This window comes from Mesorhizobium sp. M0058, from assembly GCF_040323095.1.
Lineage (GTDB): Bacteria > Pseudomonadota > Alphaproteobacteria > Rhizobiales > Rhizobiaceae > Mesorhizobium.
Genome location: NZ_JAMYUQ010000009.1, coordinates 1 through 110,048 on the forward strand (window position 1 = coordinate 1; position 110,048 = coordinate 110,048).

119 protein-coding genes, 1 tRNA gene and 4 pseudogenes (1 of these 124 running past the window's edge) are annotated in these 110,048 nt (G+C 62.4%); 93 read left to right on the plus strand and 31 right to left on the minus strand.

Annotated elements, in window-relative coordinates:
• The 28 genes from NKJ75_RS16510 to rplQ all read left to right on the plus strand — a co-directional run.
• Positions 1-84, plus strand: an 84-nt coding sequence (locus tag NKJ75_RS16510) for an EF-Tu C-terminal domain-related protein (protein ID WP_455749504.1), incomplete at its 5' end; no start/stop codon positions are given.
• 69 nt (positions 85-153) lie between these two features.
• Positions 154-462 carry a 30S ribosomal protein S10 gene (gene rpsJ / locus NKJ75_RS16515; protein ID WP_010909272.1) on the plus strand — a complete coding sequence of 103 codons (309 nt, stop codon included), beginning with the start codon at positions 154-156 and terminating at the stop codon, positions 460-462.
• A 61-nt stretch (positions 463-523) separates the two neighbouring features.
• On the plus strand, positions 524-1,252 hold the full coding sequence (gene rplC, locus NKJ75_RS16520) for a 50S ribosomal protein L3 (protein ID WP_023691244.1): 729 nt from the start codon (positions 524-526) through the stop codon (positions 1,250-1,252).
• The gene (rplD, locus tag NKJ75_RS16525) at positions 1,252-1,872 is read left to right on the plus strand and encodes a 50S ribosomal protein L4 (RefSeq protein WP_023672750.1); all 621 of its coding nucleotides are present in this window, start codon (positions 1,252-1,254) and stop codon (positions 1,870-1,872) included. The genes rplC and rplD overlap by 1 nt, the downstream gene beginning before the upstream one ends.
• Positions 1,869-2,162, plus strand: coding sequence for a 50S ribosomal protein L23 (locus tag NKJ75_RS16530; protein WP_023672751.1), 294 nt, complete (start codon positions 1,869-1,871; stop codon positions 2,160-2,162). The genes rplD and NKJ75_RS16530 overlap by 4 nt, the downstream gene beginning before the upstream one ends.
• A gap of 22 nt (positions 2,163-2,184) precedes the next feature.
• Complete coding sequence (gene rplB / locus NKJ75_RS16535; protein ID WP_023706515.1) at positions 2,185-3,018, plus strand: 50S ribosomal protein L2; 834 nt, start codon at positions 2,185-2,187, stop codon at positions 3,016-3,018.
• A gap of 16 nt (positions 3,019-3,034) precedes the next feature.
• Positions 3,035-3,313 carry a 30S ribosomal protein S19 gene (gene rpsS / locus NKJ75_RS16540; protein WP_006205463.1) on the plus strand — a complete coding sequence of 93 codons (279 nt, stop codon included), beginning with the start codon at positions 3,035-3,037 and terminating at the stop codon, positions 3,311-3,313.
• A gap of 2 nt (positions 3,314-3,315) precedes the next feature.
• Positions 3,316-3,705 carry a 50S ribosomal protein L22 gene (gene rplV, locus NKJ75_RS16545; protein WP_006205462.1) on the plus strand — a complete coding sequence of 130 codons (390 nt, stop codon included), beginning with the start codon at positions 3,316-3,318 and terminating at the stop codon, positions 3,703-3,705.
• Complete coding sequence (gene rpsC, locus NKJ75_RS16550; RefSeq protein WP_023672753.1) at positions 3,705-4,430, plus strand: 30S ribosomal protein S3; 726 nt, start codon at positions 3,705-3,707, stop codon at positions 4,428-4,430. The genes rplV and rpsC overlap by 1 nt, the downstream gene beginning before the upstream one ends.
• Positions 4,431-4,456: 26 nt before the next feature.
• Positions 4,457-4,870, plus strand: a complete 414-nt coding sequence (rplP, locus tag NKJ75_RS16555; RefSeq protein WP_006205460.1) for a 50S ribosomal protein L16 — start codon at positions 4,457-4,459, stop codon at positions 4,868-4,870.
• A gap of 13 nt (positions 4,871-4,883) precedes the next feature.
• On the plus strand, positions 4,884-5,084 hold the full coding sequence (gene rpmC / locus NKJ75_RS16560; protein ID WP_006205459.1) for a 50S ribosomal protein L29: 201 nt from the start codon (positions 4,884-4,886) through the stop codon (positions 5,082-5,084).
• Between the two features lie 11 nt (positions 5,085-5,095).
• On the plus strand, positions 5,096-5,335 hold the full coding sequence (gene rpsQ, locus NKJ75_RS16565; protein WP_010909280.1) for a 30S ribosomal protein S17: 240 nt from the start codon (positions 5,096-5,098) through the stop codon (positions 5,333-5,335).
• Positions 5,336-5,407: 72 nt separating this feature from the next.
• Complete coding sequence (rplN, locus tag NKJ75_RS16570; protein ID WP_006205457.1) at positions 5,408-5,776, plus strand: 50S ribosomal protein L14; 369 nt, start codon at positions 5,408-5,410, stop codon at positions 5,774-5,776.
• A gap of 12 nt (positions 5,777-5,788) precedes the next feature.
• Positions 5,789-6,103: a 50S ribosomal protein L24 gene (gene rplX, locus NKJ75_RS16575; RefSeq protein ID WP_013531428.1), complete on the plus strand. Its 315-nt coding sequence runs from the start codon at positions 5,789-5,791 to the stop codon at positions 6,101-6,103.
• Positions 6,096-6,695, plus strand: coding sequence for a 50S ribosomal protein L5 (rplE, locus tag NKJ75_RS16580; protein ID WP_023672755.1), 600 nt, complete (start codon positions 6,096-6,098; stop codon positions 6,693-6,695). Before rplX ends, rplE begins: the two co-directional genes overlap by 8 nt.
• A 27-nt stretch (positions 6,696-6,722) precedes the next feature.
• Complete coding sequence (gene rpsN / locus NKJ75_RS16585; RefSeq protein ID WP_010909282.1) at positions 6,723-7,028, plus strand: 30S ribosomal protein S14; 306 nt, start codon at positions 6,723-6,725, stop codon at positions 7,026-7,028.
• A gap of 12 nt (positions 7,029-7,040) precedes the next feature.
• Positions 7,041-7,439: a 30S ribosomal protein S8 gene (gene rpsH / locus NKJ75_RS16590; RefSeq protein WP_006205453.1), complete on the plus strand. Its 399-nt coding sequence runs from the start codon at positions 7,041-7,043 to the stop codon at positions 7,437-7,439.
• 41 nt (positions 7,440-7,480) lie between these two features.
• Entirely contained in the window at positions 7,481-8,014 is a 534-nt protein-coding gene (rplF, locus tag NKJ75_RS16595; protein WP_023682603.1) for a 50S ribosomal protein L6, read from the plus strand.
• Positions 8,015-8,154: 140 nt separating this feature from the next.
• On the plus strand, positions 8,155-8,514 hold the full coding sequence (rplR, locus tag NKJ75_RS16600) for a 50S ribosomal protein L18 (RefSeq protein ID WP_023682602.1): 360 nt from the start codon (positions 8,155-8,157) through the stop codon (positions 8,512-8,514).
• A 154-nt stretch (positions 8,515-8,668) separates the two neighbouring features.
• Complete coding sequence (rpsE, locus tag NKJ75_RS16605) at positions 8,669-9,232, plus strand: 30S ribosomal protein S5 (RefSeq protein ID WP_006333394.1); 564 nt, start codon at positions 8,669-8,671, stop codon at positions 9,230-9,232.
• A 24-nt stretch (positions 9,233-9,256) separates the two neighbouring features.
• Positions 9,257-9,454: a 50S ribosomal protein L30 gene (rpmD, locus tag NKJ75_RS16610; RefSeq protein ID WP_006205449.1), complete on the plus strand. Its 198-nt coding sequence runs from the start codon at positions 9,257-9,259 to the stop codon at positions 9,452-9,454.
• Between the two features lie 22 nt (positions 9,455-9,476).
• On the plus strand, positions 9,477-9,947 hold the full coding sequence (gene rplO, locus NKJ75_RS16615) for a 50S ribosomal protein L15 (RefSeq protein WP_023672760.1): 471 nt from the start codon (positions 9,477-9,479) through the stop codon (positions 9,945-9,947).
• 257 nt (positions 9,948-10,204) lie between these two features.
• Entirely contained in the window at positions 10,205-11,545 is a 1,341-nt protein-coding gene (gene secY, locus NKJ75_RS16620; protein WP_023672761.1) for a preprotein translocase subunit SecY, read from the plus strand.
• Positions 11,542-12,150, plus strand: a complete 609-nt coding sequence (locus NKJ75_RS16625) for an adenylate kinase (protein WP_023701778.1) — start codon at positions 11,542-11,544, stop codon at positions 12,148-12,150. The genes secY and NKJ75_RS16625 overlap by 4 nt, the downstream gene beginning before the upstream one ends.
• A 211-nt stretch (positions 12,151-12,361) precedes the next feature.
• Complete coding sequence (rpsM, locus tag NKJ75_RS16630) at positions 12,362-12,730, plus strand: 30S ribosomal protein S13 (protein ID WP_006205445.1); 369 nt, start codon at positions 12,362-12,364, stop codon at positions 12,728-12,730.
• Between the two features lie 126 nt (positions 12,731-12,856).
• Positions 12,857-13,246, plus strand: coding sequence for a 30S ribosomal protein S11 (gene rpsK / locus NKJ75_RS16635; protein WP_023825601.1), 390 nt, complete (start codon positions 12,857-12,859; stop codon positions 13,244-13,246).
• A gap of 102 nt (positions 13,247-13,348) precedes the next feature.
• Positions 13,349-14,359, plus strand: coding sequence for a DNA-directed RNA polymerase subunit alpha (locus tag NKJ75_RS16640; RefSeq protein WP_023682599.1), 1,011 nt, complete (start codon positions 13,349-13,351; stop codon positions 14,357-14,359).
• 101 nt (positions 14,360-14,460) lie between these two features.
• Complete coding sequence (gene rplQ / locus NKJ75_RS16645) at positions 14,461-14,892, plus strand: 50S ribosomal protein L17 (RefSeq protein ID WP_023691248.1); 432 nt, start codon at positions 14,461-14,463, stop codon at positions 14,890-14,892.
• 82 nt (positions 14,893-14,974) lie between these two features.
• Here rplQ and NKJ75_RS16650 read toward each other — a convergent pair whose 3' ends face one another.
• Positions 14,975-15,601, minus strand: a complete 627-nt coding sequence (locus NKJ75_RS16650; protein WP_023752307.1) for a hypothetical protein — start codon at positions 15,599-15,601, stop codon at positions 14,975-14,977.
• A gap of 140 nt (positions 15,602-15,741) precedes the next feature.
• Between NKJ75_RS16650 and NKJ75_RS16655 the strand changes: the two genes are divergently transcribed.
• From NKJ75_RS16655 to NKJ75_RS16690, 8 genes and pseudogenes are all read left to right on the plus strand, one after another.
• Positions 15,742-17,235, plus strand: coding sequence for a DegQ family serine endoprotease (locus tag NKJ75_RS16655; protein WP_023688416.1), 1,494 nt, complete (start codon positions 15,742-15,744; stop codon positions 17,233-17,235).
• Positions 17,236-17,282: 47 nt separating this feature from the next.
• The gene (locus tag NKJ75_RS16660; RefSeq protein ID WP_352499964.1) at positions 17,283-18,593 is read left to right on the plus strand and encodes a replication-associated recombination protein A; all 1,311 of its coding nucleotides are present in this window, start codon (positions 17,283-17,285) and stop codon (positions 18,591-18,593) included.
• A gap of 182 nt (positions 18,594-18,775) precedes the next feature.
• The gene (locus tag NKJ75_RS16665) at positions 18,776-19,606 is read left to right on the plus strand and encodes an aspartyl/asparaginyl beta-hydroxylase domain-containing protein (RefSeq protein WP_352499965.1); all 831 of its coding nucleotides are present in this window, start codon (positions 18,776-18,778) and stop codon (positions 19,604-19,606) included.
• Positions 19,607-19,659: 53 nt separating this feature from the next.
• The gene (gene crcB / locus NKJ75_RS16670; RefSeq protein ID WP_023726805.1) at positions 19,660-20,034 is read left to right on the plus strand and encodes a fluoride efflux transporter CrcB; all 375 of its coding nucleotides are present in this window, start codon (positions 19,660-19,662) and stop codon (positions 20,032-20,034) included.
• A gap of 133 nt (positions 20,035-20,167) precedes the next feature.
• Positions 20,168-21,148: an RluA family pseudouridine synthase gene (locus tag NKJ75_RS16675; RefSeq protein WP_023672769.1), complete on the plus strand. Its 981-nt coding sequence runs from the start codon at positions 20,168-20,170 to the stop codon at positions 21,146-21,148.
• Positions 21,149-21,210: 62 nt separating this feature from the next.
• A pseudogene (locus NKJ75_RS16680) lies at positions 21,211-22,068 on the plus strand (DMT family transporter).
• A gap of 11 nt (positions 22,069-22,079) precedes the next feature.
• Positions 22,080-22,871, plus strand: coding sequence for an ATP12 family chaperone protein (locus tag NKJ75_RS16685; protein ID WP_352499966.1), 792 nt, complete (start codon positions 22,080-22,082; stop codon positions 22,869-22,871).
• A 177-nt stretch (positions 22,872-23,048) separates the two neighbouring features.
• Positions 23,049-24,935, plus strand: a complete 1,887-nt coding sequence (locus tag NKJ75_RS16690; RefSeq protein WP_023682590.1) for an MFS transporter — start codon at positions 23,049-23,051, stop codon at positions 24,933-24,935.
• A gap of 93 nt (positions 24,936-25,028) precedes the next feature.
• Here NKJ75_RS16690 and NKJ75_RS16695 read toward each other — a convergent pair whose 3' ends face one another.
• The gene (locus NKJ75_RS16695) at positions 25,029-25,226 is read right to left on the minus strand and encodes a DUF2735 domain-containing protein (RefSeq protein ID WP_023688422.1); all 198 of its coding nucleotides are present in this window, start codon (positions 25,224-25,226) and stop codon (positions 25,029-25,031) included.
• Positions 25,227-25,542: 316 nt separating this feature from the next.
• Here NKJ75_RS16695 and NKJ75_RS16700 point away from each other — a divergent pair, with 316 nt between their 5' ends.
• Positions 25,543-26,583 carry a glutamine synthetase beta-grasp domain-containing protein gene (locus tag NKJ75_RS16700; RefSeq protein WP_023688423.1) on the plus strand — a complete coding sequence of 347 codons (1,041 nt, stop codon included), beginning with the start codon at positions 25,543-25,545 and terminating at the stop codon, positions 26,581-26,583.
• Positions 26,584-26,721: 138 nt separating this feature from the next.
• Here NKJ75_RS16700 and glnA read toward each other — a convergent pair whose 3' ends face one another.
• Positions 26,722-28,131: a type I glutamate--ammonia ligase gene (gene glnA, locus NKJ75_RS16705; RefSeq protein ID WP_023672775.1), complete on the minus strand. Its 1,410-nt coding sequence runs from the start codon at positions 28,129-28,131 to the stop codon at positions 26,722-26,724.
• A gap of 58 nt (positions 28,132-28,189) precedes the next feature.
• A complete protein-coding gene (locus NKJ75_RS16710; RefSeq protein ID WP_006205430.1) occupies positions 28,190-28,528 on the minus strand; it encodes a P-II family nitrogen regulator in 339 nt (112 codons plus the stop codon).
• A 385-nt stretch (positions 28,529-28,913) separates the two neighbouring features.
• Between NKJ75_RS16710 and NKJ75_RS16715 the strand changes: the two genes are divergently transcribed.
• Together NKJ75_RS16715 and NKJ75_RS16720 are read left to right on the plus strand one after the other, a co-directional pair.
• Positions 28,914-30,467 (plus strand): bifunctional ADP-dependent NAD(P)H-hydrate dehydratase/NAD(P)H-hydrate epimerase, encoded by a 1,554-nt coding sequence (locus NKJ75_RS16715; protein WP_023745021.1) that lies wholly within the window; start codon positions 28,914-28,916, stop codon positions 30,465-30,467.
• The gene (locus NKJ75_RS16720) at positions 30,464-32,464 is read left to right on the plus strand and encodes a hypothetical protein (RefSeq protein ID WP_352499967.1); all 2,001 of its coding nucleotides are present in this window, start codon (positions 30,464-30,466) and stop codon (positions 32,462-32,464) included. Before NKJ75_RS16715 ends, NKJ75_RS16720 begins: the two co-directional genes overlap by 4 nt.
• Before the next feature lie 25 nt (positions 32,465-32,489).
• On the opposite strand, the gene NKJ75_RS16725 is transcribed toward NKJ75_RS16720, so the two are convergent.
• A complete protein-coding gene (locus tag NKJ75_RS16725) occupies positions 32,490-33,413 on the minus strand; it encodes a M48 family metallopeptidase (protein WP_196814072.1) in 924 nt (307 codons plus the stop codon).
• Between the two features lie 153 nt (positions 33,414-33,566).
• Positions 33,567-35,099: an acyl-CoA carboxylase subunit beta gene (locus NKJ75_RS16730; protein ID WP_023734050.1), complete on the minus strand. Its 1,533-nt coding sequence runs from the start codon at positions 35,097-35,099 to the stop codon at positions 33,567-33,569.
• 407 nt (positions 35,100-35,506) lie between these two features.
• On the opposite strand from NKJ75_RS16730, the gene NKJ75_RS16735 reads away from it, so the two are divergent.
• On the plus strand, positions 35,507-36,943 hold the full coding sequence (locus NKJ75_RS16735) for a DEAD/DEAH box helicase (RefSeq protein WP_023672782.1): 1,437 nt from the start codon (positions 35,507-35,509) through the stop codon (positions 36,941-36,943).
• Between the two features lie 94 nt (positions 36,944-37,037).
• Here NKJ75_RS16735 and NKJ75_RS16740 read toward each other — a convergent pair whose 3' ends face one another.
• Positions 37,038-38,018, minus strand: coding sequence for an alpha/beta hydrolase (locus NKJ75_RS16740; RefSeq protein ID WP_023835255.1), 981 nt, complete (start codon positions 38,016-38,018; stop codon positions 37,038-37,040).
• Between the two features lie 70 nt (positions 38,019-38,088).
• The gene (locus NKJ75_RS16745; protein ID WP_023672784.1) at positions 38,089-38,910 is read right to left on the minus strand and encodes an SDR family oxidoreductase; all 822 of its coding nucleotides are present in this window, start codon (positions 38,908-38,910) and stop codon (positions 38,089-38,091) included.
• Positions 38,911-39,233: 323 nt separating this feature from the next.
• On the opposite strand from NKJ75_RS16745, the gene NKJ75_RS16750 reads away from it, so the two are divergent.
• The 6 genes and pseudogenes from NKJ75_RS16750 (at position 39,234) to NKJ75_RS16775 (ending at position 43,253) form a co-directional block, all read left to right on the plus strand.
• Positions 39,234-40,268, plus strand: coding sequence for a cysteine synthase A (locus NKJ75_RS16750; RefSeq protein WP_023672785.1), 1,035 nt, complete (start codon positions 39,234-39,236; stop codon positions 40,266-40,268).
• Positions 40,268-41,011: an alanyl-tRNA editing protein gene (locus tag NKJ75_RS16755; RefSeq protein ID WP_023745027.1), complete on the plus strand. Its 744-nt coding sequence runs from the start codon at positions 40,268-40,270 to the stop codon at positions 41,009-41,011. The genes NKJ75_RS16750 and NKJ75_RS16755 overlap by 1 nt, the downstream gene beginning before the upstream one ends.
• 95 nt (positions 41,012-41,106) lie before the next feature.
• The gene (sseA, locus tag NKJ75_RS16760) at positions 41,107-41,958 is read left to right on the plus strand and encodes a 3-mercaptopyruvate sulfurtransferase (protein ID WP_023691267.1); all 852 of its coding nucleotides are present in this window, start codon (positions 41,107-41,109) and stop codon (positions 41,956-41,958) included.
• A 5-nt stretch (positions 41,959-41,963) separates the two neighbouring features.
• On the plus strand, positions 41,964-42,527 hold the full coding sequence (locus tag NKJ75_RS16765; RefSeq protein ID WP_023682574.1) for a GNAT family N-acetyltransferase: 564 nt from the start codon (positions 41,964-41,966) through the stop codon (positions 42,525-42,527).
• A gap of 19 nt (positions 42,528-42,546) precedes the next feature.
• Positions 42,547-42,651: pseudogene (locus tag NKJ75_RS16770) on the plus strand (OmpA family protein); the annotation flags it as partial.
• Between the two features lie 134 nt (positions 42,652-42,785).
• Positions 42,786-43,253 (plus strand): DUF1203 domain-containing protein, encoded by a 468-nt coding sequence (locus NKJ75_RS16775; protein ID WP_023745030.1) that lies wholly within the window; start codon positions 42,786-42,788, stop codon positions 43,251-43,253.
• Between the two features lie 387 nt (positions 43,254-43,640).
• Here the strand turns inward: NKJ75_RS16775 and NKJ75_RS16780 are convergent, their stop codons facing one another.
• Positions 43,641-44,876 (minus strand): outer membrane protein, encoded by a 1,236-nt coding sequence (locus tag NKJ75_RS16780; RefSeq protein WP_081725379.1) that lies wholly within the window; start codon positions 44,874-44,876, stop codon positions 43,641-43,643.
• Between the two features lie 274 nt (positions 44,877-45,150).
• Complete coding sequence (gene ald, locus NKJ75_RS16785; protein ID WP_023821347.1) at positions 45,151-46,266, minus strand: alanine dehydrogenase; 1,116 nt, start codon at positions 46,264-46,266, stop codon at positions 45,151-45,153.
• Between the two features lie 155 nt (positions 46,267-46,421).
• Between ald and NKJ75_RS16790 the strand changes: the two genes are divergently transcribed.
• On the plus strand, positions 46,422-46,895 hold the full coding sequence (locus NKJ75_RS16790; protein WP_023668897.1) for an Lrp/AsnC family transcriptional regulator: 474 nt from the start codon (positions 46,422-46,424) through the stop codon (positions 46,893-46,895).
• On the opposite strand, the gene NKJ75_RS16795 is transcribed toward NKJ75_RS16790, so the two are convergent.
• Entirely contained in the window at positions 46,892-47,557 is a 666-nt protein-coding gene (locus NKJ75_RS16795; protein WP_023691270.1) for a 5-formyltetrahydrofolate cyclo-ligase, read from the minus strand. The genes NKJ75_RS16790 and NKJ75_RS16795 overlap by 4 nt on opposite strands.
• A gap of 177 nt (positions 47,558-47,734) precedes the next feature.
• Between NKJ75_RS16795 and NKJ75_RS16800 the strand changes: the two are divergent.
• Positions 47,735-48,999, plus strand: a pseudogene (locus NKJ75_RS16800) (NAD(P)/FAD-dependent oxidoreductase).
• A 141-nt stretch (positions 49,000-49,140) separates the two neighbouring features.
• Entirely contained in the window at positions 49,141-51,120 is a 1,980-nt protein-coding gene (locus tag NKJ75_RS16805; protein WP_023835253.1) for a bifunctional 2',3'-cyclic-nucleotide 2'-phosphodiesterase/3'-nucleotidase, read from the plus strand.
• Between the two features lie 60 nt (positions 51,121-51,180).
• Here NKJ75_RS16805 and NKJ75_RS16810 read toward each other — a convergent pair whose 3' ends face one another.
• Positions 51,181-52,431 (minus strand): SAM-dependent methyltransferase, encoded by a 1,251-nt coding sequence (locus NKJ75_RS16810; RefSeq protein ID WP_023743028.1) that lies wholly within the window; start codon positions 52,429-52,431, stop codon positions 51,181-51,183.
• Between the two features lie 259 nt (positions 52,432-52,690).
• Between NKJ75_RS16810 and NKJ75_RS16815 the strand changes: the two genes are divergently transcribed.
• The 6 genes from NKJ75_RS16815 to NKJ75_RS16840 all read left to right on the plus strand — a co-directional run bounded on the left by NKJ75_RS16815 (position 52,691) and on the right by NKJ75_RS16840 (position 55,783).
• Entirely contained in the window at positions 52,691-52,825 is a 135-nt protein-coding gene (locus NKJ75_RS16815) for a hypothetical protein (RefSeq protein ID WP_023668905.1), read from the plus strand.
• Positions 52,826-52,939: 114 nt separating this feature from the next.
• Positions 52,940-53,230, plus strand: a complete 291-nt coding sequence (locus NKJ75_RS16820; RefSeq protein WP_023835252.1) for a Dabb family protein — start codon at positions 52,940-52,942, stop codon at positions 53,228-53,230.
• A gap of 55 nt (positions 53,231-53,285) precedes the next feature.
• Positions 53,286-54,158: a VOC family protein gene (locus NKJ75_RS16825; RefSeq protein ID WP_023835251.1), complete on the plus strand. Its 873-nt coding sequence runs from the start codon at positions 53,286-53,288 to the stop codon at positions 54,156-54,158.
• Positions 54,155-55,033, plus strand: coding sequence for a 3-deoxy-8-phosphooctulonate synthase (gene kdsA / locus NKJ75_RS16830; protein WP_031204764.1), 879 nt, complete (start codon positions 54,155-54,157; stop codon positions 55,031-55,033). Before NKJ75_RS16825 ends, kdsA begins: the two co-directional genes overlap by 4 nt.
• Before the next feature lie 97 nt (positions 55,034-55,130).
• On the plus strand, positions 55,131-55,334 hold the full coding sequence (locus NKJ75_RS16835) for a dodecin family protein (RefSeq protein WP_023668908.1): 204 nt from the start codon (positions 55,131-55,133) through the stop codon (positions 55,332-55,334).
• An 83-nt stretch (positions 55,335-55,417) separates the two neighbouring features.
• Positions 55,418-55,783, plus strand: coding sequence for a PRC-barrel domain-containing protein (locus tag NKJ75_RS16840; protein WP_023668909.1), 366 nt, complete (start codon positions 55,418-55,420; stop codon positions 55,781-55,783).
• Positions 55,784-55,865: 82 nt separating this feature from the next.
• On the opposite strand, the gene NKJ75_RS16845 is transcribed toward NKJ75_RS16840, so the two are convergent.
• Together NKJ75_RS16845 and NKJ75_RS16850 are read right to left on the minus strand one after the other, a co-directional pair.
• Positions 55,866-55,988, minus strand: a complete 123-nt coding sequence (locus NKJ75_RS16845) for a hypothetical protein (protein WP_023835249.1) — start codon at positions 55,986-55,988, stop codon at positions 55,866-55,868.
• A gap of 109 nt (positions 55,989-56,097) precedes the next feature.
• Positions 56,098-57,588, minus strand: coding sequence for a glycoside hydrolase family 19 protein (locus NKJ75_RS16850; RefSeq protein WP_352462429.1), 1,491 nt, complete (start codon positions 57,586-57,588; stop codon positions 56,098-56,100).
• A 186-nt stretch (positions 57,589-57,774) separates the two neighbouring features.
• Between NKJ75_RS16850 and eno the strand changes: the two genes are divergently transcribed.
• From eno to NKJ75_RS16905, 11 genes are all read left to right on the plus strand, one after another.
• Positions 57,775-59,049, plus strand: a complete 1,275-nt coding sequence (gene eno, locus NKJ75_RS16855; RefSeq protein WP_023701745.1) for a phosphopyruvate hydratase — start codon at positions 57,775-57,777, stop codon at positions 59,047-59,049.
• A 137-nt stretch (positions 59,050-59,186) separates the two neighbouring features.
• Complete coding sequence (locus NKJ75_RS16860) at positions 59,187-59,510, plus strand: FtsB family cell division protein (protein WP_023682560.1); 324 nt, start codon at positions 59,187-59,189, stop codon at positions 59,508-59,510.
• A 195-nt stretch (positions 59,511-59,705) separates the two neighbouring features.
• Positions 59,706-60,752, plus strand: coding sequence for a pyruvate dehydrogenase (acetyl-transferring) E1 component subunit alpha (gene pdhA, locus NKJ75_RS16865; protein WP_023668914.1), 1,047 nt, complete (start codon positions 59,706-59,708; stop codon positions 60,750-60,752).
• Between the two features lie 15 nt (positions 60,753-60,767).
• Entirely contained in the window at positions 60,768-62,189 is a 1,422-nt protein-coding gene (locus tag NKJ75_RS16870) for a pyruvate dehydrogenase complex E1 component subunit beta (RefSeq protein WP_023696091.1), read from the plus strand.
• Between the two features lie 18 nt (positions 62,190-62,207).
• Positions 62,208-63,626, plus strand: coding sequence for a pyruvate dehydrogenase complex dihydrolipoamide acetyltransferase (locus NKJ75_RS16875; RefSeq protein ID WP_352462432.1), 1,419 nt, complete (start codon positions 62,208-62,210; stop codon positions 63,624-63,626).
• 14 nt (positions 63,627-63,640) lie between these two features.
• Entirely contained in the window at positions 63,641-64,060 is a 420-nt protein-coding gene (locus NKJ75_RS16880) for a hypothetical protein (RefSeq protein WP_023835247.1), read from the plus strand.
• On the plus strand, positions 64,057-64,698 hold the full coding sequence (locus NKJ75_RS16885) for an SGNH/GDSL hydrolase family protein (RefSeq protein WP_023835246.1): 642 nt from the start codon (positions 64,057-64,059) through the stop codon (positions 64,696-64,698). The genes NKJ75_RS16880 and NKJ75_RS16885 overlap by 4 nt, the downstream gene beginning before the upstream one ends.
• A 21-nt stretch (positions 64,699-64,719) precedes the next feature.
• Positions 64,720-66,168 carry a dihydrolipoyl dehydrogenase gene (gene lpdA, locus NKJ75_RS16890; RefSeq protein WP_352499968.1) on the plus strand — a complete coding sequence of 483 codons (1,449 nt, stop codon included), beginning with the start codon at positions 64,720-64,722 and terminating at the stop codon, positions 66,166-66,168.
• Between the two features lie 102 nt (positions 66,169-66,270).
• Positions 66,271-66,528 (plus strand): GlsB/YeaQ/YmgE family stress response membrane protein, encoded by a 258-nt coding sequence (locus tag NKJ75_RS16895; RefSeq protein WP_023668920.1) that lies wholly within the window; start codon positions 66,271-66,273, stop codon positions 66,526-66,528.
• Positions 66,529-66,655: 127 nt separating this feature from the next.
• The gene (gene lipA / locus NKJ75_RS16900) at positions 66,656-67,621 is read left to right on the plus strand and encodes a lipoyl synthase (RefSeq protein WP_023688453.1); all 966 of its coding nucleotides are present in this window, start codon (positions 66,656-66,658) and stop codon (positions 67,619-67,621) included.
• Between the two features lie 11 nt (positions 67,622-67,632).
• Positions 67,633-68,094: a type II toxin-antitoxin system RatA family toxin gene (locus NKJ75_RS16905; RefSeq protein ID WP_023835245.1), complete on the plus strand. Its 462-nt coding sequence runs from the start codon at positions 67,633-67,635 to the stop codon at positions 68,092-68,094.
• Here NKJ75_RS16905 and NKJ75_RS16910 read toward each other — a convergent pair.
• Positions 68,070-68,579 carry a CinA family protein gene (locus tag NKJ75_RS16910; RefSeq protein ID WP_023835244.1) on the minus strand — a complete coding sequence of 170 codons (510 nt, stop codon included), beginning with the start codon at positions 68,577-68,579 and terminating at the stop codon, positions 68,070-68,072. The two genes, NKJ75_RS16905 and NKJ75_RS16910, sit on opposite strands and share 25 nt — an antisense overlap.
• Entirely contained in the window at positions 68,576-69,799 is a 1,224-nt protein-coding gene (locus NKJ75_RS16915) for a bifunctional 2-C-methyl-D-erythritol 4-phosphate cytidylyltransferase/2-C-methyl-D-erythritol 2,4-cyclodiphosphate synthase (protein ID WP_023835243.1), read from the minus strand. Before NKJ75_RS16915 ends, NKJ75_RS16910 begins: the two co-directional genes overlap by 4 nt.
• 139 nt (positions 69,800-69,938) lie before the next feature.
• On the opposite strand from NKJ75_RS16915, the gene dusB reads away from it, so the two are divergent.
• The 8 genes from dusB to hflX all read left to right on the plus strand — a co-directional run bounded on the left by dusB (position 69,939) and on the right by hflX (position 80,086).
• Positions 69,939-70,961 carry a tRNA dihydrouridine synthase DusB gene (gene dusB / locus NKJ75_RS16920; RefSeq protein ID WP_023825579.1) on the plus strand — a complete coding sequence of 341 codons (1,023 nt, stop codon included), beginning with the start codon at positions 69,939-69,941 and terminating at the stop codon, positions 70,959-70,961.
• The gene (locus tag NKJ75_RS16925) at positions 70,958-72,103 is read left to right on the plus strand and encodes a two-component system sensor histidine kinase NtrB (protein WP_023706549.1); all 1,146 of its coding nucleotides are present in this window, start codon (positions 70,958-70,960) and stop codon (positions 72,101-72,103) included. Before dusB ends, NKJ75_RS16925 begins: the two co-directional genes overlap by 4 nt.
• Positions 72,100-73,557, plus strand: coding sequence for a nitrogen regulation protein NR(I) (ntrC, locus tag NKJ75_RS16930; RefSeq protein WP_023691281.1), 1,458 nt, complete (start codon positions 72,100-72,102; stop codon positions 73,555-73,557). Before NKJ75_RS16925 ends, ntrC begins: the two co-directional genes overlap by 4 nt.
• A 144-nt stretch (positions 73,558-73,701) precedes the next feature.
• Positions 73,702-75,990, plus strand: a complete 2,289-nt coding sequence (locus NKJ75_RS16935) for a sensor histidine kinase NtrY-like (RefSeq protein WP_023668928.1) — start codon at positions 73,702-73,704, stop codon at positions 75,988-75,990.
• Positions 75,980-77,341, plus strand: a complete 1,362-nt coding sequence (ntrX, locus tag NKJ75_RS16940; protein WP_023668929.1) for a nitrogen assimilation response regulator NtrX — start codon at positions 75,980-75,982, stop codon at positions 77,339-77,341. The genes NKJ75_RS16935 and ntrX overlap by 11 nt, the downstream gene beginning before the upstream one ends.
• Positions 77,342-77,442: 101 nt before the next feature.
• Positions 77,443-78,303, plus strand: coding sequence for a D-amino-acid transaminase (locus NKJ75_RS16945; protein WP_023668930.1), 861 nt, complete (start codon positions 77,443-77,445; stop codon positions 78,301-78,303).
• Positions 78,304-78,448: 145 nt separating this feature from the next.
• Positions 78,449-78,694: an RNA chaperone Hfq gene (hfq, locus tag NKJ75_RS16950; RefSeq protein WP_006202172.1), complete on the plus strand. Its 246-nt coding sequence runs from the start codon at positions 78,449-78,451 to the stop codon at positions 78,692-78,694.
• Entirely contained in the window at positions 78,695-80,086 is a 1,392-nt protein-coding gene (gene hflX / locus NKJ75_RS16955; protein ID WP_023745037.1) for a GTPase HflX, read from the plus strand. It begins immediately after the preceding gene.
• Between the two features lie 6 nt (positions 80,087-80,092).
• Here the strand turns inward: hflX and mazG are convergent, their stop codons facing one another.
• From mazG to NKJ75_RS16970, 3 genes are all read right to left on the minus strand, one after another.
• Positions 80,093-80,917 carry a nucleoside triphosphate pyrophosphohydrolase gene (gene mazG, locus NKJ75_RS16960; protein ID WP_023688462.1) on the minus strand — a complete coding sequence of 275 codons (825 nt, stop codon included), beginning with the start codon at positions 80,915-80,917 and terminating at the stop codon, positions 80,093-80,095.
• An 80-nt stretch (positions 80,918-80,997) separates the two neighbouring features.
• Positions 80,998-82,182, minus strand: coding sequence for an amino acid aminotransferase (locus NKJ75_RS16965; protein ID WP_023734026.1), 1,185 nt, complete (start codon positions 82,180-82,182; stop codon positions 80,998-81,000).
• 129 nt (positions 82,183-82,311) lie between these two features.
• Positions 82,312-82,749, minus strand: a complete 438-nt coding sequence (locus NKJ75_RS16970) for a DUF3592 domain-containing protein (protein WP_023706554.1) — start codon at positions 82,747-82,749, stop codon at positions 82,312-82,314.
• A gap of 173 nt (positions 82,750-82,922) precedes the next feature.
• Between NKJ75_RS16970 and NKJ75_RS16975 the strand changes: the two genes are divergently transcribed.
• The 10 genes and pseudogenes from NKJ75_RS16975 (at position 82,923) to NKJ75_RS17020 (ending at position 91,061) form a co-directional block, all read left to right on the plus strand.
• Complete coding sequence (locus NKJ75_RS16975) at positions 82,923-83,456, plus strand: sigma-70 family RNA polymerase sigma factor (RefSeq protein WP_023745039.1); 534 nt, start codon at positions 82,923-82,925, stop codon at positions 83,454-83,456.
• Positions 83,453-84,229 (plus strand): anti-sigma factor family protein, encoded by a 777-nt coding sequence (locus NKJ75_RS16980; protein ID WP_352499969.1) that lies wholly within the window; start codon positions 83,453-83,455, stop codon positions 84,227-84,229. Before NKJ75_RS16975 ends, NKJ75_RS16980 begins: the two co-directional genes overlap by 4 nt.
• A gap of 39 nt (positions 84,230-84,268) precedes the next feature.
• Entirely contained in the window at positions 84,269-84,985 is a 717-nt protein-coding gene (locus NKJ75_RS16985) for a Bax inhibitor-1/YccA family protein (RefSeq protein ID WP_352499970.1), read from the plus strand.
• A 171-nt stretch (positions 84,986-85,156) separates the two neighbouring features.
• Entirely contained in the window at positions 85,157-86,035 is an 879-nt protein-coding gene (locus NKJ75_RS16990) for an aldose 1-epimerase family protein (RefSeq protein ID WP_352499971.1), read from the plus strand.
• Positions 86,036-86,058: 23 nt separating this feature from the next.
• Positions 86,059-86,835, plus strand: coding sequence for a pyrroline-5-carboxylate reductase (locus NKJ75_RS16995; RefSeq protein WP_352499972.1), 777 nt, complete (start codon positions 86,059-86,061; stop codon positions 86,833-86,835).
• Positions 86,835-87,719, plus strand: a complete 885-nt coding sequence (locus tag NKJ75_RS17000; protein WP_352500007.1) for a DUF8605 domain-containing protein — start codon at positions 86,835-86,837, stop codon at positions 87,717-87,719. The genes NKJ75_RS16995 and NKJ75_RS17000 overlap by 1 nt, the downstream gene beginning before the upstream one ends.
• Positions 87,720-87,789: 70 nt before the next feature.
• Positions 87,790-88,692, plus strand: a complete 903-nt coding sequence (locus tag NKJ75_RS17005; RefSeq protein WP_352499973.1) for an alpha/beta fold hydrolase — start codon at positions 87,790-87,792, stop codon at positions 88,690-88,692.
• 41 nt (positions 88,693-88,733) lie between these two features.
• Positions 88,734-89,633: pseudogene (locus tag NKJ75_RS17010) on the plus strand (translation factor GTPase family protein); the annotation flags it as partial.
• Positions 89,630-89,959 carry a hypothetical protein gene (locus tag NKJ75_RS17015; protein WP_023668943.1) on the plus strand — a complete coding sequence of 110 codons (330 nt, stop codon included), beginning with the start codon at positions 89,630-89,632 and terminating at the stop codon, positions 89,957-89,959. The pseudogene NKJ75_RS17010 and the gene NKJ75_RS17015, both read left to right, overlap by 4 nt.
• A gap of 340 nt (positions 89,960-90,299) precedes the next feature.
• A complete protein-coding gene (locus tag NKJ75_RS17020; RefSeq protein WP_352499974.1) occupies positions 90,300-91,061 on the plus strand; it encodes a GNAT family N-acetyltransferase in 762 nt (253 codons plus the stop codon).
• A gap of 22 nt (positions 91,062-91,083) precedes the next feature.
• On the opposite strand, the gene NKJ75_RS17025 is transcribed toward NKJ75_RS17020, so the two are convergent.
• The 7 genes from NKJ75_RS17025 to NKJ75_RS17055 form a co-directional block, all read right to left on the minus strand.
• Positions 91,084-91,893, minus strand: a complete 810-nt coding sequence (locus NKJ75_RS17025; protein ID WP_023745047.1) for an MBL fold metallo-hydrolase — start codon at positions 91,891-91,893, stop codon at positions 91,084-91,086.
• A 3-nt stretch (positions 91,894-91,896) separates the two neighbouring features.
• The gene (locus NKJ75_RS17030; RefSeq protein ID WP_023696113.1) at positions 91,897-92,685 is read right to left on the minus strand and encodes a TatD family hydrolase; all 789 of its coding nucleotides are present in this window, start codon (positions 92,683-92,685) and stop codon (positions 91,897-91,899) included.
• On the minus strand, positions 92,685-94,235 hold the full coding sequence (metG, locus tag NKJ75_RS17035; protein ID WP_023745048.1) for a methionine--tRNA ligase: 1,551 nt from the start codon (positions 94,233-94,235) through the stop codon (positions 92,685-92,687). Before metG ends, NKJ75_RS17030 begins: the two co-directional genes overlap by 1 nt.
• A 90-nt stretch (positions 94,236-94,325) precedes the next feature.
• Positions 94,326-95,381: a DNA polymerase III subunit delta' gene (locus NKJ75_RS17040; protein WP_023835238.1), complete on the minus strand. Its 1,056-nt coding sequence runs from the start codon at positions 95,379-95,381 to the stop codon at positions 94,326-94,328.
• Positions 95,378-96,052, minus strand: a complete 675-nt coding sequence (gene tmk, locus NKJ75_RS17045) for a dTMP kinase (RefSeq protein WP_023668949.1) — start codon at positions 96,050-96,052, stop codon at positions 95,378-95,380. Before tmk ends, NKJ75_RS17040 begins: the two co-directional genes overlap by 4 nt.
• Positions 96,053-96,124: 72 nt before the next feature.
• Positions 96,125-97,291, minus strand: coding sequence for a D-alanyl-D-alanine carboxypeptidase family protein (locus NKJ75_RS17050; protein ID WP_352499975.1), 1,167 nt, complete (start codon positions 97,289-97,291; stop codon positions 96,125-96,127).
• A 103-nt stretch (positions 97,292-97,394) separates the two neighbouring features.
• Positions 97,395-98,603 carry a septal ring lytic transglycosylase RlpA family protein gene (locus NKJ75_RS17055; protein WP_023835237.1) on the minus strand — a complete coding sequence of 403 codons (1,209 nt, stop codon included), beginning with the start codon at positions 98,601-98,603 and terminating at the stop codon, positions 97,395-97,397.
• A gap of 244 nt (positions 98,604-98,847) precedes the next feature.
• On the opposite strand from NKJ75_RS17055, the gene NKJ75_RS17060 reads away from it, so the two are divergent.
• Both NKJ75_RS17060 and NKJ75_RS17065 read left to right on the plus strand, forming a co-directional pair.
• Positions 98,848-99,378 carry an MgtC/SapB family protein gene (locus NKJ75_RS17060; RefSeq protein ID WP_023728036.1) on the plus strand — a complete coding sequence of 177 codons (531 nt, stop codon included), beginning with the start codon at positions 98,848-98,850 and terminating at the stop codon, positions 99,376-99,378.
• A gap of 210 nt (positions 99,379-99,588) precedes the next feature.
• Positions 99,589-99,678: transfer RNA gene (locus NKJ75_RS17065), tRNA-Ser, on the plus strand.
• A 147-nt stretch (positions 99,679-99,825) separates the two neighbouring features.
• Here the strand turns inward: NKJ75_RS17065 and NKJ75_RS17070 are convergent.
• Complete coding sequence (locus NKJ75_RS17070; protein ID WP_023691300.1) at positions 99,826-99,987, minus strand: hypothetical protein; 162 nt, start codon at positions 99,985-99,987, stop codon at positions 99,826-99,828.
• Between the two features lie 186 nt (positions 99,988-100,173).
• Between NKJ75_RS17070 and NKJ75_RS17075 the strand changes: the two genes are divergently transcribed.
• Positions 100,174-100,365, plus strand: coding sequence for a DUF3606 domain-containing protein (locus tag NKJ75_RS17075; protein ID WP_023668952.1), 192 nt, complete (start codon positions 100,174-100,176; stop codon positions 100,363-100,365).
• Positions 100,366-100,712: 347 nt separating this feature from the next.
• Here the strand turns inward: NKJ75_RS17075 and NKJ75_RS17080 are convergent, their stop codons facing one another.
• A complete protein-coding gene (locus NKJ75_RS17080; protein WP_352499976.1) occupies positions 100,713-101,456 on the minus strand; it encodes a hypothetical protein in 744 nt (247 codons plus the stop codon).
• Positions 101,457-101,866: 410 nt separating this feature from the next.
• On the opposite strand from NKJ75_RS17080, the gene NKJ75_RS17085 reads away from it, so the two are divergent.
• From NKJ75_RS17085 to rimO, 6 genes are all read left to right on the plus strand, one after another.
• A complete protein-coding gene (locus NKJ75_RS17085; protein ID WP_023696117.1) occupies positions 101,867-102,256 on the plus strand; it encodes a sugar 3,4-ketoisomerase in 390 nt (129 codons plus the stop codon).
• 43 nt (positions 102,257-102,299) lie between these two features.
• Positions 102,300-103,520 carry an FAD-dependent oxidoreductase gene (locus NKJ75_RS17090; RefSeq protein WP_352499977.1) on the plus strand — a complete coding sequence of 407 codons (1,221 nt, stop codon included), beginning with the start codon at positions 102,300-102,302 and terminating at the stop codon, positions 103,518-103,520.
• On the plus strand, positions 103,521-104,447 hold the full coding sequence (locus NKJ75_RS17095; RefSeq protein WP_352499978.1) for a glycosyltransferase family 2 protein: 927 nt from the start codon (positions 103,521-103,523) through the stop codon (positions 104,445-104,447). It abuts the gene before it with no gap.
• Between the two features lie 119 nt (positions 104,448-104,566).
• On the plus strand, positions 104,567-104,974 hold the full coding sequence (locus NKJ75_RS17100) for a DUF930 domain-containing protein (RefSeq protein WP_032889884.1): 408 nt from the start codon (positions 104,567-104,569) through the stop codon (positions 104,972-104,974).
• A gap of 261 nt (positions 104,975-105,235) precedes the next feature.
• Positions 105,236-105,895, plus strand: a complete 660-nt coding sequence (locus NKJ75_RS17105) for a TerC family protein (protein ID WP_023668959.1) — start codon at positions 105,236-105,238, stop codon at positions 105,893-105,895.
• A gap of 139 nt (positions 105,896-106,034) precedes the next feature.
• A complete protein-coding gene (rimO, locus tag NKJ75_RS17110) occupies positions 106,035-107,348 on the plus strand; it encodes a 30S ribosomal protein S12 methylthiotransferase RimO (RefSeq protein WP_023691314.1) in 1,314 nt (437 codons plus the stop codon).
• 139 nt (positions 107,349-107,487) lie between these two features.
• Here rimO and NKJ75_RS17115 read toward each other — a convergent pair whose 3' ends face one another.
• The 3 genes in view from NKJ75_RS17115 to NKJ75_RS17125 are tightly spaced (at most 50 nt apart) and all read right to left on the minus strand, a layout consistent with a single transcriptional unit that may run on beyond the window.
• The gene (locus NKJ75_RS17115; protein ID WP_023682527.1) at positions 107,488-108,555 is read right to left on the minus strand and encodes a BMP family ABC transporter substrate-binding protein; all 1,068 of its coding nucleotides are present in this window, start codon (positions 108,553-108,555) and stop codon (positions 107,488-107,490) included.
• Positions 108,556-108,605: 50 nt separating this feature from the next.
• Positions 108,606-109,526 (minus strand): ABC transporter permease, encoded by a 921-nt coding sequence (locus tag NKJ75_RS17120; RefSeq protein WP_023682526.1) that lies wholly within the window; start codon positions 109,524-109,526, stop codon positions 108,606-108,608.
• On the minus strand, positions 109,526-110,048 hold the 3' end of the coding sequence (locus NKJ75_RS17125) for an ABC transporter permease (protein WP_027050893.1). 602 nt of this gene lie beyond the right edge of the window; the window shows 523 of its 1,125 coding nt (coding positions 603-1,125); its start codon lies off the right edge, out of view; its stop codon occupies positions 109,526-109,528. Before NKJ75_RS17125 ends, NKJ75_RS17120 begins: the two co-directional genes overlap by 1 nt.

Sequence of the window (110,048 nt, forward strand, 5' to 3'; positions counted from 1 at the left end):
GCCATGGAAGAGAAGCTGCGCTTCGCCATCCGTGAAGGCGGCCGCACCGTCGGTGCCGGCATCGTCGTCACCATCAAAGAGTAATTTGGACTTAAACCGATCTGTCGCGGGCGCAGGATTTGCCCGCGCCGCGCCAGAACAAGGAAGTGACGCATGAACGGACAGAATATCCGCATCCGCCTGAAGGCGTTTGATCACCGCGTGCTCGACGCCTCGACGAAAGAAATCGTGTCGACGGCCAAGCGCACCGGAGCAAACGTCCGCGGCCCCATTCCGCTGCCGACGCGGATCGAAAAGTTCACGGTCAACCGGTCGCCTCACGTCGACAAGAAGAGCCGCGAGCAGTTCGAGATGCGCACGCACAAGCGTCTGCTCGACATCGTCGATCCGACCCCGCAGACGGTCGATGCTTTGATGAAGCTCGATCTGGCCGCCGGTGTCGACGTCGAGATCAAGCTCTAAGGGAATGAGAGCGCGGTAAGGGGCGGTGCCCCTGGCCCGGAACTCTAAAGGAATTGAACCGATGCGTTCAGGTGTGATTGCAAAGAAGGTGGGAATGACCCGCATCTATAATGATGCCGGGGAACATGTTCCCGTCACCGTTCTCCAGATGGAGAACTGCCAGGTCGTGGCTCAGCGCACGCAGGAGAAGAACGGCTATACGGCCGTCCAGCTCGGCGTTGGCCTTGCCAAGGTGAAGAACACGTCGAAGGCGATGCGCGGCCATTTCGCGACCGCTTCCGTCGAGCCGAAGGCGAAGGTCGCCGAGTTCCGCGTCTCCGCCGACAACATGATCGATGTCGGCGCCGAGATCACCGTCGAGCACTTCGTCGCCGGCCAGAAGGTCGATGTGACGGGCACGACGATCGGCAAGGGTTTCCAGGGCGTCATCAAGCGCCATCACATGGGTGGTGGCCGCGCGACGCACGGTAACTCGGTTTCGCACCGTACGCACGGTTCGACCGGCCAGCGTCAGGATCCGGGCAAAGTGTTCAAGGGCAAGCATATGGCTGGCCACATGGGCGACACCCGCGTCACCACACAGAATGTCGAGATCGTTTCGACCGACGCCGATCGCGGCCTGATCCTGATCCGCGGTGCGGTTCCCGGATCGAAGGGCGCCTGGATCCTGGTCCGCGATGCGGCCAAGGTGGCACTGCCGGCCAATGCGCCGAAGCCTGCCGCGATCCGCCCGGTTGCTGCAGCGAGCGCTGCCACGAACGAGGCTCCGGCCGCAGAGGGAGCAGAATAATGGATCTCAAGATCACAACGCTTGGCGGCAAGGACGCCGGCAAGGTGAAACTCTCCGAGGAGATTTTCGGCCTTGATCCGCGCGAGGACATCCTGCAGCGCGTCGTGCGCTGGCAGCTGGCCAAGCGCCAGCAGGGCACGCACAAGGCCAAGGGCCGCGCCGAAATCGCGCGCACCGGCGCCAAGATGTACAAGCAGAAGGGTACGGGCCGCGCCCGTCACCATTCGGCACGCGCTCCGCAGTTCCGCGGCGGCGGCAAGGCCCACGGCCCGGTCGTTCGCAGCCACGAGCACGATCTGCCGAAGAAGGTGCGCGCTCTGGGCTTGCGGCATGCTCTCTCGGCCAAGGCCAAGAGCGCGTCGATCATCATCATCGACGAGCTGAAGCTGACCGAGGCCAAGACGAAGGCGCTGATCGCGAATTTCGCGACGCTGGGCCTGACCAACGCCTTGGTGATCGGCGGTGCCGAGCTTGACCAGAACTTCAAGCTGGCGGCGACCAACATCCCGAACATCGACGTGCTGCCCATCCAGGGCATCAACGTCTACGACATTCTGCGCCGCGGCACGCTGGTCCTTTCGAAGGCCGCCGTCGAGGCTCTCGAGGAGCGCTTTAAATGACCGACCTCCGTCATTACGACGTGATCGTCTCGCCGGCGATCACCGAAAAGTCGACCATGGCTTCCGAGAACAACCAGGTTGTTTTCAACGTCGCCAAGAAGGCGTCGAAGCCGGAAATCAAGGCTGCTGTCGAAGCGCTGTTTGGCGTCAAGGTTACGGCCGTGAACACGCTTGTCCGCAAGGGCAAGATCAAGCGCTTCCGCGGCACGATCGGCCGCCAGAGCGACGTCAAGAAGGCGATCGTGACGCTGGCCGACGGCCAGTCGATCGACGTCGCGACGGGTCTCTGAGCTAGGCCGCGAGGACAGAAACATGGCACTTAAAAAATTCAACCCGGTAACGCCGAGCACCCGCCAGCTGGTCATCGTCGACCGCTCGGGCCTCTACAAGGGCAAGCCCGTCAAGGGCCTGACCGAAGGCCTGACCAAGTCGGGCGGCCGCAACAATCACGGCCGCATCACGGCCCGCTTCATCGGCGGCGGTCACAAGCGTTCGTACCGCATCATCGACTTCAAGCGCCGCAAGTTCGACGTCGTCGGCACGGTCGAGCGCATTGAATACGATCCGAACCGCACCGCCTTCATCGCGCTGATCAAGTATGACGATGGCGAGCTGTCCTACATCATCGCTCCGCAGCGCCTTGCCGCCGGCGATAAGATCGTGGCCGGCGAATCGGTCGACGTGAAGCCGGGCAATGCGATGCCGCTGGCCTCGATGCCGGTCGGCACGATCGTCCACAACATCGAGCTGAAGCCGGGCAAGGGCGCCCAGGTTGCCCGCTCGGCGGGTGGCTACGGCCAGCTGGTCGGTCGCGACCAGGGCATGGCGATCCTGCGCCTCAATTCGGGCGAGCAGCGTGTCGTTCACGGCTCCTGCATGGCCACCGTCGGCGCCGTGTCGAACCCCGACCACGGCAACATCAACGACGGCAAGGCCGGCCGCACGGTCTGGCGCGGCAAGCGCCCGCACAATCGCGGCGTGACCATGAACCCGGTCGACCATCCGCATGGCGGTGGTGAAGGCCGCACCTCCGGTGGCCGTCATCCGGTCAGCCCGTGGGGCAAGCCGACCAAGGGCAAGAAGACGCGGTCCAACAAGGCGACCGACAAGTTCATCCTGCGCTCGCGCCATCAGCGCAAGAGCTAAGAAGAGGTAACGCCAAGTGACTCGTTCTATTTGGAAAGGCCCCTTCATCGACGGCTACCTTCTCAAGAAGGTGGACAAGGTTCGTGAAGGTGGTCGCAATGAGGTGATCAAGATGTGGAGCCGTCGCTCCACCATCCTGCCGCAGTTCGTCGGCTTCACCTTCGGTGTCTACAACGGCCAGAAGCATGTTCCCGTCTCGGTGAACGAGGACATGGTCGGTCACAAGTTCGGTGAATTCGCTCCGACCCGGACCTATTACGGTCACGGCGCGGATAAGAAGGCGAAGAGGAAATAATCATGGGCAAGGCCAAAGCTCCGCGCAGGCTTGCTGACAACGAAGCGCGCGCCGTTCTGCGCACGATCCGTATCAGCCCGCAGAAGCTGAACCTGGTTGCCGCGCTGATCCGCGGCAAGAAGGTCGCGACAGCGCTTTCCGATCTCGAATTCTCGGCCAAGCGGATTTCCGGCACGGTCAAGAAGACGCTGGAATCGGCGATCGCCAACGCGGAAAACAACCACGACCTTGACGTCGATGCGCTGATCGTGGCGGAAGCCTATGTCGGCAAGTCGATCGTCATGAAGCGGTTCCATGCTCGTGGCCGCGGTCGCGCCAGCCGTATCGAAAAGCCGTTCTCGCACCTCACGATCGTCGTTCGTGAAGTCGAAGAAAAAGGGGAGGCCGCATAATGGGCCAGAAAGTCAATCCGATCGGTCTGCGCCTCGGCATCAACCGCACCTGGGATTCGCGCTGGTTCGCGAACACCGGCGAGTACGGCAAACTGCTGCATGAGGACATCAAGATCCGCAAATATCTTGAAAAGGAACTCAAGCAGGCTGCGATTTCGAAGGTCGTGATCGAGCGCCCGCACAAGAAGTGCCGCGTCACCATCCATGCGGCGCGCCCGGGCCTGATCATCGGCAAGAAGGGCGCCGACATCGAAAAGCTTCGCAAGAAGCTGATGGAGATGACGAAGTCCGAGACGCACTTGAACATCGTTGAAGTGCGCAAGCCGGAAATCGACGCGACCTTGGTCGCCCAGTCGATCGCCCAGCAGCTCGAGCGTCGTATCGCCTTCCGCCGCGCCATGAAGCGCGCCGTTCAGTCGGCCATGCGCCTGGGCGCCGAAGGCATCCGCATCAACTGCGCCGGCCGTCTCGGCGGCGCCGAGATTGCGCGCATGGAATGGTACCGCGAGGGCCGCGTGCCGCTGCATACGCTGCGCGCCGATGTCGACTATGGCACGGCCGAAGCGCACACGGCTTACGGCATCTGCGGCGTCAAGGTCTGGGTGTTCAAGGGCGAAATCCTCGAGCACGATCCGATGGCTTCGGAGCGTCGCGCGACCGAGGGTGATGCTGCGCATGGCGGTGGTGGTGATCGCGAACGCGGTCGTCGTCGCGAAAACGCCTGATTATTTAGGAATTTGGAGTTAGAACGATGCTGCAGCCAAAGCGCACAAAGTTCCGCAAGCAGTTCAAGGGCCGTATCCATGGTACCGCAAAGGGCGGCACCAACCTGGATTTCGGTGGTTTCGGGCTGAAGGCGCTTGAGCCGAACCGCGTCACCGCGCGTGAGATCGAGGCGGCCCGCCGCGCGATCACTCGTGAGATGAAGCGTGCCGGCCGCGTGTGGATCCGTATTTTCCCTGATGTGCCGGTGACGTCGAAGCCGACCGAAGTGCGCATGGGCAAGGGCAAGGGCGCTGTCGATTACTGGGCGGCGCGCGTCAAGCCGGGCCGCATCATGTTCGAGATCGACGGCGTCAACGAAGAAACCGCCCGTGAGGCGCTGCGTCTCGGCGCGGCCAAGCTCTCGGTCAGGACGCGCTTCGTACAGCGCATCGCAGAATAAGGACGGGCTGATCATGAAAGCCGAAGACATCCGGACCAAGACCCAGGACCAGCTGACCGACGATCTGGCCAGCCTGAAGAAGGAGCAGTTCAACCTGCGCTTCCAGAAGGCCACCGGCCAGCTCGAGAAGACCGCGCGCGTGCGGCAGGTTCGCAAGGACATTGCGCGTATCAAGACCATCGCTGCGGAAAAGTCCGCGGCCAAGAAGGCTTAAGGACGAAAATCATGCCAAAGCGCATTCTGCAGGGCACTGTCGTCAGCGACAAGAACGAGAAGACGGTAGTCGTCAAGGTCGAACGGCGCTTCACGCATCCCGTGATGAAGAAGACCGTGCGCATGACCAAGAAGTACAAGGCGCACGACGAGAACAACGCCCACAAGGTCGGCGATCAGGTGTTCATCCAGGAATCGAAGCCGATTTCCAAGGATAAGCGCTGGATCGTCGTGTCTTCGGACCAGGCGTAACAAACCGAATTTTGGACAGACCGGGGAGGGGCTTTGAGCCCGTCCCGTTAGAAGAGAAGAAGGCGGCCAGTCATGATTCAGATGCAAACAAACCTCGACGTCGCGGATAATTCAGGCGCCCGTCGTGTCATGTGCATCAAGGTGCTGGGCGGCTCGAAGCGGAAATACGCTTCCGTAGGCGACATCATCGTGGTGTCGATCAAGGAAGCCATTCCGCGCGGCCGCGTTAAGAAGGGCGATGTGATGAAGGCGGTCGTGGTTCGCACGGCCAAGGACATCCGCCGCCCGGACGGCAGCGTGATCCGTTTCGACAAGAACGCGGCCGTTCTCGTCGACAACAAGAAAGAGCCGATCGGCACGCGTATCTTCGGACCGGTTCCGCGCGAACTCCGCGCCAAGAACCACATGAAGATCATCTCGCTCGCGCCTGAAGTGCTGTAAGGAGCCGGACCAATGCAAAAGATTAGAAAAGGCGACAAGGTCGTCGTGCTGGCCGGCAAGGACAAGGGCCGTTCGGGCGAAGTCCTTTCGGTTCAGCCGAAGGAAGACACCGCGCTGGTGCGCGGCGTCAACATGATCCGTCGTCACCAGAAGCAGTCCCAGTCCCAAGAGGGCGGGATCATCACCAAGGAAGCGCCGATCCAGCTGTCGAACATCGCGCTGGCCGACCCCAAGGATGGCAAGCCGACCCGCGTCGGCTTCATCTTCCAGAAGGACGGCAAGAAGGTGCGCGTCGCCAAGCGCTCGGGAGAAGTCATCAATGGCTAAGGCTCAAACCACGAAGCCCAAGGCTGAAAGCAAACAGTCCAAGGCCCAGAACACGCCGCGCCTCAAGCAGGTCTACAACGAGACCATCCGCAAGGCGCTGCAGGAGCAGTTCGGCTACGAGAACGAGATGCAGGTTCCGCGCATCGACAAGATCGTGCTGAACATGGGCGTCGGCGAAGCGACCGCGGATTCGAAGAAGCCTTCGATCGCGGCCGAAGACCTGGCGATGATCGCCGGCCAGAAGGCCGTCGTCACCCGCGCCCGTAATTCGATCGCCGGCTTCAAGGTCCGCGAGAAGATGCCGATCGGCGCCAAGGTCACGCTGCGCAAGGAACGCATGTACGAGTTCCTCGACCGTCTCGTGAACATCGCACTGCCGCGCGTCCGCGACTTTCGCGGACTGAATCCGAAGAGCTTCGATGGCCGTGGCAACTACGCCATGGGCATCAAGGAACACATCGTGTTCCCGGAGATCAACTACGACAAGGTTGATCAGATCTGGGGCATGGACGTCATCGTTTGTACGACTGCGAAGACGGACGACGAAGCCAGGGCATTGCTCAAGGCCTTCAACTTCCCCTTCCGCCAGTAACGGCAGCGAGAAAAGGAAAAATCTGAAATGGCAAAGACCAGCTCAGTCGAGAAGAACAACAGGCGCCGCAAGCTTGCCGACCAGTACGGTCCCAAGCGCGCAGCGCTCAAGGCGATCATCATGGACCAGTCCAAGCCGATGGAAGAGCGTTTCCGCGCTCAGCTGAAGCTTGCTGCCCTGCCGCGCAACTCGGCCAAGATCCGCATCCGCAACCGCTGCGAAGTTACCGGCCGTCCGCGCGCCTATTATCGCAAGCTCAAAGTATCGCGCATCGCGCTTCGTGATCTCGGCAATAACGGCCAGATCCCGGGCCTGGTCAAGTCGAGCTGGTAAGGAGGACATAACATGTCATTGAGCGATCCTCTCGGCGATATGCTGACCCGCATCCGCAACGCGTATGGCCGTAAGAAGTCGAGCGTTTCGACGCCGGCCTCGCGCCTGCGTACCCGCGTCCTCGACGTGCTGAAGGCTGAAGGCTATATCCGCGACTACAGCCAGACCGACTTCGACAACGGCAAGTCCGAAATCGAAATCGAGCTGAAGTATTTCGACGGTGCTCCGGTCGTGCGCGAAATCGCCCGCGTCTCGAAGCCTGGCCGCCGCGTTTACGTCTCGGCCAAGTCGATCCCGCACGTCGCCAACGGCCTCGGCATCGCCATCCTTTCGACGCCGAAGGGCGTGATGGCCGATCACGAAGCACGCGAACAGAATGTCGGCGGCGAAATCCTCTGCCAGATTTTCTAATTCGGCAGACCTGAAACAAGAGAAGTGACGAGGACAACCAAATGTCTCGTATTGGAAAGAAACCCGTTTCGCTGCCGCAGGGCGTGACCGCGACCGTCAACGGCCAGACCGTGACGGCGAAGGGCCCCAAGGGCGAGCTGAAGTTCGTGGTGAACGACGAAGTGCTGGTCAAGATGGAAGGCAGCGAAATCGCTGTCCAGCCGCGCGACCAGACCAAGACCGCCCGCTCCAAGTGGGGCATGTCGCGCACGCAGATCGTCAACATCCTGCAGGGCGTCAAGGACGGTTTCGAGAAGAAGCTCGAGATCACCGGCGTCGGCTATCGCGCGGCACTCCAGGGCAAGAACCTGCAGCTGGCGCTTGGCTTCAGCCACGACGTCGTTTACGAGACGCCGGCCGGCATCACGATCACCGTGCCGAAGCCGACGGAAATCACCGTGACCGGCATCGACAAGCAGCAGGTCGGCCAGGTTGCAGCCGAGATCCGCGAGTATCGCGGTCCCGAGCCCTACAAGGGCAAGGGTGTCCGCTATGCCGGCGAGAAGATCGTCCGCAAGGAAGGCAAGAAGAAGTAGTAAGCCTGGCCCCGAAAAGTTGCAGACTTTTCGGAAAAGGCCAAGCCAAAGAAGTGCAACGCCGCGGGGAGCGGTCGCGGGAGGCGCTTTCGCCTACCGCACATGGCGGCCCCCGTTTTTTGAAGGCAAGGAAGACTATCATGGCTACCAAGGAATCCATCCAGCGCCGCGCGCAGCGCGTCCGCCGCCAGATCAAGAAGGTCGCCGGCGAACGTCCGCGTCTCTCGGTTCACCGCACGTCGAAGAACATCTACGTGCAGGTCATCGACGACGCCAAGGGCCATACCATCGCGGCTGCATCGACACTCGAGAAGGACCTCAAGGGTTCGCTCAAGACCGGCGCCGACACCGAGGCAGCAGCCGCTGTTGGCAAGCTGATCGCCGAGCGTGCTTCGAAGGCCGGCGTCAAGGAAGTCGTCTTCGACCGCGGCGCCTACATCTATCACGGCCGCGTCAAGGCGCTGGCCGAGGCTGCCCGTGAAGGCGGTCTGAGCTTCTAATTGCCTGTTCCCGAACCGAAGGTCAGCGCAGCAAAAAGTTGCAGACTTTTCGGACAAGATCATGCAAGGAAAAATAACTCGCCCCCGGTGACCCAAAGAGGCGCACCGGATTTTATCAGCAACCGTGCTTCCGGAAAAAAACAAGGAACAGGATATGGCACAGGAACGTAGGGATGGCGGCCGCGGCCGCGATCGTGAAGAACGCGATGACGGCATGGTGGACAAGCTCGTCCACATCAACCGTGTCGCCAAGGTCGTCAAGGGCGGCCGTCGCTTCGGTTTTGCAGCACTCGTCGTCGTCGGCGACCAGAAGGGCCGCGTCGGCTTCGGTCACGGCAAGGCGCGCGAAGTGCCGGAAGCGATCCGCAAGGCAACCGAGTCGGCCAAGCGCGACATGATTTTCGTGCCGCTGCGCTCGGGCCGCACGCTGCACCACGACGTCGAAGGACGCTGGGGCGCCGGACGCGTGCTGCTGCGCGCTGCCAAGCAGGGTACCGGCATCATCGCCGGCGGCCCGATGCGCGCTGTCTTCGAGACGCTTGGCATGCATGACGTGGTCGCCAAGTCGATGGGTTCGTCGAACCCCTACAACATGGTTCGCGCCACATTCGACGCGCTAAAGAGCCAGATGCATCCCAAGGATGTGGCTGCTGCGCGCGGCATCAAGTATTCGACCCTTCAGGCCCGCCGCGGCACCGCCGTTGCGGCTGAAGAATAGTCGATCTGACCAGGGATTTTGACCATGGCCAAGAAAGCAACCAAGACCATCACCGTTGAGCAGATCGGTTCGCCGATCCGCCGCCCGAAGGAACAGCGCGCAACGCTGGTCGGCCTCGGCCTCAACAAGATGCACAAGCAGCGCACGCTGGAGGACACTCCCTCGGTGCGCGGCATGATCGCTGCCGTCCAGCATCTCGTCCGCGTCGTGGACGAGGGCTGAGCAAAAGCGCAGGAGAACCCAGATGAAACTCAACGATCTGCGTGACAAGGACGGCGCGACGCACTCCAAGAAGCGTCTCGGCCGTGGCATCGGCTCCGGCTCCGGCAAGACCGGCGGTCGCGGCGTCAAGGGCCAGAAGGCGCGCTCCGGCGTTGCCATCAACGGCTTCGAGGGCGGCCAGATGCCGCTCTATCGGCGCCTGCCGAAGCGTGGCTTCAATAACATCTTCGCCAAGAGCTTTGTCGTCGTGTCGCTGGCTCGTATCCAGACGGCGCTCGATGCCAAGAAGCTCGACGCCAAGGCGACCGTGACGGCCGAGGCACTCGTTGCCGCCGGCGTCATCCGCCGCGTCAAGGACGGCGTGCGCATCCTCTCGGACGGCGAGCTCAAGGCAAAGCTTGCCTTCGACGTCGCCGGCGCCTCCAAGGCCGCGATCGAGAAGATCGAAAAGGCCGGCGGTTCGGTCAAGCTGCCGGAAGCGGCAGCGGAGTAACGGCAATTTGAAGCGCGGCCGGCAGGAACGGTATCCGTTTTTGTTCACGATTGCGCTTTGATCCGATCAATTAGGCGGCCGCGTCAACGCGGCCGCTTGCATGTTTAGAGCCCGGAGCTTATCTCGTGAGCTTCGGTGCCACGCGCCGCCTGAGCTGCGGGCATCGAGCGTGACATACAAATCAAAGAAGTAGCGCATGACGTTGTCCGAAAACCGCTTCACACTTTTCGGCATCATGCTCTAGCGGAGAATCAGGCATGGCTTCGGCTGCTGAACAACTAGCCTCGAATCTGAATTTTGCGGCTTTCGCCAAGGCGGAGGACCTGAAGAAGCGAATCTGGTTCACCGTCGGCGCGCTGCTCGTCTATCGCCTCGGCACCTATATCCCGCTGCCCGGCATCAATCCGGATGCATTCGCGCAGGCCTTCTCTTCGCAGGCCAAGGGCGTGCTCGGCATGTTCAACATGTTCGCCGGCGGCGCCGTGCAGCGCATGGCGATCTTCGCGCTCGGCATCATGCCTTACATCTCAGCCTCCATCATCATGCAGCTGATGACCTCGGTCATTCCGTCGCTGGAGGCGCTGAAAAAGGAAGGCGAGCAGGGCCGCAAGGTCATCAACCAGTACACGCGCTACGGCACGGTACTCCTGGCGCTGGTGCAGGCCTACGGCATTTCGGTGGGCCTGGAAGGCGGCAACGGCATCGTCAACGATCCCGGCATGTTCTTCCGCATCTCGACCGTCGTCACGCTGGTTGGCGGCACCATGTTCCTGATGTGGCTGGGCGAGCAGATCACCGCCCGCGGCATCGGCAACGGCATTTCGCTGATCATTTTCTCCGGCATCGTCGCCGGCCTGCCGCGCGCCATCTCCGGCACGCTGGAGCTCGGCCGCACCGGCGCTCTATCGACCGGGCTGATACTCGCGATCATCGTGCTGGCCATAATCGTCATCGCGCTGATCGTGTTCTTCGAGCGCGCGCAGCGCCGCCTGCTGATCCAGTATCCGAAGCGCCAGGTCGGCAACCGCATGTTCCAGGGCGATACCTCGCATCTGCCGCTGAAGCTCAACACGTCGGGCGTCATTCCGCCGATCTTCGCGTCGTCGCTGCTTTTGCTGCCGGCAACGGTCGCCGGCTTCTCGCAGACGACAAACCTGCCGGCCTGGGCAAGCACCGTGCTCGCCTCGCTCGGCCACGGCCAGCCGCTCTACATGCTGTTCTATGCGGCAATGATCGTGTTCTTCGCCTTCTTCTACACGGCCATCGTGTTCAATCCGAAGGACACCGCCGACCAGCTCAAGAAGCATTCCGGCTTCATTCCGGGCTACCGTCCGGGTGAGCGCACCGCCGATTACATCGACTATGTCCTGACGCGCATCACCGTCGTCGGCGCCATCTATCTGGTGCTGGTGTGCCTGCTGCCCGAGTTCCTGATTTCGGCGACTGGCGTACCATTCTACCTCGGTGGCACATCGCTTCTGATCGTGGTCAGTGTAACCCTCGATACGGTGGCGCAGATCCAGGGTCACCTGATCGCGCACCAGTATGAGGGCCTGATCAAGAAGTCGAAGCTGCGCGGGGGGAAGAAGGCCAGATGAGATTGATATTGCTTGGGCCGCCAGGAGCGGGCAAGGGGACGCAAGCACAAAGACTGGTAGAAAAATACGGCATACCGCAGCTGTCGACGGGCGACATGCTGCGGGCCGCCGTACAGGCCGGCACTGAAGTCGGCAAGCGCGCCAAGGCGGTGATGGATGCCGGCGAGCTGGTTTCCGACGCCATTGTCAACGCGATCGTGGCCGAGCGCATCGACCAGCCCGATTGCACCAACGGTTTCATCCTCGACGGATATCCGCGCACGCTGGTGCAGGCTGATGCGGTTGAATCGATGCTCGCCGAGCGCGGCATTGGCCTCGATGCCGTGATCGAGTTCGTCGTCGACGACAAAGCGTTGGTCGGCCGCATCGTCAAGCGCGCCGACGACGCCAAGGCCGCCGGACAGCCGGTGCGCAAGGACGACAATCCGGTGGTGTTCGAAGAGCGCCTGCGGGAATATTACAAGAAGACGGCGCCGCTGATCGGCTATTATTACGCCAAACGCTCGCTTAGGAGTGTCGACGGCATGGCTCCTGTCGACACCGTGACGGCGGAGATTGAAGCGCTGCTCGCGGCGGTGACGCGGGAGACCGTTACGGTAAAGTAAAGATTGCGCTTGACTGGAACGGTTCGCTGGGTTATGGCGGCCCGTCTTCCTATCAGGCATGAGGCTTGCTTGTCCGCAAGGGCAAGGCAGCCGCATTGAAACTAGGGAACTCCCGCAAGGGCCGGCCTCCACCGGACGCGGGGTAATTTGAACAGCGCCGCGCATGCCTTGTTTTGAAGGCCGGCCGGTCCCACATGGAGAAGAGAAGAATATGGCTCGTATAGCCGGCGTCAACATTCCGACCAACAAGCGCGTCGTCATTGCGCTTCAGTACATTCACGGCATTGGCAAGAAGTTCGCCCAGGAGATCGTCGACAAGGTCGGCATCCCGGCCGAGCGCCGCGTCAACCAGTTGACCGACGCGGAAGTGCTGCAGATCCGCGAGACCATCGACCGCGACTACCAGGTCGAAGGCGACCTGCGCCGCGAAGTGTCGATGAACATCAAGCGTCTCATGGACCTCGGCTGCTACCGCGGTCTGCGTCACCGCCGTTCGCTGCCGGTTCGCGGCCAGCGCACGCACACCAATGCACGCACCCGCAAGGGCCCGGCCAAGTCGATCGCCGGCAAGAAGAAGTAAGTGAGCGAATAGCGAGTAGCCATTAGCGAGTAGGGGTCCCTATTCGCTAGTCCCTATTCACTACTCGCTTTCAAAGGTGGAGCCGCTGGCATTACGGCGGTGTAGAGATCAACTGAAAGGACTATCATGGCCAAGGACGCCGCTCGTGTTCGCCGTCGCGAACGCAAGAACATCTCGTCGGGCGTTGCCCACGTCAATTCGACCTTCAACAACACGATGATCACCATCACCGACGCGCAGGGCAATTCCATTGCCTGGTCGTCGGCCGGTGCCCAGGGCTTCAAGGGTTCGCGCAAGTCGACCCCGTTCGCCGCCCAGATGGCTGCCGAAGACGTCGCCAAGAAGGCCCAGGAACACGGCATGCGCATGCTCGAAGTCGAGGTCTGCGGACCCGGCTCCGGTCGTGAATCGGCGCTTCGCGCCCTGCAGGCGGCCGGCTTCACCATCACTTCGATCCGTGATGTGACGCCGATCCCGCACAATGGCTGCCGCCCGCGTAAGAAGCGCCGCGTCTAAGACATTACCGAACGCCGCGTGAGCGCCTCAAGGCGCTCCTCCACGGCACTCCAGGTCGCCCGCCACGATTGGATGGTGGCGGGTCAACGGAAGGAAAGCATCATGATCCAGAAAAATTGGCAGGAACTGATCAAGCCGAACAAGATCGAGTTCTCGTCGAAGAAGAAGACGCTGACCACGCTGGTCGCCGAGCCGCTCGAGCGTGGCTTCGGCCTGACGCTCGGCAACGCGCTGCGCCGCGTGCTTTTGTCTTCGCTGCGCGGTGCGGCTGTCACCGCCGTGCAGATCGACGGCGTTCTGCATGAATTCTCGTCGATTGCCGGCGTGCGTGAGGACGTGACCGACATCGTCCTCAACATCAAGGAAATCGCCATCCGCATGGAAGGCGATGGTCCCAAGCGCATGGTCGTTCGCAAGCAGGGCCCGGGTGCGGTTCTGGCTGGCGACATCCAGACGGTTGGCGACGTCGAGATCCTCAACCCCGACCACGTCATCTGCACGCTGGACGAGGGCGCTGAAATCCGTATGGAATTCACAGTCGACACCGGCAAGGGTTACGTGCCGGCAGACCGCAACCGCGCCGAAGACGCGCCGATCGGCCTGATCCCGGTCGACAGCCTGTATTCGCCGGTCAAGAAGGTCTCCTACAAGGTCGAGAACACCCGCGAGGGCCAGGTTCTCGACTATGACAAGCTGACCATGACCATCGAGACCGACGGTTCGATCTCGGGCGAGGACGCGGTGGCATTCGCTGCCCGCATCCTGCAGGACCAGCTTGGCCTGTTCGTCAATTTCGACGAGCCGCAGAAGGAAGTCGCCACCGAGGCCGTCACCGAGCTCGCCTTCAACCCGGCGCTGCTCAAGAAAGTGGACGAGCTCGAGCTTTCGGTGCGTTCGGCCAACTGCCTGAAGAACGACAACATCGTCTACATCGGCGATCTCATCCAGAAGACCGAAGCCGAGATGCTGCGCACCCCGAACTTCGGCCGCAAGTCGCTGAACGAGATCAAAGAAGTGCTCGCGGCGATGGGCCTGCACCTCGGCATGGAAGTGCCGGACTGGCCGCCGGAAAACATCGAAGACCTCGCCAAGCGTTACGAAGACCAATATTGAGCATGAAGTCCAAGGATCGGCGGCGTGGGCCGCTCGATCCGACGGTCATGCGGAAAACCATCAGAGGCCGTGGCCTCTTGAACAACTGAAGGAAAAGAGCCATGCGCCACGGTTTTAAAGGCCGCCGCTTCGCCCGAAGCATTAGCCATCGCAAGTCGATGTTCGCCAACCTCGCCGTGTCGCTGCTCGAGCATGAGCAGATCGTCACCACCCTGCCGAAGGCGAAGGATTTGCGTCCGATCGTCGAGAAGCTGGTGACGCTCGGCAAGCGCGGCGACCTCCATGCGCGCCGCCAGGTCATTGCCCAGATCGGCAATGAAGGCGTCGTCAAGCGTTTGTTCGACACGATTGCGCCGCGCTACGCCGACCGCAACGGCGGCTATCTGCGCATCATGAAGGCGGGCTTCCGCCACGGCGACAATGCCGCCATGGCGGTCATCGAGTTCGTCGACCGCGACACCGACGCCAAGGGCGCCGGCGACCGCGCCCGCCTCGAAGCCGAAGGCGCCAACGAGGAAGCCACTGCCGCATAAGGCTCGGTTTTTCAGGAATGACTTCAAGGGGCCTTCGGGCCCCTTTTTGTTACCGGCGTCCTACGTTTAGCGTGTCTTACGTTTAGCGAGTAAGCATCAGGTAGTCGCGACCGCTAAGCAGATTCCAATTGAAGGCGCCGGGGATCTCTTCGAACGCCGGTTGGGGATAGGAATAGATACTGTCGAGGGTGGCGCGGGAATCTATATCGCTGACCACTCGCGACACGTTGGAATTGGTCAGGTATTTTTGGGCGTCCCCATCTTCGATGAAGTCTGTATCGACTCGGAAATGAATCTGAACGGGACCCGCGCAGATGTTCAGCAATATTTCGTCGCTCAAGGCGGCGTAGAACACCGCTGCCTCTTCTGGAGCCCAAAGGCCGGCAGTCAAGAATTCCGAAGGTGTCGTCTCTCCACTGAACCCATCCAATGAGAGCACAAGGCGATCGGTGAGAACCTCAAAATCACCTTCGAGATAGCCCGCTTCTTCGATCTGAAACCAGTTCATCCAATGAGGTGCTTCTTCATCAAAGGAAATTTCGAGCTTTCCGAAAGTCCAATAGACCGGAATCGTCTCTGCATGTTCAGTGATCCAGCCGTCAGGCGGACCTAGCATACCGGCGATGTCGATCATTTTCAGAGAAGGGAAAACAGGCCCAAAAGTGCCGGTCTTCAAAAAGTCACGGAATGACAGGAGTTGTTTTTTCATGAGGGCCGACGAAGGTTTTCAGTTTCAAGTCGACCTATAGCTGCTTTGATGCCCAAAATAATCGTATTTCAGCGGCTTAGCCTTTCATTTTGCACAATCGTCGGGACAATGCCCCCGAACTTGCCTTGGAGGATTCGCGAATGCGCGCCAACCGACTGTCTCTTGTTCTGCTCTTCGCCATGATGGCGTTCGCAGCCGCGCCGACAGTCAGGCAGGCTCTGGCCGAGGACGCCGCCAAGCCAGCCGACCCGGGGCTCTCCGATGTGCTGACCGACCTCCTGCATGGCGTCGAAGGCGAGAACGGCACCTCCGGTCCCGACAAGCGCGTGCCGTTCGGCCGCGAAGAGGTGCAGCTGTCGTTTGCCCCCCTGGTCAAGCAGACGGCGCCGGCCGTGGTCAATGTCTATGCTTCGCAGACGGCCAAGGTCACGTCGCCCTTTGACGGCGATCCTTTCTTCGAGGAATTCTTCGGCCGCGCGCAGCCGCGCGCACAATCCTCGCTCGGCTCGGGCGTGCTGGTCGACCCGAGCGGCGTCGTCGTCACCAATTTCCACGTGATCAAGGATGCCGACGAGGTCAAGGTCGCGACCGCCGACGGGCGCGAATTCACCTCGAAGGTCATGCTCAAGGACGAGACGCTTGACCTCGCCGTGCTCAAGATCACCTCCGACAAGCCGTTTCCGGTGATCGCCATCGGCGATTCCGACGCGCTCGAGGTCGGCGACCTGGTGCTGGCCATCGGCAATCCGTTCGGCGTCGGCCAGACCACCACCAGCGGCATCGTGTCGGCGCTTGCCCGCAGCCATATCGGCGTTTCGGATTCGGGCTACTTCATCCAGACCGACGCCGCCATCAATCCCGGCAATTCCGGCGGCGCGCTGATCAACATGGGCGGCCAGCTGGTCGGCATCAACACCGCCATCTACAGCCGCAGCGGCGGCTCGATCGGCATCGGCTTTGCCATCCCGGCCAACATGGTGCGCGCCTTCGCCGATGCGGCCAAGGCCGGGCTCGATTTCTTCGAGCGGCCCTATATAGGCGCCGAGTTCGAAGCGGTCACACCTCAGATCGCCGAATCGCTCGGCATGGAGAAGCCGACCGGCGCGCTGGTGTCGTCGGTCGAGGAAGCCGGACCGGCGGCCAAGGCAGGGCTGAAGCCCGGCGATGTCGTGCTGCAGCTCAATGGCACGACCGTCGAGGGCATCGAGGCGCTGGACTACCGCATGGCGACCCTGTCGATCGGCACCAAGGCGACCTTCGCCATCCTGAGCAAGGGCCAGCAGGCGACGATGGAGATTGCACTGGAGCGCGCGCCGGAAGGCGCCAAGGCGTCGGAAGTGACCCTGCATGGCCGCAGCCCGTTCTCCGGCGCCAAGGTCGCGGAACTGTCGCCCAGGCTCGCCCAGCGGCTCGGCCTGCGCACCGACCTCAAGGGGGTCACCGTGGTCGACATCAACCGCGATTCGCCGGCCGCCGATTTCGGCTTCCAGCCGGGCGACATCGTGCGCGAGGTTAACGGCACGACGGTCGATACGGCGGCGACACTGGCGCAGCTTGCCCAGCAGGATACGCGCTGGTGGCGCTTTACCGTCGAGCGCGGCGGGCAGATACTGCGCCAGGTGTTGCGTTACTGAGGCGATCTTCCCATTTCTGAGGATCGTGCTCCAACCAGAAGACCTAGATGGCCGATCTGTTCAGCGTCGATGAACCGGAAAGAGCGCCGCCCGGCCGGCCTTTGGCCGATCGGCTGCGCCCGAAAAACCTTGGCGAGGTCGTCGGCCAGGAGCATCTGACCGGCCCCGACGGCGCACTGACGCGGCTCATCAACTCCGGTTCGCTCGGCTCGATGATTTTCTGGGGGCCACCCGGCACCGGCAAGACCACCGTGGCGCGGCTGCTGGCCGGCGAGACCAGTCTTGCGTTCGAGCAGATATCGGCGGTGTTTTCCGGCGTCGCGGACCTGAAGAAAGTGTTCGAGGCAGCGAAGCTGCGGCGAACCAATGGCCGGCAGACGCTGCTGTTCGTCGACGAGATCCATCGCTTCAACCGTGCCCAGCAGGACTCTTTCCTCCCGGTCATGGAGGATGGAACAGTTGTTCTGGTCGGCGCCACCACCGAAAATCCATCGTTCGAGCTGAACGCCGCGCTTCTGTCGCGAGCGCGGGTGCTGGTGTTTCACTCGCTGGGCGAGGACAGCATTGCCAAGCTGATGACGCGCGCGGAGGAGACGGAGGGCAGGGCGCTGCCGCTCGACGACGAGGCGCGGGCGATGCTCATCCGCATGAGCGATGGCGACGGCCGGGCCTCGCTGACGCTGGCCGAGGAAGTCTGGCGCGCCGCCAAACCCGGCGAGGTTTTTGATCCCGAAGGGTTGCAGCGCATCGTGCAGCGCCGCGCGCCGATCTATGACAAGGGCCAGGACGGTCACTACAATCTGATCTCGGCGCTGCACAAATCGGTGCGCGGGTCCGATCCGGACGCGGCGCTTTATTATCTTGCCCGCATGTTCGACGCCGGCGAGGATTCGCTCTATCTCGGCCGCCGGCTGGTGCGCATGGCGATGGAGGATATCGGGCTGGCCGACCCGCAGGCGCTGGTTATCGCCAACGCCGCCAAGGACGCCTACGACTATCTCGGCTCGCCCGAAGGCGAACTGGCCTTCGCCGAGGCCACCGTCTATCTCGCCACCGCGCCCAAATCCAACGCCGTCTATACCGCCTTCAAGGCAGCCACGCGGGCGGCGAAGGAGTTCGGTTCGCTGCTGCCGCCCAAGCACATCCTCAACGCGCCGACCAAGCTGATGAAAGAGGAGGATTACGGCGCCGGCTACCGCTACGATCACGACCAGCCCGATGCTTTTTCCGGCCAGGACTATTTCCCCGAAAAGATGGGCCGGCAGACCTTTTATGATCCGCCCGAACGCGGCTTCGAGCGCGATATCAAGAAACGGCTGGACTATTGGGCAAAGCTGCGCAGCGAGCGGGAAAAATAGGTGCGCGGGACAAACGGGACGAACTCGGCCTGCCCGCGATGAACTGAAATTCTGTCCCCGCCAGTCACAGCAGTGTGATTGTACCGCATGACAAAAAGCCCTATCACGTCGCATGACTCGGCCGGGAGGCTGCCAGGACGGGCGATAATTCGGAACGGGGACAGCGCGCGGCGCGAACAGAAATGACAAAATCCCTTCGCAAAACGCTTCGCCAGGCTGTGATTGCTGTCCCGCTGCTCGCGCTCGGCTTCTATTTCATTCCGATCCTGACCACGATCTGGATCGTCTGCGGCCTGATCGATGTGCTGCGCAACGCCAACAAGGATCTGTCGCTGTTGCGCGGCTATTTCCTCGGCAATGGCATCTTCACCTGGCTGCTGTCGCCCTTCAATCTGCTGGTGGACCTCGTTTGCTACAGGAACCCGGGCGTGTGGAAGCTGGAGCACTTTCCCGCCGATTATCAGCGCGAGGTCAACGATGTTCTTGACGTCTTCAAGGCGCGCAAGGACGAGATCATCGCCGATATCGACGCCAATTTCGGCACCGGTCGTCGCGGCATGTATGTCTATCAGTGGTACGGCAAGCACCGGATCGACAATGTCGCGGAATTCAACAAGGATTTCAAATACATCAAGACCATTGCCGTGTCTGTCTTCAGAGGCAAGGAATCGACTTCCTGGCATTTCGGACCGCTCCGGCTCAGCCTGCGAATCCTCTACAATCTCTTGCCGGTGAAGGCAGAGGTTTTCGTCGAATGCAACGGCGCCAGGAATTACTGGCACGACAACCCGCTCTATATTTTCGACGACACGCTGCTGCACCGCTCGGTCAACGAGTATGACGGACGCCGCTACTGCGTGTTCATGGACATAATCCGCCCGTCGCCGTTCCCCGGCTTCATCGCCGGACTTCTCGCCATCGTTTCGGTCACCGTCGAGCGCATCAATTCCATGTTCTACAAGAACTGGAAGATGATCGGCTCGAGCAAGGCAAAGAAGGTCGAGACGACCTGAGGCGTTAGCCTGAAGGGATTGACCGCACTGCCTTGGCCGGGCAGTAAACGGGCATGTTCAATCTGCTTCTTGTTGTGGTCGGCGGCGGCATCGGCGCCGGCATCCGCCACCTGACCAACATCGGCGCCTTGCGCCTCGTCGGCCCCAACTACCCCTGGGGGACAATGGCGATCAACATCCTCGGCTCCTTTGTTATGGGGCTGTTCGTCGCCGCGCTGATGCGGCGCGGCGGTTCCAATGAGCTCCGGCTGTTCGTCGCCACGGGCATCCTTGGCGGCTTCACCACCTTCTCCGCCTTTTCGCTCGATTTCGCGACCCTGTGGGAGCGCGGAGCGACGCTGCCGGCGTTGGGATATGCGCTTGCCAGCGTCGTTGGCGCCATTATCGCCCTGTTTCTGGGACTTTGGCTCGCAAGAACCGTTTCATAGTGTTATTGCCCGGCCTAGAGCACGGCGCATCCTCCTGGACGCGCTGCAGAAACTTTGATCTTGCGCATGATCCTTTCCGAAAGCCGGAGTAGATTTTCGGGGTCACGCGTTAGAAACGGATAAAGCGAAAATCATGGCAGGCGTAGAACAGATCACGGTGGAGGCCGGCGAGGCGGGCATGCGGCTCGATCGCTGGTTCAAGACCCATTTCCCCGGCCTCGGCTTTGGCCATCTGCAGAAGTTGCTGCGCTCGGGCCAGATCCGCGTCGATGGCGGCCGGGTCAAGGCCGACAGCCGTGTCGAGCCCGGCCAGGTGGTGCGTGTGCCGCCGCTGGAGGTCGACAAGAAGGGCGAGAGTGCGCTTACGGGCTACTCGATCCGCAACCAGGGCGACGCGGATGTGCTGGCCAAGATGCTGATCCACGAAGATCCAAAAGTCTTCGTCTTCAACAAGCCGGCGGGCCTGGCGGTGCAAGGCGGCTCGGGCGTCACCCGCAATGTCGACGACATGCTGGAGGCCTGGCGCAGCCAGAAGGGCGAGAAGCCGCGCCTGGTGCACCGGCTCGACCGCGACACCTCGGGCGTGCTGGTGGTTGCCCGCACCAGGCTTGCGGCGATGAAGCTTTCCGAGTCATTCCGGGCGCGCGAGACCAAGAAGACCTATTGGGCGCTGGTCAAGGGCGTCCCGCCCAAGCGTGAGGACAAGATCTCGACCTGGCTGATCAAGGAGCCGACCGAGGACGGCGACCGCGTGCGCGTGGCAGCCCATGGCGAAAAGGGCGCCGACCACGCCGTGTCCTACTATCGCATCATCGAGCAGGCGGCCCAGACGATGACCTGGCTGGAAATGGAGCCGTACACTGGCCGCACCCACCAGCTGCGCGTTCATGCCGCCTATATCGGCTGCCCGATCCTTGGCGACCCCAAATATTTCGAGGCCGACACCAACTGGGACTTTCCGGGCGGCATTCAGAACCGCCTGCATCTGCATGCGCGCCGCATCGTCATTCCGCACCCGGACAAGGGCGTCATCGACGTCACCGCGCCGATGCCGCCGCATATGCGCCAGAGCTGGAACCTGATCGGCTTCGACGACGCCAGCGCGGAGGACTGACATTGGCCGTCGCCTCGGTATTGGATCGCCGCGATGCGGTCGATCTGGCGGCTGCTTCCATCATGGTCGGGTTGACCTTTTCCTGGGGGCTGAACTACGTCGCCGCCAAGATCTAATATGCCGGCTTCGATCCGCGTTACGTCTCGATCGCTCGTTCGATCATCGGCGGGCTCTGTGTGCTCGGCTGGTGCTGGCTGCGCGGCATCAAGCTGTTTAAGGCCGACGGGTCGCTTGTCGCCGGCTTCATCGTCGGCGTGCTGTTCGGCGTCGAGTTCCTGTGCCTCTATATCGGGCTGGAATACACGACCGTTGCCCGCAACACGCTGCTGGTCAACACCATGCCGTTCTGGGTCCTGATCGGCGGCCATTTCCTGCTCGGTGAGCGTATCAACGCGCGCAAGCTTGGCGGGCTCGTTCTCGCCTTCTGCGGCCTGGTGGCGGTGTTTTCCGACGGGATTGCCGGCGGCACCGACGTGACCTTGATGGGCGATCTGCTCAGCCTCGGCTCCGGTATCCTGTGGGCGGCGACCAGTGTCGTCATCAAGCGTTCGAAACTGGTCGAGACCAGTGCCGAGAAATTGCTGCTTTATCAGCTGGCCGGTGCGGCCATTGTCGGTGTCCTGGTTCTGCCTTTCGCCGGCCCGCCGATCCGCGCGGTCAGTGCCTTGCCGACATTGGCGCTGCTGTTCCAGTCGCTCTATATAGTTGCCTTCACCTATGTGCTGTGGTTCTGGCTGTTCAGGCGCTATCCGGCATCGGGCCTGTCGAGCTTCGCCTTCCTGTCGCCGGTGTTCGGCGTCCTCTGCGGCGCTATCATTCTGGGCGAGGCGCCGACGACCAGGATCTTTGTGGCGCTTGGGCTGATCGCTGTCGGCCTGATCATCGTCAACCGGCCGGCGCGCAAGCAGGTACCTGGATAGAAAGTTCGACCATGCGTGACATCCTCAACGACCTCGAAGCGGGAAAGCATCTGTCCGATCCGGATCCGGTGCGCCGCGCGCAGATCCAGATGAAGACGCACCTGCCGAAGCGCTTCTACAAGGACGTGTCGGTCGCAGCTGTGGAAGACGGTTTTGCCGTCCATCTCGACGGCAAGCCGGTGCGCACGCCGGGCAAGGCGCTGCTGGCGCTGCCGACCGAGAAGGCCGCCGCCCTGGTCGCCAATGAGTTCGCTGCACAGGGCGAGACCATCGACCCGGTCACGATGCCGGTGTTGCGTCTGGTCAACACCGCCATCGACGGCATCGCCAGCGACCCGCAGGCGGTGCTGGAGGACGTCTTGCGCTTTGCCTCGTCCGATCTGACCTGCTACCGCGCCGACGCGCCGCAGGGGCTGGTCGAGCGGCAGAACCAGCATTGGGATCCGGTGATCGACTGGGCGAGGGTGACATTAGGGGCTCGGTTCAACCTCGCCGAGGGCATCATCCATGTCGAACAGCCGCGCGAGAGCATCGCAGTGCTCGGCGCTCATCTTGCCCAGCGTGCCGAGCCGCTGCGGCTGGCCGCAATCCATGTCATGACTTCGCTGACCGGGTCGGCGCTGCTGGCGCTGGCGGTCGATTACGGTGCGCTCGATGGCGATGCGGCTTGGGCCGCCGGCCATGTCGACGAGGACTGGCAGATCGAGCATTGGGGCCAGGATGCCGAGGCTGTCGCACGCCGCTCGGCCCGCAAACGCGACATGATGGCGGCCGTCGGCCTGCTCGATGCGCTGAAGACCTGATCCTCGGCCTTTGCCGCACTGCACCTAATACCAAAGTCATAAATCCAAGGTCTGTCTGCCTCCGGCGGTCGCTTTCTGTCATTTTTTACGCTGATGGCTGGTTCGAGTCGCGTTCGGAGGGAACGCCGACGATGACGCCCAGCGTCGAAGGCAGACGATTCACGGGAGGACAGTTCAATGGCATTGGCATCGACCGCCGGCGGAGCCAGCCGCGGCATGACACGAGAGGAGAAGAAGGTCATCTTCGCCTCCTCGCTGGGCGCGGTTTTCGAATGGTATGATTTCTATCTCTACGGAGCGTTGGCCGGCGCGATCGGCTTGACCTTCTTCAACTCGTTTCCCGAAAGCACCCGCTACATCTTCACGCTGCTGGTCTTCGCCGCCGGCTTCATCGTGCGCCCGTTCGGCGCGCTGGTGTTCGGCCGCATCGGCGATCTCGTCGGCCGCAAATACACATTCCTTGTCACCATCATGATCATGGGTCTGTCGACTTTCCTTGTCGGCCTGCTTCCGGGTTCAGAGACACTGGGCATTCTGGCGCCGATCCTGTTGATCGCGCTGCGCATGCTGCAGGGCCTGGCGCTTGGCGGTGAGTACGGCGGCGCCGCGACCTATGTCGCGGAACATGCGCCGGATGACCGTCGCGGCTTCTACACGTCATGGATCCAGACGACGGCGACGCTCGGCCTTTTCCTGTCGCTGATTGTCATCCTGCTAGTGCAGAATTCGGTAAGCAAGGACGCCTTCAACGCCTGGGGATGGCGCATTCCGTTCCTGGTCTCGGCTATCCTGCTCGGCATTTCGGTCTGGATCCGGCTGTCGCTTTCGGAATCGCCGACCTTCCTGCGCATGAAGGAGGAGGGCAAGAGTTCCAAGGCGCCGCTGTCGGAAGCCTTCGGCCAATGGAAAAACGCCAAGATCGCCATCCTGGCGCTGTTCGGCCTCACCGCCGGTCAGGCCGTGGTCTGGTACAATGGTCAGTTCTACGCACTGTTCTTCCTGGCCAATGTGCTCAAGGTCGACGCGCAGTCGGTGAACATCATGATCGCCATTGCGCTGGCACTCGGCACGGGCTTCTTCGTCTTCTTCGGCTGGCTGTCCGACAAGATCGGCCGCAAGCCGATCATCATGGCCGGCCTTGCGCTGGCGGTCGTCACCACCTTCCCGCTGTTCAAGGCGTTGACCTGGGCCGCCAATCCGGCGCTCGCCACCGCACAGCAGAACACGCGCGCCACGGTGACGGCGGCTCCGGGAGACTGCAACTTCCAGTTCAATCCGACCGGCACGCGCGTACCGGTCAGTTCGTGCGATATCGCGACCGATTTCCTTGCCAAGAACTCGGTGCCTTACGACATCGTCTCGACGGCGGCGGCGGGGACCCCGGCGAGTGTCATGATCGGCAGCGAAACCGTGGCGTCTTATGATGCCAAGGCCGCAGGCGACAAGAAGGCTGCCAGCGACGCTGCCTTCAAGAAGGGTATCAACCTCGCGCTTCAGGGTGGCGGTTATCCGCTGAAGCGTGCTGCCGCCAAGGTTGCCGACCAGAAGCTCGACGCCTTTGTCGCGGCCAATCCTGAACTGAAGCTCGACGCGGCAGCCATCCGCGCCGGCGAAAAGACCGCAGTCCCGACCGAACAGGCGATCAAGGACAAGGTGCTGACCAAGGACGAAGCCGCGGGCGCCACCGAGGTGACCGTCTACAGCGTTCCGGCAGCGGGCGCCTTCGCGATGTTTGCCGACCCCGCACAGGTCAACTGGGCCAAGGTCATCGGCATCCTGTTCATCCTGGTCCTCTACGTGACCATGGTCTACGGGCCGATCGCGGCGATCCTGGTCGAGATGTTCCCGACACGCATCCGCTACAGCGGCATGTCACTGCCCTATCACATCGGCAATGGCTGGTTCGGCGGCCTGCTGCCCGCGATCGTGTTCGCGTTCAGCGCCTACAAGGGCGATATCTATTACGGCCTTTGGTATCCGGTGGTGATCGCGGCGGTGACGCTGATCATCGGCATGATCTTCGTCAGGGATACGCTCGGCACCGACCTGCATACCAAGCAGTAGCCGACGGCTCTGTATCAAACACAAACCCGGCGCGAGCGATCGCGCCGGGTTTTTGATTTGTGGGCCTGTTCGATCTATCAGCGCGGAAGACGCCTAGCTCTTGCGAGGCTGTTCGGCCTCCGCAATGGCGGCCTCATGATACCAGGCCTCGCCATGGGCAAGCGGGTGATCGCGCAGCGAAGCAAGCTCTGCCGCAAACTTGGCCTTTACGCCTAAATTTGAGGCAGTTACACGCGATGCCGCCGGGAATATCAGGATTTTGGCCGACGGACGGGCTGAGGTGATTTCCATGGTCGGTCTCCTTTCTTCTGGAGAGGCTCTTCGATTCATCTTTCCATCAAGGTAGGTCCTGCAATCCTTTTAGGCAAGATGCCTAAAGAAAGATCTGCATTTGCCTGTTATTTAAGCAAATTCTGCCTTTGATTGATCCGGGCGCATTGCTTAGGCGGCTTGCCATCACCGGCGGGATGAAAGGGCATTTTTGCCGCACCCTGACCAACTGAAGTGGCACACGATTTGCATTTTATCGACCGGCAGCTGGGCTGCTGGATGGCTCGGCGCGCCGGCGTCATCCAGGTTCGGTGATCAAGCAACGAGAGGCTCTAGAATGACGAAATACAAGCTCGAGTATATCTGGCTCGATGGTTACACCCCGGTCCCCAATCTTCGCGGCAAGACCCAGGTCAAGGAGTTCGCCGAGTTCCCGACGCTCGAGCAGCTGCCGCTGTGGGGCTTCGACGGTTCTTCGACGCAGCAGGCCGAAGGCCACAGCTCCGACTGCGTGCTGAAGCCGGTCGCCGTGTTCCCGGATCCGGCCCGCAGCAATGGCGTGCTGGTGATGTGCGAAGTGATGATGCCAGATGGCGTGACGCCGCATGTGTCCAACAAGCGCGCCACCATCCTCGACGACGAAGGCGCCTGGTTCGGCTTCGAGCAGGAGTATTTCTTCTACAAGGACGGCCGTCCGCTCGGCTTCCCCGAGAGCGGCTATCCGGCGCCGCAGGGCCCGTACTACACCGGCGTCGGCTATTCGAATGTCGGCCCGATCGCGCGCCAGATCGTCGAGGAGCATCTCGACCTTTGCCTCGCAGCAGGCATCAACCATGAAGGCATCAACGCCGAAGTGGCCAAGGGCCAGTGGGAATTCCAGATTTTCGGCAAAGGCTCCAAGAAGGCCGCCGACCAGATGTGGATGGCCCGCTATCTCTTGCAGCGCCTGACCGAAAAGTACGAGATCGACATCGAGTATCACTGCAAGCCGCTCGGCGACACCGACTGGAACGGCTCGGGCATGCACGCCAACTTCTCGACCGCCTATATGCGCGAAGTCGGCGGCAAGGCCTATTTTGAAGCGCTGATGGCTCAATTCGACAAGAACCTGATGGACCACATCGCCGTCTACGGCCCGGACAACGACAAGCGCCTGACCGGCAAGCATGAGACCGCTCCGTGGAACCGCTTCAGCTACGGCATCGCCGACCGAGGCGCCTCGATCCGCGTGCCGCATTCCTTCGTCAACAATGACTACAAGGGTTACCTGGAAGACCGCCGTCCGAACTCGCAAGGCGACCCCTACCAGATCGCTTCGCAGATCCTGAAGACCATCGCGGAGGTTTCGACCAGCGCGCAGGTTTCGGCGGCTGCCTAAGCATCTATAGCGGCGCAGGCTTCGTAAGCCTGCGCCGTAGCCTGCTGCTACCACGTCTACGGTCTGCTATTGGTCAAACAAAAACCCCGGCGTCTGAACTGACGACCGGGGTTTTTCCTTGTCGCTGAGGCTTATCGTTCAGACCGAATAGTACATGTCGTATTCGACCGGATGCGGGGTCATTTCGAAGCGCATCACTTCGGCCATCTTGAGCTCGATATAGCTGTCGATCTGGTCGTCGTCGAAGACGCCGCCGGCTTTCAGGAAGCCGCGGTCCTTGTCCAAGCTTTGCAGCGCTTCGCGCAGCGAACCGCAGACGGTCGGAATCTTCTTCAGTTCCTTCGGCGGCAGATCGTAAAGATCCTTGTCCATCGGCTGTCCCGGGTGGATCTTGTTCTTGATGCCGTCGAGGCCGGCCATCAGCATGGCGGCGAAAGCGAGGTAGGGGTTCGCGCCCGGATCGGGGAAGCGGACCTCGACGCGCTTGGCTTTCGGCGACGAGCCGAACGGAATGCGGCAGGAGGCCGAACGGTTGCGCGCGGAGTAGGCGAGCAGCACCGGGGCTTCATAGCCAGGCACAAGGCGCTTGTAGGAGTTGGTCAGCGGGTTGGTGAAGGCGTTGATGGCCTTGGCGTGCTTGATGATGCCGCCGATGTAGAACAGGCACGACTCCGACAGGCCGGCATATTCATTGCCGGCGAAGGTCGGCTTGCCGTTCTTCCAGATCGACTGGTGGACGTGCATGCCCGAGCCGTTGTCGCCGAAAATCGGCTTCGGCATGAAGGTGGCCGTCTTGCCATAGGCGTTGGCGACCTGGTGCACGACATATTTGTAGATCAGCATCTTGTCGGCGTTGCGGACCAGCGTGTCGAACTTGATGCCGAGCTCGTGCTGGGCAGCGGCAACCTCGTGATGGTGTTTTTCGACGCGCACGCCCATTTCGGCGAGCACGGTCAGCATTTCGGAGCGCATGTCCTGCGCGCTGTCGATCGGCGGCACAGGGAAGTAGCCGCCCTTGACGCGCGGGCGGTGGCCGAGATTGCCGGTCTCGTAGTCGGTGTCGTCATTGGACGGAAGTTCGGTCGAGTCCAGCTTGAACCCGGTGTTGTAGGGATCGGCCTTGTACTTGACGTCGTCGAAGACGAAGAACTCGGCTTCGGGGCCGACATAGATGGTGTCGCCGATGCCTTCGGCCTTCATGTAGGCCTCGGCCTTCTTGGCAGTGCCGCGCGGATCGCGGTTGTAGGATTCGCCGGAGACCGGATCGAGAATGTCGCACAGGATGACCATGGTCGACTGGGCGAAGAACGGATCCATGTGGACGGTGTCCGCATCGGGCATCAGCACCATGTCGGACTCGTTGATCGCCTTCCAGCCGGCGATCGAGGAGCCGTCGAACATGACGCCGTCGGCGAACATGTCTTCCTCGACCTCGATGACATCCATCGTCACGTGCTGCAGCTTGCCCTTCGGATCGGTGAAGCGCAGGTCGACGAATTTCACGTCGTTGTCCTTGATCTGCTTCATGATGTCTTTGGCTGTCGTCATGTCGTTTCTTCCCTGTGTGATGACGTTTCGAGGAGACGTTAATCTGAAATCAGAAAGCTCAGACGGCGTCCATCCCCGTTTCGCCGGTGCGGATGCGAACGACCTCCTCGATGTTGGAGACGAAGATCTTGCCGTCGCCGATGCGGCCGGTCTGCGCCGCCTTGCGGATGGCTTCGATGGCGCCTTCGACGGCGTCGTCGCCCAGCACGACTTCGATCTTCACCTTGGGCAGGAAGTCGACGACATATTCGGCGCCGCGATAGAGTTCGGTATGGCCTTTCTGGCGGCCAAAGCCCTTGGCCTCGGTCACGGTAATGCCTTGCAGACCGGCCTCCTGAAGCGCTTCCTTCACTTCGTCTAGCTTGAACGGCTTGATGATCGCTTCGATCTTTTTCATGTAAAAAGTGGCCTCCACTGCCAAAAAAACGGGTTGTGCGCCCCGCTTGCGCCTCCATCAAGCACGAACCGTGCCAATTTCAGCCCACGCGAAGCGGTTTCGCGCAATTCCAATGCCGCGCCGCGCCGGGATGCACATTCGCGTCATCCTCTGCTTCGGCTGCGGCAAAGCTGCCCGAAGCCTACACATTGCCGCTTCGGGCGTCTGCACGATAATTAGGCAGATTGCGCATTTTGCAGGCCCGCGCGGATCCGTGGCACCAGTCTGCGAAAGGATTGGCCGCACGCCAACGCAGCACCTGGCCGTTTGCTTCGAATCCGAAACTGGACAATGCTCGATAGGGACAAAGGGGTCGGCCTTGAACGAAATGCGGGATCGGCAATCCATGAGCAATGAAGTCCTGTCGCCGGCCGAGATGGGCGAGGCCGACCGGCTGGCGATCGCGGCCGGTCCGCTCGACGGCTATGGCCTGATGCAGCGCGCCGGCGAAGCGGTCGCTGCTGTGGTCCTGGCACGCTATCCCGCAGCAAGCCGCGTGCACGTGCTGTGCGGCCCCGGCAACAATGGTGGCGACGGCTATGTTGTAGCGCGGTTGCTGGCCGAGGCTGGTGTGAATGTGGCGCTCTGGGCCGAAGGCAAGCAGAAGCCCGGGAGTGATGCGGCGCGAGCTTCCGAGGCCTGCAATCTGCCGGTCGAGCACATCGGACACTGCTACCCGGAACCGGGTGAAGTCGTCGTGGACGCGCTCTATGGTGCGGGATTGTCGAAGAAGATATCCCTGCATGCCTCTGCCGTCTCAGGATTGGCCGCGGCGGAGCGCGTGCCTGTGGTGTCAATCGACCTGCCTTCTGGCGTGTCGGGCGAGACCGGCTTGAGCAACGCTTATTTCAAGGCCGACGTGACGGTGACGTTCGTGCGGAAAAAGCCCGGCCATCTGCTGATGCCGGGGCGCAGCCTCTGCGGCGAGATCATCGTCGCCGATATCGGCATTCCGGATGCGATCGTCGATGAGTTCAAGATCAAGACGTTCGAGAACACGCCTGACTTCTGGCTATACAGTTTTCCGAAAACGGCGGTCGATACACATAAGTATAAGCGCGGCCACGTCAGCGTCTTTTCCGGCGGGCCGAGCGCGACAGGTGCGGCGCGGCTGTCGGCGATGGCTGCAGCCAGAGCCGGGGCAGGGGCGGTGACCGTGCTCTCGCCTGAAAATGCCATGCAGGTAAACGCCGCGCATCTGACATCGATCATGCTGCGCGAGGCCGGTTCGATGGAGGAAGTGCAGGAATTTTTGTCGGCGAGGCACCCCGAAGTACTTGTGTTCGGACCAGGGCTCGGGCCGAAACCCAAAGTGGGGGATTTCGCGTTGCAATTGATCGCGACGGTCGCTGACCTAAACCGCACGTCGACGAGTTCATTCGGAATTCAGCGCCCTGCCATTGTCTTGGATGCTGACGCCATCACGTCATTGGCGCATCAGCCTCAGGCCCTGTTCGACGCCGCGCTGCTCCCGTTGGCGCCGGTATTGGTGCTGACGCCGCATGAAGGCGAATTCGCCAGACTTTTTCCCGACATCGCGAAGGACAAGAAGCAGTCGAAACTCGCCAAGGCGCGCGCAGCCGCTGAACGAGCCAACGCCATCATGGTCTACAAGGGCGCCGACACCGTCATCGCGGCGCCGGACGGCCGCGCGGTGATCAACGCCAATGGTGCACCATGGCTCGCCACCGCCGGTTCCGGCGACGTGCTGGCGGGCATTGTCGCCGCGCTGCTGGCGCAGGGCATGCAGGCATTCGAGGCCGCCTGCGCAGCGGTCTGGATCCATGCCGAGGCCGGCAGCCGCTTCGGACCGGGTCTGATCGCCGAGGATCTGCCGCTGGCGCTGGTGCCGGTGCTGCGTGAACTTGTCGAGGCACGGCAGAAGGTGCCGATCGGATGAAGCGTTTCGCGCTCGCCATTGCAGCCATCATCGCGCTGTTCGCCTCGCATGGCGTGCGCGCTGAGCAGCCGGTGACCATCGTCGACGATCCGGCGGTGCTCGCCGCCCTCGATGCCAAGGGGTTTGGCTTCGCCGGCATTTTCGCCGTCGACGGCGCGGACGATCTGAAGACGCTCTACAGTGAGGTGCCGGCCTATCGTGCTGTTGTCGACATGGTGGCGACCGATATTGCCACGCTGCGGGCCGAGATAAAGGCCGGCGGGCGCACGCTCTACGAGGTGACCGACGGCAATGTCGGCCGCATCATGGATATGCGCTGGCTGAAGACCGAGGCCGCGCGCTTCCGCCTGGTCGGCGTCGTCAACCGGCTGGACCGGCGTGACTTCACCGCGCTGCAAGGTGACAAGAGCTGTGGCGAGGTGCGCTTTGTCTATCGCCTGGCCTACAGTTTCCGCAAGAACGGCAAGGTTCTGGCATCGCGGCTGCCATTCAATTTCAACGCCGTCTACAGCGTGGCGCCGGATGCCGATGGCGGCTGCGTCGGCGTTGCCGGGCGCTGGACACCGCAGATCGACGAAAACGTCGATGCCGGCTGGCTGGTCGGCGGGCCGCTGGCACCGGAGGAACTGACTTTCAAACAGCTCGAACTCAACGCGCAAGTGGTGCGCTTTCCCTCGGGCCAGGAGACCGAGTTCGGCGGGCAGGCGGCCTATCTGATGCGGATCTTCGGCATCGATGGCGCTGCCATCAGCGAGAAGCCGCTGGAGAATTCGCCTGACGTTGCGCGGCTCTCGGACAATGCTGCACTCAAGAAAAGGCTCGCCGACTACGTCAGCGCCAATGTCGCGGCCGTCGATCTCGGCGTCTACGAAATCCCCGACGAATTCCTGGCGAAGAAAATCATCTCGTGGTCGACCTTCGGCAGCGCGAGACGGGCCAACCATCCGTTCACGCCGCTGTTCCAGCCAGCGGATTTCGCCGGCTTGGACTATGCGGCGCTAAAGCTGGTGCGGACACCGGAGGCGCTGGTCGAGCGGCTGGACAATGGCGCCTGCCAGGGCTGCCACCAGGCGGGCTCGACGGCCGGCTTTCACTTCATCGGCCTCGACGACAAAACGACGTCGCCTCTCAACCGGATCGAGGTCGGCATCTCGCCGCATCTCCATGCCGAGATTCCGCGACGTGAGGCCTGGCTGCGCGCGACGGAAGAAGGCAAGGAGCCGAACCGCTACCGGCCGCTGTCCTTCGCGCCGCCAGCGACATGGACCGATGCCGGCGATGTCGACTACGCCCCGGCCGAGATGGCGATGCCGTGCCTGATGCCGGATGATGCAAAACGCTTCGGCGCGACCTGGCAATGCGGTGGCGGCACCGTCTGCACGCCGCTCGCGACGGCTTCAGGCGTGCATACCGCGTTGGCGCAATGTCTGTTGCCCACGGACAGTCCAAAGATGTTTTCGGGCCATCCCTGCCTGACCGGGTCGATCGCCAGCAACCCGTCTCAGCCGTTCAACGACCGCTACAAGATCACCGGCCAGTTCGCGGGTTTTGCGCCGACCTTTTCGCGGACCGCCTACACCTGCCGGCCACCGAAAATCGGCGTACCGGCAGGCATCGCTTATCGCGCCTGCGACGACAAGGACCGCAGCTTCGCCGCATTCAAGACGGGCAAGCCGATGCCATCGGAAATTTGCGGCATGGTCGGCGGCAAGAAATTCGACACCTGCGTCGCCACCAACAATTTCGACCAGTGCCTCGGCGGCGCGGTCAACCGCGGCAACCGTCCAGCCTGCTCGGCTGATCATTTCTGCCGCGAGGACTATATGTGCCAGTCGCTGCCGCCGGACACGCCGGGTGCTGCCAAGGTGAAAGGCATCGGCTACTGCTCGCCGACCTATTTCATCTTCCAGATGCGCATCGACAATCACGCGACGCCCTGGGCGAGCGCGACCAGCGCCCCCAGGAATGCGGGGTTCGGGGCGGCGGAAGAGGAGTGAGCCTGCGAGTTGGGCGACCACCAGTTCAGCGCTGGAGATAGTCTTCCATCCGCGCAGTCCATTTGGTGTCGAATTCCGAAATGTGGCGCTGTGCTACGCTCGAGTTCAGCAGCGTCGAGAGCGCGGTCACGGCGATCGGGTCCAGGTCGGGCGGCTCCGTATATCCAAGCGCCGCCAGCCGTTGAGCCCATGATGGATGGGTGGACTTTGCGTCATCCGGGCTTGCCCACGCCTTGCGGGCGCAAACATCGAGGCAAATGGGTTCTCGCAGCTGGCCGGCAGCTTCCAGCATGCGCTCGAGCGGCGGTCGCGGCGGACGCAAAGCACCTCGCAATTCATGCTGCAAAGGGTCATAGACCGTCTCCGTGAAATGCACGTCTGCCGTGGCAAGAAGCAACAGCGCGCGTGCGGCGTGCTCGGCGTCGCCGGAGGATGCCGCGTGTCGATCTGCCTTGATCTCCGCTTCGCGCGAAAGCCGGATTTCTTCCCGCTCGAACGATTGCGACAGCCAGCCGATAGCGGCGTGGAGCAGGCTGCCTGTGATCGTGGTTCCGGGCGGGGCATACTCGAAGACAAATCCGAAACCGTTTTCGAACTCAGCGAGATTGAGGCTGCCATTGGTATCCTTGTTGCGCACATGCGCGTCCTCATGGGCAAGGATCGCGGCAAGCGCTCTTTCATCGGTCACTGCGAGGAGAGGGATGCCAATGGTTAGAAACAGCCGATTGCCGAGAAGGCCGAGAAGCGTGCGCTCTTCGCGCACGCTGGCGTTCAGGTTGCCCTCTAGTATGACAACCGTGCGCGCAGCACGGCGCGGTCCGGCGACGCTCCGCCACAGCGCCCACAGGCCGGGCGCTTCTGCTTCACTGACGCCTTTGATCTTGCTGCGTCGGAAGCCCGCAAACAATGTGCCGAACAGAAATGCCAAGGCCGTGGTGGCGATCGGCATGACGACGAAGCCGCTGGCGATAAACCAGATTGGATGGTTGTCGAGCAGGGACATCCAGACGCAGAAGATGATGAGAGCGGGAACAACGAAAAACAGGACCGTGAACCTGCCAAACCGCCGACCGGCGCTGATGATCAGTCGCGACATTGGATGTTACAACGGGATGTTGTCGTGCTTCTTCCAAGGGTTCTGCATGTCCTTGTTGCGCAGCATGCGCAGTGCCCGGGCAATGCGGCGGCGGGTCGAATGCGGCATGATCACCTCGTCGACATAGCCGCGTTCGGCGGCGACGAAGGGCGACAGGAAACGGTCCTCGTAAGCCTTTGTGTGAGCTGCGATCTTTTCGGCGTCGCCAATATCCTTGCGGTAGATGATCTCGACCGCGCCTCTCGCCCCCATCACCGCGATCTGCGCCGTCGGCCAGGCATAGTTCATATCGCCGCGCAGATGTTTTGAGGCCATCACGTCATAGGCGCCGCCATAGGCTTTGCGGGTGATGACCGTGATTTTCGGCACGGTCGCCTCGGCGTAGGCAAACAGGAGTTTCGCGCCATGCTTGATCAGGCCGCCATATTCCTGCGCGGTGCCGGGCAGGAAGCCGGGGACGTCGACGAAGGTGACGATGGGAATGGAAAAACAGTCGCAGAAGCGCACGAAGCGCGCCGCCTTGCGGCTTGCGTCGGAATCGAGCACGCCGGCCAGCACCATCGGCTGGTTGGCGACGAAGCCGACGGTGCGGCCTTCGACGCGGCCGAAACCGGTGACGATGTTCTTGGCAAAGTTCTGCTGGATCTCGAAGAAATCGCCTTCATCGGCAACTTTGAGGATCAGCTCCTTGATGTCGTAAGGCTTGTTGGCGTTGTCTGGGATCAGCCGGTCGAGCGACAGATCATGGTCGGTGACCGACTGGTAGCACTCGATCTCAGGAAGCTCCGACGTATTTGACGCGGGCAAAAGGTCTACCAGCCGGCGCATCTGCAACAGCGCCTCGACGTCATTGTCGTAGGCGCCATCGGCGATCGAGGATTTCGTCGTGTGGACGGACGCGCCGCCAAGGCTCTCGGCCGTCACCGTCTCGTTGGTGACCGTTTTGACCACATCCGGCCCGGTGACGAACATGTAAGAGGTGTCGCGCACCATGAAGATGAAGTCGGTCATCGCAGGCGAATAGACGTCGCCGCCGGCGCACGGGCCCATGATCACGGAAATCTGAGGAATGACGCCGGATGCGAGCACGTTGCGCTGAAAGATCTCGGCATAGCCGCCTAGCGCCGCCACGCCTTCCTGGATGCGGGCGCCGCCGGCGTCGTAGATGCCGATGATCGGCGCGCGATTACGCAGCGCCATCTCCTGCACCTTGATGACCTTTTCGGCGTGCGCCTCCGACAGCGAGCCGCCGAAGACGGTAAAGTCCTTGGCGAAGAGATAGACCGGACGGCCATTGACGGTGCCCCAGCCGGTGACGACACCATCGCCGGCGATCTTGGTTTTCTCCATGCCGAAGTCGGTCGAGCGATGCTCGACATACATGTCGAACTCCTCGAACGAGCCTTCGTCGAGAAAGACCTCGATACGTTCGCGCGCCGTCAGCTTGCCCTTCTTGTGCTGGGCGTCGATGCGGGCCTGGCCGCCACCCATGCGGGCGATCTCGCGGCGGCGCTCGAGTTCCTTCAGCACGTCCTTCATCGCTCGGTCTCCAGAAATGGCAGCTGCATTTGTGGTAATGATGCCTGCAGGCGTGTGCAAGCGCCGCTTTCGGCCTCGATTATTGCGCTGCAACATGTGGCCCCTTGCATTCCGGAGCGAACTCAGCCATATGCAGCCCATAGGCGCTTGGGCCGGAGATTCCGGCCTTCTCGACAAATGAGACTGGTTGCGTCTGTTTTCCCTCTTTCCGGTATATCGGCCTCTCTTTCCGATACATCACGAAGTGGCGAAAGAGCCCCGTGGCATGACGCCTGCGGGCACGACAGCGCAGCCGAGTGGACGTTACCGTCCGCCCGCCTTGTCGTTTCATATCAAATTTTTCGACGGCAGGTTGCGCCCTGCCGCCATCGATGTTTGCGGCCAAGACCGCGTGAAAGAAGACTATTTTGACCAACGAAAACACCTCAGCCGGTAACGCAATCTCGACCGGCACCACTGCGGACCTTACCGGTTTCGCAGCTCTTGGGATCACCGGCGCGCTGCTCAAGGCGACGCATGGCGCCGGCTTCACCGAGCCGAAGCCGATCCAGACGCAGGCGATCCCGCCGCAGATGGAAGGCCGTGATATCTTCGGCATCGCCCAGACCGGCTCCGGCAAGACCGCGGCCTTCGCGCTGCCGATCCTGTCGAAGATCATCGCGCTCGGCACCAAGCGCCGGGCCAAGACCACCCGTGCGCTGATCCTGGCGCCGACGCGCGAACTCGCCGTCCAGATCGAGGACACCATCAAGATCCTCGCCAAGGGCGCGCATGTCTCAACCGCTCTCGTGCTTGGCGGCGTCTCGCGCTTCAGCCAGGTGAAGAAGGTTGCGCCCGGCGTCGACATCCTGATCGCCACGCCCGGCCGCCTGACCGACCTGGTGCGCGAGGGCGACCTCATCCTTTCCGACACCAAATGGCTGGTGCTCGACGAGGGCGACCGCATGCTCGACATGGGCTTCATCAACGACGTCAAGCGGATCGCCAAGGCGACCGCGCCCGACCGTCAGACGGTGCTGTTCTCGGCCACCATGCCCAATGAAATCGCCGAACTGGCGAAGGGCCTGTTGAAGAACCCGATCCGCGTCGAAGTCGCGCCGCAGAGCACCGCTGCTGCCGAAATCGTGCAGGGCGTTGTCTTTGCCCGCACCAAGCAGAAGCGCCAGGTGCTGTCGACGATGCTCGCCGACGAAGCGATGAAGTCCGTCATCATCTTTTCGCGCACCAAACATGGCGCCGACCGGGTGACCAAGGACCTCGAACGCGACGGCTTCAAGGCCGCCGTCATCCACGGCAACAAGTCGCAGAACGCCCGCCAGAAGGCGCTCAACGATTTCCGCGAGGGCTCGGTGCGCATTCTTGTGGCGACCGACATCGCGGCGCGCGGCATTGACGTTCCCGGCATCAGCCATGTGGTGAATTTCGACCTGCCGGATGAGGCCGAAAGCTATGTCCACCGCATCGGCCGTACCGGCCGTAACGGCATGGACGGCATCGCCATCACGCTTTGCGATCCTTCCGAAAACAGCAAGCTGCGTCAGGTCGAGCGCATCATCCGCAGCAAGCTGCCGATCGTTGCCGACCATCTCGGCAGCCCGGATCCGGTGCGCAATCCGGCCGAAAAGAACGAGCGCTTCGAGCCCGCCAATGATCGCAACGACCGCAATGGCCGTCGCGACGGCAGGCGGCCCGGTGGCCAGAACAACGGCTTCGCCAAGAAGCGTTTTGGTGACAAGCCGGCCTTTGCGGGTGCAAGCGAGCGCAAGCCGGAAGGCGCCAAGGCCTTCAAGGGCAACAACAAGCGCCGCTTCGGCGGCAAGCGGCCCGCGGCGCGGGCTGCCTGATCAGACGAACCGGTCAGGCTCGTCGAGCCTGGCTTGATTGCTGACGATTGAATATGAGGACGGCCGGGGCAATGCTTCGGCCGTCCTTTTTCGTTTAGGGCTGCCCGGTAGTTGCCTGAACCCACACGACGATCCGCTGCGCCAGGAATGCCGTGGTCGAGGGCGACAGCGCGTCGCCGGCAATGACGTGGTTGTCGGGATCGCCATTGTCGTCGACGGGCACCAGTTCATGCGGTGCGCCCCAGCGGCCGGCGATTTCGCGGGTGCGATCCTGGCGCACCACCTTGTCGGAATCCGAGAAGATGAACAGCGCCGGTATGGTTGCCTTCTCCACAGGCGCTGCGTAGGCAAGGTTGGTCAGCGCCGCCATCGGTAGCACGGCCGCCATTGGATAGGTGTGCGTCCAGAGTTTCTCGTGCAGCGCGTTGCGGGTCGTAAAGCTGCGCTCCTTGCCGCCGACGAACTCGGCGATCTGCCTGCCCCAGGGCATGGTCAGCAGCTCGGCGCCTGCAGCCCTGACGCCGAAATTCGGCGAGATGAATGCGATTGCAGCGACGCCGTCCGATGCGCCAGGCTCAGTCGCCGCCCATGCCGCCAGCGATCCACCGGTCGAGGTGCCGATGACGATCACCTTGTCGCCGATGGCCCGGCCGATGGCGAGCGCCTCCTCATAGTCGTTGATCCAGGCATTGACGCTGCCTTGCGCCATAGCAGCGCCGTCCTGACCATGACCGGTGAGGCGGGTGTAGAAAAGGTTGGCGTCGAGTTGGTCGGCGACCTCGTCGGCCAGCGGGCGAACCTCGCCCTTCGATGCCGAAAAGCCATGGATATAGACGATCGCCAATGCCGTCCTGGCGTGAACCATCGGATCGGCCCAGATGATTTCTTTCTCGAGCGCGTCGCGGACGTTGGGAACGGTAGCCTCTTCACGCGCGATATACGCTTGCGGATCGTCGCCGATCACCTTGGGGTCGAAGCTGATTGTTGTGTCGACGGGAACGCGCGGACCAAGCAGGAGGGCCAGGACAAGGATGATGACGACGCCCAGCACCGCAAGCACGATCCGTCGCCCCATCTCAGACACCACAACAATTCTAAAGCCTATGGCGGCCGGTGCAGTCAGGCAACAGCCGGGCTGTGGACAGCTATTCGTTCGGCGGCTTGCGGTCGAAATTCAGCGGCCGCCCTGTCCAGCGGGTCGCCGTGCTGATGAACCACCGGCAGACTGGCCTTGGCAGCAGTGCCAGCAGCTTCAGCCCCCAGCTCAGCCGGTGAGGGAAGGTAACCTCGAAGCCGCCATGCTCGATGCCGCGCAGCATGCGGCGCGAGGCGCGGTTGACCGGCATCAGTCCCGGCATTGGCAGCATGTTTTTTTCGGTCAGCGGGGTGTCGATGAAGCCCGGATTCATCACCTGGATCCGGACATTCATCTTGTCGAAATCGTATTTCAGCGACTCGGCCAGGATGTTGATCGCCGCCTTCGAGCCGCCATAGGCCGCCGTGGTCGGCCAGCCGAAATAGGCTGTGACCGATCCGACAAGCACGATATGGCCGCGCGCACGGATGCGCATGCGCTCCATGAGCGGGACGAGGCCATTGATGATACCGAAATAGTTGACCTCGAAGGTCTGGCGAAAGTCGCGGACCCTGAGGTCTTCGCCGGGCGTGGCGATGTAGTTGCCGGCGTTGAAGACGGCGAGCACGATCGGCCCGAGCTCCTTTTCAATCGCCGCCACCGTGCTTGCCATGCGCGGCTCATCGGTGACGTCGCAAGGGTAGGCCACGACACGTCCCGGCATCTGCGCCGTCTCGACGATGAGCGCGTCGAGTGGGTCGCCGTCGAGTGCGGTGACCGCGACGACAAAGCCCTTTGCCGCGAGGTCCTTTGCCAGCGCACGGCCGATGCCGCTGCTGCCGCCGGTTATCCAGGCGACGCCGTGCTTCGGGTTGGCCCGGTAAAGTGTCATTCTGCGCCCTGCCGATCTGTCATTAGTGCTCTAGCGGTGAAAAAATCGAATGAAAAGAGCGCTTTTCCGTACTGGTTGAAATGATCGTCATCGCGCGATGTCCGGCCGCGGGAGATTGCAGTGCCCGAAATGCGCCCAGCGTCGGATGATGGCAGATCGAACAGACCTGCCATCATCCGACTCTGAATCAAGGGAATAGAGTTGATGTCGGCCGAAAACCGCTCACACTTTTCGGCATCATGCTCTGGACCAGGCGAATTCTTACCTTGAAACGCAAGCTTCGGGTTTCTAGGGTCTCGCCGCAGCTACATAAGGAATCCCGGATGCCCCGTTCTGTGATCGAAGCGATCGGCAACACGCCCCTGATCCGCCTCAACAAGGCCTCGGAGCAGACCGGCTGCGAGATCCTGGGCAAGGCCGAGTTCATGAACCCCGGCCAGTCGGTCAAGGATCGCGCCGGCCTGTTCATAATCCGCGACGCCGAACAGCGCGGGCTGTTGAAGCCGGGCGGGGTCATCGTCGAAGGCACGGCCGGCAATACCGGCATCGGCCTGACGCTGGTTGCCAAGGCGCTGGGCTATCGCACAGTGATCGTCATTCCCGACACCCAGAGCCAGGAAAAGAAGGACACGATCAAGCTGCTTGGCGCCGAGCTGATCGAAGTGCCGGCGGTGCCTTACAAGAACCCCAACAACTACGTGAAACTGTCCGGGCGGCTAGCCGAGCAGATGGCGAGGTCGGAGCCGAACGGCGCGATCTGGGCCAACCAGTTCGACAACGTTGCCAATCGCGACGGCCATATCCGCACCACGGCGGAAGAAATCTGGACGCAGACCGGCGGCAAGGTCGACGGTTTCGTCTCGGCGGTGGGTTCGGGCGGAACGCTGGCCGGCGTCGCCTTCGGGCTGAAGGCCAGGAGCAGCAACGTCAAGATCGCGCTCGCCGATCCGCTGGGTGCGGCGCTCTATTCCTTCTACACGAGTGGCGAATTGAAGTCCGACGGCAGCTCGATCACCGAAGGGATAGGGCAGGGGCGCATCACGGCAAATCTCGATGGGTTCACGCCGGACTTCTCGTTCCAGGTGCCGGACGAGGAAGCGCTGCCGATCGTCTTCGACCTGATCCAGGAAGAAGGCCTGTGCGTCGGCGGTTCGACCGGCATCAACATTGCCGGCGCGATACGGCTGGCGCGCGAGCTTGGCCCCGGCCACACCATCGTGACTATCCTTGCCGACTATGGCACGCGCTACCAGTCGAAGCTGTTCAACCCGGAATTCCTGCGCGAGAAGAACCTGCCGGTGCCGGGCTGGATGGATGAGCGCAGCACAATTCCGGTGCCGTATGAGAAGGTCGCCTGATGGCGCACAGAACAGAAGCGCTGTTTCGCGACGACGCCTATCTCAGAGCGGCCGACGCCACTGTTGTCGCCATCAACGAGCGCGGCGGCATCATTCTCGACCGGACCATCTTCTATGCCACATCGGGCGGCCAGCCTGGCGATACCGGAACATTAGAGCGCGCCGACGGCAGCCGCATCGCCATTGCCGCCACCATCACCGGCGAGACCAAGGACGAGATCATCCATGTGCCGGCGCCGGAGCAGCCGGCACCCGAGGTCGGCGAGCGGGTGAAACTCGCCATCGACTGGGAGCGGCGGCATCTCCTGATGCGCATGCACGCAGCTTGCCATTTGCTCACCGTCGTCTGTCCGTTTCCGATTACCGGTGCTGCGGTTTCCGAAGATGACAGCCGCGTCGACTTCGACGCTCCCGATGCCGGCTTCACCAGGGAAGACGTCACCGCCGGGCTGATGGAACTGGTGCGAGCCGATCATCCGATCTTCATCAGGCTGATCACCGACGAGGAACTGGCAGCCAATCCTGGCCTGGTGAAATCCAAGACTGTCCGGCCGCCCGCCGGCACCGGCAAGATCCGCCTGGTCTGCATCGGCGACAACGCTTCGATCGACAGCCAGCCCTGCGGCGGCACCCATGTCAAAAGCACCGGCGAAGTCGGTGAAATCCATATCGGCAAGATCGAGAAGAAGGGCCGCGAAAACCGGCGTTTTCGCATTCGCTTCGGACCAATGCCGGTAGCTTGAACGAACCATGATCCCGAAAAGTGGAAGCTGGTTTTCGGGGAAGATCATGGTCAACAGGAAGCAATGCTTCGCCAAGGCGGAGCAGGAGAAGAACAATGGCCGATGACAGCCCTTTCACCGTCGATGCGGACTGGTTGCAGAGCCGTCTTGGCGAGCCCGGCCTGACGATCGTCGATGCATCCTGGTATCTGCCGGCGCAGAAGCGCGATGCGCGCGCCGAGTATGAGGCTGCGCATATTCCGGGTGCGCGATTCTTCGATCATGATGCGGCCTCCGATCCTGATGCCAAGCTGCCGCACACGCTGCCCTCGCCACAGCATTTCGCGCAATATGTAGGCGCCATGGGAATTTCGGCCGACGACACCATTGTCGTCTATGACGGTCCGGGTTTCTTCTCGGCGCCGCGCGCCTGGTGGATGTTCCGCGTCATGGGCGTGTTCCAGGTCTATGTGCTCGACGGCGGCTTCGACCGCTGGAAGGCGGCGGGCCGGCCGGTGACGGCGGAGCCGACCAAGATCGCGCCGAATGTGTTTCATGCCGATTTCGATGCCGCTCGCGTCGCCAGCCTTGCCGACATGCGCCGCATCGTCGAGACTGGCGAGAGCCAGATTGCGGACGCCCGAGGCGCGGGCCGCTTCACCGGCGCCGAGCCAGAGCCCCGCGCGGGTGTTCGCTCCGGCCACATGCCCGGCGCGCACAATTTGCCTTATTCGGCGCTGTCACAGGATGGCGCGCTGTTGTCGAAGGACCAGTTGCGCAAGGCCGTTGAGGATGCCGGTATCGATCTGTCGAAACCGGTCGTCACCTCTTGCGGTTCCGGCATCACGGCGGCTGTCGTCACTCTGGCGCTGGAGACGCTCGGCCACACCGACAACCGCCTTTATGACGGCTCATGGACGGAATGGGGCGGGCTGGCAGACACGCCCGTGGTGACGGGCAAGGAATGATGGCAATGGAAAATGGCGCGCTGGACGACATCGAGGTTACGGTCACGTTTCTGGAAATGCATGTGCCGCCGGCCTATTCGCCGCCCTTGCCCTACAACAGGCAGATCGCGCTGCTCAGGACCAAGGACATTCCGCTGCATTTCTACCGCTATCTGATGGATCGGGTCGGGCGCAAATGGCACTGGGTCAATGTGCTGAGGCTGGACGATGACGAGCTTGCCGCCGGGATCCACCGCGAGGACCGCGACATCCGGGTGCTTTATCTTGACGGCGCGCCAGCCGGGTTCTTCGACCTCAAGCCGCATCTGCCGGAAGAGGTCGAGCTCGCTTATTTCGGTATGATGGAACATGCGACCGGGCAAGGCATCGGCCGTTGGTTCCTCGGTGCGGCGATTGCCGCAGCATGGTCGTATGGGCCGAAACGGGTAACGGTGCAGACCTGCACGCTCGACCATCCGGCTGCCTTGCCGCTCTACCAGAAGCTCGGTTTTGCGCCGGTGGCGCAAAAGAAGGAGACCGTGCATCCGCTGTCGTTCGCCGAGCGCTCGGCCAGCGTCATGCGGCCGTGACTTTCTCCGACTGAAGGCCGAACCGACCGTTCATGGCGAGGAATTCCTGCTCGTGCCGACCCAGGACGAGAACTGGCGCAGGCGCCGGGTGACGCTGCGCCGCTTCGACGATTTCATCCGCTGAGCCGGCGCGGGACCTGCCCAATGCCGAAGCAGTCCGGCCTGAGACTGGCCGGGCTGCTGACAGTTGACAGGAATCGGGTGGGAAGCACCTCGGCGGGGGCATAATTTCCGGTCAACCACACCGGAGATTTAGCCATGACCGTCCAGTTCAAAGCCTTGCCGACAGAAGATGTGAGAGCGCTGCAGCGCGGCGGGCCGGACGCCTACGGGCAAACGCCGGAGCGGAAGGTTTCAGATGGCGACGGGGTGCCGTGCCGGCATTGCCTGAGAAACGTCGCCGAAGGCGATGGCTATCTGATCATGGCCTATCGGCCATTTCCGGCGTTGCAGCCTTACGCCGAGACAGGACCGATCTTCCTGCATGCGCAGGAATGCGAACGCGCAGCCGAGACGGAAGCGCTTCCAGAGATGCTTGAGAGCAGCGGCTATATCGTGCGCGGCTATGGTGCGGATGACCGCATCGTCTATGGCAGCGGCGGCGTCATTCCGACTGGCGGCATTGCGGCGCGGGCAGAGACGCTGTTTGAGCGCGCTGACATCGCCTATGTCCACGTCCGCTCGGCGCGCAACAATTGTTATCAGTGCCGCATCGAGCGTTTCTGACAAAAAGATGCCCGCCGGTGGTCTGGCGGGCAGTTGGGAACCGTGTGACGGCACGAGCCGTCAAGTTGGCATCCCTGTCTGCACATGTTTTTCGAATGGCTGATGTGAAGCACTTCACACAAGCGCCGCGATTGTCGCCGGCCTGGTGGCGCGCCGACTGCCGGTGAACTGTCGCACTCCCGTCGCATTCGTCCATTAAAAGACGAGTGTCGATGGGTTTGCCGACCGCGGATGAACCGGCGGCGATCTCGACAACGAGGAAGCGGGGCTTTGGCTCCGCTTTTTTGTTGTCCGCCAGCCTGTTCAATGCCGGCGCCAGGAATTTTGCGCAAAGAAAAAGCCCGCCGGAATTGACCGACGGGCCTTTGCCGTGTGTGTGTGCGGCGTTTAGTTGAATTTATACTTCGCGCCGACGCGAACGGTCTGGAAGGAAGGCTCGTCGGTGAGGAAGCCGTCCGACCCGAAATCCTCTTTCTCATACTGCGAATAGCGGTATTCGAGACCAAGCGTCATGTTGCTGGAAACGGCCGTTTCCAGGCCGCCACCGACCGAGAAGCCGCTCGAGCCCCAGTCGACGATGTCGCCAACGGGCGAGGAGGCATGCAGGTCGAAATGCTGCCAGCTGTAACCGCCGAGGACATAGGCCAGCGTCGATTCGTTGACCTTGGCGCCGATGCGGGCCAGGGCATCGAAGCCATAGTCGGTATCGCCCTTGATCGACCCACCCGGAATGTCCAGCTTCGAGCGTATGCCGGAATAGCGGGCGTCGACCAGAACGCCGGCGACCCAGCCGCCGAAATCATGGTCGTAACCGATGCTCGCCTCGCCGAACACGCCTTCGCCGCCGATGCCATCCAATTCGAGGGCGCTGGCGAGCGTCAGGTCATGCACCACGGTGCCGGCACCAAGCGCGCCGCCGACATAGAAGCCGGTCCAGTTGTAGGTCGGAGCAGCAAACGAGGCCCCGCCGCCATTCTGGGCGCCGAAGCGGTAGTTGGCCGCGATGTGGAAGGTGTGGCTGGATGGCTCGACATCCAGAGAGGTTCCCGGGCCGCCAATAATGCCGAGGTCAGCCACCGAGTCGTCGCCATAGTTGGCGTAGCGGTACTCGGTCTTAATCGTCCAGTTGCCGCGCAGCACGGTTTCCATGCCAACGCCGACGACATAGCCGCCACGGTTCTCCGTGAAATCGAGACCGTCGGCAAAGCCCGAACCCTCGAGCTTGAAATGGTTCCAGGTGTAGCCGCCGAGCACATAGCCGAGCGTATCGGGGTTCAAGAGATAGCCGGCGCGCAAGCCGACGTCGAAGCCATAAGCGTTCGTCAGGTCGATATCAGCGCCCGGAAGGCTGATCGACGGACCGATATTCCCGATGTTGGCGTCGATGAAGCCACCGAGCAGGAAGCGCTCGGAGACCATATAGTCGTAGCCGGCGGTGATTTCGCCAAACACGCCGTTGCCGCCGATCCCGTTGAAGTCGATCACCGGGTCGACGCTGATGCGATGCACGGTGGCGCCGAAGCCGCCGCCGATGCCGACATAGGCGCCGCTCCAGTTGAAACCGGCAGGTTCTTCCACCGGCTGCACAACATCGGCGGCATGCGCTACCGATATCAAAGCCATTGCCGAAACGGCCCCGAGAAGAACGGATTTAGCAGAGATGAACATTTTAGCCCCTTAGCATAAGAACAAACCCGTCCGTGTTCTAACAGGACGCTCGCCAATATTGGAATGACAAAAATGCCACATCGGCAGGCAAAAGCACCGCCAAGCCGGGCCGTTTCGCCGTGATGTTGCCTTAGAGCCCGCAATTTGTGAGCACGCGGCCAATAAAAAACCCGCCGGCGCAACCGGCGGGTGAGGGAGGCAGAACTGCTTGAGTCGATTAAGGCGTCTGTCAGGCAGCCAGAACCACTTTCGGTTCGACCAGCTCATAGCCGAGTGCTTCGGCGACGGCGCGATTGGTGATCTTGCCCCTGTGGACATTGAGGCCGTTGCGCAAATGGTGGTCGTCGACCAGCGCTTTCAGGCCCTTGTCGGCCAGCTGCAGGCCATAATGCAGCGTCGCGTTGTTGAGCGCGTGCGCCGAGGTCACCGGCACGGCGCCCGGCATGTTGGCGACGCAGTAATGGATCACGCCGTCGACCTCATAGGTCGGCTCGGCATGGGTGGTGGCGTGCGAAGTCTCGAAGCAGCCGCCCTGGTCGATAGCGACGTCGACCAGCACCGAGCCCTTCTTCATGCCCGACAGCATTTCGCGAGTGACCAGCTTGGGTGCAGCAGCACCCGGGATGAGCACGGCGCCGACGACGATGTCGGCCGAGAAGCATTCTTCCTCAAGCGCCTCGACTGTGGAGTAGCGGGTGTGGACGCGGCCGGTAAAGAGGTCGTCCAGCTGGCGCAGGCGCGGGATCGAGCGGTCGATGATGGTGACGTCGGCGCCGAGGCCGACCGCCATGCGGGCGGCATGCAGGCCGACGACGCCGCCGCCGAGCACCGTGACCTTGCCGGGCAGTACGCCGGGCACGCCGCCGAGCAGCACGCCGCGGCCACCATTGGCCTTCTGCAGCGCGGTCGCGCCGGCCTGGATCGACAGGCGGCCGGCAACTTCCGACATCGGCGCCAAGAGCGGCAGGCCGCCGCGGTCGTCGGTTACGGTCTCATAGGCGATTGCGGTGACGCCGGACGCGAGCAGGCCCTTGGTCTGCTCCGGATCCGGGGCCAGGTGCAGATAGGTGTAGAGGATCTGGCCCTCGCGCAGCTGCGCCCATTCGTTGGGCTGCGGCTCCTTGACCTTGACGATCATGTCGGACTTGGCGAACACGTCGGCGGCGGTCCTGGCGATGGTGGCGCCGGCGGCGCGGTAGGCATTGTCATCGGCGCCGATGCCGGCGCCGGCGCCGCTTTCGACCAGCACTTCATGGCCATGCGCGACATATTCGCGGACGGAGCCCGGCGTCAGGCCGACTCGGTATTCGTGGTTCTTGATTTCCTTGGGGCAGCCGACGCGCATAGTCTTCTCCTGATCCGGCCCTTCGGGCTCGTTCCCTGTATCAACCGAGTGAACCACGAATCGTTGCGCAGGTGTTTGCGAATGCGCTTGCGCGAGGTGACGTGTTTCGATAATCGTTGCGCGAAATTGCATAATTTTCGCAGGAATCACTGTAAATGCCGCTCGACAGGATCGATATCGCCATTCTCGAGGCACTGCAGAAGGATGGCCGCATACCCAATGCGGCGCTCGCTGAAAGGGTCGGCCTGTCGCAGTCGGCCTGTTCGCGCCGGCTCGACAATCTGGAGAAATCCGGCACCATCCGCGGCTATCATGCCCGGCTTTCGAATGCCGCGCTCGGCCACCAGATGACGGCGATCGTGCACATATCGCTGTCGGGGCAGTTCGAAAAGACGCTGTCGGATTTCGAGGCGGCGATCAAGCGCTGCCCGAATGTGCTGTCGTGCCACCTGATGTCGGGCGAATACGACTACATCCTGCGCATCGCCGCCAAGGACCTGGTCGACTATGAGCGCATCCACAAGGAGTGGCTGTCGGCGATGCCGCATGTGACCAAGATCAACTCATCGTTCGCCTTGCGCGAGATCGTCGACCGGACCGCCATGGGCATGAAGCCGGAACTGGCCTAGCCCTGAGCAGCCTCGGTCACCAGCCGGTCCATCGGGATGTCGTGCGGCTGCGGGTAGATGGTGGCTATGCGCTGCAGTTCGTAGCCGACGCCGATGACCAATGGCTTGAACGGCATGGCAGCCAGCGTGCGGTCGAAGAAGCCACCGCCATAGCCCAGGCGGTAGTTTCGCGGGTCGATGCCGACGATCGGCGAGATGACGATGTCGGGCAGCACCGGCTCGCCTTCGGCCGGGATCGGGATGTTCCAGATGCCTTTTTCCAGCCGGTCGCCGGGCACATAAGCGCGGAAGATCAGCGGCTGGCCTTTCTCGATCACGATGGGCAGCGCCGTGCGGCCGCCGCGTTCGTTGATCGACGCCATCCACGGCCGCAGGTCCGGCTCGCCGCGAAACGGCCAATAGAGGCTGACCATGCGGCCGGCAATGTCGCCGATTGCCGCGTCGAGCCCTTCGGCGATAGCCCGCGACATCGCCACCCGCGCATCGGCGGAAACCGCCAACCGTGCCGCGATCAGACGCTCGCGCTCGGCCTTGCGCCAACGGCGCACATCGGTCCAGTCGGTCAATGGCGCGCGAAATTCCGGATCGAGTTCGTGCATGAAGCAAGGCGGCGAAGAATATTGCCCCCGCCCTTTGCCATCTTTGTCATCGTCGTTGGCCATGCTTCACTCCCGTGGTTCCAGCCTGCAAGGCTATACCCGTCCATGCTTGCCGACATAGGCATTCGCGACATCCGGCGACGAGTCCTGGGCAGCCTTAAGCGGCAATCTAGCTCGCCGCGACATTGTTGCGGTGCACAAAAATCGCTAGATAGAGGGAGACAAACAGGGGTGAATGCGATGAGTGAAACCAGCCATCATGTCGTTGTCGTCGGCGCAGGGTTCGGCGGTCTCGAACTCACGCGGGCGCTGGCCGGCGCACCCGTGCGCATCACCATGATCGACAAGCGCAACCATCACCTTTTCCAGCCGCTGCTCTACCAGGTGGCGACCACCTCGCTGGCGACCTCGGAAGTTGCCTGGCCGATCCGTCATCTGCTGCGCAAGCGCGAGGACGTGACGACGCTGCTCGGCAACGTCACCGGCGTCGACCGTCCAGGCAAACGCGTGCTGCTTGAGGACGGCAGTTCTGTTCCCTACGACACGCTGGTGCTCGCCACCGGCGCGCGTCATGCTTATTTCGGCCACGACGAATGGGAGCCTTTCGCGCCCGGGCTGAAGACGCTTGAAGACGCAACCACCATTCGGCGGCGCATCCTGCTCGCCTTCGAGCAGGCCGAGCGCGAGACCGATCCGGCCAAGCGCCAGGCACTGCTGACACTGGTCATCGTCGGCGGCGGCCCGACCGGCGTGGAGCTTGCCGGCACCATTGTCGAACTCGCGCATGAAACGCTGCGCGGCGAATTCCGCAACATCGACACGCGTGAGGCGCGTGTGGTGCTGGTCGAGGCCGGAGACAGGATCCTAGCCAATTTCGCGCCAAAGCTGTCCGACTATGCGCGCAAGGCGCTGGAGCGGCGGGGCGTCACGGTCGAGCTTGGCCGCGCCGTCACGCGCCTCGATGCCGAAGGCGTCGTCTTTGGCGATACGCATCTGCCGGCGCGAACCATCCTGTGGGCCGCCGGCGTGGCGGCTTCACCCGCGGGAGAGTGGCTGGGCGCGCCGGTGGACCGGGCGGGCAGGGTAATGGTCGAGCCCGATCTGACCGTGCCGAACAGTCCTGAAATCTTCGTCATCGGCGACACCGCGCATGTCTTGCGGCCGGACGGCAAACCGGTGCCCGGCGTGGCGCCCTCGGCCAAGCAGGAGGGCAAGCATGTCGCCGCGACGATCAGGGCGCGGCTGGCCGGCGATGGCGCGCCGCGGCCTTTCCGCTACAAACATGCCGGCGACCTGGCGACGATCGGCAAGTGGGCAGCCGCGATCGATTTCGGCTCGATCAAGCTCACGGATGGCTTGCCTGGTGGCTGTGGGGCGTGGCGCATATCTACTTCCTGATCGGTTTCCGCAACCGGCTCTCGGTGTCGCTTAGCTGGCTATGGATCTATTTCACCGGCCAGCGCAGCGCGCGGCTGATCACCCAGGGCGACGATGACAAGGGCTGAGGTTCTCAACCGCGGCCAAGGATATTCATCCAGCCGTCACCTTTTGCTGATCGACTGACTTCCCGATGGACATGGCCGGTTTTCGGCGCGAAGCTTCCGCCCGGGGCTGGGATCTTGTCACGTCGCTGGGAAGGAAAACCAATGCCGCATCTCAATTACCCCGTCTCCCGCCGTAGTTTTCTTGCCGGTACGGCCGCCAGCGGGGCGCTGATCATGCTGCATCCGTTTTCCGCCCGCGCGCAGGCCAATCAGGCGCATCTGAGGATCATGGAGACCACCGACATTCATGTGAATGTGCTGCCTTACGACTACTACGCCGACAAAGCCAACGACACGATGGGCCTGTCACGGACGGCCTCACTGATCGCGGCGGTGCGCAAGGAAGCCACCAATGCGATGCTGATCGACAATGGCGATCTTTTGCAGGGCAATCCGATGGGCGATTACATCGCCTATGAGAAGGGCCTCAAGGAAGGCGATCTGCATCCGATCATGAAGGGCATGAACCTGCTGGGCTATGAATGCTCGACGCTCGGCAATCACGAGTTCAATTACGGCCTGTCGTTCCTCGACAAGGTGCTGGCCGGAGCCAATTTCCCCTTCGTCTGCGCCAATCTGATCCGCGGCACCGAGCTTGCCGCCAAACCGCGCGACGACAAGCTCTACCTCAGGCCCTATGTCATCCTCGACAAGAAGATCAAGGACGGGTCGGGCGCCGAGCAGCCGATCAAGATCGGCATCATCGGCTTTGTGCCGCCGCAGATCATGGTCTGGGACCTGAAGAACCTGGAAGGCAATGTCAGGACGCGCGACATCGTCGAGGCGGCCAGGGCATGGGTGCCGCAGATCAAGGAGGAGGGCGCCGACATCGTCATCGCGCTCTCGCATTCCGGCATCGATATCAAGCAGGGCGACGGCATGGAGAACGCCTCCTTCTTCGTCGCCGGCGTCGAAGGCATCGATGCGGTGTTCACCGGCCATCAGCATCTCGTCTTCCCCGGCAAGAAGGATTTTCAGGCGCTCGAAGGCGTCGACACCGAGAAAGGCACGCTGCAGGGCAAGCCCGCCGTGATGGGCGGTTTCTGGGGCTCGCATATGGGACTGATCGATCTGCTTCTGGAACGGGACGGATCGAAATGGCGCGTAGCCTCGGCCACATCGGAGGCAAGGCCGATCTACCAGCGCGTCGACAAGGCAAACAAGCCGACGGTGGCGGACGACCAGCGCGTCGTCGATGCGCTGAAGGCGGACCATGAGGCGACACTTGCCTATGTCCGCCGACCGGTCGGCAAGACCTCGGCGCCGCTCTATTCCTATTTCGCGCTGGTCGCCGACGATCCGTCGGTGCAGATCGTCAACCAGGCGCAGAGCTGGTACCTCAAGGACATATTAAAAAGCACGCAGTGGAAGGACGTGCCGCTGCTGTCGGCGGCGGCGCCCTTCAAGGCCGGCGGGCGCAACGGCGCCGACTACTATACCGACGTGCCGGTGGGCGACATCGCCATCAAGAACGTCGCCGACCTCTATCTCTATCCGAACACGGTTCGTGCCGTCGAAATCACCGGCGCGCAAGTGAAGGAATGGCTGGAAATGTCGGCCGGCATTTTCAGGAAGATCGAGCCGGGCAAAGCCGACCAGGCGCTCATCGACACCGAATTCCCGTCCTACAATTTCGATGTGATCGATGGCGTCAGCTACGGAATAGACCTGTCGCAGCTGCCGAAATACGATGCCAAGGGTGGCGTCGCCAATGCCGGCTCGAACCGCATCGTCGGCCTCAGCTTCGACGGCAAGCCGATTGATCCGGCAGCGAAATTCGTCGTCGCCACCAACAATTACCGCGCCGGCGGTGGCGGCAATTTCCCCGACATCAATGCCTCGAAGATCATCTACGAGGCGCCGGACACCAACCGCGACGTGATCGTGCGCTACGTCGTCAGCGAAGGCACGATCAACCCCTCGGCCGACGACAATTGGTCGTTCACGCCGCTGCCCGGCACCAGCGTCGTGTTCGAGACCGGCCCCAAAGCGAAGGATTTCATATTTGGGGTGAAATCGCTCAAGATCGAGCCGGCCGGCGAGGGCGAATCCGGGTTTGCGAAGTATCGCATCCTGCTTTGAGGCAAACGCGCAGGTAACAGGGAAACGAGCGGGCATACGCCCGCTCAATCACGCTTCGGATCAGGCCTTGTAGACCACCTGGCGCACGTCGATGTAGCTGGCCCTGAAGCCGGCTTCGCAATAGTGGAGATAAAATTCCCAAAGCTTCTTGAAGCGGTCGTCGAAGCCGAGCGGGACGATCTTTTCCCACGACGCCCAGAAGCGGTTGCGCCATTCGGCAAGCGTGCGGGCATAGTCGTCCGGAAAGACGCGCTCGCGCAGATGGGCAAGGCCATGGTCGCTGCCCAGCGTCTTCAGGATCGACGGCGTCGGCAGCATGCCGCCTGGGAAGACATAGCGCTGGATGAAATCCGGCCGCGCCCGATAGGTGTCGTAAGCGGCCTCGTTGATGGTGATGATCTGCAGGCCGGCGGTGCCGCCGGGCCTCAGGCATGCCTTCATCTTGCCGAAAAATACCGGCCAATATTTTTCGCCGACCGCCTCGAACATCTCGATCGAGGCGATGCGGTCGTAAGTGCCCGTTTCGTCTCGGTAATCCTGCAGCTTGATGTCGACCTTGTCAGACAGTCCCGCCTTCTGGATGCGCGCCTTGGCGAAATCGTGCTGTTCGCGGCTGATGGTCAGGCCGGTGACGCGGCAGCCGATCTCGCGCGCGGCAAATTCGGCAAAACCGCCCCAGCCGCAGCCGATCTCGAGCACATGGTCCTTCTTGCCGATGCCCGTATCCTTGGCCAGCGCGCGGTATTTGGCGGCCTGAGCGCTTTCCAGGTCGTTGGCGCCGGTCGCATAGAGCGCCGACGAATAGGTCATGCTGGGATCGAGCCATTGCTTGTAGAAGGCGTTGCCGAGATCGTAATGCGCCGAGATGTTGCGCTTCGAGCCTGTGCGGGTGTTTTCGTTGAACCAGTGGCGGATGCGCTGGACCGTGTTGATGAGCCAGCTGGCGCCGCCGGCAATGCGTTCGCCAACGGCCGAGTTGACGACGAACAGTTCCAGGAAGCTGGTTACATCAGGGCTTTCCCAGTCGCCGTCCATGTAGGATTCGGCAACGCCGATGGTGCCGCCGGAAAAGGCACGGCCGGGCAGGCGCCAGTTCTTCAACACCAGTTCGGCATCCGGGCCGGGTCCGTTGCCGCCGACAAGAACCGCCCGGCCATCCGGCATCCTCACCTTCAGCGAACCGCGCGGCAATTTCATCGCCGCCGACAGCACCATGCGCGCCTTGGCCGGCAGGCCCTTGACCATCTCGGCGAAATTGAGTTCGTCCAGCCTGATGGCGTCGCCGATGCCTTTGTATTCCCTGACAGCCATCTCACACCCCCCTGGACTTCCGCGGGGGCGGCGCAAGATCTGCCGGCCTCCACATCCTCCACTTTCATTCGTCAGGCGCGAACGCCGTAGCCTGCGTGAATTTTGGCCACAATCTTCCACCGCATCGACGGGAACTTCAAGAGGCAAGCCGTGCCCGGCACTGGCCCAGGTGGCGTGCCTGGGGCCAGAATCCGTGAGGGCGAGCGACCGCCGGTGAAATCGCTGTGGTTACGAACAGCCACATACGTTAGTTTCAGCCATGCGTTACGTCATCGTCATCACCGCCATCGCCTTTTTCCTGATCTGGGACGGCCTCTACAATCAGGGCCGCTATCTCGACACGACGGTCAGGGAGATGTCGCGCGTCGTGCGCTACGTCACCGGCAAAGCCTAGCTTTTTGCGCCTCTGCAAAGTCGCCTGCCGGCATTGCCGGGCGCGACATCGTGGCGGTTGACGCGACGGTCCCGCTCACACAAAACATGCCGCAAATCGAACGTGGAGGCAGGCGTGATCCGGCATATCGTTTTCTTCAGCGCGCGGCGCAAGGACGATGTCGAGGCCGTGCGCACGGGCTTGCTCACACTGGGCAAGATCCCGCATTCAAGCCTCTTCGAGGTGACGCTCAACACCAAGGTCGATCCGCTGTCGGATGCGATCGACGTGGTCGTCTATGCCGAGTTCGAGGACGATGCCGCGCTTGCCGCATACAAGGCGCACCCGCTCTATGCCGAGACGACCAGCCGGGTCAAACCCTTGCGCGAATTGCGCTATTCGGCCGATATCGTGGCGGCGGCCTGATCGGGCCGGCAAGAGGCCTTGAACCAATTTCGGGAATGATGCACACCGCGCCGGCATGACCAGCACGACCCATCCGCTTGACCATCTGGTGCTGCCGACGGCGAGCCTCGCCGTGGCGCGGGCGCGGCTGACATCGCTTGGCTTCATCGTCGCACCAACCGGCATCCACCCTTTCGGCACCGAAAATTGCTGCGTCTTCTTCGCCGACGGCACCTACCTCGAACCGCTGGCGGTCGGGAATGAACAGGCTGCAGACGAGGCATTTGCCGGTGGCAATGTCTTTGTCGCGCGCGACCGGCTCAATCGCGCCAGGCTGGGCGATGAGGGCTTTTCCGCCGTGGTGCTGGCCACCGACGATGCCGATGCGGACCATGCGCGCTTTATCAAAGCCGGCCTGTCGGCGGGAGACGTACTGAGCTTTTCCCGCGCCTTCACCGACACGGCCGGAAAGAGCGACATGGCCTCGTTCAAACTGGCTTTCGCCGCCGGCGCCGAGACGATGGACGCCTTTCTGTTCGCTTGCGAGCGGATCAACGCCCCTCAAATCGACCGTACAGCACTGCAGGCCCATGCCAACGGCGTGACCGGCATTGCCGAAATCGTCGCGATCAGCGACGCGCCTTCCACGCAGATCAGCCTGATCTCGACAGTGGTTGGCTCGGAGCAGCAGAGCAGCGCGGTCTTCGACCTGCCGAATGCGCGTCTGACCGTTCTGGATCCTGCGGCTTTCACCGCGCGCTTCGACATTCCGGCCGGTGCGCCGACAAGAGTTCGCTTCGCCGCGATTGTCTTTTCGGCCCGCAGTGCCGGCACTGTCGCGAGGCTGCTTGCAGACAACGCCGTCCGGCACGATATAGCGGGCAACGAAATTGTCGTGCAGCCGGCATCCGGGCAGGGCGCGGCTTTCATCTTCCGGGAGACCCCATGAGCAAGCCGCAAGGGCCCAATTCGCTGGCGCCGAATTCGTCGGTAACCGTCGGCAACGTCGTCTTCGACAACAGCGGGCCCTTGGCGTTGATCGCCGGCCCGTGCCAGTTCGAATCGCGCCAGCACGCTTTCGACATGGCCGGCGCGCTGAAGGAACTGACCGGCAAGCTCGGCATCGGCCTCGTCTACAAGACCAGCTACGACAAGGCCAACCGCACCTCGCTGTCGGCAACGCGCGGCGCCGGCATGGACGCGGCGCTTCCGGTGTTCGACGAGTTGCGCAAGGAATTTTCGGTTCCCATTCTGACCGATGTCCACACCGAGGAGCAGTGCGCGATCGTCGCACACCATGTCGATGTGCTGCAGATTCCGGCCTTCCTGTCGCGCCAGACCGACATGCTGGTCGCCGCCGCCAAGACCGGCAAGGTGATCAACGTCAAGAAGGGGCAATTCCTGGCGCCCTGGGATATGAAGAACGTGGTGGCCAAGATCACCGGTTCGGGCAACCTCAATGTGCTGACCACCGAGCGCGGCGCGTCTTTCGGCTACAACACGCTGGTGTCGGACATGCGGGCTTTGCCTCTGATGGCCGAGATCGGCGCGCCGGTGATTTTCGACGCCACCCATTCGGTGCAGCAGCCGGGCGGGCAGGGCGGTTCCTCCGGTGGTGAGCGCCGCTTTGTCGAGACGCTGGCGCGGGCTGCCGTTGCCGTCGGCGTCGCCGGCGTGTTCATAGAGACCCACCAGGATCCCGACAATTCGACCTCCTCCGACGGGCCCAACATGCTGCCGCTGAAGGACATGCCGGCGCTGCTCGAAAGACTGATGGCATTCGACCGCATCGCCAAGAATGCTGCTGACCTGAACCGAGGCTGATGGTTTCGGCTATGGCGCGCGCGCTGCCCTGCTTGTGGAAGGCATAAGCCGGCTGTAGGCTCGCTCCTGCAAATGAGCGTCTTGGCAGGAGGAAGCCATGTCCGTCGCCCGCGTCACCGAAATCACGTCGTCGTCGAAAAAGAGCTTTCAGGACGCCATCGAGAAGGGGATTGAGCGCGCCTCAAAGACCCTGAAGAACGTCGAAGGCGCCTGGATCCAGGACCAGAAGATCGTCGTCGAGGACGGCAGGATCGCGGCCTATCGCGTCAACATGAAGGTGACGTTCATCCTCGCGGAGTAACCGCCCGCCGCTCGAAAAACGGGAACTTTCGCCCGCGCACCTCATTGTCAAAGTATCGATCAACGACATGAGGAGCAGCAGCCATGACCACCCAGACAGGCCACACCGAAGCCATCGCCGCTTCGCGCGTCATCGGCACGTCGGTCTACAACACCGAAGGCACGAGCATCGGCAGCATCGAGGACATCATGCTCGACAAGACGTCGAACGGCATCATGTTCGCGGTGATCGGGTTCGGTGGATTTCTCGGCATTGGCGAGAAGTATCACGCCATTCCGTGGGCGAGCCTCGACTATGACGAGGACAAGGGCGGCTATGTCGTGCCGTTCTCGAAGGAGCAGCTGAAGGCAGCACCCGCCTATTCGATCAATGAACTGGCCGGCGCCGATGGCGAGGCCGCACGTGATGCTTCCTATGATTACTACAAGGTCACGCCGTATTGGCATTGATCAGCTGCGCTGACGCCTGACGTGAAAAGGCCCCCGAATTCCGAAACGGGGGCCTTTTCAGTGCAACCCGACAGTTTCTAAATTATTCTGCTGCATGAAGCGTGGACAGCTGCGTCGCCGCCTTTGGCGGCTGCTGCGTATCGCACGACGTCAGGAACGCCGCCGCGATCAGGAACAAACTCACGATACCGCTCAACTCGGACATGGCGAAACTCCTCCTGTTTCGCCCCGCGCATCACCATCCTAGTCGACACAGAGATTGTTATCTCTGAATTATGATGACGTGGTGTTGCCGAACGTGATCCGAGGCATGCTCAGCCGAGGAGTCCGGCATTCTTCACCGCCTTGAAAATCTTTTCGTGCCAGGCGATCCGATCCGCTTCGCCATTGGCCGGCGTGGTGGAATTGGCGTTGCCGACGTTGATCGCGCGCGAGATCTTTTTAATCAGGCCGGCATCGGCAAAGGCATTGCAGCCTGACCCTTTCCATTCGGCGCAAGCTGCGAGCAGCGAAATCTGCGGATCCTCGATCAGTTCAGGATGATTGGCGAGGTCGACCTTGGCGAGCTTGCCCTTGGCCGTGTACGCGTCGCGCCCGGTGGTCTGGAACGTGCCGCCGCCGCGGAAATTGAAGCCGTCCAACGTTCCTTTCACATTGCCCATGCGGCCGCCATAGGCCCAGTCGCCCAGGGCTTGCGGCTTGCGCAGCAGGTTGTCCTCGATCCACTGATCGGTCTTGCCCGCGGCTCGCGACCTCCATGCGTTCCGGATTGCCGCCACGGTCGTGTAGGTCAGGGATTCGCGAATGAGGGTGAAGCCACCGGTTTCCATCGCCGCTTGAGCGAAGAAATGCATCAGCCGATCATAGTTGTTGCACACCCCATGATCGCCAAGTGTCTTGAGGCCTTTGTCGGAGGTAAAGGCGCCGATGTAACCGTCATAGATTGTTCGCTTGGAACCGCTTGCCGGTCTCTGCGCGAATTTCTGGAAGACCGCTGCTGGCAAACCCTTGTTCGGATCGCCCGCAACGGCTTCGAGCACGCTCTCGACACTCTCGGTCGACAGCACCGGTTCGCCTTCGACGACCACCGAAGCATTGGGGATTCGCTTGCCGTTGCTTTTCGGGAAGCCACCGCCGGCAAAGGTTTTCAGATCGTCGATGAGGGCGATTACGCGTGTCCGGCTCTCCGTGAAATCCATGTCGGAAAGCGGACCGCTCACCTTCTTCGTCGGGTTGATGCATCCGACGCTGGACAGGAAATTGACGCCCGGATGGATCAGGATTTCGGTGCGCTTGTTGGTCTTCAGCAGTTCGAGTCCAGGTTTGGGTGGCGTCTTGGCGCCAGTGTAGCCGATCGTCACATATTTGCCTCCGGCCTGTGTCGCCAGCGGATAGGTGCCGGGCTCGATGCGCCTGCCATTGTCTTCTTTGGAATTGTCGCCTGGGCCGCGAGATTCACACACGAACCCCGATAGACCCGTTACTGCCGTGCCGTTGTGAAAGACTTTATAGGTACCAACTGTCCTGCGTCTGGTGCCCCTCATATGCTCGACTTTGCGGCTAATAAGAAGTTCCCAGCCAGTACCTGAAATCGCTGCCATTGCCGCCTCCCCAAAGAGTTCAAGTTTGTTGATTTCACTGTGGTCGCCAAATAGTTCGCGTTGTAGATGTGACCCTAACATCTTCGAATTCTCTGCATTGTGAAGTTTGTCACGTTGGCGGTAGCCTCTTTTGAAGCATCGGGTGGAGTTTGTGTGCCGCCTGGTTTCGTGACAAAGGCATTGCCGCAGGGGCGGGGCACCCACCCCATGCCGCGCCAGACATATGACGTCAGGGCGGGCTGTTTGCGTTCAGATGGCGTCGCCCATGCCCCACGGCCTGAGCGCATGGGGCGACTGTCACCATTATTTCATGCCATTCCTGATTGCCTTTTGCGGCACTTTGGCTAAGAGGGGCGCGACGCTTTCAATCGATCAATCGGGGACATCGCAATGACCGCCATCATCGACATTGTCGGGCGTGAAATCCTGGACAGCCGTGGAAATCCGACCGTCGAGGTCGACGTCGTCCTCGAAGACGGCTCGATGGGCCGCGCCGCGGTGCCGTCGGGCGCGTCGACCGGCGCGCATGAGGCCGTCGAACTGCGCGACGGTGGCGCCCGCTATCTCGGCAAGGGCGTGCTCAAGGCGGTCGAGGCCGTCAATGGCGAGCTGTTCGAGGCGATCGGCGGCTTGGAAGCCGAAAACCAGATCCACATCGACCAGACCATGATCGAGCTCGACGGCACGCCCAACAAGAGCCGGCTCGGCGCCAACGCCATCCTCGGCGTCTCGCTGGCGGTCGCCAAGGCCGCGGCGGAAGCCGCCGGCCTGCCGCTCTACCGCTATGTCGGCGGCACCAAGGCGCATTTGCTGCCGGTGCCCATGATGAACATCATCAATGGCGGCGCGCATGCCGACAATCCGATCGATTTCCAGGAATTCATGATCCTGCCGGTCGGCGCGCCGACGCTGCGCGAAGGCGTGCGCTGGGGCTCGGAAATCTTCCACACGCTGCGCAAGAAGCTCAAGGATGCCGGCCACAACACCAATGTCGGCGACGAAGGCGGCTTCGCGCCCAATCTGAAGAGTGCGCCGGTGGCGCTCGATTTCATCATGGAATCGATCGAGAAGGCCGGCTTCAAGCCGGGCGAGGAGATCGCGCTTGGTCTCGACTGTGCGGCGACCGAATTCTTCAAGGACGGCAATTACGTCTATGAGGGCGAGAAGAGGACCCGCGATCCCAAGGCGCAGGCCAAGTACCTGGCCAAGCTTGCCGCCGACTATCCGATCATCTCGATCGAGGACGGCCTGGCCGAGGACGACTGGGAGGGCTGGAAGTACCTGACCGATTTGATCGGCAACAAGACGCAGCTGGTTGGCGACGACCTCTTCGTCACCAACACGGCGCGGCTGCGCGACGGCATCCGCATGGGTGTCGCCAATTCGATCCTGGTCAAGGTCAACCAGATCGGCTCGCTCACCGAAACGCTCGACGCTGTCGAGACCGCGCACAAGGCAGGCTACACAGCCGTCATGTCGCACCGTTCGGGCGAAACCGAGGATTCGACCATCGCCGACCTCGCCGTCGCCACCAATTGCGGGCAGATCAAGACCGGTTCGCTGTCGCGCTCGGATCGCATGGCCAAGTACAACCAGCTGATCCGCATCGAGGAAGAGCTCGGCAAGCAGGCGCGCTACGCCGGCAAGTCGGTGGTCAAAGCTTAAATTCTGCCGAACTGGCGAAAACGACGAAGGGCGGGATTTTCCCGCCCTTTTTCGTTGCGGCCGCTGGCTAATGCACCTGTCCGTAACCGTCCATTAAGCACAATCGAGCGACAAATGGCGGTCAAAGGATTGCGACCATGTGGACACGCCAGCACAAGCAGAGAAACACCGGCCGGCTGATCATCCCGTCGCTTTGCGTGGCGTTCCTGGCCTATTTCGGCTTCCATGCCTATCATGGCGAGTTCGGCATCAATTCCAAATATCAGCTCGAAGCGCAGACCATCGAATTGCAGGCCAAGTACGATGCCATCAAGGCGCGCCGGATCGATCTGGAGCGGCGCGTCCAGCTGATGCATGAGGGCACGCTTGAAAAGGATATGCTCGACGAGCAGGCACGCCGGGCGCTCAATCTGTCCCAGCCCGATGAAATCACCATCATGCTGCCGGCCAATTCGAAATAACCGAATTTCGGTTAATCGCTGATATCTCTAACGATTCTGGGCGTTTAGGCGCATGCCAGCCATGCGTTTTTCTGCATGGCGAAACGCCGTCTCGCATGTTAGCTTCCTTCCAATCGGTGGGGAGGAGCTGATCCTCCCCGGAGCAGACATGGTCTGCTTTAGTGTCCGCGAAGAGACGCCAACAGGGAGTGATGCATGGCCACCGCCGCCAAAAAAGCGCCTGCCAAATCCGTTAAATCGACATCCGCCAAATCAACGGGGCTTTCCGCCCCCAAGCCGGCCGACTTCACCAAGGACGAGGAGCTTGCCGCCTACCGGCACATGCTGCTTATCCGTCGCTTCGAGGAAAAGGCCGGCCAGCTCTACGGCATGGGCTTTATCGGCGGCTTCTGCCACCTCTATATCGGCCAGGAAGCGGTCGTCACCGGCATGAAGATGTCGCTGATCAACGGCGACCAGATGATCACCGCCTATCGCGACCATGGCCACATGCTGGCGATGGAACTGTCACCGCGGGGCGTCATGGCAGAGCTGACCGGACGCCGTGGTGGCCTGTCGAGGGGCAAGGGCGGCTCCATGCACATGTTCTCCAAGGAGAAGCATTTTTACGGCGGCCACGGCATTGTCGGCGCGCAGGTTTCGCTCGGCACCGGGCTGGCCTTCGCCAACCGCTACCGCGACAACAACAATGTCTCGCTGACCTATTTCGGCGATGGCGCAGCCAACCAGGGCCAGGTCTATGAAAGCTTCAACATGGCCTCGCTGTGGAAGCTGCCGGTGATCTACATCATCGAGAACAACCGCTATGCCATGGGCACCTCGGTGTCGCGCTCGTCGGCGGAAACCAATTTTTCGCATCGCGGCGCATCGTTCAAGATTCCCGGCATTCAGGTCGACGGCATGGATGTGCGTGCGGTCAAATCCGCCGGCGATCAGGCGACCGAATGGTGCCGTGCCGGCAACGGTCCGATCATCCTCGAGATGCAGACCTATCGCTATCGCGGTCACTCGATGTCGGATCCGGCAAAATACCGCTCCAAGGAAGAAGTGCAGAAGATGCGCTCGGATCATGATCCGATCGAGCAGGTCAAGGTGCGGCTGACGGCCAAGAAGTGGGCGACCGAGGACGAACTCAAGAACATCGACAAGGAAGTCCGCGACATCGTCGCCGACGCCGCCGAATTTGCCCAGCACGACGCAGAGCCGGATCCGTCCGAGCTCTGGACCGACATCGTATTGTAACGGGAGGGCAAGGACATGCCGATCGAAATTCTCATGCCCGCTCTCTCGCCGACCATGGAAGAGGGCAATCTTTCCAAATGGTTGAAGAACGAGGGCGACAAGGTCGTCGCCGGCGATGTCATCGCCGAGATCGAAACCGACAAGGCGACGATGGAAGTCGAAGCCGTCGATGAAGGCACGATCGGCAAGATCGTGGTTCCCGCCGGCACCGAAGGCGTCAAGGTCAACGCGGTGATCGCCGTGTTGCTGCAGGACGGTGAAAGTGCAGGCGATGTCGAAAAGAGCGGCAAGCCTGCCTCCACCCAGGATGCCGTTTCCGCTGGCGGTCAGCGGACCGATGCAGCCGAGGAAGGTTCAAAAGCGGCTCCCCAGGATGCCGGCGAGGCTCCGAAGGCAGTTCCCGCCGCTCCGGCGGCCAAACCTGCGGCCGATCCCGATATTCCCGCCGGCACCGAGATGGTCTCGACCACGGTGCGCGAGGCCTTGCGCGATGCCATGGCCGAGGAAATGCGCCGCGACGGCGATGTCTTCGTCATGGGCGAGGAGGTCGCGGAATACCAGGGCGCCTACAAGATCACGCAAGGCCTGCTGCAGGAATTCGGGCCGCGACGCGTGGTCGACACGCCGATCACCGAGCATGGCTTTGCCGGCGTCGGCGTCGGTGCGGCAATGGCCGGCCTGAAGCCGATCGTCGAATTCATGACCTTTAATTTCGCCATGCAAGCGATCGACCAGATCATCAACTCCGCCGCCAAGACGCTCTATATGTCGGGCGGCCAGATGGGCGCGCCGATCGTGTTCCGCGGCCCGAACGGGGCTGCCGCCCGCGTCGGCGCCCAGCATTCGCAGTGCTATGCCGCCTGGTACAGCCATATTCCCGGCCTGAAAGTGGTGATGCCGTACACGGCTGCCGATGCCAAGGGCCTGCTCAAGGCGGCGATCCGCGATCCGAACCCGGTCATCTTCCTCGAAAACGAAATCCTCTACGGCCAGTCCTTCGACGTGCCGAAGCTTGACGATTTCGTGCTGCCGATCGGCAAGGCGCGCATTCACAAGCAGGGCAAGGACGTCACCATCGTCTCGTTCGGCATCGGCATGACCTATGCCATCAAGGCGGAAGCCGAGCTGCGCGGCATGGGCATCGATGCCGAGATCATCGATCTCAGGACCATCCGTCCGCTCGACCTCGACACCGTCATTGCCTCGGTGAAGAAGACCAACCGCTTGATCGTGGTCGAAGAAGGTTTCCCGCAAAGTTCGGTCGGCGACCACATCGCCAACCAGGTTTCGCAGCGCGCCTTCGACTTCCTCGATGCGCCGGTCATCACCATCGCCGGCAAGGACGTGCCGATGCCTTATGCGGCGAACCTCGAAAAGCTGGCCTTGCCCAATGTCGGCGAGGTCATCGAGGCGGTCAAAGCCGTCACGTATCGCTGAGCCGGTCGGGAGGACATCATGCCAATCAACATCACCATGCCGGCGCTCTCGCCCACGATGGAAGAGGGCAATCTTTCCAAGTGGCTGGTCAAGGAGGGCGACAAGGTTTCGCCGGGCGACGTGATCGCCGAGATCGAGACCGACAAGGCGACGATGGAAGTCGAGGCCGTCGATGAGGGCACGGTTGCCAAGCTCGTCGTTCCGGCCGGCACCGAAGGCGTCAAGGTCAATGCTCTGATCGCCATTCTGGCTGGCGAAGGCGAGGATGCAGGGGCGGCGGCAAAGGGCGGCGGCGATGCCGCGCCCGCGAAAGCCGATGCCAAACAGGATAAGGCGTCAATCTCCCCACCCGTGGGGGAGATGTCGACGAAGTCGACAGAGGGGGGCGCTGTCCCGCCGACCTCTCAGTCTGTCGCGCCCCCCTCTGGCCTGCCGGCCATCTCCCCCACAAGGGGGGAGATCAGCCAATCGTCAGGCGAGCGCACTTTCGCCTCGCCGCTGGCGCGGCGCATAGCCAAAGACGCCGGCGTCGATGTGTCCGCCGTGAGTGGCACCGGCCCGCATGGCCGTGTCGTCAAGGCCGATGTCGAGGCGGCGATCGCCGGCGGTGGCGCCAAGGCCGCGCCGGCCGCGAAAGCCGCACCTGCCGGCGCTCCGGCGTCTGCGCCGGCTCCGGCACCCAAGGCGATGTCGGACGAACAGGTGCTGAAGCTGTTTGCCGAAGGGTCCTACGAGCTCGTCCCGCACGACAATATGCGCAAGACCATTGCGCGCCGCCTGGTCGAGGCCAAGACAACCATCCCGCATTTCTACCTGACGCTCGACTGCGAGCTCGATGCCCTGCTGGCGCTGCGCACACAGATCAATGCGGCGGCTCCGATGAAGAAGACCGACAAGGGCGAAGTGCCCGTCTACAAGCTGTCGGTCAACGACATGGTGATCAAGGCGATGGCGATGGCGCTGATGGCGGTGCCGGATGCCAATGCGTCGTGGACCGAAAGCGCCATGGTCAAGCACAAGCACGCCGATGTCGGCGTTGCCGTGTCGATCCCCGGCGGCTTGATCACGCCGATCATCCGCCACGCCGACGAAAAGACGCTGTCCACTATCTCCAACGAGATGAAGGATCTGGCGAGCCGTGCGCGCAGCCGCAAGCTGAAGCCTGAGGAATATCAGGGCGGCACGACGGCTGTCTCCAATCTCGGCATGTTCGGCATCAAGGACTTTGCCGCCGTCATCAACCCGCCGCATGCGACGATCCTGGCGGTGGGTGCCGGCGAGCAGCGGCCGGTGGTCAAGAATGGCGAGATCAGAATCGCCAATATCATGTCGGTGACGCTGTCGACCGATCACCGCGCCGTCGACGGTGCGCTCGGCGCCGAACTTCTGGTCGCCTTCAAGCGCATGATCGAAAATCCGATGGGCATGCTGGTCTAGGAAGGAAAAAGGCTGTGCGGAAATTCGTCACCAGCCTTTTCGCCCTGATCCTTTCCGGCTTGGCCGGCGGGCTGGTGGCGCTGTGGCTGGCAATCGTCACCAATGCGAATTCCGAATACATCCTGGTCTTCATGGTTTCGGCGCTGGTCACCATCGTTGCGACCGTGGCGTTTTTCATCGCGCAGTTCGTGCCAAACCCGCAAAGGGCGATAAACCTGACGGGGCTTGTTGGGGTTTCGTTGTTCGTGCTGGCCGGAATCGGGCTGATTGCCTGGACCTTCTCGCAGCCGCCTGGCAAAGCCCAGTGGTCAGGCGATCTCCCCGTTGTCGCCGGTCTGTTTTTGCCAAGCATCGCCACGGTTATCGTGCAGTGGCTGTTCGTGGGATGGCGCGTGCGGCGCGCGCTTAGGGCGGAGGCGGGTGCGGGTGCATGAAAACGATCCTCTGCTACGGCGATTCCCTGACCTGGGGCTATGACGCGGCGAGCCTCGGGCGTTATGCGCTGGAAGATCGCTGGCCGAGCGTGCTCAAGGCGGCGTTGGGCGACGACGATATCGAAGTCATTGCCGAAGGTCTGAACGGCCGCACCACGGCTTTCGACGATCACCTGGCTGGTGCCGACCGCAATGGCGCCAAGGTGCTGCCGACGATCCTGACCAGCCATGCGCCGCTCGACCTGATCATCATCATGCTCGGCGCCAACGACATGAAGCCCTGGATCCACGGCAATCCGGTCGCGGCCAAGCAGGGCGTGCAGCGGCTGATCGACATCGTGCGCGGCCACGATTATCCGTTCGACTGGGCCGCGCCGCAAATCCTGATCGTCGCGCCACCAGCGGTCAGCCGCACCGACAATGCCGAATTCAAGGAAATGTTTGCCGGCGGCGACGAGGCCTCGAAGCAGCTGGCGCCGCAATATTCCGCGCTCGCCGACGAGGCCGGCTGCGGCTTTTTCGATGCCGGCACGGTGGCCGAGACCACACCGATCGACGGGGTCCATCTCGATGCCGAAAACACGCGCAATATAGGTGACGCATTGGCGCCATTGGTGCGTGTGATGCTGGAACTCTAGAGAAAATCAGGGAGAAACCCCGTGGCTGAATCCTACGACGTCATAATCATCGGCTCAGGCCCCGGCGGCTATGTCACGGCGGTGCGCTCCGCCCAGCTCGGCTTCAAGACGGCGATCGTCGAGCGCGAGCATCTCGGCGGCATCTGCCTCAACTGGGGCTGCATCCCGACCAAGGCGCTGCTGCGCTCGGCCGAGATCATGCACTATTCCGATCATCTGAAGGACTACGGCCTGAAGCTCGAAGGCGGCAAGGTCAGCGCCGACACGGCCGCTGTCGTCGACCGCTCGCGCAAAGTGTCGTTGAGGCTCAATGGCGGCGTCGCCTTCCTGATGAAGAAGAACAAGGTCGACGTTATCTGGGGCGACGCCAAGCTCTCCAAGCCGGGTGAAATCGTCGTCTCCAAGACGGCCAAGAAACCGATGGAGCCGCAGCCGCCGGTGCCCAAGGGCGTCAAGGGCGAGGGCACCTATACCGCCAAGCACATTATTCTCGCCACCGGCGCCCGGCCGCGCGCGCTGCCCGGCATCGAGCCGGACGGCAAGCTGATCTGGACCTATTTCGAGGCGATGGTGCCGAAGGAGATGCCGAAATCGCTGCTGGTCATGGGTTCGGGCGCCATCGGCATCGAGTTCGCCTCCTTCTATCGCACCATGGGCGCCGAGGTGACGGTGGTCGAGCTTTTGCCGGCGGTGATGCCGGTCGAGGATGCCGAGGTCTCGAAATTCGCGCAGAAGCAGTTCGAGAAGCAGGGCATGAAAATCATCCTCGAGGCCAAGGTGACCAAGGTCGAGAAGGGTGCCAACTCGATCACTGCCCACGTCGAGATGAAAGACGGCAAGGTCGAGAAGATCACCGCCGACCGCATGATCTCGGCCGTCGGCGTGCAGGGCAACATCGAGAATCTCGGCCTCGAGACGCTCGGCGTGAAGACCGATCGCGGCTGCGTCGTCATTGACGGCTATGGCAAGACCAACGTTCCCGGCATCTACGCTATCGGCGATGTCGCCGGACCGCCTATGCTTGCCCACAAGGCCGAGCATGAAGGCGTGGTATGTATCGAAAAGATCGCCAATTTCCCCGGCGTGCATGCGACAGACAAGCTGAAGATCCCGGGCTGCACCTATTGCAACCCCCAGGTCGCATCGGTCGGGCTCACCGAAGCCAAGGCCAAGGCCGAAGGCAAGGACATTCGTGTCGGCCGCTTCCAGTTCGGCGCCAACGGCAAGGCGATCGCGCTTGGCGAGGACCAGGGCTTCATCAAGACCATCTTCGACAAGAAGACCGGCCAGCTGCTCGGCGCGCATATGGTCGGCGCCGAGGTGACGGAGCTGATCCAGGGCTTTGTCGTGGCGATGAACCTGGAGACCACCGAGGAAGAACTGATGCACACCATCTTCCCGCATCCGACGCTGTCGGAGATGATGAAGGAAAGCGTGCTCGATGCCTATGGCCGTGCGCTCAACGCGTGATAAATTGCTGCCGCGAGACTCAGACGCATGCGCCGGAGGAACCTTACGGCAAGACAGTTCGTTTCCGGATGCATTTTCACCTGACACTGGAGGAGTTGGCATATGGACGTGAATGGCGTGGGCTGGATTGCGGCCATCATCATCGGCGGTTTGGCCGGGTGGCTGGCCGAGATGGTCATGAAGAGCAATACCGGCGTCTTAATGAACATCATTATGGGCATTGTCGGCGCGGTGGTGCTGAACGCAATTCTCAGGGCGCTCAACATCGAACCCTTCGGTGTCGGCTGGCTCGCCTACCTGATCACCGGCTTCATCGGCGCCTGCCTGCTGATCTTTGCCGGGCGGCTGATACGCCGCTAAACTACCGCTATGCGAAAAAGGCTGTGGCGGCATGCGCCGCCGCGGCCTTTTTCTTTGCACCGAAAAGTCCTAGATGACGTCAGAAGGGCGAATGCCGACGGGCAGACGCCAACAAGTCAGGTTTGAGATGGTCACCGTCCTCGACACGATCGCCAACGCGCCGCGCCTGCGGCACCCCGAGAAGGCGCACAAGCCTGATCAGGACGTGCTGCGCAAACCCGACTGGATCCGCGTCAAGGCGCCGATGTCCAAGGGCTATGCCGAAACCCGCGAGATCGTGAAGTCGCACAAGCTGGTCACGGTGTGCGAAGAGGCCGGCTGCCCCAATATCGGCGAGTGCTGGGAAAAGAAGCACGCCACCTTCATGATCATGGGCGAGATCTGCACGCGCGCCTGCGCGTTCTGCAATGTTGCCACCGGCATTCCCACCGCGCTCGATGCCGATGAGCCGGCGCGTGTCGCGCATGCCGTAAAGCAGATGGGGCTGACCCATGTCGTCATCACCTCGGTCGACCGCGACGATCTCGCCGATGGCGGCGCGCAGCATTTCGCCGAGGTTATCCGGGCGATCCGAGCAGCGACGCCCTTGACCACGATCGAAATCCTGACGCCCGATTTCCTGCGCAAGGAGGGCGCGCTGGAGATCGTCGTGGCGGCCAAGCCCGATGTCTTCAACCACAATCTCGAAACCGTGCCGTCGAACTACCTGACGGTGCGGCCGGGTGCCCGCTATTTCCACTCGATCCGGCTGTTGCAGCGGGTCAAGGAGCTCGACCCGTCGATCTTCACGAAGTCCGGCATCATGGTCGGCCTCGGCGAAGAGCGCAACGAGATCCTGCAACTGATGGACGACCTGCGCTCGGCCAATGTCGACTTCATGACCATTGGCCAGTATCTGCAGCCGTCGAAGAAACACCACCCGGTGATCCGCTTCGTCACGCCGGAGGAGTTCAACTCCTTCGCGACGATCGGCAAGACCAAGGGTTTCCTGCTGGTGGCGTCGAGCCCGCTGACGCGCTCCTCGCATCATGCCGGTGACGATTTCGCCAGGCTGCGGGCGGCGCGTGAGGCGCAGCTCAAAAAAGCCAGTTAAATCCTGCTTCAATGCCGAAATTCGAAGCCACACGCCGCGTTGCCCACACGCCGGAGCAGATGTTTGCGCTGGTCGCCGATATCGAGACCTATCCTGAATTTCTGCCGCTGTGCGAGGCGCTGACGGTGCGCTCGCGCAAGGAGCGTGACGGCCGCACCATTCTCCTCGCCGATATGAGCATCGGCTACAAGGCGATCCGCGAGACCTTTACGACGCAAGTGCTGCTGAAGCCGGACGAAAACACAATCGATGTCAAATACATCGATGGACCGTTCAAATATCTCAGCAATATCTGGCGCTTCGAGCCGGCCGACGGCGGCGGCTGCAACGTCCGCTTCTTCATCGACTACGAGTTCAAGAGCCGCATCCTCGGCGTGGTGATGGGCACCATGTTCGATCGTGCCTTCCGCATGTTTTCCGAAGCCTTCGAAAAACGTGCGGACGTCATCTACGGAACGACGCCCATCTCATGAGTGTCGCCGAGCGCGCGCATGCCGATCTCCAGCGCATGCTTGACCGTCTCGCGGCGGATGAAGTCGCGGCCATTGTCGGCAAACATATTGAGCTCGGCAGCCACCGGCCCACCTCTTAGGGCAACTCCGAACCAGACGAGGCCGACCGGTTTTTCCGGCGAGCCGCCGCCCGGGCCGGCAATGCCGGTGACGGCAAGCGCCAGCCCGGCGCGCGAGCGCGCCAGAGCGCCCGCTGCCATCTCCAGAACCGTTTCGCGCGAGACGGCACCATGCGCCTCGATCGTGGCGGGCGAGACGCCGAGCATCTCCATCTTTGCTTCATCGGAATAGGTGATGAGGCCGCGATCGACGACAGCGGACGAGCCGGCAATGTCGGTCAGTGCCGAGATGATCATGCCGCCGGTGCAGCTCTCGGCCGTCGCCAGCATGATGCCGCGCTGCTGGCAGACCTGGAGCAGGGCGTTGGCAAGATCGCTGTTGTTCATGCGGGAACCTCCCCGGGGAAGACGACACTGGCGGTGGCGATGGCGGCGATGCCTTCCTCGCGGCCGACAAAGCCGAGTTTCTCGTTCGTCGTCGCCTTGATCGAGATGCGATCAGCGGAAATGCCCAGCATCGCGGACAACGCGTTGGTCATGGCCTCGCGATGCGGGCCGACGCGCGGCGCCTCGCAGATCAGCGTGATGTCGGCATTGGCGATGCGGCCGCCCCGCGCACGCACCAACCTGGCCGCATGCTCGACGAAAATCTTCGACGCCGCGCCCTTCCATTGCGGATCGGAAGGCGGGAAATGCGTGCCGATGTCGCCGGCCCCGCAAGTGGCGAGCAGCGCATCAGTCAGCGCGTGCAGGCCGACATCGGCATCCGAATGGCCGGAAAGCTTCTTGCCGTGCGGAATGGCAACGCCGCACAGAGTGACATGGTCGCCGGCCTCGAAGGCGTGCACATCATAGCCATTGCCGGTGCGAATGTCGGGAAAACGCTCGCCAGTAAGCCGTTGATCCGCCATCGCAATATCCCTTGCCCAAGTCAATTTGACATTGTCCGGCGACCCCTCGACGATTTTTACCGGAATATGCGCCCATTCGGCGATCGCGGCATCGTCGGTAAAATCCGTCTTGCCGAGATGATGGGCCTTTTCGTGCGCGGCGAGCAACGGCCAGAACGGAAAGCCTTGCGGCGTCTGCGCGGCATGAAGGCCGGCCCTTGGCACCGTCTCCTCGATCATGCCGGTCGCCGACTCGCGCTTCAGCGTATCGGCGACGGGCAAAGCGGGCAGCGCGCCCTGGCGCTCGCCAATGGCCGCAATGGTGCGGTCGATCAGGGCCGCGTCGACAAACGGCCGCACCGCGTCATGCACAAGGACACGGCTGGGCGTACGGTCCCTCAGCGCCAGCAGGCCGAGCCGGACCGAGGCCTGGCGCGACTCGCCACCGACCACGGCGGTAACCCGCTCGGCATACGCGCCGGCTGCCTTGTCGAAAAGCGCTCGGTCATCGGCATGGATGGCGACGACGACGGGGCCAATTCCGGGATGCGCCAGGAAAGTCTCCAGCGTGCGCGCGATGACGGCGCGGCCGCCGATGCGCTGATATTGCTTCGGCCCGTCGGCCTGTCCGGCACGCGCGCCTCGGCCGGCGGCAACGATGACCACGCCGACCTTGTCGGTCGTCGCCCCGGCCGGTTTTTCGCTTGCGTCTGTCATGCCGAGAGGCTTAGTCGCGGCTTATGGCGAAGGCCAGCATTTTCCCAAATGCGCCGCAATGTGACGTCATTGCGCGTTGCACAATGCCTTTCTTATGGCTAGAGAATGTGCAGCGATCCGATATGCTTGGTTTTTGTGCATGCCTGAAGTGACAAAATTGGCTTCGCCACTCGACGTTGGCGGCGTGACAATCCGCAACCGCGTCTTCCTCGCGCCCATGTCGGGAATAACGGACGAGCCGTTCCGGCAGCGCGCCTACGCGCATGGCGCGGGCCTGGTCGTGTCGGAAATGGTGGCGAGCGGCGAGCTTGCCAAGGGCAGGGCCGGCTGCGACCTGCGCATCCGTCATTCCGGGCTGCCCGTCCATATGGTTCAGCTTGCCGGCCGCGAGGCCGAGCACATGGCCGAGGGCGCGCGCATCGCTGCCGGCGAGGGCGCCGACATCATCGACATCAATATGGGCTGCCCGGCCAAGAAGGTGACCGGCGGCTATGCCGGCTCGGCGCTGATGCGCGATCTCGACCACGCGCTGTCGCTGATCGAAGCGGTGATCGGCGCGGTCCAGGTGCCGGTCACGGTCAAGATGCGGCTCGGCTGGGACGACAATGCGCTCAATGCACCCGTTTTGGCGCGCCGCGCCGAAGAGGCCGGTGTTAAAATGGTGACCGTGCATGGGCGCACGCGCTGCCAGTTTTATCAAGGCAAGGCCGATTGGGGCGCCATCGCCCGCATCAAGGACGCCGTCTCGATCCCGGTCGTCGCCAATGGCGATGTGGGCTCGCCCGCGGAGGCCGCCGAAATCCTTGAACAGTCGGGCGCCGACGCGGTGATGATCGGTCGTGCCCATTATGGCGCGCCATGGACGGCGGGCCGCATTGCGGCGACGGCTGCGGGCGACGCGCTCTCCGGCGTGCCGGAAAGCCCGCAAGCCATGGCCGACTACATCGTTTCCCACTACGAGGACATGCTGACGCTTTACGGCGTCGAAAGCGGCTTGCGCCAGGCGCGCAAGCATCTCGGCTGGTATCTCGACCGCCACGCTGCTGGCGTTTCCGATGAGCGGCGGAAAGCCATCCTCACCTCTTTCGAACCCGCCCGCGTCATTGCCTTGCTGCATGAGGTGTTTTCCGGCGAAGCCACGCCCTTGCGGAGCGCCGCATGAACGCCACCGTCACACCGAGCTCCGACATGGCGGATGCCGCCAGTATAGTGCTGAACACCATCCGCCGTCCCGTCATCATGGTCGATCCGGACGGGTTCATCACCTACGCCAATGCCGATGCGGAAGACTTCTTCCGCTCAAGTGCCAATATGCTTGCCCGCAACACACTCTCCAAGCTGATCCCGTTCGGCAGCCCGTTGCTGCAGCTGGTCGACCAGGTGCGCGAGCGCCGTGCGCCGGTCAACGAATACCGTGTCGACGTGTCGTCGCCGCGTCTCGGCATCGAGAAGGTCGTCGATCTCTATGTCGCGCCGGTGCCGGAATTCCCAGGCTCGATCGTGGTGATGTTCCAGGAACGCTCGATGGCCGACAAGATCGACCGGCAGATGACACACAGGGGTGCCGCGCGTTCGGTCACCGGCCTTGCCGCCATGCTGGCACATGAGATCAAGAACCCGCTGTCCGGCATACGTGGCGCCGCACAGCTGCTCGAACTCTCGGCGTCCGACGAGGATCGCGCGCTGACCCGCCTCATCACTGACGAGACTGATCGCATAGTCTCCCTCGTCGACCGCATGGAAGTGTTTTCCGACGAGCGGCCGATTGACCGCTATCCTGTCAACATCCATGTCGTGCTGGATCATGTGAAGGCAATCGCGAAGAACGGTTTTGCCAAGAGAATCAGGATATTGGAGGACTATGATCCATCATTGCCTCCGGTTTTCGCCAACCGCGACCAACTGATCCAGGTGTTTCTCAACCTGGTCAAGAACGCTGCCGAGGCGATCGGCGGCGACCCGCAGGGCGAGATCGTGCTGTCGACCGCGTTCAGGCCGGGCATCCGCGTTTCCGTTCCCGGAACCCAGGACCGCGTGTCGCTACCGCTTGAATTCTGCGTGCGCGACAATGGGTCCGGCGTTTCGGAAGACATTCTGCCGATCCTGTTCGATCCGTTCATCACCACCAAGCCGAACGGCTCGGGGCTCGGCCTGGCGCTGGTGGCGAAAATCGTCGGCGAGCATGGCGGCATCATCGAATGCGATTCGACGCCGCGCGGCACCACCTTCCGAATCCTGATGCCGGCCTGGAAAGAAACACCCATCGACACTGCCGATGATGAAGGCGAAGGAGACCGCAAATGACGGTTCGCGGCAATATTCTCGTCGCCGACGACGATGCGGCCATCCGCACCGTGCTCAATCAGGCGCTGTCGCGCGTCGGCCATGAGGTGCGCGTGACCTCCAACGCCTCGACGCTGTGGCGCTGGGTGGCGGCGGGCGAGGGCGATCTGGTGATCACCGACGTTGTCATGCCGGACGAGAACGCCTTCGACATGCTGCCCCGCATTAAGAAGGCCCGGCCGGAGCTGCCGGTCATCGTGATGAGCGCGCAAAACACTTTCATGACGGCGATTCGTGCTTCCGAAACAGGTGCTTATGAATATCTGCCGAAGCCGTTCGACCTGACCGAGCTGCTCAACATCGTCAATCGTGCGCTGTCAGAGCCGCGCCGACCGAAGATCGATACGCGACCGGAAGAACAGCCTGACGCCATGCCGCTGGTCGGCCGCTCGGCCGCCATGCAGGACATCTACCGCATGCTGGCGCGCATGATGCAGACCGACCTGACGGTGATGATCTCGGGCGAGTCCGGCACCGGCAAGGAATTGGTGGCGCGCGCGTTGCACGAATATGGCCGTCGCCGCGGCGGTCCGTTCGTCGCCATCAACATGGCGGCGATCCCGCGCGATTTGATCGAATCGGAGCTGTTCGGCCACGAGAAGGGCGCCTTCACCGGCGCACAGAACCGCTCGACCGGCCGCTTCGAGCAGGCCGAGGGCGGCACGCTGTTCCTCGACGAGATCGGCGACATGCCGATGGAGGCGCAGACGCGGCTGCTGCGCGTGCTGCAGCAGGGCGAATACACAACGGTCGGCGGGCGCACCCCGATCAAGACCGATGTGCGCATCGTCGCCGCCACCAACAAGGATCTGCGCACTCTGATCAACCAGGGGCTTTTCCGCGAGGATCTGTTCTATCGCCTGAATGTCGTGCCGCTTCGGCTGCCGGGTTTGCGTGAGAGGTCGGAAGACATTCCCGATCTGGTGCGGCATTTCTTCAAGATCGGCGCCAGCGAAGGCTTGCAGACCAAGCGCATTTCGACCGGCGGCATCGAATTGATGAAGCGCTATCCGTGGCCGGGAAACGTGCGCGAGCTGGAAAACCTGGTGCGCCGGCTTGCGGCGCTCTATTCGCAGGACGAAATATCAGCCGAAATCATCGAAGCCGAACTGAAGACAGGCGAAAGGCCGGTCGTTCCCGGCGGCGGCAATTTGATCCCGGACGATCTGTCCATCGGCCAGGCGGTGGAGCACTTCCTGCAGCGCTATTTCGCCTCTTTCGCCGGTGATTTGCCGCCGGCAGGTCTCTATCAGCGCATCCTGTCCGAGGTCGAATATCCGCTGGTGCTCGCTTCCATGACGGCAACGCGCGGCAACCAGATCAAGGCGGCCGAATTGCTCGGCTTGAACCGCAACACGCTGCGCAAGAAGATTCGCGAGCTGGGCGTCAACGTCTACAAATCGTCGAGATCGTGAGCGCCTACCGCCCGATGTGACGCCAGGTCATCCCCTTTTCAGGGGATCGGTGGCCGAAAGATTTCCGTCACGGCCACACTTGTTGCATAATCGCCACAATGCGTTGCATACATCCGACGCAATCACTGGCTCTTAGACGGCGACATGGCTTCGCAAGCTCTGACATCAAACGAACCGCTTTTCAGCAGACCCGGCCAGAGGGATGGACGCCGGCTGCTTGCGTTGCCTGGCGTTGTGGCAATTGCCGGCGCGCTGGTTACGGCGGCAATCTCGTTTGCCATTCTTGTCGGCGCCACGCCGATCACGCCAGACGCAAACACAACGCTGACGCTGATTGCGGCCAATGCCTTATTTGTGCTGGCGCTGATCGCCCTGGTCGGCCGAGAGGTGCATCGCATCACCATGGCGCGCCGGCACGGCAAGGCGGCTTCGCGGCTGCATGTGCGCATCGTGACGATGTTTGCGCTGGTCGCGGCCATCCCCGCCATCATGGTGGCCATCATCGCCTCGATCACGCTCGATATCGGCCTCGACCGCTGGTTCGAAATCCGCACCAAGGCAATCGTCAACTCGTCGCTGTCGATCGCGGACGCCTATGTGCAGGAAAACGCTCGCAATCTTCAGGGCACGACGCTGTCGATGGCCTACGATCTCGATGCGTCGCGCACGCTTTACGGCCTCGATCGAACCGGCTTTCTCGACCTGATGAACAAGGAAGCCGTGGGCAGGAGCCTGGTGCATGCGGCGCTGGTCAGGGAAGACGGCTCCTTTGTCATGAGCGCGAAGACCGATGCGGATTTCTCTATGCCGCCACCGCCGGAGGGCGCGGTCAGCGCCGCGGCCGACGGCAAACCGGTGCTGATCGAGCCGAAGACGCGCAACATCATGGGCGCCATCATCAAGCTGCGGGAGATCGAAGGCCTCTACCTCTACACCAATCGCCTCGTCGACCCCGAAGTGATCAAGGCGAGGGCGATCGTCCAGTCCAACACCGCCGAATATCGCGGCCTGGAAGACAACAGGCGGACGTCGCAGGTGGCGTTCGCGCTGCCCTATCTGTCGCTGACGCTGATCATCATCCTGTCGGCCATCTGGACCGGCATAGCGGTGGCCGACCGTCTGGTGCGGCCCATCCGTCAGCTCATCGGCGCGGCTGACGAGGTTGCGACCGGCAATCTCGATGTCGCCGTTCCGGTACGGCCTTCCGACGGCGATGTCGCCTCGCTTGGCGATACGTTCAACAAGATGCTGCTGGAGCTTAAATCGCAGCGCAACGAGATCCTGTCGGCCAAGGATTTGATCGACGAACGGCGTCGTTTCTCGGAAGCGGTGCTGGCCGGCGTCACCGCCGGCGTCATCGGCGTCGATCCCTACGGCATCGTCTCCATCGTCAACAAATCGGCCGAAACGATGCTGGCCATATCGGCCACGGCGGCGCTGGGGCAGAACCTGTCCGCCGTGCTACCGCATGTCGGCCGTGTCTTCGAGATCGGCCGCAAATCCGGCAAGCCAGTCTATCGCGAGCAGGTCACCTTCTATCGCACCGGCGCCGAGCGTACCTTCAACGTGCAGATCACCATCGAGGCCGGCGACGACGGCGAGGAGGAGAAATCCTACGTCGTGACGGTCGACGACATCACCGATCTGGTCCAGGCACAGCGCTCGTCTGCCTGGGCGGATGTGGCGCGGCGTATCGCACATGAAATCAAGAACCCGCTGACGCCGATCCAGCTCTCGGCCGAGCGCATCAAGCGACGCTTCGGCAAGGTCATCACCGAGGACCGCGAAATTTTCGACCAGTGCACCGACACGATCATCCGGCAGGTCGAGGATATCGGCCGCATGGTCGACGAGTTCTCGGCTTTCGCCCGCATGCCCAAGCCCGAGATGAAAGCCATCGATCTGCGTGAATCGCTGCGCGAGGCGTCGTTCCTGGTCGAAGTCAGCCGCGCCGACATTGCTTTCGAACGCGTGTTCGGCAACGAACCGCTCAAGGGCACGTTCGATAGCCGATTGATGGCGCAGGCTTTCGGCAACGTCATCAAGAACGCGGCCGAGGCGATTGACGGGCTGGAACAAAAGGACGGTTCGCACGGCATAATCCGGATTCAAGCTGCCCGGCAGAATGGCGCGATCAGAATCGACGTCATCGACAATGGCAAAGGCTTGCCGCGCGAGAACCGCCAAAGGCTGCTCGAGCCCTACATGACGACGCGCGAGAAGGGCACCGGGCTCGGTCTCGCCATCGTCAAGAAGATCGTGGAGGACCATGGCGGGCGGCTCGAATTGCACGATGCGCCCGCGGATTTCCACGGCGGACGCGGCGCGATGATCTCGATCATCCTGCCGCCAGCTGCCGCAACCGCGCCGCCACGCGGTCAAGGCGAAACGGAACACGAACGAGAAACTGAAAAGGTCGGTAATGGCGTCTGATATTCTCATCGTCGATGACGAGGAAGACATCCGTGAACTCGTCGCGGGCATATTGAGCGACGAAGGGCATGAAACCCGCACGGCATTCGATGCCGACAGCGCGCTCGCGGCAATCGCCGACCGGGCGCCGCGGCTGATTTTCCTCGACATCTGGTTGCAGGGCTCGCGCCTCGACGGGCTGGCGCTGCTCGACGAGATCAAGACGATGCATCCGAGCCTGCCGGTGGTGATGATCTCCGGCCACGGCAATATCGAGACAGCGGTGTCGGCCATCCGCCGCGGCGCCTATGATTTCATCGAGAAGCCGTTCAAGGCCGACAGGCTGATCCTGATCGCCGAGCGGGCGCTCGAAACCTCGAAATTACGGCGCGAGGTGTCCGACCTCAAGCAGCGCAGCGGCGAAACCTTCGACCTGATCGGCATGTCGTCGGCGATGAGCCAGCTGCGCCAGACCATCGAGCGCGTGGCGCCGACCAACAGCCGCGTCATGATCATCGGTCCGTCCGGCTCGGGCAAGGAGCTCGCCGCGCGCGCCATCCACACGCTGTCGACGCGCAAGGGCGCGCCGTTCGTGACGCTGAGCGCCGCCAACATCACGCCCGAGCGCATGGAGATCGAGCTGTTCGGCACCGAATCGAACGGCACCGAGCGCAAGGTCGGCGCGCTTGAAGAGGCGCACCGCGGCATTCTCTACATCGACGAAGTGGCCGACATGCCGCGCGAGACGCAGAACAAGATTTTGCGCGTGCTGGTCGAACAGCAGTTCGAGCGGGTCGGCGGCACCAAGCGGGTCAAGGTCGACGTCCGCATCATCTCCTCGACCTCGCAGAACCTGGAGGCGATGATCGCCGACGGCCGCTTTCGCGAAGACCTCTATCACCGCCTGGCGGTGGTTCCGGTCATGGTGCCGGGCCTGGCCGAGCGGCGAGAGGACATTCCCTATCTCGTCGACAATTTCATGAAGCAGATTGCGCGTCAGGCCGGCATCAAGCCGCGCCGCATCGGCGACGATGCGCTTGCCGTGCTGCAGGCGCACAACTGGCCGGGCAATGTCCGCCAGCTGCGCAACAATGTCGAACGGCTGATGATCCTGGCGCGTGGCGACGATATCGATGCGCCGATCACCGCCGACCTGTTGCCGTCGGAGATCGGCGATGTCATGCCGCGCACGCCGAACCAGTCCGACCAGCACATCATGGCGCTGCCGCTGCGCGAGGCGCGCGAACAGTTCGAGAAGGACTATCTGATCGCCCAGATCAACCGTTTCGGCGGCAACATCTCGAAGACGGCGGAATTTATCGGCATGGAGCGCTCGGCGCTGCACCGGAAACTGAAGTCGCTGGGGGTCTGATCCCCATTGTTGTTGGTCGAGCGGGCCGCGCCCGTGCAATTGCCGGTTACGGCAGCGGCGGAATCGCCTAGAAATAGCGGGACTGTTCTGAGGGATCACCCATGCCGCGCATTGCCTATGTGAACGGGCGCTATGTCGCCCATGCCGACGCTGCCGTGCATATCGAGGATCGCGGCTATCAATTCGCCGACGGCGTCTACGAGGTCTGCGAGGTGGCGCAGGGCTTTATCGTCGACATGCCGCGCCATCTTGCCCGGCTGAGCCGCTCCCTTAGCGAATTGTCGATCGACTGGCCGGTCACCAAGGGCGTGCTGCCGCTTCTTCTGCGCGAAATCGTCCGGCGCAACCACGTCGTCAACGGCCTGGTCTATGTCCAGGTTACGCGCGGTGTTGCCAGCCGCGACTTCGTTTTCCCGGCCGATACACCGTCATCGCTGGTGATTACGGCCAGAAAGGCCGACCCGGCGGCGGCCGCCAAGCGAGCCGAGGCGGGCATCAAGGTCATCACCGTGCCGGAAAACCGTTGGGACCGGGTCGACATCAAGAGCACCGGCCTGCTGCCCAACGTGCTGGCCAAGCAGAAAGCCAAGGAGGCCGGCGCCCAGGAAGCCTGGTTCGTCGACACCGATGGCAACGTCAAGGAGGGCGGCTCGTCCAACGCCTGGATCGTTACAAGGGACGGCGTTCTGGTCACCCGGCCGGCGGAGCATGGCATCCTGCGCGGCATCACCCGCACGACCATGTTCGAAGTGGCGGCAAAGCTCGGGTTGACGATCGAGGAGCGCGGTTTTTCAGTCACTGAAGCCAAGGCTGCGCGAGAAGCTTTCATCAGTTCGGCAACGACAATCGCCATGCCGGTCGTGGCAATCGACGGTGCCGCGGTCGCCAATGGGCACCCCGGTTCGATAACACTTTCATTGCGGCAAGCCTTTTTTGACGTTGCGGAAAAAAGTCCAGCCTGATAACCGCACAGACGGACTGCACATCAATATATCTCGTTCTGCTTGTCGTTACTGACGGCAAGGGGGTGTTTGCAAGCTTGACATGTGCCCGCTAATTTGGCGCATTAGCCTGCAAACCGAAGGGGATCGGCGAAAGACAAGAACAATGGCGGAACGATCGCAAAACCTTCAGGACCTGTTCCTGAATTCTGTTCGCAAGAGCAAAAATCCACTCACCATCTTTCTCATCAACGGCGTCAAGCTGACCGGCGTGGTCACTTCCTTCGACAATTTTTGTGTTCTGCTGCGCCGTGACGGCCACTCCCAGCTCGTCTACAAGCATGCCATTTCCACGATCATGCCGAGCCAGCCGGTTCAGATGTTCGATGGCGAGGAAAGCCAGGGCGCCTGATTGGCACGTGAAAAAGACGCGGACCGCGGCGTCCGCGGGAAACCAGCACATAATTCCGGGACGGAAGCCACAGGTCCGACCCGGGCGGTTGTCATTGTGCCGGTGCTTACCCGGCATCAGCGCAACGACGACGAAACGAACCGTCCACGGCTGACGCGTTCGGCGGATGCGCGCCACGACGAAGCGGTCGGCCTTGCCCGCGCCATCAACCTGGATCTGATCCACACGGCGGTGGTCACCGTCAACGATCCACGCCCGGCAACCTTGCTCGGCAGCGGCAAGGTCGCGGAATTCGCCGAGATCGTCAAAGAGGGTCACGCGGAGGTGGTCATCGTCGACCATCCGCTGACGCCGGTGCAGCAGCGCAATCTCGAAAAAGAAATGAATGCCAAGGTGCTCGACCGCACCGGATTGATCCTGGAGATTTTTGGCGAGCGCGCGCGGACCAAGGAGGGCACGCTGCAGGTCGAACTTGCCCATCTCAACTACCAGAAGGGCCGCCTGGTGCGGAGCTGGACCCACCTTGAACGCCAGCGCGGCGGAGCCGGCTTCCTCGGCGGCCCCGGCGAAACCCAGATCGAGTCGGACCGGCGGCAGCTGCAGGAAAAAATCATCAAGCTCAAGCATGAGCTGGAAACGGTGCGCCGCACCCGCGACCTGCACCGGGCCAAGCGCAAGAAGGTGCCGTTCCCGGTGGTGGCGATTGTCGGCTACACCAATGCCGGAAAGTCGACGCTGTTCAACCGGCTGACCGGGGCCGACGTGCTGGCCGAAGACATGCTGTTTGCAACGCTCGACCCGACGCTGCGCCGCGTGCGCCTGCCGCACGGCACGCCGATCATCCTGTCGGACACAGTCGGCTTCATTTCGGACCTGCCGACGCATCTGGTCGCCGCCTTCCGCGCCACGCTGGAAGAGGTCGTCGAGGCCGATCTGGTCATCCATTTGCGTGATATCTCAGATCCGGATACGGCCGCCCAGGCCGAGGACGTCGAGCGCATCCTTGCCGATCTCGGTGTCGACGCTGGCGATGCGAACCGGGTCATCGGGGTGTGGAACAAGGTCGACCTTCTCGACGACGGCAACCGGGAGCGCCTGCTCGCCGACGGCACTGACGCCAACAAGGCGCCGCCGATCGCCATCTCGGCGGTCACCGGCGAAGGCATCGATGCGCTGAAGGCGCTGATCGAGACCAGGATGTCGGGCGAACTCGAGGAATTGACGGTGACGATCGAACCGGCGCAGTTCGGCCTTGTCGACTGGCTATACCGCAATGGCGACGTCGTTTCGCGGGTAGACAATGAGGATGGCAGCGCGACCATCGCACTCAAGGCCACGCACACCGCCCGGCAAGAGATCGAAAGCCGATTGCACCGCAAAAACAGGCAGTAAGCCTGATTATTTCACGCCCTTGGCCTGCTGCCAGAGCACTTCCATCTCGTCCAGCGTGGCTTTTTCGAGCGTGCTTCCCGATGCATCGATCGCGCGCTCGACATAGTGGAAGCGCGAGCGGAACTTTTCGTTGGTGCCGCTAAGCGCCGCTTCCGAATCGAGCTTGAGGTGACGCCCCAGATTGACGACGGCAAACAGCATGTCGCCGAATTCGTCCTTGATCTCAGCCGTTTCGCCCTTAGCCAGTGCCTCGCGCAGCTCGCCGATCTCTTCCTCGATCTTGTCGAGGATGGGTGCTGCCTCGCTCCAGTCGAAACCGACACGCGCTGCCTTTTCCTGCAGCTTCAGCGCACGAGTCAAAGCGGGCAGGGCGACGGGCACGCTGTCCAGGAAACCCTTGCCATGGTCTTCGGGGTCGAGGCCGCGGGCGAGGCGCGCACTTCGCTTTTCGGCTTTTTCCTCAGCCTTGATCTTTTCCCACATGCCCTTTGCCATGCCGGCGCTGCGCGCCTTCTCGTCGCCGAAGACATGCGGATGGCGCCGGATCATCTTGGTGGTGATGGCCTCGACCACATCACCGAAGGCAAAATCGCCGGCTTCCTCAGCCATCTGCGCGTGGTAGACGACCTGCAGCAGGAGATCGCCGAGTTCGTCGCGCAGATCGTCGAGATCGCCGCGCGCAATGGCGTCCGCCACCTCATAGGCTTCCTCGATCGTATAGGGCGCGATGGTCGAGAAATCCTGCTCGATGTCCCAGGGACAGCCGGTCTTCGGCGCCCTGAGCGCCGCCATGATCTCGATCAGCCGGGAAATGTCGCGCGAAGGTTTCATGCGGCGAATGCTATCCCGCTGCCTGTCGTGCGGCCAACGCTGTCAGCTGGCGGCCTGACCTTGTCCACAGCTCAGCCGTATCAGCCGAGTACCGACACAACCGCCTTGGCGAGGTCATCCATGCCGTCCTCGGGCAGGCCGGCGACGTTGATGCGGCTGTCGCCGACCATGTAGACGCCATACTCGGCACGCAGCCGCTCGACTTGCGCCTCGGTCAGGCCAAGCCTGGAAAACATGCCGCGATGGCTGGCGATGAAGTCGAAGCGGTCGGAGTTGGACTGCCGGCGCAGCGCGTCGGCGAACTGGACCCGCAGCCTCAGCATGCGCAGCCGCATCTCCTCCAGCTCCGCCTCCCAGTCGGCGCGAAGGCCATCATCTTCCAGCACCATGCGCACGGCGGCGGCGCCGTGGTCCGGCGGCATCGAATACATGGCGCGCGCCGCCGCCAGCATCTGGCTCATCGCGACATCGGCTTGCGCGCTATCCTTCGCCAGGATCATCGCCGCGCCGACGCGGTCGCGGTAGACGGCAAAGTTCTTCGAGCAGCTCGAGGCAACGACCATTTCAGGCACCTTGCCCGCGAGAAGGCGCAAGCCGGCCGCATCGGCGTCCAGGCCTTCGCCAAAGCCCTGATAGGCAATGTCGACAAAGGGCAACAGCCCGCGCTCGACGACAAGATCGGTGACGCTGGCCCATTGCGCGATATCGAGATTGGCGCCGGTCGGGTTATGGCAGCAGCCATGCAGCAGCACGATATCGCCGGGCTCGGCTGCGCCAAGCGTTGCCAGCATCTCGTGGAAGCGCACCGCGCCGGAAACGGCATCGAAATAGGGATAATCGCGCACCTTGAGGCCGGCCCCGCGCATCACCGGCGGGTGGTTCGGCCATGTCGGGTCCGACAGCCAGACGGTTGCGTCGGGGCGGGTCCGCTTCAACAGCTCCGCCACCAGCCGCAGCGCGCCGGAACCGCCAGGCGCTTGCGCGGCGCGGATGCGCGTCATGTCGGCAGCGGGGCCGAAGGCCAGCTTGACCATCGCCGTGTTGAAGCCGGTGTCGCCGGCAAGGCCGAGATAGGTCTTGGTGTCCTGGTCCTGCAGCAACCGCTTCTCGGCCTCGCGCAGGGCGCGCATGACCGGCGTCCTGCCGTCGCGGTCCTTGTAGACGCCGACGCCGAGATCGATCTTGCCGGGGCGCGGATCGGCGCGATAGAGGCCGATCAAGGCGATGATCTTGTCGGCCGGGGCAGGTTGCAGGGTCTCGAACATCAATACGGCTCCAATGGCGGCGGAGTAATACGCAAAGCGGCCGCGTTTCGCCAGTGCTTCCATCTGCGCCAGTCCGCTAGCGTACTGGACCGTTACGCCAAGCTTTGTCTGTACGGCAGGGGTCGGCGGCTATGGCGACGGGTTCATTCCAATCCGCCGGATAAGCACCCGTCCAATCACGGCGAGACCGATGCCGGTCAGCAGGGAGAAACCGCCGAGCATGCCGGCCAGCCCGGCAAGGAACCAGCGTCCGGCGAAGCTGTCGACGGAGGCATTTTGCGGATTGGTTGGGTCGTAAGCGACAGGGACGCTGTCGCCATCACCCCAGAACGAGCTGTGGACGGCATTGTTGAAGCGGATGACGGTGCCGTCGGCGGTCGAGAACTCGATGCGGGGATTGTATTCGGCGGCGACAATCCTGCCTGTCGCCGAAGCGGTACGAGGGCCGTACATCTCGACGATGGCCAGCACGCCGGAAGCGATCAGTCCGACAATGCCAAAGATGATGAACACCCTGCCGACGATCGGCAACGCTGCAAAACCCGTTACACGACTACCATTGGCCATCTTTTGCTCCTGGGACAGACGGATAAGGCTAGACTTCATCCATAAAGCAAACATCTGCCGCACGGGAGATGGGTAAGTGCGCAGCGGACTTCTGATTGCATGATGCCTATTGTGGCGACGCAAAAAGTTTAGTCGCGATGGATTAAGATCCCCGCCTGTTCCGTAAACAGGGCATGAAACGGTCGATGCCACGCTTCGATATTGTCGGCCAGCTGGGTTCGCTCAGGCGCTACGCACGCTCGCTGACGCGCGACAGCACTGACGCCGAGGATCTGGTGCACGATGCGCTGGTGCGCGCCTACGAGCGGCGCGACACATTCCGCTCGGGCGGCAATCTGCGGGCATGGCTGCTGTCGATCGTCCACAACGCTTTCATCGACAAGATGCGCTCGCGCCGGTCGGAAGCGGTGCGCGTCGAGCAGGCCGGCTATCTCACCGATGCCAGCACGCCGGCGCCGCAGGAACATTCCGTGCGCCTGGCGCAGGTGCGCGAGGCCTTTTTCAGTCTGCCGGAGGAGCAGCGTTCGGCGCTGCATCTGGTCGCCATCGAGGGCCTTTCCTACCAGCAGGCCGCCGACGCCAGCGGGGTGCCGCTGGGCACGCTGATGTCGCGCATCGGCAGGGCGCGCGCAGCACTGCGCGAGATGGAAAACGCTGCACCTTCGCCGGCCAAAAGCCATCTGAGGATCGTGGGAGACCCGTCATGACCGACCTGTTGCGGGACCCGGTGACCGATACCGATCTCGACGCCTATGTCGACGACCAGCTGGATGTCGCGCGCCGCATCGAGGTCGAGGCGTTCCTGTCGGCTCGTCCGGAGGCTGCGGCGCGGGTGATGTCCGATTTGAGGACGCGCGACGAACTGCGCCTGGCGCTGGCTGCTTCCACAGGAATGGCGCGGCCGGCGACGACTGAAGTCGCGCGCCGGCTGGGCAGGGGACTGGCCAGTCGCCGCGTCTTCGCCGTGCTGCAGCGGGCGGCCGCGGTCGCCGTCTTTGTCGCTGCCGGCTGGCTGGCGAACGGCCTCTTCGGGCCGCTGCTGGTGACCAAGGTCGTGGCTTCGCCGCCGCCGCCCGCCTATGTCGAAGAAGCGGTCCGGGCGCACAAGACGACGCTCATGCGCGAGGCGATGCCCTCGCAGCTGGAGGCGCCCAACTACAATGGCGACGAAATCCGCGCCGCCACCGCAATCGTCATGCCATCGCTGCCCAAGCACTGGAAGGTCCGCGACGTGCAGATCTATCCGTCGCGCTTCGGGCCGAGCGTCGAGGTGGCGCTGGAGACGAAGGATATGGGGCTGGTCTCGCTGTTTGCGATCCGGCCCGGAACCTTCGACGTGGTCAAGCCTGCCATCGCGCCCTCCGGCGACATCTCCTCTGCCTATTTCCAGATCGGCGAGGTCGCGTACGCGGTCGTCGCGCGCAGCGATGTCCACGACCTCGACCGCGCCGCCGAGACGCTTGCCAAGACACTTTACTGATCAGGACACTTTACTGAGACCACATAAGGAGAACCCGCAATGAATACCCCTGACCTCGGATACCGCATGGGCACTGGCGCACGCGCCGGCGCCATCTATGACGAGGGCCTGCGCAGCCACATGCTGCGCGTCTACAATTATATGGGCATCGGCCTCGTCGTCACCGGCATCGTTGCCATGGTGGTGTCCTCGACGCCGGCCCTCTACGTGCCGATCTTTTCCAGCCCGCTGAAATGGGTGGTGATGCTGGCGCCGCTCGCCTTCGTGCTGCTGTTCTCGTTCAAGATGCAGACGATGTCGGCGGCGAGCGCCCAGTTGATGTTCTGGGCCTTCTGCGCGGTGATGGGCCTGTCGCTGGCTTCGGTGTTCCTGGTCTTCACAGGCACCAGCATCGCGCGCACCTTCTTCATCACCGCCACCATGTTCGGCGCCACCAGCCTCTACGGCTACACGACCAAGCGCGACCTGACCCAGTTCTCGTCCTTCCTGATCATGGGCCTGATCGGTGTGGTGATCGCCAGCGTCGTCAACATCTTCCTTGGCTCGACCGCGCTGCAGTTCGCCATCTCGGTGATCGGCATTGCCGTCTTTGTCGGCCTGACCGCCTGGGACACGCAGACGATCAAGGAACAGTATGCGGAGAATTTCGACGCGGAATCGCAGCAGAAGCTTGCCGTTTTCGGCGCGCTGTCGCTGTACCTGAACTTCGTCAACATCTTCCAGCTGTTGCTGAATTTCACCGGCGAGCGCGAATAGTCGAACCGTAGCAAGGCAACAATCTCGATCTCGCAGTGGCCGGAGGTGAATCTCCGGCCACTGTCGTTTTGGCGTGGAGACATCGCTCCTCTATCTGCGCGATGTCGCGCCCTTGAGTCCACGCGGGCTTTTGCTAACCTGCCGCTCGCACGCAGCTTTCCGCGAGAACGCATGGAACAAGTGACGCTTCACGGCGACGGCATCTCGGCAACCATTGTCGGGCAGGGGGCCGAGCTCATCTCCTTGCGCAATGCCGAGGGTCTGGAGTTTTTGTGGCAGGCCGGGCCGGAATGGCGGCGGCATTCGCCGGTGCTGTTTCCGATCGTCGGCCGGCTGAAGGGCGACCAGCTCCGCCACGGGGGCCAGGTCTATCCCCTGACGCAGCACGGATTTGCCCGCGACAAGCCGTTTGTGTGGGCTGACGCGAGCCCCCGATCCTGCACGCTGGTGTTGACCGACGATGCCGATACACGCACGCGCTATCCGTTCGCCTTTCGCCTTGCCATCACCTACACGCTCGAGCGTCGCGAACTTGGTGTGAGCTTCGAGATTGCCAACACCGGCGACGAGACGCTGCCAGCCTCCATCGGTGCACATCCGGCTTTCAATTGGCCATTGCAGCCGGGGCTCGCCAAGACCGACCACCACCTGACCTTTGCCCAGGACGAGCCGGCGCCGATCCGCCGGCTGAAGGATGGCCTGGTGCTGGCTGCACCGCAGCCGACGCCCATCGAAGGCAAAACGCTGGCGCTTTCCGAACAGCTGTTCGAGGCAGACGCCGTGATCCTCGACCGGCCGGCCAGCACCAGCGTGCGCTATGCCGCCGCGAACGGTGCGGCGATCAAGATGTCGTGGCAGGGTTTTAAGGAATTGGGCATCTGGTCGAAGCCGGGCGGCGCTCCGTTCCTGTGCATCGAACCTTGGCACGGGCTTGCCAGCCCCGTGGATTTCGATGGCGAGTTCGCGGACAAGCCGGGCGTGATGCTGATCGCGCCCGGTGAAAGGCGCGTGCTGAGCTATCAGGTACGGCTCTACCATGCGCCACTGTGACCGATGAACCAGAGATAGGCGCGATGAAACTTGGCTTCATCGGCACGGGTGCCCTTACAGCGGCCATCGTCAGCGGGCTCAAATCCGTCGCGGATAACTCCGTCTCCGTGCTGCTGTCGCCGCGCAATGAAGAGATCGCCGCAGAGCTGGCAGCCCGTTATCCGGATGTGCGTATTGCTGATGACAATCAGGCGGTTCTCGATCAATGCGAACTAGTCATGCTGGCTGTCCGGCCGCAAATTGCGCATGACGTCCTGCCGGGTTTGCGGTTTCGGCGCGAGCATCACCTCATCAGCTTGATCGCCACGCTGCCGCGCGAGGAGATTGCCCGCTTGACCGCACCCGCGCACCAGGTGACGAAAGCGCTGCCCATGCCGATGATCGCCCACCGGCTGGGGGCAACGATCATCTGCCCGCCGGATGCCACTGTCGCTGCCTTGTTCGGCAATCTGGGGAAAGTGATCGAGGTCGAGAACCCAGCCGAATTCAACGCGTTGAGCGTGGCCACCGCAACCTATGCCAGCTACTTCAGATATCTCGATACGATTAACAGCTGGCTCAAGAGGAATGGCGTGGAGGAAGGGAAGGGGCGCGATTACATCGCCTCGCTTTTCAAAGCCTTGGGATGCGCTCCTGATATGTCGCCGGATGCCGACTTCATGCATCTGGCGCAGGACTATGCGACGCGCGGCGGCATCAACGAACAGGTTCTTCGCGAACTCACGGCGCGAAACGTGTTCGAGGCGCTCACCGAGAGCCTGGACGGCGTACACTGGCGCATCGTCGGCGATACGCCTTGATGGGCGGCACCTTGAAATTCCCTGATGATCAGGAGTATGGCTCCAACGGATGTTCCGGACCGTTTCAGGAGGGTCGGCGGGTGCCTGGATGCTTGAAATTGGGCTTTGTGGCAGCGGCGCTGGCTGTGCTGATTGTCTTTCCGGTCGCTGCCGCCGACATCGACCTCGCCAGCCTCTACCGCGCGCAATCGGTGACCAGCGGCACTGGCGAGGAGAACCGGGCGTGGGGCCTGGCGCCGTGCCTTGAAGAGGTGCTGGTCAAGGTTTCCGGCGACCCGCGGCTGATCGGCGACCCGCGTGTTGCGGACATGAGCCGGCACGCGGCCGACTATGTCACTGGTGTCGGCTACCGCGACCTGCTCAATAACCGCCCGCCGCATGACGAGCAGGGCACCCACGACCGGCCGCATTACATCACCGCCGATTTCGACCCGGACAAGATCGATGCCTTGCTGGCGTCGCTCGGGCGCAAACCGTGGGCGGTGCCGCGGCCAAAAATCGTCGCACTGCTGGATGTAAGGCCGATGAAAGGCGACGGCTTCACGCTGGTGCGCGATGGCGGCGGCGAGCTTGCGGCGGATATGCGCGTTGCGCTGGCGGACGCGGCGCACCGGACCGGTTTGCCGCTGGAGTTGCCTCGGCCGTCGGACGTCGCGCTCGCCGACGTGGCCAACACGCTGGATGGCGATGCCCTGCTTGCCGGCACTTTGGTATGGCGCCAGGAAGCGCTGGGCTGGGTCGGCGACTGGCGGCTCAGCTTCAAGGATAAGGAGTATCGCTGGCAGGTACGTGGCGTCAGTTTCGACGATGCGTTCCGCAACGCCACGCGCGGAACGCTGCAGATCCTGTCGGGCAATGGAGAGCCGGAAGCCGTCACGCCCTGACTTCAAGGGAACCTTCTTGCCGGAGCGCCGTAAACAAAGTGGCGGGCAAGCTTTGAGCAAGGAGGTAGAATTGCAACATCGCCGGATCGACATTGACGGAAACAGCATCTTCTATCGCGAAGACGGCCCGCCTGATGCTCCCGTCCTTCTCCTGCCGCACGGCTATCCGTGCTCGTCCTATCAATTCCGAAGGTTGATGCCGGCACTTGCCGATCGCTGGCATACATTCGCGCCGGACTTTCCCGGCTTTGGCTACAGCGCCACGCCCGAAATGTCGGTTTTTGGCTATGATTTCGATGCCTATGCCGGGTTTCTGACAGCTTTCGCCGATGCGCTCGGCACGTCGCGCTATGCTCTCTGGCTGCACGATTATGGCTCACAGATCGGACTGCGCCACGCCATCGCACATCCCGAGCGCATCGCGGCACTCATCATCCAGAACGGCGATATATACGAGGATGTTCTCGGGCCGAAATACGCTGGGATAAAAGCCTATTGGACGGAAAAGACGCCCGAAAAGCACCGGCCGTTGGAAGAGGCGGTGAGCGAGGAGGGGTTCCGGCACGAGTTCGTCGGAGAGGTGGATTACGCTGTAGCCGAGCGCGTGCCTCCCGATCTTTGGAAACTCCACTGGCCTTTGATGGACACGCCGATCCGCCGGCGGCTCGCGGTCGGCCTGATGGAGAAGCTGGAGGCGAACCTCGGCTGGTTCCCGCGCTATCAGAGCTATCTGCGCGAGCACCAACCGCAAACGCTCATCGTCTGGGGCCCCGAGGATGGTTACATGCCGGCACAATCGGCGCATGCCTACCAGCGCGATTTGCGGGAAGCGGAGCTTCATCTGATCGATGGCGCCGGCCACTGGTTGCTCGAAACCCATTTCGATGAGGCGCTTCCGCTGGTGCGCGATTTTCTGGCGCGCGTCCACAGTCAGGAAGCGAAAGGGACGGGCAGGGCGGCCGGCCGGGCGTAGACCCCTCCGTTGCGGTCATCGGATCGATCTGCAACCATGGCGTCATGATGGAAAAGTCTGCCGCGCCCTGGCCTCTGCTGCAAATCGCGATCGAGCCGAAGTCGCGGGCCGATCAGGAGAAGCTAGCTACTGCCTTGTCGAAGCTGGCGGACGAGGATCCCTGGTTGCACGTCAAGCAGGATGCGGAATCGGGCCAGACGATCGTCGCCGGCAGGGACGAACTCCACCTCGACATAGTCATCGACCACCTGCGCCGCGAGTCTCGCATTGAGGTGAATGTCGGCGCGCCCAAGGTAGCGTATCGCGAGACGATCACCCGTAAGCACGAGCAGGACTACACGCACAATAAGCAGTCCGGTGGTACGGGTCAGTTCGCCCGCGTCAAGATTGCGTTCGAGCCGAATGGCGGTAGCTGGGACTTCGTCTTCGGGTCCAAGGTCGCCGACGGTGCGCTTCCGAACGAATATGTTGCGGGCGTCGAAAAGGGGCTGCGGAACATTCTGTCTTCAGGCCCGTTTGCTGGCTTCCCGATGCTTGGCGTGAAGGCAACGCTGATCGACGGCGCGTATCACGATACTGATTCCTCGCCCCTGACTTTCGAGATCGCCGGCCGAGCCTGCTTCCGTGAAGCCGCTCCCAAGCTGGGCGTGCAGCTCTTCGAGCCGATCATGCAAGTCGAGGTGAACACGTCGGCGGCCTATGTCGACAAAATCATCGCCGAACTGCACAGCCGCCGGGGCCTGATCCGGAGTCGGGAAATCAGCGGCGTGGTCGTCGTTGTCAAAGCGACAATGCCGCTCGCGAACATGTTCATGCTGGAGGATGCGCTCCGGTCCTGTTCGAACGGACTGGCACGCCTGCGCGCCGACTATTCCGGATACGCTCCCGTACCACTGCCACCCGGCGGCGACCCACCGGCCGCCATGGCCATGGCCAGATGACGTCGCCAAAATTCTCCTCGCGGGCAGGGTTCCTTGTCGGCCTCGGCGTCACGCCGGTCGCCTTTTTCCTGGCGCTCTATTCGGCCGGGGCCGGGCATGGCGACTATGTGCTGGCGCGACTTCTCTATCCGGTCCCCATGCTGGCAACGCTTTTGACCAACACAACGATCACCAGCCTTTCCATCGGATTGGCTGCGCTGCAGTTTCCTGCCTATGGGGCATTTGTTGCGGGCGCCGGCGGCTCCAGATGGCTGGCCCTTGGCGTCTTCCATCTTGTTGCAATCGCAGCAGCCTTCAGCGGCCTCCTGGAAAGCTTTTCGGGATGACGCTCCTGTTCGTTATCCCGGCGCGGGCCGGTCGAGCAGGAAGTCGAGGCCTTTGCGAAAGGCGCCATCCCTTGAGAAATGAAGACCACGCCAACTCATTTCGCCACTGCTTCGTCAACGTTCCTCCCGCCAAGCAATCAGAGCCGCCGGCCCGCATCTCAGTCAGCAGGGCGTATATTGGCACGTCCGTAATGGAAGCAGCAGCCACATATGAAAGTCGCATAAGATAGATTATGGAACTTGTGCATTAGACTGAAGCTGGAAATTGCTGCGATTTTCACGGGCTTGGCATGATCGACGCGTGTTGCCTTGAGCCGATGGCCAACGCTACGCTGTGTCGATGACGACAGGAAAGCGTGACATCGAAGCGGCGATCGAAGTGTTCGTGCACGGCTTCAGCACCGACAAGAGCCGTTCCTTTCCCTACGAGGCCAGCCGCGTCGGACCCTTGTGGCTGATGCGCGATGCCGAGCGCAAGAATGCACGCGACTACCGTGGCGAAGAATGGATCGTCCATGACGTCGCCGCCGAGGAAGCCGATGCCATCGTGCGGCAGCATGCGCGGCCAAGCTTTGCCGTTTCGGTCGTGATCGCGAATGACGGCCCGGACGAACCGACGCGAACTGCCTACAAGGCGCTCGGCTACCGGCTGCTGCGGACGGAAGGCTTTTTCGTCCAGTCGCTGCGCCAAATTCCAGACCCGCCAGCAATCGTCTCTATCGAACGCGTGAGGACGGCTGAACGCGCTGCACAACTGGGAAAGGTCATACGCAGGCGGCCACTTCCAGACGATCAACTCGGCGACGATGCGCCGTTTCGCCAGTATGTGGCGCTCGATGGCGACGCCATCGTCGGGCGTGTGCGCAGCATAGACGCCATCGGCGCCACATGGTGCTCGGCAATGTTTGTCGAGCCTTCGCACCGGCGTCGAGGCATCGGCCAGGCGCTGATGGCCAAAATGCTGCATGACGACAAAGCGCATGGGTCGCGGTGCTCGATGCTGTTGGCGACGCGTGCCGGAGCGCTGCTTTATCCCCGCATGGGCTATGAGCGGATTGGAACGCTGCTGATCTTCGCGCCGAAGAACCGAACGTCCTTATAAGATCTGCTCGTATCATGCTGTCTCATAAAGGAATTTCGATCACCATGCCGTCATAGGCCGGAGTGACGTTGGCCGGCACCTCGGCCTTCACCGTGGCATAGTCGAGCGGCACATGCATATGCGTCAGCACGGCCTGTTTCGGCGCCAGTTTTTCAATCCAGCCAAGCGCCTGACCGAGCGACAGATGACTGGGATGGGTATGGTACTGCAAGGCATCGATGACCAGCATTTCCAGGCCGAGCAGCCGCTCGGCGGTGGTATCCGGGAAGTCGCTTATATCGGGGCAGTAGGCCAGCCCGCCGATGCGGAAGCCGAGCGAAATGATGTCGCCATGGATCTGCGGCAGCGGCTCGAGGGTGAGGGCACCGCCCTCGCCTTCGATCGTCACCGCCCTTGCGTGATCGATGATGTGCGGCCTGACGATCGGCGGATAGGAACTGCCAAGCGGCGTCTCGAAGCAATAGCCGAACGCTTCGCGCAGCCTGAGCATGGTCGGCTGGTCGGCGTGGACATCGATCAAATGGCGCTGCTCCAGCACGTAGCCGCGCAGATCGTCGATGCCGTGGATGTGGTCGGCGTGCGGATGCGTATAGACGACGGCGTCGATGCGCCGGACCGCCGCCATCAGCATCTGCTCACGGAAATCAGGCCCGGTGTCGATGACGACCGTGGTTCTGGCGCCGTTGGCTGCTATCCGCTCGACGAGCGCGGCTGAGCGTGTACGCCGGTTTTTCGGATTGGCCGGGTCGCAATTGCCCCAATCGCCGGTGATGCGCGGCGTGCCAGGTGACGAGCCGCAGCCGAGGATGGTGAGGCGCAGCCGGTCGCTCATGCGTCAGAGCCCGGCGGGCCGCGGCATCTTGCCGAACAGCCGGAAGAAGTTTGCCGTCGTCAGCGTCGCGATCTCGGCTTCGCCAACGCCGACCGTCTCCGCCAGCACCTTGGCTGTATGCGCGATATAGGCCGGCTCGTTGCGTTTGCCGCGGAACGGCACCGGCGCCAGATACGGTGCGTCGGTCTCGACCAGCAGCCGGTCATGCGGCACATCGGCTGCGATGGCGCGTAAATCGGCGGAGTTCTTGAAGGTCAGTATGCCCGAGAAGGACACATAGCCACCAAGCGCCACGCCGACCTCTGCCAGCCGTCGCCCCGACGAAAAACAATGCAGGATGAAGGGGAAGGCGCCCTTCCCTGTTTCGTCTTCGAGGATGGCAGCCATGTCGTCATCGGCATCGCGCGAATGGATCACCAGCGGCAAGCCGGTCTCGCGCGCGGCCGCTATGTGAGTGCGAAAGCCCTGCGCCTGCGCATCGCGTGGCGCCTTGTCGTAAAAATAGTCGAGCCCGGCCTCGCCGATCGCCACCACCTTCGGGTGCGCGGACAGGCGCACAAGGTCCTCAGCCGTCACATCCAGCTCTTCGCCGGCATTGTGAGGATGAGTGCCGACCGAGCAATAGATTTCGTCGAAACTCTCGGCAATCTCAAGCACTTGCGCAAACCGCTTCACGCGTGTCGAGATGGTCACCATGTGACCTATACCGGCAGCCTTGGCGCGGGCGACGATGGCCGCCCGCTCCTCGGTGAAATCCGGAAAGTCGAGATGGCAATGGCTGTCGACGAGCATCAGGCGCTCGCCTCAGGGTTTTCGACATAACGCGGAAACACACCCTCCGGCGCGGGCAGCGCCGTGCCGGGCACCAGCGCATAGTCGGCATGGACATGCGCGAAGTCACGCTTGTCCGCCGGCACCGCCAGCAGGTCCAGCAGCTTGCCGGCCGACCCCGGAATGTAGGGCTGGCACAGCAATGCCACGCGCCGCACCAGTTCGGCGGTCGTCCACAGCACTGTTTCCATGCGCGCCGGATCGGTCTTCTTCAGCGCCCAGGGCGCCTGCGAGGCGAAGTAGCGATCCGCTTCCGCCACAACGCCGAAGATCGCCGCCAACGCGAGATGGATGCCCTGTTCCGCCATCGCGTGGCGCGCGGTACCCAGCGCTTCCACCGCCTGGTCGAGGATCGCGCTGTCGGCTTCGGTCAGCTCGCCGCGATGCGGCACCACGCCGCCGCAGTTCTTGGCGATCATCGACAGCGAGCGCTGCGCCAGATTGCCGAGACCGTTGGCGAGATCGGCATTTGTGCGGTTGACGATCGCGTCATGGCTGTAGCTGCCGTCCTGGCCGAATGGCACCTCACGCAAGAAGAAATAGCGCACCTGGTCGAGGCCGTAATGCTCGACCATGGTGAAGGGGTCTACGACATTGCCGACCGACTTCGACATTTTCTCGCCGCGGTTGAACAGGAAGCCATGCGCGAAGACGCGCTTCGGCAGTTCGATGCCGGCCGACATCAGGAAAGCCGGCCAGTAGACAGCATGGAAGCGGACGATGTCCTTGCCGATAATGTGCGTGGCCGGCCAGTAGCGCCATTGCTCGGCCTTGGTGTCGGGATAGCCGGCAGCGGTGATGTAGTTGGTCAAGGCATCGACCCAGACATACATCACATGCTTGTCGTCGCCGGGCACCGGCACGCCCCAATTGAAGGTCGTGCGCGAGACCGAGATATCCTTGAGGCCGGATCTGACGAAGCTCATCACCTCATTTCGGCGCTCGGCCGGACCGACGAAATCGGGCTGGCTTTCGTACAGCGCAAGCAATTTGTCCTGATAGGCGGAAAGCCTGAAGAAGTAGCTTTCCTCCTCGTTCCACTCGACCGGCGAGCCAAGCGGCTCGCGCCGCACGCCGTCGTCGCCGAGCGTGGTTTCGCTCTCTTCGAAATAGGCTTCCTGGCGGACCGAATACCAGCCGCTATAGCGGTCGAGATAGATGTCGCCATTGGCCGCCATAGCCTTCCAGATCGCCTGACACGACTCGTAGTGGCGTGGTTCCGTCGTGCGGATGTAATCATCATTCGAGCCGCCCAGGACCTCTGTCATCGAACGGAAGATCGCCGAGTTGCGGTCGGCAAGCGCGAGTGGCGTTATGCCTTCCTTCTCGGCCGTCTGCTGCATCTTGAGGCCGTGTTCGTCAGTGCCGGTGAGGAAGAGCACGTCCTTGCCGTCCAGGCGCTGGAAGCGGGCCAGCGCGTCGGTCGCAATGACCGTATAGGCGTGGCCGATATGCGGCTTGCCGTTCGGATAGAAAATTGGTGTCGTGATGTAGAATGTGTCGCGTGACATGAATGAACCGTCATGAATGGCCGAATGAATGTGAGCGGTGGATATCGCATCGAGACGGCGATTGCCATCCCGCCCCAATGCCGAAACCGGTCACATTCGCATTGCGGAATTCAGGCGGTCGATCATGGTCAAGGCGTGCTGCTTCTTGTCAAGATTGTAGGTATCGGTCTCAGATATGGCGTTCAGCGCCTCGTGCCAAGTGTCGGACAGCGTTTTCGCCCGCGCGAGATCCCCAGCCAGCGCGGCTTCACTGGCGCCGGTGGAGAGCAGATCGAGCGCGCGGCGGTTGAAGATGTCGAACTGGATCGCCTGGTCGCGGCCGGCGACGGCCTCGGCAAGGCGATAGGCGCCGGCGATGTCGCTCCTGCCCGACGTGACCAGGGCGTCGAGGGTGCCGGCAATCTCCAGCCCGCCATATTGGGTCAGAAGGATCGCATTGCGGGCGCTGCCCCCTGCCCGTTCCGCTAGTGCCGCGCGCGCAGCAGGATCGGAAGGTGGCGGCGGCTCGACGGTCTCCAGAACACTCATCAGGCTGCCGGCATCGAGCGGCGTCAGCCGCACCATCTGGCAGCGCGAACGGATCGTCGGCAAAAGGCTGCCCGGCGCATGCACGATGAGGATGAACAGCGTGCGGCTCGGCGGCTCCTCGAGGTTCTTCAGCAAGGCATTGGCGGCGTTGGTGTTCATGTCGTCGGCCGGATCGACGATCACCACCCGGTAGCTGCCGTCATGCGAGGTCAGCGACAGGAAGCGGTTGACCTTGCGGATCTCGTCGACGGTGACGACGGTCTTGAAACTCTTGGTCTTGTCGTTCAGCGGCCGGGTCAGGTGCAGCACGCCGGGATGCGCCCCGGTGGCGATCTGGCGAAACAGCGGTGAGGCCGGATCGGGAACGGCAAACGTGTCCGGCGCCTGGTCGAAGGCCGGATGCTTCAACAGATGGTGCGCCAGGTGAAAGGCAAGCGTCGCCTTGCCGATGCCGACCGGCCCGGCAAAGATCAACGCATGCGGCAGTTTTCCCGAGCGATAGGCGGCAGCGAGCATCGCGGCCGCCTGCTCATGGCCGACCAGGCGCAGCGTCTCGGACGGCTCCGGTACACCGTCCAGCGTGTCGTGCTGCTCGGGAGCGATGCGTTCGAAGATCATGCGGGCGCCGCCTGTCGGTTGCGCGCGGGCGCCCTCGCCTCAAGTGCGGCGAACACCACCGCGGTGATGACATCCTCCACCGCAGCGGGAGGCGCCGACGCGTCGATCACGATGCAGCGGTCCGGCTCGGCGGCTGCGATCGCCAGGAAGGCGTCACGGCGGCGCTGGTGGATGTCCAGCGTCTCCTTTTCGAAGCGGTCCGGACCGTCCTCGGCGCCACGCCGCGCGGCGGCGCGCCGCAAGCCCTCGGCGGGGTCAATGTCAAGGATCAGCGTCATGTCCGGCATCATGCCGTTGATGGCGACCTCCTCCAGAGCTTCCATGAAAGCCGGATCGAGGCCGCCGGTGACGCCCTGATAGACGCGCGACGAATCCAGGAAACGGTCGCAAAGCACGATGGAGCCGCGCTCCACCGCCGGCCGGATGACCTGCTCGACATGGTCGGAGCGTGCGGCGGCAAACAGCAGCGCCTCCATCTTCGGCCCGAAAGGCTCGGCGGCGCCGGACAGGAGCACGTGCCTGACCGCCTCGGCGCCGGGTGACCCCCCGGGTTCGCGGGTGAGGAGGACATCGTATTTCTTGGCGCGCATCTTCTGGGCCAGCCGCTCGATCTGCGTCGACTTGCCGGCGCCCTCGCCGCCTTCGAAGGTGATGAAAAATCCGCTTGCCAATCGAAAGGCCTTTGTCCTGCTTTGCGCTGGTGTCTTAGTCCGCGCCCGAGAAAAGGTCCACGCCGCAGGAACTCAACGCAGCCAGCCTACGGCCAGTTCCCTGGCGGCATCAAACGCTCGTTGCGGCAGTGTGCCGACGCCAACCGATTCGGCGGCGAAAAGCGGGGTTTCCTGGCTCAGCGTGTCGCCGATCCAGACGCGCAGCGCGCCGACGGGCTGTCCCTCCTCCACCGGCGCCGATACCGGCCCCTGATAGACGATCCTGGCGGTCAGCTTGTCGCGGTTGGCGATCGGCAGCAGGACGTCGATGGGCGCCTTTGCCTTCAGCGCTACGCTGGATTTGGCGCCGCCGAACACCTGGGCCTCGCCGACCACTTCGTTGCTGGCGAAAATCTCGGTCTTCTCGAAGGAGCGGACGCCCCATTCAAGCAGCTTGCGCGCTTCCTCGGCGCGCTCGCGGTCGTTGGCCAATCCGCTCATCGCCGCGATCACCCGCGTCCCGTCATGGCTGACCGAGCCGACGATGCCGAAACCGCCCGCCTCACTCGACCCGACCGCCAGCCCATCGGCACCGATGCCCATGGCCAGCAACGGGTTGCGGTTCTTTTGCGAGATCTTGTTCCAGGTGAAATCGGCCCGGCCGTAATAGAGATAGAGATCCGGATATTCGCGCCATATATGCAGACCAAGCTGCGCCAGTTCGCGCACTGTCGTCTGCTGGCCGTCGGCTGGCAGGCCGGTGGAATTGACAAATGTCGATTTCGGCAGCCCGATCTGGCGCGCGCGATCGTTCATCTGAGCGGCGAAATTCTCTTCCGAACCGGCCATGCCTTCGGCCAGCACCATGCAGCCGTCATTGGCGGCCTGTATGGTGACCCCCTGGATCAGGTCCTCGACCCGGACCGCCGATTTAAGCTTGGCGAACATGGTCGACGTTCCCGAAGGCGCACCGCCCTTGCGCCAGGCATTTTCCGAAACCACGAAGGTGTCGTCGAGGCTCATGCGCTTCGACTTGATGGCGTTGAAGACCATCTCCATGGTCATCAGCTTGGCCATCGAGGCCGGCGGGATCGGTTGGTCGGCATCCTTGGAAAACAGCACCGTGCCGGTTTCGGCATCGATCATGAAAGCCTGCGTGGCCTTGGTCTCGAAAAGCTGCGCGTTGGCCGGAACCAGCGCGGCAAGCAAGAAGCCAAGGCCAAAAAGCCCGGCAAAAGGGTGGAAAAGGCGAAATCGCATGAAGAGGCTTGACCTGTTAGCCGGCAGAAACTTGCCGCAACGCTATCAGGCTTCTTCCCGGCGGATCAACCGCGCAATCACAAAACCGGCGTGCCTTTGTTGGTCAGTTGCGCACAGCCAGCGCGTCCGGCGCGCCATGCGACCATGCCGCGCGCAAGAGGTCGTCGACATTGCCGTGGCCATCCGGATAGAGATTGACCGCGTACCAGTCATTGCCGTCGAGCTCGGTGCTCTGGATTTCCGTCCTGCCGAAGGGTTTTAGGGCCGCAGCCACCCGCTTTGCCTCGGCGGCATCGTCGAAGGAGCCGGCGGCGACATAGTCGGAAACGGCAGGCGCCGCCTGCGGGTTGGATTTCTTCCACGATTGCAGGATGTCGGCTGGCGACATGCCCTGGTCGTCAAGCGCTGCAAAGACGTCGGCGCGCTGTACGCGCTCATCCGCATAGGAGAGCGAAGCCACGGCAAAGGACGATTCCGGGCGCTGAGGCACGATCGGCCCGAATTCAGGCAGCGTCACATCGCTTGAGGCCGGTGCCTGCATCGACATCACTGGCTGTGTGTCGGAATTCGTCAACTGACCAGGAAACGGCACTACGGCAGGGGGTGCGCCAACAGATAGGCTCGGCGAAGGTCCGTTCATCGCCACCATGACGCCGGTCGGCAAGCCATCGGACGGGTCCGGGCGGTTGTTGCCCGGGCGATAGGAGGCGACCAGATATTGGTCGTCGTCGCCGTCGAGCGGCGCGCGGCCGATATATTCCACTTTGACCCTGGCCGTGCCGACCTTGGCATAGTCGAGCATTTGCGCGGCGCGTTCCGAGACATCGATGATGCGTCCCTCATGATAGGGGCCGCGGTCGTTGACGCGCACGATGACCGAGCTTCCGGTCTCGGTGTTGGTGACACGGGCATAGCTCGGCAGCGGCATGGTCGGATGCGCCGCGGTCAGATGGGTCATGTCGTAGACTTCGCCATTGGCTGTGAGACGACCGTGGAAGGCATCGCCATACCAGGAGGCGAGACCGACCTTGGCGTAGCGCTTGTCTTCCTTAGGGTAATACCACTTGCCGCGCACCTGATAGGGCTTGCCCAACTGGTCGCGGCCGCCGCCGCGCCGCATGTACTGAACGCGCGGGCTGGCCTTCACGCCGTACTCGGTCTCGGCAAAATATTCCTTCGAGCGAGGCTTCTTGTAGACCATGGCTTTCGGCTCGGACTGCGGCGACGCGCACGCGGCCAGCAACGCAGCCGAAAGAGCGCACAACACCAAAGCAGGAGCGCGACGAAGACGCCGATGCGTCGTGGTCTGCATGTTTTCCGATGTCCCCTACCGTCTCGACACAGGCGCCGCTTCTAGAATTTCGGCGGAGCCAGATGAGCAATGCCTGCGACGCGCCAATCCCCATCCCTTGTGCGCAGGAATTGTTTATCAGCGTATTAATCGATTGTGTCCGGAACCGGGCAGGAATGTGGCGGCCAGGTCCCGGGCTGGCCGGGCGCCAGTGAGGAGGCATCCGAGACCTCTGTCCTTTGGAGTCTGGGTGTGAACCTGTGGCATGAAGCGCGGCTGCCTGGAACCGACCGACCCGAGATACGTTCTGCGCCTCATGGATGAATTCATTGAACGTTTCGGGCAACAGACGTGGCTGCCCTTTTCCGTAATTTCAGCCAGGCTTTTGCTCGCGGCCGTCCTTGGCTCCATCGTTGGGATCGAACGCGAATGGCGCAACCGGCCGGCCGGATTGAGGACACACATCCTAGTCTGTGTTGCGACGGCTCTAATTGCCATCCTCACGATCGAGATTACTCATCTTCACGTCTTCGATGGTCAGGAAATCGCCATTGATCCTATCCGCTTGATCGAAGCCACGACTGCCGGCGTGGCATTTCTGGCCGCGGGCTTGATCTTCTTCTCCAAGGGCGAGGTTCAAGGGCTTACCACTGGGGCGGGCATGTGGCTGGCAGGCGCCATAGGCCTGGCGGTTGGGCTCGGGTTCTGGCAGATCGCGGCTTTGGCTACCTTGCTCGCACTTGTCGTGCTGGGTCTTCTGCAACTTGTGCAGGTCGGCAGCAAGGATCGCAATTAGATCCCGGCTCCTTCGAAAACGGGTTCGCAGCTCCGTTCGGGTAACGAACGCCACCCCCTATTATCCATGGCAGCGCCGATGGTTGACTTGGCGATGGGCAACGCTCTAGAGAAATGAACCGCAAGCTGGTCCGGAAGGATAGGTATCATTCGATACCAACTGTCGTTCACTGGGTCGGTTGATGTTCCTAGATGATTGAAAAGTCACGTTGGAGGGATGGCCGAGCGGTTTAAGGCACCGGTCTTGAAAACCGGCGTGGGTGCAAGCCCACCGTGGGTTCGAATCCCACTCCCTCCGCCAGATATTTGGCTACCGTGCTGAATTGCCTCTGTATTTTCAAAGAGGGCCAAATCTTTCCTAAGTTATTCCTAACTTCCTAAAACGAAGAAGCCTGCCACCGCGAGGCAGCGGGCCAGCGTGAGCGCAAACGTTGCGCCAGCCTCAGGATCAACGTTCGTCCTGGCGATAGAGCCGTTTGGTCGCGCGGTCGCTTTCCATGCGTTCTGCAGGACCACGGTGGCGTCGGGTCATAAGAACGTATGCCATCAATAGGGCCAGCAACAGTGGCCCACCAGCAACGACGATCAACCACATCACACTTTCAAACATGAGGCATCTCCTTCACGTCACAACCGTCAAGGAGAAGAACCGTTCCGTTCAAAGTTACAGCAACACCAGCACCTCCTGCGACTGAGGGCCGTTTTCCCATGTGACCGTTTCGGAAATCCGGGCTCCGCTGCAACAAAAGGCTGCGGCTGCACGTTGCGGTTGATCATTCAACCAGGAGCAAAGCAAATGGCCGACGACAAAACGAAGACGGACTTCCGCGATCGGGACCGCGTCTCTGCCGATGAGGATTATGAAGTCGAGTATTTCGCCACCAAGGCCGGCATCACCCCGCAGCAGGTCAAGGAATTGATCGCGAAGCACGGCAACCGACGCGAGACGCTGGAGCGGGAAGCGAAGGCTCTGGGGAGCGGTAGGTAGGCCGGCATGCCAGAGTACCAGGTGGAAGAGTGGCATGGAGAGGAGTGTGTCTCAACTCAGGCCACGAGCGCCGATGATCCGTTATCTGCGGTAGAGAAGGTCACGGGCCAAAGGGTGTCGCCTAGAGCGCTTCAGGAGCATTGGTTTCGTGTGGTCGATGAAGATGCGCGAAGCACGCATGAATTCAGCCTTGAGGACGGCGGCTCGGCTGGAGATTTCGCAAAATAGCCATGACCAGAATCTCGGACCTGCATTGGGACCAACGCTGCAGATAGACGAGAAAGGTGCAGCCGCCGGGCGGACCCGACGGCTTATCGTCGATTGGATCGCTGCCGCCGCATGGGGCCTTAAGGCGCGGCCGGCGCCAGCTTGGCGGCTACTTGGTCGATCTTGTCGGCAAGTACGCTATTGGCCCAATCTGTCACCTCAGGGTCAACGGGCTTGTTGGCCATTTGGGCAAGGGCTGCATCGATCGATGGGACGTTGGCAGCGGCAGCTGTGGCGGCGGTCTGAGCAGCGGCCGCATCCTGGGTGGCGTCATCGAGCGCTGCCTGTGCTGCATCGAGGTCGGCCTGCGTCGGGACATCTTCGGGCGGGGTATTCGGGTCAGCCGCTTTCGCATTCAGCGCGTCGAGCGCCGCTTTGGCGTCGGCAACCGCCTGATTAGCGGCATCGAGCGCCGATTGAGCGTTCTTGGCTATTGCCGACTGTGTCACAAAAGCCTGCACGCCAGCGAAGTTCTTGCTCTTGGAGTGCATAAAGGCGTTGGCGTTGCGCTGCAGTGAGTTCAATCGGCCCAGCTTGGCATGGATATTCTTTTCCTTGGACACTGAACCGGTAGCGGCCTTGGCGACCTGGCCCTTGGCGGATGCCGACTTGCCGAGCGAACCGCCGCCTCCGCCATTGCCGCCAGCATTACCGTTTCCTCCGCTATTGCCATTGCCATTGCCGTTACCGTTACCATTGCCATGGCCGTTACCATGGCCGTTGCCACCAGCAGCAGCCAGGGCCGGCGACACCAGAAGCGAGAACACCGCAAATGCAGCAAAAAGGGTCTTTCGGGATGTCATAACTACCTCCGAGATTGCCACCGCCACTAACCGCTATAGCGGGCAACATGAGGAATCGCTAACACAAAGGGTAAACTTGGATATAGCTGTGCTTTCATTGCGACAACGAAGCGGCCGGCCGGCGAAACGCCAACCAGCATAACTCTTTGAAATTGCTGAAGTAGATCACCCTCGTTGGGACCGGCCGGCCTTCCGAACTCAAAGGTCCTAGACCGATCGGACCAAGGTCTTAAGCCGTGGTTTCGGCCGCGACTCAGAAGTCGTGACGGCGCGGCGACCTTCGGTAGTCGGCACCGTATCGGCCTGAGGCCGAGCTCGACATCGATCCGCTGCTGTGTCCCAAAACACCGCCTAAGTGGTTGTATTAACTGTCTTTTGATGTAAGCGCTAGTCTGAGGTAAATTTCGACCGGCATCTGGCGGGCTTACGTTATGCAGCATCGAACGTTCTTTGGCGGCAAGGTCACCGAGATCCCCACTTCGTTACATTGCGATCCCAGGGGAATGCTGACCGCTATCGAGTTCAGCGGTTACAATTTCCAAGCCGTGCGGGCGTTCGTCGTCACCGCGCCGCGCGGCACGTCGCGGGGCGGACATGCACACGGCTCGGGCCGGCAATTGATGATGCAGCTGTCGGGCGAGATCGGCATCGAATTTCGCTATCAGGAACAGATCGAACGGCTGACGCTCACCGCATCGAACCGCGCGGTGCTGGTCGATGCCCCGGTGTGGGCGCTGCAGACCTATGAAGGCGAGAACCCGTCTTTGCTGGTTTTCTGCGATACCGAATACGACCCTGAAAACTACGTATCGAACCCCTGATGACACTCATCGGGAAAGGAGAGGCCGCGATGCGCGCCAGGACATGACAGCGCCTCGCGGCAGAATGGCTATTCTCGGCGCCGGCATCATGGGCGCCAGCCTCGCTCTCATGATGGCCCGCAGAGGCTACGCGGTGTCCCTCTTCGACAAGGAGAGCGAGCCGATGGCCTGCGCCAGCCGTTGGAACGAGGGCAAGATTCATCTCGGCTATCTCTACGGGAACGATCCCTCGCTGCTGACCGCCCGGCATCTGCTTTCGGGAGGACTGTGTTTCGGCAGGCTTGTTTCCGAGCTGATCGGAAGCAATCTGGAAGCGCACACGACCTTTTCGGAAGACCTTTATCTGGTCCATCGCAACTCGATCGTCGCTGCCGAGGCGCTGGGGGCGATCTTTGAACGTGTGGATGTATTGGTGCGCAGCCACGCTGACGCCACCAGCTACCTTGCCGACGTATCGGCGGCGCGGTCGAAACGGCTTTCCAGAACTGAATTGGCCGATGTCACCAACTCGGACCAGATCGTCGGCGGCTTCCAGGTGCCGGAGCGATCCATCAACACGCGATGGGTTGCCGACCGGCTTTGCGCCGTGCTTCGGGGTGAACCCAACATCAGCTTGCGAATGGCGGCCAAAGTCCTGTCGGCAAAGCCGGTGGACGGAATTGACGGGAAATGGCGCGTGGCGGTCGCAGGCGAGAAAAGCGAGGCGTTCGACATTGTCGTCAATTGCCTATGGGAGGGGCGGCTGGCTGTCGACCGCACGGCCGGCATCGAGCCGGTTCCCGGATGGTCGCACCGCTACCGGCTTTGCCTGTTCGGCCGCACCAGCCAGCCTGTCGATGTGCCGTGCGCGGTCGTCGCCCTTGGCCCATTCGGCGACATAAAAAACTATGACGGGCGTAACTTCTATCTCTCCTGGTATCCGAGCGGGTTGCTTGCGGAGAGTGGCGTATTGTCGATTGAAACGCCACAAGCGCTCGATGCCGACGCACGACAGCGGTTCATCGGCGACGTTCGCGCCACGCTCACCCGGTTGGTGCCCAGTGTTTCCAGCATGTTCGACGATGCCGAGGAGCTTGAGGCGCGCGGCGGCTTCGTGTTTGCGCAAGGGCGTGGTTCGCTCAGCGACCCGAAAGCCACGATCCATTGCCGCGACCAATTCGGGATCAACCGCTTCGGCAACTACATCTCGGTCGACACAGGTAAATATTCGACGGCGCCGTGGCTTGCCGACAGGCTGGCGCGGCAAATCTGCGGGATCGACTGAATGTGTGAGACAGAACAGGGCGGCGCGAAGCAGGTAGCGCAGAAACAAGTCGAGCTTCGATCCGGCTGGCGGCCGAAGGTCACGGCGCTGGTGCCATGCTACAATTCGGCGGCATTCATTTCGCGTACGCTGGACAGCCTCGCCGCGCAGACCTGGGACAATATCGAGATCCTGGTCGGCGAGGACAATTCGACCGACGCGACATTCGAGATCGTTTCGGCCTTCGCCGGCGGCCGCGACGATGTCCGCATCCTGCGTCGGGACAAAAACCTGGGATGGCTGAAGAATTCCAACGATCTGATGGCCAATGCCAGCGGCGAATTGATGTTCTTTGCCTTCCATGACGACGTCATCGATCCAAACTATATCGAGGCGCTGGTGCGGGCGCTCGATGCCAATCCCGAGGCCGTACTGTCGTTCAGCGATGTCGAAGTGATCGAAGTCAGAGGCGAAAGTGCCACGTGGAAGTTCGACCTGCTGGAGGGCTTGCAGGACGGTTTTGCGCGTGGCCGAGTGATGGCGCGCCAGCCGCATGGATGGTGGGTCCCCAACCGTGGGGTATTCAGGGCCTGGGCGTTCCACCGCAGCGGCGGGATCAAGCCCAACAGCCAAGGCGAATTCAGCGCCGACTGGACCTGGCTTCTGCATCTGTCGCTGCTCGGCGGCTTTGTCCGCGTGCCGCAAGTGCTCTGCCACAAATACTATCGGGCGGGCAGCATCAGCCGGCGCTGGGAACGCAACAGCACCCAACGAAGGGCATTGAGGGCGGCGGGGATAAGGGAGGTCTGGCACAGCGAGGCCGGCCTTGCACAGAGAACCTTCCTCGCTGCCTATATCGCCTTGCGGCCGTGGCGGTGGCTGCCGCGATCGCGAGAAGCGGAAAGACGGCGAAACAGGCAATCGGTGCATGGCAGCCCGGACAATTAAGAATGGCGCCGGCGACGTGTCAAAGCGGCTGCGTCAAGACACCCTGCCCGGCCAACGACGATTTCCGCGCATATCCGGCTGCCCCAAAATGGCACTCCGGTTGATTTTTCACGCGAGTTATGGTCGTTCTCCCGCCCATGAAAAAACTATTCCTTGCGGCGCTGGCCTCGGTGACGCTGGCCTGGCCCGCCCACGCGATGGACGCCGCCCTGCGCGCCGGCCTGCTGAAACTCGACCCGGAGACCCGGCTGGAGCAGAGATGCGACGCCGAAGTGCTCGACCGCATCAGCCATGACGACCACAAGTACAAGGCAGACCGCGTCGTCGCCTACGCCTTCGCGACGCCGGAAATGAAGGCCGATGCCATCCGCAGCCCGGGCGCTGCCTTCCGCAGCAAGGGGCAGTGGTACCGGCTGAAGTTCAAATGCGAGACGGCGCCTGACCATATGGAGGTCCTGCAGTTCCGTTACCGCATCGGCGACGAGATTCCGGAAGCCGACTGGGCGAAGTACAATCTCTACGACTGAATTCGCTGCGACCAGAATTCTCTCTGGCAGAACGACCTTCCCTATTCCCGTGGCTTTCAGCGTCGGCCGTTGGAGCGGTTCAGCTTTTTATAGAGCGCTGACCCACTCTAACTCTTTGTTTTTGCATGATTCCGGACGGAAAACCGCTACGCACTTTTCCTGGAATTGCGCCGGCAGTCTCTTGACGCGCGGGAACCATACACGTTAGGGCGTCGGCATATCCGACGACGAACACGCCGATACAGCAAGGGGCTCCGGTCGATGGACATTTTCAGCGCTGCAAGCATGACGGCCCTCCTCCAGGTCATCGCCATCGATCTGGTGCTTGCCGGCGACAATGCCATCGTCATCGGCCTTGCCGCCGCCGGCCTGCCGGTCGAGCAGCGCAAGAAAGCCATCCTGATCGGCGTGTTGGCGGCGACTGTGCTGCGCATCCTGTTTGCCGCCGTCACCGTCAAGCTTCTTGCCATTGTCGGCCTGCTGCTGGCCGGCGGCATCCTTTTGTTGTGGGTGTGCTGGAAGATGTGGCGCGAGCTGCGGACGTCGCATGCCGACGAGTTCGAGGCGACCGAGGCGCTCTCCGATTCCGACCTCAACAGCGACAGAACGGTAGGTGGCAAGGCGCCGCGCAAGACGCTCGGCCAGGCGGCCCTGCAGATCGTCGTCGCCGATGTTTCGATGTCGCTGGACAATGTGCTGGCGGTCGCCGGTGCGGCGCGCGATCATTTTCCGGTGCTTGTCATAGGCCTGGTGCTGTCGATCGCCTTGATGGGCTTGGCCGCGAGCTTCATTGCCAAGCTGCTGCACCGCCACCGCTGGATCGCTTATGTCGGCCTGCTGATCATTCTCTACGTCGCGATCGATATGGTCTATCGCGGCGTTGTCGAGGTCTGGCCGCATGTCAGTCCTGTGGTGAGCTGACTCTGCCGGTCCTACAGCTTCTGTATATTACGGGTATCTGCCGGAGGCAGTGGTCGCGTTCGCCGCAGCCGCTGCCCATACCAATGCCGCAATAAGTGTGGTACTGGCCGCCGATCCCGAAAAACCCGGAATGTTTCTCATGTCTGCGCCTCGCGTCAGTTTCGTCAGCCTTGGATGCCCGAAGGCGCTTGTGGATTCCGAGCGCATCATCACGCGCCTGCGCGCCGAAGGCTATGAGATCGCGCGCAAGCATGACGGCGCCGACCTTGTCGTCGTCAACACCTGCGGCTTTCTCGATTCGGCCCGCGACGAATCGCTCAACGCCATTGGTTCGGCGCTTTCGGAAAACGGCCGGGTGATCGTCACCGGCTGCCTCGGCGCCGAGCCGGACGTCATACGAGAGAAACACCCCAACGTCCTCGCCATCACCGGCCCGCAGGCCTATGAGAGCGTGATGGCCGCGGTGCATGAGGCGGCGCCGCCCAGCCACGATCCCTATATCGACCTTCTGCCGCCGCAAGGCGTCAAGCTGACGCCGCGCCACTACGCCTATCTCAAGATTTCCGAAGGCTGCAACAACCGCTGCACCTTCTGCATCATTCCGGCACTGCGCGGCGACCTCGTCTCGCGCCCGGCGGCCGATGTGCTGCGCGAGGCCGAGAAGCTGGCCAAGGCCGGCGTCAAGGAACTGCTGGTCATCTCGCAGGACACCAGCGCCTACGGCATCGACATCAAGTACCAGACGTCGATGTTCGGCGACCGCGAAGTGCGGGCGAAATTCCTCGACCTTTCGGAGGAGCTGGGCAAGCTCGGCATCTGGGTACGCATGCACTATGTCTACCCCTACCCGCATGTCGCCGATGTCATCCCGCTAATGGCGGATGGAAAAATCCTTCCCTATCTGGACATCCCCTTCCAGCACGCCTCGCCGCAGGTGCTGAAGAACATGCGCCGTCCAGCCCATGGCGAAAAGACGCTGGAGCGCATTCGCGGCTGGCGCGAGGTGTGCCCGGATCTGGCGATACGCTCGACCTTCATCGTCGGTTTCCCCGGCGAGACCGACGAGGATTTCGAGATGCTGCTCGACTGGCTGGACGAGGCCAGGATCGATCGCGCCGGCTGCTTTAAATACGAGCCGGTCCGCGGCGCCCGCTCCAACGATCTCGGCCTCGAACAGGTGCCGCAGGAGATCAAGGAAGCGCGCTGGCATCGCTTCATGCAGCGCCAGCAGAAGATCTCGGCGACGCAGCTGGCCAAGAAGGTCGGCAAGCGCCTGCCGGTGCTGATCGACGAGGCGCATGGCACGTCTGCCAAGGGCCGGACAAAATACGACGCGCCCGAGATCGACGGTTCGGTGCATATCCAGTCGCGCCGCCCGCTGCGCCAAGGCGACATCGTCACGGTCAAGATCGACCGCGCCGACGCCTACGACCTTTACGGCTCGGCGGTTTAGAAAATTACCAAAAAGGGCGCCTCCCGGCGCCCTCGGATTTTTGGCACAGCCCTCGGCGCGGTTTCGCAGTCGAAGCGTGCAGCCCGCGAAATGAAAAAGGGCGCCGCGCGGCGCCCCTTCTCCTTTGCGTTTCCGATATTTACTGCGGCAACTTGTCGTCGACGCCCTTCACATAGAAGTTCATGCCGAGCAGCGTGCCGTCGTCGGCGACTTCGCCGTCCTTGAGCCACGGCGTGCCGTCCTGCTTGGCGACCGGTCCGGTGAAGGGGTTCCAGCCATCTGCGATTTTCTTGGCGGTTGCCTCGGCCATCGCCTTCACATCGTCCGGCATGTTGGTGAAGGGCGCCAGCTTGACGGCGCCGTCCTTGATGCCGAGCCAGACATTGTCCGGCTTCCAGGTGCCGTCGAGCGCTGCCTGAACGCGGCTGATGTAGTACGGCCCCCATTCGTCCGTCAGCGAGGTCAGCTGCGCGTTCGGCGCGAACTTGATCATGTCGGAGGACTGGCCGAAGCCGTGCAGCTTGCGCTCTTCCGCCACCTGCAAGGCAGCGGTGGAATCGGTGTGCTGAACGATGATGTCGGCGCCCTGATCGAACAGTGCCTTGGCCGCGTCAGCTTCCTTGCCCGGATCGAACCAGGAGTTCACCCAGACGATCTTGGCCTTGAAGTTCGGGTTGACCGACTGCGCGCCGAGCATGAAGGAGTTGATACCCATCACCACTTCGGGGATCGGGAAGGAAACGATATAGCCGGCGACCCCTGCCTTCGATTCCTTGGCGGCGATCTGGCCGAGCACATAGCGGCCTTCATAGAAGCGCGCATTGTAGATGCCGAGATTGTCAGCGGTCTTGTAGCCGGTGGCGTGCTCGAACATCACTTTGGGGAACTTCTTGGCGACCTTCACTTCCGGGTCCATGAAGCCGAAAGAGGTGCCGAAGATGATCTTGCAGCCTTCGCGCGCCAGACGCTCGAAAGCGCGGTCGGCATCGGGACCTTCCGAGACGTTCTCGAGATAGGCGGTTTCGACCTTGTCGCCGAGCGCCTTTTCCACCTCGAGGCGGCCCTGGTCGTGCTGGTAGGAATAGCCGAAGTCGCCGATCGGGCCGGTGTAGACCCAGCATGCCTTCAACTTGTCGGCGGCCTGCGCGGACGCCGCCAGTGACATGGCGGCGGTCGTGGTCATCAACGCAATAAGCAGTTTTTTCATTGTGTTACCTCTCTGAGTTTAGCCTTGGAGCTTCCCGTTTGTTTTTGTTGTCAACGATCCGGAACGAATGGCTGCCCCAAGGAAGCCGGCGTGTTCATCATCGTCAGACGCTTGTTGCGCGAGATTAGAACGAGAACCACGACGGTTGCCAGATAGGGCAGAGAAGAAAGCAGCTGCGAAGGCACCGGAATGCCAAATGCCTGTGCATGAAGCTGGCCGATCCACACCGCGCCGAAGATGTAGGCGCCGGCGAGCACGCGCCACGGCCGCCAGGAGGCGAAGACGACCAGCGCCAGCGCGATCCAGCCGCGGCCCGCGCTCATGTTCTCCACCCATTGCGGCGTGTAGACCAGCGACAGATGGCCGCCGGCAAGGCCGGCGCAGGCGCCGCCGAAGATGACCGCGAGATAGCGGTAGCGGATGACCTTGATGCCGAGCGCATGCGCCGATGTGTGGCTGTCGCCGATCGAGCGCAGAGTGAGGCCGGTGCGGGTCTTGAACAGGAACCACATGACGGCCGCCGTCAGCGCGATCGAGATGTAGAAGATCGGGTCCTGGCCGAACAACAGCCTGCCGACCACGGGAATGTCGGTGAGCACCGGAACGTAGAGGTTTGGCAGCCGCTCGCCGGGCTGGCCGACGAAGCTGGTCCCCATCATGCCGGAAAGGCCGAGGCCGAGCAGCGTCAACGACAGGCCGGTCGCCACCTGATTGGTGGCGAGCGACAGCGTCATCACCGCAAACAGCAGCGAGAACACCGCGCCCATGGCAATTGCCGCCAACAGGCCCATCCAGGGCGATCCCGTGAGATAGCCGGCTCCGAAGCCGCCGACGGCGCCCATGATCATCATGCCTTCGACGCCGAGGTTGAGCACGCCGGAGCGCTCGACCACCAGTTCGCCGATGGCCGCTATTAAAAGCGGCGTCGCCGCCGTGGCGATGGTCAAAAGGATGTTGACGGCGATGTCCATCAGCGGGCTTCCTTCAACTTCGGCGCGGCTTCAAGCTTCGCCGCGCTTTTCGTCAGCGCCATGCCGACCAGACGGATGCGATAGTGGATGAGCGTGTCGCAGCCGAGCACGAAGAACAAAAGCATGCCCTGGAACACGCGTGCCACTTTGTCGGAAATGCCGAGCGCGCTCTGCACCGCCTCGCCGCCGAGATAGGTCAACGCCAGCACCAGGCCGGCGGCGACAATGCCGAGCGGATTGAGCCGGCCGAGGAACGCGACAATAATGGCGGTGAAGCCGTAGCCGGGCGAGATCACCGGCTGGAGCTGGCCGATGGCGCCGGAGACTTCCGAAATGCCGGCAAGCCCAGCCAGCGCGCCTGACAGCAGGAAGGCGAAGAACACCATGCGGTTGAGGCCGAAACCGGCGAAGCGCCCTGCCCTCGGGCTGGAGCCGAGCACGCGGACCTCAAAACCCTTGAGCAGGCGGCTCATCAGCACCCAGATCAGCACGGCTGCGATGAGAGCGAAGACAAAACCCCAA

What these genes read in the sequence shown, in the direction of transcription:
- rpsJ (WP_010909272.1), top strand. Translation starts at nt 154, where the DNA reads ATGAACGGACAGAATATCCGCATCCGCCTGAAGGCGTTTGATCACCGC.
- rplC (WP_023691244.1), top strand. Translation starts at nt 524, where the DNA reads ATGCGTTCAGGTGTGATTGCAAAGAAGGTGGGAATGACCCGCATCTAT.
- rplD (WP_023672750.1), top strand. Translation starts at nt 1,252, where the DNA reads ATGGATCTCAAGATCACAACGCTTGGCGGCAAGGACGCCGGCAAGGTG.
- NKJ75_RS16530 (WP_023672751.1), top strand. Translation starts at nt 1,869, where the DNA reads ATGACCGACCTCCGTCATTACGACGTGATCGTCTCGCCGGCGATCACC.
- rplB (WP_023706515.1), top strand. Translation starts at nt 2,185, where the DNA reads ATGGCACTTAAAAAATTCAACCCGGTAACGCCGAGCACCCGCCAGCTG.
- rplV (WP_006205462.1), top strand. Translation starts at nt 3,316, where the DNA reads ATGGGCAAGGCCAAAGCTCCGCGCAGGCTTGCTGACAACGAAGCGCGC.
- rpsC (WP_023672753.1), top strand. Translation starts at nt 3,705, where the DNA reads ATGGGCCAGAAAGTCAATCCGATCGGTCTGCGCCTCGGCATCAACCGC.
- rplP (WP_006205460.1), top strand. Translation starts at nt 4,457, where the DNA reads ATGCTGCAGCCAAAGCGCACAAAGTTCCGCAAGCAGTTCAAGGGCCGT.
- rpmC (WP_006205459.1), top strand. Translation starts at nt 4,884, where the DNA reads ATGAAAGCCGAAGACATCCGGACCAAGACCCAGGACCAGCTGACCGAC.
- rpsQ (WP_010909280.1), top strand. Translation starts at nt 5,096, where the DNA reads ATGCCAAAGCGCATTCTGCAGGGCACTGTCGTCAGCGACAAGAACGAG.
- rplN (WP_006205457.1), top strand. Translation starts at nt 5,408, where the DNA reads ATGATTCAGATGCAAACAAACCTCGACGTCGCGGATAATTCAGGCGCC.
- rplX (WP_013531428.1), top strand. Translation starts at nt 5,789, where the DNA reads ATGCAAAAGATTAGAAAAGGCGACAAGGTCGTCGTGCTGGCCGGCAAG.
- rplE (WP_023672755.1), top strand. Translation starts at nt 6,096, where the DNA reads ATGGCTAAGGCTCAAACCACGAAGCCCAAGGCTGAAAGCAAACAGTCC.
- rpsN (WP_010909282.1), top strand. Translation starts at nt 6,723, where the DNA reads ATGGCAAAGACCAGCTCAGTCGAGAAGAACAACAGGCGCCGCAAGCTT.
- rpsH (WP_006205453.1), top strand. Translation starts at nt 7,041, where the DNA reads ATGTCATTGAGCGATCCTCTCGGCGATATGCTGACCCGCATCCGCAAC.
- rplF (WP_023682603.1), top strand. Translation starts at nt 7,481, where the DNA reads ATGTCTCGTATTGGAAAGAAACCCGTTTCGCTGCCGCAGGGCGTGACC.
- rplR (WP_023682602.1), top strand. Translation starts at nt 8,155, where the DNA reads ATGGCTACCAAGGAATCCATCCAGCGCCGCGCGCAGCGCGTCCGCCGC.
- rpsE (WP_006333394.1), top strand. Translation starts at nt 8,669, where the DNA reads ATGGCACAGGAACGTAGGGATGGCGGCCGCGGCCGCGATCGTGAAGAA.
- rpmD (WP_006205449.1), top strand. Translation starts at nt 9,257, where the DNA reads ATGGCCAAGAAAGCAACCAAGACCATCACCGTTGAGCAGATCGGTTCG.
- rplO (WP_023672760.1), top strand. Translation starts at nt 9,477, where the DNA reads ATGAAACTCAACGATCTGCGTGACAAGGACGGCGCGACGCACTCCAAG.
- secY (WP_023672761.1), top strand. Translation starts at nt 10,205, where the DNA reads ATGGCTTCGGCTGCTGAACAACTAGCCTCGAATCTGAATTTTGCGGCT.
- NKJ75_RS16625 (WP_023701778.1), top strand. Translation starts at nt 11,542, where the DNA reads ATGAGATTGATATTGCTTGGGCCGCCAGGAGCGGGCAAGGGGACGCAA.
- rpsM (WP_006205445.1), top strand. Translation starts at nt 12,362, where the DNA reads ATGGCTCGTATAGCCGGCGTCAACATTCCGACCAACAAGCGCGTCGTC.
- rpsK (WP_023825601.1), top strand. Translation starts at nt 12,857, where the DNA reads ATGGCCAAGGACGCCGCTCGTGTTCGCCGTCGCGAACGCAAGAACATC.
- NKJ75_RS16640 (WP_023682599.1), top strand. Translation starts at nt 13,349, where the DNA reads ATGATCCAGAAAAATTGGCAGGAACTGATCAAGCCGAACAAGATCGAG.
- rplQ (WP_023691248.1), top strand. Translation starts at nt 14,461, where the DNA reads ATGCGCCACGGTTTTAAAGGCCGCCGCTTCGCCCGAAGCATTAGCCAT.
- NKJ75_RS16650 (WP_023752307.1), bottom strand. Translation starts at nt 15,601, where the DNA reads ATGAAAAAACAACTCCTGTCATTCCGTGACTTTTTGAAGACCGGCACT.
- NKJ75_RS16655 (WP_023688416.1), top strand. Translation starts at nt 15,742, where the DNA reads ATGCGCGCCAACCGACTGTCTCTTGTTCTGCTCTTCGCCATGATGGCG.
- NKJ75_RS16660 (WP_352499964.1), top strand. Translation starts at nt 17,283, where the DNA reads ATGGCCGATCTGTTCAGCGTCGATGAACCGGAAAGAGCGCCGCCCGGC.
- NKJ75_RS16665 (WP_352499965.1), top strand. Translation starts at nt 18,776, where the DNA reads ATGACAAAATCCCTTCGCAAAACGCTTCGCCAGGCTGTGATTGCTGTC.
- crcB (WP_023726805.1), top strand. Translation starts at nt 19,660, where the DNA reads ATGTTCAATCTGCTTCTTGTTGTGGTCGGCGGCGGCATCGGCGCCGGC.
- NKJ75_RS16675 (WP_023672769.1), top strand. Translation starts at nt 20,168, where the DNA reads ATGGCAGGCGTAGAACAGATCACGGTGGAGGCCGGCGAGGCGGGCATG.
- NKJ75_RS16685 (WP_352499966.1), top strand. Translation starts at nt 22,080, where the DNA reads ATGCGTGACATCCTCAACGACCTCGAAGCGGGAAAGCATCTGTCCGAT.
- NKJ75_RS16690 (WP_023682590.1), top strand. Translation starts at nt 23,049, where the DNA reads ATGGCATTGGCATCGACCGCCGGCGGAGCCAGCCGCGGCATGACACGA.
- NKJ75_RS16695 (WP_023688422.1), bottom strand. Translation starts at nt 25,226, where the DNA reads ATGGAAATCACCTCAGCCCGTCCGTCGGCCAAAATCCTGATATTCCCG.
- NKJ75_RS16700 (WP_023688423.1), top strand. Translation starts at nt 25,543, where the DNA reads ATGACGAAATACAAGCTCGAGTATATCTGGCTCGATGGTTACACCCCG.
- glnA (WP_023672775.1), bottom strand. Translation starts at nt 28,131, where the DNA reads ATGACGACAGCCAAAGACATCATGAAGCAGATCAAGGACAACGACGTG.
- NKJ75_RS16710 (WP_006205430.1), bottom strand. Translation starts at nt 28,528, where the DNA reads ATGAAAAAGATCGAAGCGATCATCAAGCCGTTCAAGCTAGACGAAGTG.
- NKJ75_RS16715 (WP_023745021.1), top strand. Translation starts at nt 28,914, where the DNA reads ATGAGCAATGAAGTCCTGTCGCCGGCCGAGATGGGCGAGGCCGACCGG.
- NKJ75_RS16720 (WP_352499967.1), top strand. Translation starts at nt 30,464, where the DNA reads ATGAAGCGTTTCGCGCTCGCCATTGCAGCCATCATCGCGCTGTTCGCC.
- NKJ75_RS16725 (WP_196814072.1), bottom strand. Translation starts at nt 33,413, where the DNA reads ATGCCGATCGCCACCACGGCCTTGGCATTTCTGTTCGGCACATTGTTT.
- NKJ75_RS16730 (WP_023734050.1), bottom strand. Translation starts at nt 35,099, where the DNA reads ATGAAGGACGTGCTGAAGGAACTCGAGCGCCGCCGCGAGATCGCCCGC.
- NKJ75_RS16740 (WP_023835255.1), bottom strand. Translation starts at nt 38,018, where the DNA reads ATGGGGCGACGGATCGTGCTTGCGGTGCTGGGCGTCGTCATCATCCTT.
- NKJ75_RS16745 (WP_023672784.1), bottom strand. Translation starts at nt 38,910, where the DNA reads ATGACACTTTACCGGGCCAACCCGAAGCACGGCGTCGCCTGGATAACC.
- NKJ75_RS16750 (WP_023672785.1), top strand. Translation starts at nt 39,234, where the DNA reads ATGCCCCGTTCTGTGATCGAAGCGATCGGCAACACGCCCCTGATCCGC.
- NKJ75_RS16755 (WP_023745027.1), top strand. Translation starts at nt 40,268, where the DNA reads ATGGCGCACAGAACAGAAGCGCTGTTTCGCGACGACGCCTATCTCAGA.
- sseA (WP_023691267.1), top strand. Translation starts at nt 41,107, where the DNA reads ATGGCCGATGACAGCCCTTTCACCGTCGATGCGGACTGGTTGCAGAGC.
- NKJ75_RS16765 (WP_023682574.1), top strand. Translation starts at nt 41,964, where the DNA reads ATGGAAAATGGCGCGCTGGACGACATCGAGGTTACGGTCACGTTTCTG.
- NKJ75_RS16775 (WP_023745030.1), top strand. Translation starts at nt 42,786, where the DNA reads ATGACCGTCCAGTTCAAAGCCTTGCCGACAGAAGATGTGAGAGCGCTG.
- NKJ75_RS16780 (WP_081725379.1), bottom strand. Translation starts at nt 44,876, where the DNA reads ATGGCTTTGATATCGGTAGCGCATGCCGCCGATGTTGTGCAGCCGGTG.
- ald (WP_023821347.1), bottom strand. Translation starts at nt 46,266, where the DNA reads ATGCGCGTCGGCTGCCCCAAGGAAATCAAGAACCACGAATACCGAGTC.
- NKJ75_RS16790 (WP_023668897.1), top strand. Translation starts at nt 46,422, where the DNA reads ATGCCGCTCGACAGGATCGATATCGCCATTCTCGAGGCACTGCAGAAG.
- NKJ75_RS16795 (WP_023691270.1), bottom strand. Translation starts at nt 47,557, where the DNA reads ATGGCCAACGACGATGACAAAGATGGCAAAGGGCGGGGGCAATATTCT.
- NKJ75_RS16805 (WP_023835253.1), top strand. Translation starts at nt 49,141, where the DNA reads ATGCCGCATCTCAATTACCCCGTCTCCCGCCGTAGTTTTCTTGCCGGT.
- NKJ75_RS16810 (WP_023743028.1), bottom strand. Translation starts at nt 52,431, where the DNA reads ATGGCTGTCAGGGAATACAAAGGCATCGGCGACGCCATCAGGCTGGAC.
- NKJ75_RS16815 (WP_023668905.1), top strand. Translation starts at nt 52,691, where the DNA reads ATGCGTTACGTCATCGTCATCACCGCCATCGCCTTTTTCCTGATCTGG.
- NKJ75_RS16825 (WP_023835251.1), top strand. Translation starts at nt 53,286, where the DNA reads ATGACCAGCACGACCCATCCGCTTGACCATCTGGTGCTGCCGACGGCG.
- kdsA (WP_031204764.1), top strand. Translation starts at nt 54,155, where the DNA reads ATGAGCAAGCCGCAAGGGCCCAATTCGCTGGCGCCGAATTCGTCGGTA.
- NKJ75_RS16835 (WP_023668908.1), top strand. Translation starts at nt 55,131, where the DNA reads ATGTCCGTCGCCCGCGTCACCGAAATCACGTCGTCGTCGAAAAAGAGC.
- NKJ75_RS16840 (WP_023668909.1), top strand. Translation starts at nt 55,418, where the DNA reads ATGACCACCCAGACAGGCCACACCGAAGCCATCGCCGCTTCGCGCGTC.
- NKJ75_RS16845 (WP_023835249.1), bottom strand. Translation starts at nt 55,988, where the DNA reads ATGTCCGAGTTGAGCGGTATCGTGAGTTTGTTCCTGATCGCGGCGGCG.
- eno (WP_023701745.1), top strand. Translation starts at nt 57,775, where the DNA reads ATGACCGCCATCATCGACATTGTCGGGCGTGAAATCCTGGACAGCCGT.
- NKJ75_RS16860 (WP_023682560.1), top strand. Translation starts at nt 59,187, where the DNA reads ATGTGGACACGCCAGCACAAGCAGAGAAACACCGGCCGGCTGATCATC.
- pdhA (WP_023668914.1), top strand. Translation starts at nt 59,706, where the DNA reads ATGGCCACCGCCGCCAAAAAAGCGCCTGCCAAATCCGTTAAATCGACA.
- NKJ75_RS16870 (WP_023696091.1), top strand. Translation starts at nt 60,768, where the DNA reads ATGCCGATCGAAATTCTCATGCCCGCTCTCTCGCCGACCATGGAAGAG.
- NKJ75_RS16875 (WP_352462432.1), top strand. Translation starts at nt 62,208, where the DNA reads ATGCCAATCAACATCACCATGCCGGCGCTCTCGCCCACGATGGAAGAG.
- NKJ75_RS16885 (WP_023835246.1), top strand. Translation starts at nt 64,057, where the DNA reads ATGAAAACGATCCTCTGCTACGGCGATTCCCTGACCTGGGGCTATGAC.
- NKJ75_RS16895 (WP_023668920.1), top strand. Translation starts at nt 66,271, where the DNA reads ATGGACGTGAATGGCGTGGGCTGGATTGCGGCCATCATCATCGGCGGT.
- lipA (WP_023688453.1), top strand. Translation starts at nt 66,656, where the DNA reads ATGGTCACCGTCCTCGACACGATCGCCAACGCGCCGCGCCTGCGGCAC.
- NKJ75_RS16905 (WP_023835245.1), top strand. Translation starts at nt 67,633, where the DNA reads ATGCCGAAATTCGAAGCCACACGCCGCGTTGCCCACACGCCGGAGCAG.
- NKJ75_RS16910 (WP_023835244.1), bottom strand. Translation starts at nt 68,579, where the DNA reads ATGAACAACAGCGATCTTGCCAACGCCCTGCTCCAGGTCTGCCAGCAG.
- NKJ75_RS16915 (WP_023835243.1), bottom strand. Translation starts at nt 69,799, where the DNA reads ATGACAGACGCAAGCGAAAAACCGGCCGGGGCGACGACCGACAAGGTC.
- dusB (WP_023825579.1), top strand. Translation starts at nt 69,939, where the DNA reads ATGCCTGAAGTGACAAAATTGGCTTCGCCACTCGACGTTGGCGGCGTG.
- NKJ75_RS16925 (WP_023706549.1), top strand. Translation starts at nt 70,958, where the DNA reads ATGAACGCCACCGTCACACCGAGCTCCGACATGGCGGATGCCGCCAGT.
- ntrC (WP_023691281.1), top strand. Translation starts at nt 72,100, where the DNA reads ATGACGGTTCGCGGCAATATTCTCGTCGCCGACGACGATGCGGCCATC.
- NKJ75_RS16935 (WP_023668928.1), top strand. Translation starts at nt 73,702, where the DNA reads ATGGCTTCGCAAGCTCTGACATCAAACGAACCGCTTTTCAGCAGACCC.
- ntrX (WP_023668929.1), top strand. Translation starts at nt 75,980, where the DNA reads ATGGCGTCTGATATTCTCATCGTCGATGACGAGGAAGACATCCGTGAA.
- NKJ75_RS16945 (WP_023668930.1), top strand. Translation starts at nt 77,443, where the DNA reads ATGCCGCGCATTGCCTATGTGAACGGGCGCTATGTCGCCCATGCCGAC.
- hfq (WP_006202172.1), top strand. Translation starts at nt 78,449, where the DNA reads ATGGCGGAACGATCGCAAAACCTTCAGGACCTGTTCCTGAATTCTGTT.
- mazG (WP_023688462.1), bottom strand. Translation starts at nt 80,917, where the DNA reads ATGAAACCTTCGCGCGACATTTCCCGGCTGATCGAGATCATGGCGGCG.
- NKJ75_RS16965 (WP_023734026.1), bottom strand. Translation starts at nt 82,182, where the DNA reads ATGTTCGAGACCCTGCAACCTGCCCCGGCCGACAAGATCATCGCCTTG.
- NKJ75_RS16970 (WP_023706554.1), bottom strand. Translation starts at nt 82,749, where the DNA reads ATGGCCAATGGTAGTCGTGTAACGGGTTTTGCAGCGTTGCCGATCGTC.
- NKJ75_RS16975 (WP_023745039.1), top strand. Translation starts at nt 82,923, where the DNA reads ATGAAACGGTCGATGCCACGCTTCGATATTGTCGGCCAGCTGGGTTCG.
- NKJ75_RS16980 (WP_352499969.1), top strand. Translation starts at nt 83,453, where the DNA reads ATGACCGACCTGTTGCGGGACCCGGTGACCGATACCGATCTCGACGCC.
- NKJ75_RS16985 (WP_352499970.1), top strand. Translation starts at nt 84,269, where the DNA reads ATGAATACCCCTGACCTCGGATACCGCATGGGCACTGGCGCACGCGCC.
- NKJ75_RS16990 (WP_352499971.1), top strand. Translation starts at nt 85,157, where the DNA reads ATGGAACAAGTGACGCTTCACGGCGACGGCATCTCGGCAACCATTGTC.
- NKJ75_RS16995 (WP_352499972.1), top strand. Translation starts at nt 86,059, where the DNA reads ATGAAACTTGGCTTCATCGGCACGGGTGCCCTTACAGCGGCCATCGTC.
- NKJ75_RS17000 (WP_352500007.1), top strand. Translation starts at nt 86,835, where the DNA reads ATGGGCGGCACCTTGAAATTCCCTGATGATCAGGAGTATGGCTCCAAC.
- NKJ75_RS17015 (WP_023668943.1), top strand. Translation starts at nt 89,630, where the DNA reads ATGACGTCGCCAAAATTCTCCTCGCGGGCAGGGTTCCTTGTCGGCCTC.
- NKJ75_RS17020 (WP_352499974.1), top strand. Translation starts at nt 90,300, where the DNA reads ATGACGACAGGAAAGCGTGACATCGAAGCGGCGATCGAAGTGTTCGTG.
- NKJ75_RS17025 (WP_023745047.1), bottom strand. Translation starts at nt 91,893, where the DNA reads ATGAGCGACCGGCTGCGCCTCACCATCCTCGGCTGCGGCTCGTCACCT.
- NKJ75_RS17030 (WP_023696113.1), bottom strand. Translation starts at nt 92,685, where the DNA reads ATGCTCGTCGACAGCCATTGCCATCTCGACTTTCCGGATTTCACCGAG.
- metG (WP_023745048.1), bottom strand. Translation starts at nt 94,235, where the DNA reads ATGTCACGCGACACATTCTACATCACGACACCAATTTTCTATCCGAAC.
- NKJ75_RS17040 (WP_023835238.1), bottom strand. Translation starts at nt 95,381, where the DNA reads ATGATCTTCGAACGCATCGCTCCCGAGCAGCACGACACGCTGGACGGT.
- NKJ75_RS17050 (WP_352499975.1), bottom strand. Translation starts at nt 97,291, where the DNA reads ATGCGATTTCGCCTTTTCCACCCTTTTGCCGGGCTTTTTGGCCTTGGC.
- NKJ75_RS17055 (WP_023835237.1), bottom strand. Translation starts at nt 98,603, where the DNA reads ATGCAGACCACGACGCATCGGCGTCTTCGTCGCGCTCCTGCTTTGGTG.
- NKJ75_RS17060 (WP_023728036.1), top strand. Translation starts at nt 98,848, where the DNA reads ATGAAGCGCGGCTGCCTGGAACCGACCGACCCGAGATACGTTCTGCGC.
- NKJ75_RS17070 (WP_023691300.1), bottom strand. Translation starts at nt 99,987, where the DNA reads ATGTTTGAAAGTGTGATGTGGTTGATCGTCGTTGCTGGTGGGCCACTG.
- NKJ75_RS17075 (WP_023668952.1), top strand. Translation starts at nt 100,174, where the DNA reads ATGGCCGACGACAAAACGAAGACGGACTTCCGCGATCGGGACCGCGTC.
- NKJ75_RS17085 (WP_023696117.1), top strand. Translation starts at nt 101,867, where the DNA reads ATGCAGCATCGAACGTTCTTTGGCGGCAAGGTCACCGAGATCCCCACT.
- NKJ75_RS17090 (WP_352499977.1), top strand. Translation starts at nt 102,300, where the DNA reads ATGACAGCGCCTCGCGGCAGAATGGCTATTCTCGGCGCCGGCATCATG.
- NKJ75_RS17095 (WP_352499978.1), top strand. Translation starts at nt 103,521, where the DNA reads ATGTGTGAGACAGAACAGGGCGGCGCGAAGCAGGTAGCGCAGAAACAA.
- NKJ75_RS17100 (WP_032889884.1), top strand. Translation starts at nt 104,567, where the DNA reads ATGGTCGTTCTCCCGCCCATGAAAAAACTATTCCTTGCGGCGCTGGCC.
- NKJ75_RS17105 (WP_023668959.1), top strand. Translation starts at nt 105,236, where the DNA reads ATGGACATTTTCAGCGCTGCAAGCATGACGGCCCTCCTCCAGGTCATC.
- rimO (WP_023691314.1), top strand. Translation starts at nt 106,035, where the DNA reads ATGTCTGCGCCTCGCGTCAGTTTCGTCAGCCTTGGATGCCCGAAGGCG.
- NKJ75_RS17115 (WP_023682527.1), bottom strand. Translation starts at nt 108,555, where the DNA reads ATGAAAAAACTGCTTATTGCGTTGATGACCACGACCGCCGCCATGTCA.
- NKJ75_RS17120 (WP_023682526.1), bottom strand. Translation starts at nt 109,526, where the DNA reads ATGGACATCGCCGTCAACATCCTTTTGACCATCGCCACGGCGGCGACG.